General features: G+C 71.9%; 66 protein-coding genes, 2 tRNA genes, 2 pseudogenes and 1 riboswitch. Of the genes and pseudogenes, 46 read left to right on the top strand and 24 right to left on the bottom strand.

Annotation, left to right across the window (positions count from 1 at the left end; genetic code table 11):
- The first annotated feature begins 212 nt into the window (after positions 1 to 212).
- The 6 genes from ACGFZW_RS31535 (at position 213) to moeZ (ending at position 7,211) form a co-directional block, all read left to right on the top strand.
- Positions 213 to 2,264 carry a DUF3492 domain-containing protein gene (locus ACGFZW_RS31535; RefSeq protein WP_393896678.1) on the top strand — a complete coding sequence of 684 codons (2,052 nt, stop codon included), beginning with the start codon at positions 213 to 215 and terminating at the stop codon, positions 2,262 to 2,264.
- A gap of 96 nt (positions 2,265 to 2,360) precedes the next feature.
- Positions 2,361 to 2,639, top strand: coding sequence for a hypothetical protein (locus ACGFZW_RS31530; RefSeq protein WP_393896677.1), 279 nt, complete (start codon positions 2,361 to 2,363; stop codon positions 2,637 to 2,639).
- Positions 2,636 to 3,937 (top strand): hypothetical protein, encoded by a 1,302-nt coding sequence (locus ACGFZW_RS31525; RefSeq protein WP_393896676.1) that lies wholly within the window; start codon positions 2,636 to 2,638, stop codon positions 3,935 to 3,937. The genes ACGFZW_RS31530 and ACGFZW_RS31525 overlap by 4 nt, the downstream gene beginning before the upstream one ends.
- A gap of 268 nt (positions 3,938 to 4,205) precedes the next feature.
- The gene (locus tag ACGFZW_RS31520; RefSeq protein ID WP_393896675.1) at positions 4,206 to 5,162 is read left to right on the top strand and encodes an NAD-dependent epimerase/dehydratase family protein; all 957 of its coding nucleotides are present in this window, start codon (positions 4,206 to 4,208) and stop codon (positions 5,160 to 5,162) included.
- Positions 5,150 to 5,962, top strand: coding sequence for a spherulation-specific family 4 protein (locus tag ACGFZW_RS31515; RefSeq protein ID WP_393896674.1), 813 nt, complete (start codon positions 5,150 to 5,152; stop codon positions 5,960 to 5,962). Before ACGFZW_RS31520 ends, ACGFZW_RS31515 begins: the two co-directional genes overlap by 13 nt.
- 70 nt (positions 5,963 to 6,032) lie before the next feature.
- Positions 6,033 to 7,211 (top strand): adenylyltransferase/sulfurtransferase MoeZ, encoded by a 1,179-nt coding sequence (moeZ, locus tag ACGFZW_RS31510; protein ID WP_393896673.1) that lies wholly within the window; start codon positions 6,033 to 6,035, stop codon positions 7,209 to 7,211.
- 81 nt (positions 7,212 to 7,292) lie between these two features.
- Here the strand turns inward: moeZ and ACGFZW_RS31505 are convergent.
- A pseudogene (locus tag ACGFZW_RS31505) lies at positions 7,293 to 7,766 on the bottom strand (TetR/AcrR family transcriptional regulator); the annotation flags it as partial.
- A gap of 73 nt (positions 7,767 to 7,839) precedes the next feature.
- On the opposite strand from ACGFZW_RS31505, the gene ACGFZW_RS31500 reads away from it, so the two are divergent.
- From ACGFZW_RS31500 to ACGFZW_RS31490, 3 genes are all read left to right on the top strand, one after another.
- Positions 7,840 to 8,367 carry a GNAT family N-acetyltransferase gene (locus ACGFZW_RS31500; protein ID WP_393896672.1) on the top strand — a complete coding sequence of 176 codons (528 nt, stop codon included), beginning with the start codon at positions 7,840 to 7,842 and terminating at the stop codon, positions 8,365 to 8,367.
- Positions 8,368 to 8,536: 169 nt separating this feature from the next.
- A complete protein-coding gene (locus ACGFZW_RS31495) occupies positions 8,537 to 9,370 on the top strand; it encodes an amidohydrolase family protein (RefSeq protein WP_393896671.1) in 834 nt (277 codons plus the stop codon).
- 38 nt (positions 9,371 to 9,408) lie between these two features.
- Positions 9,409 to 9,738, top strand: coding sequence for a hypothetical protein (locus tag ACGFZW_RS31490; protein WP_393896670.1), 330 nt, complete (start codon positions 9,409 to 9,411; stop codon positions 9,736 to 9,738).
- A gap of 48 nt (positions 9,739 to 9,786) precedes the next feature.
- On the opposite strand, the gene ACGFZW_RS31485 is transcribed toward ACGFZW_RS31490, so the two are convergent.
- Positions 9,787 to 12,798: a lysylphosphatidylglycerol synthase domain-containing protein gene (locus ACGFZW_RS31485; protein ID WP_393896669.1), complete on the bottom strand. Its 3,012-nt coding sequence runs from the start codon at positions 12,796 to 12,798 to the stop codon at positions 9,787 to 9,789.
- A gap of 200 nt (positions 12,799 to 12,998) precedes the next feature.
- On the opposite strand from ACGFZW_RS31485, the gene ACGFZW_RS31480 reads away from it, so the two are divergent.
- The 5 genes from ACGFZW_RS31480 (at position 12,999) to nudC (ending at position 23,949) form a co-directional block, all read left to right on the top strand.
- The gene (locus ACGFZW_RS31480; protein ID WP_393896668.1) at positions 12,999 to 13,499 is read left to right on the top strand and encodes an MGMT family protein; all 501 of its coding nucleotides are present in this window, start codon (positions 12,999 to 13,001) and stop codon (positions 13,497 to 13,499) included.
- A 381-nt stretch (positions 13,500 to 13,880) separates the two neighbouring features.
- The gene (locus ACGFZW_RS31475; RefSeq protein ID WP_393896667.1) at positions 13,881 to 17,387 is read left to right on the top strand and encodes an ATP-dependent helicase; all 3,507 of its coding nucleotides are present in this window, start codon (positions 13,881 to 13,883) and stop codon (positions 17,385 to 17,387) included.
- Between the two features lie 164 nt (positions 17,388 to 17,551).
- On the top strand, positions 17,552 to 21,493 hold the full coding sequence (locus tag ACGFZW_RS31470; RefSeq protein WP_393896666.1) for a UvrD-helicase domain-containing protein: 3,942 nt from the start codon (positions 17,552 to 17,554) through the stop codon (positions 21,491 to 21,493).
- A gap of 10 nt (positions 21,494 to 21,503) precedes the next feature.
- Complete coding sequence (locus ACGFZW_RS31465) at positions 21,504 to 22,904, top strand: dipeptidase (RefSeq protein WP_393896665.1); 1,401 nt, start codon at positions 21,504 to 21,506, stop codon at positions 22,902 to 22,904.
- A gap of 109 nt (positions 22,905 to 23,013) precedes the next feature.
- On the top strand, positions 23,014 to 23,949 hold the full coding sequence (nudC, locus tag ACGFZW_RS31460) for an NAD(+) diphosphatase (protein WP_393896664.1): 936 nt from the start codon (positions 23,014 to 23,016) through the stop codon (positions 23,947 to 23,949).
- 152 nt (positions 23,950 to 24,101) lie between these two features.
- On the opposite strand, the gene ACGFZW_RS31455 is transcribed toward nudC, so the two are convergent.
- On the bottom strand, positions 24,102 to 24,344 hold the full coding sequence (locus tag ACGFZW_RS31455; RefSeq protein WP_393896663.1) for a mycoredoxin: 243 nt from the start codon (positions 24,342 to 24,344) through the stop codon (positions 24,102 to 24,104).
- Between the two features lie 1,162 nt (positions 24,345 to 25,506).
- Between ACGFZW_RS31455 and ACGFZW_RS31450 the strand changes: the two genes are divergently transcribed.
- From ACGFZW_RS31450 to ACGFZW_RS31430, 5 genes are all read left to right on the top strand, one after another.
- Positions 25,507 to 27,732 carry an ATP-dependent DNA helicase UvrD2 gene (locus tag ACGFZW_RS31450; RefSeq protein WP_393896662.1) on the top strand — a complete coding sequence of 742 codons (2,226 nt, stop codon included), beginning with the start codon at positions 25,507 to 25,509 and terminating at the stop codon, positions 27,730 to 27,732.
- 142 nt (positions 27,733 to 27,874) lie between these two features.
- On the top strand, positions 27,875 to 28,198 hold the full coding sequence (locus ACGFZW_RS31445) for a hypothetical protein (protein ID WP_393896661.1): 324 nt from the start codon (positions 27,875 to 27,877) through the stop codon (positions 28,196 to 28,198).
- Between the two features lie 121 nt (positions 28,199 to 28,319).
- Positions 28,320 to 28,673: a WhiB family transcriptional regulator gene (locus ACGFZW_RS31440; protein WP_026169602.1), complete on the top strand. Its 354-nt coding sequence runs from the start codon at positions 28,320 to 28,322 to the stop codon at positions 28,671 to 28,673.
- The gene (locus ACGFZW_RS31435) at positions 28,670 to 28,987 is read left to right on the top strand and encodes a hypothetical protein (RefSeq protein WP_393896660.1); all 318 of its coding nucleotides are present in this window, start codon (positions 28,670 to 28,672) and stop codon (positions 28,985 to 28,987) included. The genes ACGFZW_RS31440 and ACGFZW_RS31435 overlap by 4 nt, the downstream gene beginning before the upstream one ends.
- 100 nt (positions 28,988 to 29,087) lie before the next feature.
- On the top strand, positions 29,088 to 29,288 hold the full coding sequence (locus tag ACGFZW_RS31430; RefSeq protein WP_393896659.1) for a hypothetical protein: 201 nt from the start codon (positions 29,088 to 29,090) through the stop codon (positions 29,286 to 29,288).
- 139 nt (positions 29,289 to 29,427) lie between these two features.
- On the opposite strand, the gene ACGFZW_RS31425 is transcribed toward ACGFZW_RS31430, so the two are convergent.
- Together ACGFZW_RS31425 and ACGFZW_RS31420 are read right to left on the bottom strand one after the other, a co-directional pair.
- Complete coding sequence (locus ACGFZW_RS31425) at positions 29,428 to 30,846, bottom strand: ABC1 kinase family protein (RefSeq protein WP_393896658.1); 1,419 nt, start codon at positions 30,844 to 30,846, stop codon at positions 29,428 to 29,430.
- Between the two features lie 35 nt (positions 30,847 to 30,881).
- Positions 30,882 to 32,018, bottom strand: coding sequence for a ThiF family adenylyltransferase (locus ACGFZW_RS31420; RefSeq protein WP_393896692.1), 1,137 nt, complete (start codon positions 32,016 to 32,018; stop codon positions 30,882 to 30,884).
- A 190-nt stretch (positions 32,019 to 32,208) separates the two neighbouring features.
- Between ACGFZW_RS31420 and ACGFZW_RS31415 the strand changes: the two genes are divergently transcribed.
- From ACGFZW_RS31415 to ACGFZW_RS31400, 4 genes are all read left to right on the top strand, one after another.
- Positions 32,209 to 32,835 carry a M48 family metallopeptidase gene (locus tag ACGFZW_RS31415; RefSeq protein ID WP_393896657.1) on the top strand — a complete coding sequence of 209 codons (627 nt, stop codon included), beginning with the start codon at positions 32,209 to 32,211 and terminating at the stop codon, positions 32,833 to 32,835.
- A gap of 111 nt (positions 32,836 to 32,946) precedes the next feature.
- Complete coding sequence (locus ACGFZW_RS31410) at positions 32,947 to 34,617, top strand: TerD family protein (RefSeq protein WP_393896656.1); 1,671 nt, start codon at positions 32,947 to 32,949, stop codon at positions 34,615 to 34,617.
- A gap of 14 nt (positions 34,618 to 34,631) precedes the next feature.
- Positions 34,632 to 35,315 (top strand): AIM24 family protein, encoded by a 684-nt coding sequence (locus tag ACGFZW_RS31405; protein WP_393896655.1) that lies wholly within the window; start codon positions 34,632 to 34,634, stop codon positions 35,313 to 35,315.
- Positions 35,316 to 35,336: 21 nt separating this feature from the next.
- Positions 35,337 to 36,095 carry an AIM24 family protein gene (locus ACGFZW_RS31400; RefSeq protein ID WP_393896654.1) on the top strand — a complete coding sequence of 253 codons (759 nt, stop codon included), beginning with the start codon at positions 35,337 to 35,339 and terminating at the stop codon, positions 36,093 to 36,095.
- 75 nt (positions 36,096 to 36,170) lie between these two features.
- On the opposite strand, the gene ACGFZW_RS31395 is transcribed toward ACGFZW_RS31400, so the two are convergent.
- Together ACGFZW_RS31395 and ACGFZW_RS31390 are read right to left on the bottom strand one after the other, a co-directional pair.
- On the bottom strand, positions 36,171 to 36,701 hold the full coding sequence (locus ACGFZW_RS31395; protein WP_393896653.1) for an NUDIX hydrolase: 531 nt from the start codon (positions 36,699 to 36,701) through the stop codon (positions 36,171 to 36,173).
- Positions 36,698 to 38,206, bottom strand: a complete 1,509-nt coding sequence (locus ACGFZW_RS31390; protein ID WP_393896652.1) for a zinc-dependent metalloprotease — start codon at positions 38,204 to 38,206, stop codon at positions 36,698 to 36,700. Before ACGFZW_RS31390 ends, ACGFZW_RS31395 begins: the two co-directional genes overlap by 4 nt.
- A 192-nt stretch (positions 38,207 to 38,398) precedes the next feature.
- On the opposite strand from ACGFZW_RS31390, the gene ACGFZW_RS31385 reads away from it, so the two are divergent.
- The 3 genes from ACGFZW_RS31385 (at position 38,399) to ACGFZW_RS31375 (ending at position 41,726) form a co-directional block, all read left to right on the top strand.
- On the top strand, positions 38,399 to 39,550 hold the full coding sequence (locus tag ACGFZW_RS31385; protein ID WP_393896651.1) for an SDR family oxidoreductase: 1,152 nt from the start codon (positions 38,399 to 38,401) through the stop codon (positions 39,548 to 39,550).
- 102 nt (positions 39,551 to 39,652) lie between these two features.
- Complete coding sequence (locus ACGFZW_RS31380; protein WP_393896650.1) at positions 39,653 to 40,132, top strand: molybdenum cofactor biosynthesis protein MoaE; 480 nt, start codon at positions 39,653 to 39,655, stop codon at positions 40,130 to 40,132.
- 496 nt (positions 40,133 to 40,628) lie between these two features.
- Entirely contained in the window at positions 40,629 to 41,726 is a 1,098-nt protein-coding gene (locus ACGFZW_RS31375; protein ID WP_393896649.1) for a PDZ domain-containing protein, read from the top strand.
- An 85-nt stretch (positions 41,727 to 41,811) separates the two neighbouring features.
- Here ACGFZW_RS31375 and ACGFZW_RS31370 read toward each other — a convergent pair whose 3' ends face one another.
- Positions 41,812 to 42,366: a PPA1309 family protein gene (locus tag ACGFZW_RS31370; RefSeq protein ID WP_393896648.1), complete on the bottom strand. Its 555-nt coding sequence runs from the start codon at positions 42,364 to 42,366 to the stop codon at positions 41,812 to 41,814.
- A 136-nt stretch (positions 42,367 to 42,502) separates the two neighbouring features.
- Between ACGFZW_RS31370 and ACGFZW_RS31365 the strand changes: the two genes are divergently transcribed.
- From ACGFZW_RS31365 to ACGFZW_RS31350, 4 genes are all read left to right on the top strand, one after another.
- Positions 42,503 to 45,391 (top strand): UPF0182 family protein, encoded by a 2,889-nt coding sequence (locus ACGFZW_RS31365; protein ID WP_393896691.1) that lies wholly within the window; start codon positions 42,503 to 42,505, stop codon positions 45,389 to 45,391.
- Positions 45,392 to 45,503: 112 nt separating this feature from the next.
- Positions 45,504 to 45,577, top strand: a tRNA-Met gene (locus tag ACGFZW_RS31360).
- Positions 45,578 to 45,785: 208 nt separating this feature from the next.
- The gene (locus tag ACGFZW_RS31355) at positions 45,786 to 47,639 is read left to right on the top strand and encodes a tetratricopeptide repeat protein (protein ID WP_393896647.1); all 1,854 of its coding nucleotides are present in this window, start codon (positions 45,786 to 45,788) and stop codon (positions 47,637 to 47,639) included.
- A 104-nt stretch (positions 47,640 to 47,743) separates the two neighbouring features.
- Positions 47,744 to 47,817, top strand: a tRNA-Met gene (locus ACGFZW_RS31350).
- A gap of 266 nt (positions 47,818 to 48,083) precedes the next feature.
- On the opposite strand, the gene ACGFZW_RS31345 is transcribed toward ACGFZW_RS31350, so the two are convergent.
- Positions 48,084 to 48,503: a Fur family transcriptional regulator gene (locus ACGFZW_RS31345; RefSeq protein WP_393896646.1), complete on the bottom strand. Its 420-nt coding sequence runs from the start codon at positions 48,501 to 48,503 to the stop codon at positions 48,084 to 48,086.
- A gap of 138 nt (positions 48,504 to 48,641) precedes the next feature.
- Here ACGFZW_RS31345 and ACGFZW_RS31340 point away from each other — a divergent pair, with 138 nt between their 5' ends.
- On the top strand, positions 48,642 to 50,126 hold the full coding sequence (locus tag ACGFZW_RS31340) for a catalase (protein WP_393896645.1): 1,485 nt from the start codon (positions 48,642 to 48,644) through the stop codon (positions 50,124 to 50,126).
- A 173-nt stretch (positions 50,127 to 50,299) separates the two neighbouring features.
- Here the strand turns inward: ACGFZW_RS31340 and ACGFZW_RS31335 are convergent, their stop codons facing one another.
- Together ACGFZW_RS31335 and hisN are read right to left on the bottom strand one after the other, a co-directional pair.
- A complete protein-coding gene (locus ACGFZW_RS31335) occupies positions 50,300 to 50,701 on the bottom strand; it encodes a cyclic nucleotide-binding/CBS domain-containing protein (RefSeq protein WP_393896690.1) in 402 nt (133 codons plus the stop codon).
- A gap of 151 nt (positions 50,702 to 50,852) precedes the next feature.
- Entirely contained in the window at positions 50,853 to 51,656 is an 804-nt protein-coding gene (gene hisN, locus ACGFZW_RS31330; protein WP_393896644.1) for a histidinol-phosphatase, read from the bottom strand.
- A gap of 163 nt (positions 51,657 to 51,819) precedes the next feature.
- On the opposite strand from hisN, the gene ACGFZW_RS31325 reads away from it, so the two are divergent.
- Complete coding sequence (locus ACGFZW_RS31325) at positions 51,820 to 52,563, top strand: TetR/AcrR family transcriptional regulator (RefSeq protein ID WP_393896643.1); 744 nt, start codon at positions 51,820 to 51,822, stop codon at positions 52,561 to 52,563.
- Between the two features lie 78 nt (positions 52,564 to 52,641).
- On the opposite strand, the gene ACGFZW_RS31320 is transcribed toward ACGFZW_RS31325, so the two are convergent.
- The 4 genes from ACGFZW_RS31320 to ACGFZW_RS31305 form a co-directional block, all read right to left on the bottom strand.
- Positions 52,642 to 52,965 (bottom strand): DMT family transporter, encoded by a 324-nt coding sequence (locus ACGFZW_RS31320; protein ID WP_393896642.1) that lies wholly within the window; start codon positions 52,963 to 52,965, stop codon positions 52,642 to 52,644.
- A gap of 89 nt (positions 52,966 to 53,054) precedes the next feature.
- Positions 53,055 to 54,062: a ribosome small subunit-dependent GTPase A gene (rsgA, locus tag ACGFZW_RS31315; RefSeq protein WP_393896641.1), complete on the bottom strand. Its 1,008-nt coding sequence runs from the start codon at positions 54,060 to 54,062 to the stop codon at positions 53,055 to 53,057.
- A 14-nt stretch (positions 54,063 to 54,076) separates the two neighbouring features.
- The gene (gene aroA / locus ACGFZW_RS31310; RefSeq protein WP_393896640.1) at positions 54,077 to 55,441 is read right to left on the bottom strand and encodes a 3-phosphoshikimate 1-carboxyvinyltransferase; all 1,365 of its coding nucleotides are present in this window, start codon (positions 55,439 to 55,441) and stop codon (positions 54,077 to 54,079) included.
- A gap of 169 nt (positions 55,442 to 55,610) precedes the next feature.
- Complete coding sequence (locus ACGFZW_RS31305) at positions 55,611 to 56,324, bottom strand: M50 family metallopeptidase (RefSeq protein WP_393896639.1); 714 nt, start codon at positions 56,322 to 56,324, stop codon at positions 55,611 to 55,613.
- Between the two features lie 35 nt (positions 56,325 to 56,359).
- Here ACGFZW_RS31305 and ACGFZW_RS31300 point away from each other — a divergent pair, with 35 nt between their 5' ends.
- From ACGFZW_RS31300 to def, 8 genes and pseudogenes are all read left to right on the top strand, one after another.
- A complete protein-coding gene (locus ACGFZW_RS31300; RefSeq protein WP_393896638.1) occupies positions 56,360 to 57,205 on the top strand; it encodes an SOS response-associated peptidase in 846 nt (281 codons plus the stop codon).
- A 58-nt stretch (positions 57,206 to 57,263) separates the two neighbouring features.
- Positions 57,264 to 57,911: an alpha/beta family hydrolase gene (locus tag ACGFZW_RS31295; RefSeq protein WP_393896637.1), complete on the top strand. Its 648-nt coding sequence runs from the start codon at positions 57,264 to 57,266 to the stop codon at positions 57,909 to 57,911.
- A 323-nt stretch (positions 57,912 to 58,234) separates the two neighbouring features.
- Positions 58,235 to 58,939 carry a sigma-70 family RNA polymerase sigma factor gene (locus ACGFZW_RS31290; RefSeq protein WP_393896636.1) on the top strand — a complete coding sequence of 235 codons (705 nt, stop codon included), beginning with the start codon at positions 58,235 to 58,237 and terminating at the stop codon, positions 58,937 to 58,939.
- Positions 58,936 to 59,346: a mycothiol system anti-sigma-R factor gene (gene rsrA / locus ACGFZW_RS31285; RefSeq protein WP_393896635.1), complete on the top strand. Its 411-nt coding sequence runs from the start codon at positions 58,936 to 58,938 to the stop codon at positions 59,344 to 59,346. The genes ACGFZW_RS31290 and rsrA overlap by 4 nt, the downstream gene beginning before the upstream one ends.
- 157 nt (positions 59,347 to 59,503) lie before the next feature.
- A pseudogene (locus ACGFZW_RS31280) lies at positions 59,504 to 60,907 on the top strand (HD-GYP domain-containing protein); the annotation flags it as partial.
- 374 nt (positions 60,908 to 61,281) lie between these two features.
- Positions 61,282 to 62,553, top strand: a complete 1,272-nt coding sequence (locus ACGFZW_RS31275; RefSeq protein WP_393896689.1) for an HD-GYP domain-containing protein — start codon at positions 61,282 to 61,284, stop codon at positions 62,551 to 62,553.
- 558 nt (positions 62,554 to 63,111) lie between these two features.
- A complete protein-coding gene (locus ACGFZW_RS31270) occupies positions 63,112 to 64,113 on the top strand; it encodes a tetratricopeptide repeat protein (RefSeq protein ID WP_393896634.1) in 1,002 nt (333 codons plus the stop codon).
- Between the two features lie 68 nt (positions 64,114 to 64,181).
- Positions 64,182 to 64,826, top strand: a complete 645-nt coding sequence (gene def, locus ACGFZW_RS31265) for a peptide deformylase (RefSeq protein WP_393896633.1) — start codon at positions 64,182 to 64,184, stop codon at positions 64,824 to 64,826.
- Between the two features lie 63 nt (positions 64,827 to 64,889).
- On the opposite strand, the gene ACGFZW_RS31260 is transcribed toward def, so the two are convergent.
- The 6 genes from ACGFZW_RS31260 to ACGFZW_RS31235 all read right to left on the bottom strand — a co-directional run bounded on the left by ACGFZW_RS31260 (position 64,890) and on the right by ACGFZW_RS31235 (position 73,937).
- Positions 64,890 to 66,869, bottom strand: coding sequence for a transglycosylase domain-containing protein (locus ACGFZW_RS31260; protein ID WP_393896632.1), 1,980 nt, complete (start codon positions 66,867 to 66,869; stop codon positions 64,890 to 64,892).
- Positions 66,870 to 66,987: 118 nt separating this feature from the next.
- Complete coding sequence (locus ACGFZW_RS31255; RefSeq protein WP_393896631.1) at positions 66,988 to 68,040, bottom strand: ribonucleotide-diphosphate reductase subunit beta; 1,053 nt, start codon at positions 68,038 to 68,040, stop codon at positions 66,988 to 66,990.
- Complete coding sequence (locus ACGFZW_RS31250) at positions 68,040 to 70,475, bottom strand: ribonucleoside-diphosphate reductase subunit alpha (RefSeq protein WP_393896630.1); 2,436 nt, start codon at positions 70,473 to 70,475, stop codon at positions 68,040 to 68,042. Before ACGFZW_RS31250 ends, ACGFZW_RS31255 begins: the two co-directional genes overlap by 1 nt.
- Before the next feature lie 159 nt (positions 70,476 to 70,634).
- Positions 70,635 to 70,794, bottom strand: a riboswitch (cobalamin riboswitch).
- 183 nt (positions 70,795 to 70,977) lie between these two features.
- Positions 70,978 to 72,600 carry a monocarboxylate uptake permease MctP gene (gene mctP, locus ACGFZW_RS31245; protein ID WP_393896688.1) on the bottom strand — a complete coding sequence of 541 codons (1,623 nt, stop codon included), beginning with the start codon at positions 72,598 to 72,600 and terminating at the stop codon, positions 70,978 to 70,980.
- A gap of 68 nt (positions 72,601 to 72,668) precedes the next feature.
- A complete protein-coding gene (locus ACGFZW_RS31240; protein ID WP_393896629.1) occupies positions 72,669 to 72,929 on the bottom strand; it encodes a DUF3311 domain-containing protein in 261 nt (86 codons plus the stop codon).
- 246 nt (positions 72,930 to 73,175) lie between these two features.
- Positions 73,176 to 73,937, bottom strand: a complete 762-nt coding sequence (locus ACGFZW_RS31235) for a GntR family transcriptional regulator (RefSeq protein WP_393896628.1) — start codon at positions 73,935 to 73,937, stop codon at positions 73,176 to 73,178.
- 242 nt (positions 73,938 to 74,179) lie between these two features.
- Between ACGFZW_RS31235 and ACGFZW_RS31230 the strand changes: the two genes are divergently transcribed.
- From ACGFZW_RS31230 to ACGFZW_RS31215, 4 genes are all read left to right on the top strand, one after another.
- A complete protein-coding gene (locus ACGFZW_RS31230) occupies positions 74,180 to 75,448 on the top strand; it encodes an extracellular solute-binding protein (protein WP_393896627.1) in 1,269 nt (422 codons plus the stop codon).
- Positions 75,449 to 75,536: 88 nt separating this feature from the next.
- The gene (locus ACGFZW_RS31225) at positions 75,537 to 76,529 is read left to right on the top strand and encodes a carbohydrate ABC transporter permease (protein WP_393896626.1); all 993 of its coding nucleotides are present in this window, start codon (positions 75,537 to 75,539) and stop codon (positions 76,527 to 76,529) included.
- Positions 76,526 to 77,356, top strand: a complete 831-nt coding sequence (locus ACGFZW_RS31220; protein WP_393896625.1) for a carbohydrate ABC transporter permease — start codon at positions 76,526 to 76,528, stop codon at positions 77,354 to 77,356. Before ACGFZW_RS31225 ends, ACGFZW_RS31220 begins: the two co-directional genes overlap by 4 nt.
- Before the next feature lie 7 nt (positions 77,357 to 77,363).
- Positions 77,364 to 78,923, top strand: coding sequence for a glycoside hydrolase family 3 protein (locus ACGFZW_RS31215; RefSeq protein WP_393896624.1), 1,560 nt, complete (start codon positions 77,364 to 77,366; stop codon positions 78,921 to 78,923).
- A gap of 135 nt (positions 78,924 to 79,058) precedes the next feature.
- Here the strand turns inward: ACGFZW_RS31215 and nagB are convergent, their stop codons facing one another.
- Positions 79,059 to 79,841 (bottom strand): glucosamine-6-phosphate deaminase, encoded by a 783-nt coding sequence (gene nagB / locus ACGFZW_RS31210; protein ID WP_393896687.1) that lies wholly within the window; start codon positions 79,839 to 79,841, stop codon positions 79,059 to 79,061.
- A gap of 654 nt (positions 79,842 to 80,495) precedes the next feature.
- On the opposite strand from nagB, the gene ACGFZW_RS31205 reads away from it, so the two are divergent.
- Positions 80,496 to 81,968, top strand: coding sequence for a sensor histidine kinase (locus ACGFZW_RS31205; protein WP_393896686.1), 1,473 nt, complete (start codon positions 80,496 to 80,498; stop codon positions 81,966 to 81,968).
- Between the two features lie 257 nt (positions 81,969 to 82,225).
- On the opposite strand, the gene ACGFZW_RS31200 is transcribed toward ACGFZW_RS31205, so the two are convergent.
- Complete coding sequence (locus tag ACGFZW_RS31200) at positions 82,226 to 82,483, bottom strand: WhiB family transcriptional regulator (RefSeq protein ID WP_003983230.1); 258 nt, start codon at positions 82,481 to 82,483, stop codon at positions 82,226 to 82,228.
- 319 nt (positions 82,484 to 82,802) lie between these two features.
- Entirely contained in the window at positions 82,803 to 83,786 is a 984-nt protein-coding gene (locus ACGFZW_RS31195) for a diacylglycerol/lipid kinase family protein (RefSeq protein ID WP_393896623.1), read from the bottom strand.
- A gap of 97 nt (positions 83,787 to 83,883) precedes the next feature.
- Between ACGFZW_RS31195 and ACGFZW_RS31190 the strand changes: the two genes are divergently transcribed.
- A complete protein-coding gene (locus tag ACGFZW_RS31190; protein ID WP_393896622.1) occupies positions 83,884 to 84,339 on the top strand; it encodes a hypothetical protein in 456 nt (151 codons plus the stop codon).
- Positions 84,340 to 84,424: the final 85 nt, after the last annotated feature.

The following is an 84,424-nucleotide window of genomic DNA, read 5'->3' as shown; positions in this document are numbered from 1 at the left end:
GGCCTCCGCGGGCTCCGCGGCCCCGGCGGCCGGCCCGCCCCCCCCCCCCCGCCCCGCCCCGCCCCCCACCCCCCCCCCCCCCCCCCCCCCCGCCCCCCCCACCCCCCCCCCCCCCCCCCCCCCCCACCGGCCCCTTTGCGTAGCTTCTCCCTGCAGGTGGCGGCGAGTCCGCCGCGCCAAGGACGCCGATATGGGAGGACGGGGGTGCACTCGTGCGCATCGGACTGCTCACCGAGGGTGGTTATCCGTATGCATCCGGTGAGTCGCGCGTGTGGTGCGACCGGCTCGTGCGCGGGCTCACCGGCCATGAATTCGAGATCTACGCCCTGAGCACCGACCCCCGCCAGGTGGCCCGCGGCCGGGTCGAACTGCCCCCGCACGTCAGGCTGGTGAGCAGTGCGCCGTTGTGGGGCGAGTTCCCCGAGGAGCACCGCAGACATCCCGAGGAGCGTCGCGGTCGCGGCGCGGGCCGGCGCCAACGCCGTGCCTTCGCCGAGCACTTCGGCAACCTCACCTCGGCGTTCATCCCGGCGCACACTCCGGCCGCCACCGGCGGCACGCAGCCCGCCACCGACTCCGCGAACGGGCAGGCGGACCGTTTCGCCACCGGTCTCTACGGGCTCGCCGACCTGGCCCGTGAACACGGCGGACTCCCCGCACTGCTCCGCTCCGAGGAAGCCGTGCGCCTCCTGGAGCGCGCCTGCCGGGCTCCCCGCGGGCTGCCCGCCGCCCAGGGCGCACAGATCCAGGACCTGCTGGCTGTCACCGAGCAGCTCGAAATCGCCCTGCGCCCGCTGTCGCTCGACTGGTACGGCGACGACGGCTGCGATGACGACCGCGGCCGGGGGCTCTGCGGTGTGGAACTCTGCCACGCCACCTCCGGCGGGGCGGCAGCCCTTCCCGGCCTGTTGGCCAAACGCTTCTTCGGCACCCCGCTGCTGGTCACCGAGTACGGCGTGCGGCTGCGGGAGCACTACCTCGCGCGCGCCGCCTCCCCTCTTACCGCTCCCGTGCGCGCCCTGCTGGCCGCCTTCCAGGGGGCTTTGGCCGCCGAGACCTACGCCCAGGCGGCGCTGATCACGCCGGGCAACACCCATGCCAGGCGCTGGCAGGAGCGATGCGGCGCCGACCGGGCAAGGCTGCGCACGGTCCACCCCGGCATGGACGCCCGCCGTTTCGCCGCCCTCCCGGACGCCGCGGCCGACGAATCCAAGACCCTGGTGTGGGTCGGCGCCATCGAACCCGCCAAGGACATCGTCGCCCTGCTGCACGCCTTCGCCGAGATCCGCAAGGCCGAGCCGGACGCCACGCTGCGGATCATCGGCGGGCCGGGCCGCGATCCGCAGGCCCCCGGCTATCTCGCGCACTGCCGGGCCCTGGCCGCCCAGCTCTTCCCCGACGAGGCCGCCGACGCGCGCACCGTCGGCGAGAACCCCGTCAGCTTCGAGGAGGTCGGCAGCCCGGAGGTGCCGACCCCGGAGGACGCCTACGCGTCCGGTGCGGTGGTGGTCCTCTCCAGTGTCATCGAGGGTTTTCCCCGTTCCCTGGTCGAGGCGATGTTCTGCGGCCGCGCCACGGTCTCGACCGACGTCGGCGCGGTCTGCGAGGCCATCGGCGGCACCGGTCTTGTGGTCCCGCCGCGCAACCCCAGGGCCCTCGCCGACGCCTGCCGCGCGCTGCTCGCGGACCCGGCCCGCAGGGCCCGGCTCGGCGCCGCGGCCCGAGCGCGGGCACTGGAGCTGTTCACCGTCGAGCAGAACATCGCGGCATTTCGTGGCATCTACCTGGAACTGATGTCGCGCGCTCCCGGCCGCGCGGGGGAGCCCGGCGCGCTGGACGCCCACGGCGTACCGCACCCCTTCGCCCGGCCCGCGGAGTCCCACGTCCCCGGCCGCTGGGCCGCGCCCGGTGCGGCCACCCGCGCCGCGTCGGCCGGGCGCACACCGAGCTGGGCGACGCCGGAGGCGGAGCGCGTGGCGGTGCAGACGCTACGGGCGACCGCGGAGCAGGCGGGCGGGGGAGCGGTGCCGTCCGCGAGAGCGGCGGAGCCGCTGGGCGCGTACGGCGAGGCCGGTGCGTACGGCGAGGCCGGCGCGGGCCCTGCCGACGGCGGGGCAGCGAGGCGTGCGGGGGCCGGTCAGGCCGCCGACGGTTCGCGGGACGGCGCCGGCTTCTCGCTCGACGACTTCGAGGGGGACGCCCCCGCCGGCGTGCCGGTCGGCGCCTGCGGCTTCCCGGCGCCCGGGCGAACGGCGGGCCCATGAGCGGACGCGAGGAGCCACGGGCCGCGCACAGGCCGAGCCGATACCGGCCCGGCGCGGCGGACGACGAACAAAGACCCCAGAGGCGATGAGGCGGACGTGGTGAACGTGATGGACATGACGGTGGTGACGGGCGTGCTGGACGTGGTGTGCGCTGTGGGCGTGATCGGCGTGGCGTTGGCGACGGGTATGACGGATGTGGCGCACGGCAATCGCAGAGACGCCGGCCGGGCCGCCCTCCCCGTCTGCACCAGAGTCCGCCCGACCCTGGCCGGCCGCATGCGCCCGGCGGCCCGCCCGGCGCGGCGCCGCGCCGCCCTCTCCTGTTCGGCCCACGCCGCCCGTGCCCAGGCCGCAGAAAGAGGAGACACGGCATGACCGCGCCCCGCACACAGCGCCCCGCGCCCGGCGACGGCCCCCTCACCTCCCGGAGCCATGGCGCCCCGGACGGCCGGTCCGCCGCCCTGATCGACACGGACGACCGGCCCGCCACACGCACGGCCGACCGGGACGGTCAGCAGGCCGCGGCGCCCACCCCTCCACCGGTCACCCGCAAGGAAGCCGCCGCGCGCCCGCCCCGCCGCGGCCCCGCCGACCCCGTCAGGGCCCTGATGCACCGCCACCAGGACCTGTGCGCACGCGCCGTCGACGCCCTGGAGATCGCCGCCGGCCTGGAGGCCCACGGCGTCACCGACCGCACGGCCGCACGCTGCCGGCACCGCGACGTCTTCTCCCTCGCCGAAGAGCTCTACGCCCGGGTCCCGCGCGCAGAGCCCGCCCCTCTCGCCGCGCCCCTCCCGGAGCCCGCCACCCGCTCCCACAGCGTGCGCGCGGTACTGCACCTGCTGCCCGGCGCGGTCTCGGTCGCTGCCGTCGCCGCCCTCGCCTCCGCAGCCCCCACCACCTGGTGGACCCGGCCCGCGGTCGCCCTCGCCGGCGTCGTCCTGGTCGCCCTCGCGGTGCGGCTGAGCGTACGGTCCGGTCCCCTGCGGGCGCGTCGGCACGGCAGCTCCGCGACACCGTGGATCTGCTGGACCGCCGGCTACGCCCTCTGCGGCGACTGGCTGCTGACGGAACTGCTGGCCGGCGGCCCCGACCTGCCGCACGCACACCCCCGCCCCGCCGTCGCCACCGCCGTGGCACTGGCCTTCGCGGTCGCCCCCGCGGCCTGGTGCGCCCGCTTCTTCGCGGTACGCGGCAGACGCGGCCTCGCCACCAGCCGCGGACTCGGCGAACTCGCCGCACGGGTACGGCCGTTGCTGCTCGGCGCCACCGGACTCTTCGTCACGGCACAGGTCGCGCTGCTCGTCGGCACGGGACTGCTCCTCGGCGACGTCGGCGCGAGGGAGACCGCCGCGGCCACGGCCCTGGGCGTGCTGCTCTTCCTCGCCCGGCTGCTGACCGTGCACGGCTTCCGCGACGCCGCCGCGGCGGGACTCGCCTCGGCCGCGGCCCTGGAAGCACTCGCCCTGGCCACCGTCCTCACCGCCCGGCTCCCCGGCCTCACCCCGCTCGGCCGCCCGGTGGAGGCGCTGACCACGGCGGCGGGACCGGCCGCCGTCCCCGCCCTGGCCTGCACCGCCGCCGCACTCGGCCTGCTCCTGTACGGCCTGCGCGCGCTGACCGGAGCGTGGGCGCACTCGCCCGCCCCGGCAGCGGAGGCGGACCGGCCGTGACCCTCGGGATACCCCTCGGCCCGCACACCGCCGCAGCACCCCGCACGGACCGCCCCCACGGGCCCCCGCACCACGCACCACTCCCGAAACGGCGCCCCGCCTCCGCCGCTTCGCCCCCTTCGCCGCAGACCCCACCCCCCACGTGGCCGCCCCCAGGGCGGACGCGGAACCCGCGGCCGAAGCCGACGCACCACTTCCCATCCGCCATAGGAGCGCGACACATGAACGTCCACCCGACCACACGCCACGGGCACCGGGGGGTTGCACGATGAGGGTGCTGCTCATCGGCGCGAACGGCTACCTCGGCCGCTACGTCGCCGACCGTCTGCTCGCCGACCCGGCCGTCCAGCTCACCGCCCTCGGGCGGGGCGACGACGCCGACGTCCGCTTCGACCTGGCCACCGGCAGCCCCGGCGCGCTCACCCGCTTCCTCGACGCCGTCCACCCCGGCGTCGTCGTCAACTGCGCGGGCGCCACCCGGGGCGGCGCCCGCGACCTGACCCGGCACAACACCGTCGCGGTCGCCACCATCTGCGAGTCGCTGCGCCGCAGCGGCTGCGGCGCCCGACTCGTCCACCTGGGCTGCGCCTCCGAATACGGGCCCTCGCAGCCCGGCTCCTCCACCGCGGAGGACGCCGTGCCCCGCCCCGGAGGGCCGTACGGCGTGAGCAAACTGGCCGCCACCGAGCTGGTCCTGGGCTCCGGCCTCGACGCCGTCGTGCTGCGGGTCTTCTCACCGGTCGGCCCCGGCACCCCGGCCGGCTCACCCCTCGGCCGGCTCGCCGAGGCAATGCGCCGCGCCATGCAGGCCAACGACAGCGAGCTGAAACTCGGCGGCCTCGGGGTCCAGCGGGACTTCGTCGACGTCCGCGACATCGCCCGCGCCGTGCACGCCGCCTCGCTCTCCGCGGCGCAGGGCGTCGTCAACATCGGCACCGGCCGCGCCGTACGGCTGCGCGAGGCCGCGTCCGTCCTCGCCCGCGTCGCCGGCTTCGCCGGCTCGCTGCACGAACTCGACTCCCCGCCCGCGCGCCTGGTCATCCCCGGCCCGTCCGCCGAACACCCGGCCGGCGCGCCGCCCGCCACCTACCCCTACCCCGACGGCTGCGGCACCTGGCAGCAGGCGGACGTGCGCACCGCACGCGACCGGCTCGGCTGGCGCCCGCGGATCGGCCTCGAGGAGTCCCTCGCCGACATCTGGATGGAGGCCGCATGTCGTATCTGAGCACCCCCGCGGACACCACCCGCGCCCCGACCGGCGCAGGGCCGCTCGGCGTCGGGGTGCCGGGCTTCGCCCACCCGCTGCTCGCGCCCACCGAATGGGCCGAACTGCTCCGCTGCTCACGCGGGTTCGTACTGCCGCCGGAGCCTCTGCGGGACCGGCCGGGCCACGGCTACGTCCCGGTGGCGCCGGTGCACTGGGCGGTGCTCAACGTCTCCAACGGCCCCGGCGCACGCCCCGACCCGCACTGCATGCCCGCCGCCGCGCGCCTGCGCGAGACGGGTGTCCGGCTGCTGGGACACCTCGACACGGGGCGTGGCGCGCGCCCCTTCGGCGAGCTGATCTCCGACGCCCACCGCTACCTGGAGTGGTACAAGGTCGACGGCTTCTGGATGGACCGCTGTCCCACGGACCGGACACTGCTGCCCCAGACCCGGCGGATCGCCACCACCCTGCGCACGCTCCTCGACGACTCCTACCTCGTCTTCGGGCACGGCTCGCACCCGTTCCCCGGCTATGCCGAGTCCGCCGATCAGCTGGTCACCTTCACCGGCGCGTGGGCCGACTACCGCTGGTCACAGGTGGCCGAGTGGACCGCCGACTACCCGCCGGAGCGGTTCTGCCACCTGGTCCACGGCGTGCCGCGGACGCATCTGGACGAAGCGCTGCGGATCGCGCGCTGGCAGGGCGCCGGCACGGTGTACTTCACCGACCGCCGTGACCAGGGCGGAAATGCCTGGGAGTCGCTGCCCGGCTACTGGGACGAATTCGTCTCGCGCATCGGACCGGGTGTCTCGGAATGAAGAAGGGCGTGGCAGTGTTACGGGAAGAACCATCGTATTGAGATCGACCAATCCCTTGTTGAGGTCTTCTGTGTCGCTGCCACCCCTGGTCGAGCCAGCTACTGAGCTCACCGTCGACGAGGTCCGCAGGTACTCCCGCCACCTGATCATCCCGGACGTCGGGATGGACGGGCAGAAGCGGCTGAAGAACGCCAAGGTGCTGTGCGTCGGCGCCGGTGGCCTGGGCTCGCCCGCGCTGATGTATCTGGCCGCGGCCGGCGTCGGCACGCTGGGCATCGTGGAGTTCGACGAGGTCGACGAGTCGAACCTGCAGCGCCAGATCATCCACAGCCAGGCCGACATCGGCCGTGGCAAGGCCGTGTCCGCCAAGGACACCGTGCTGGGCATCAACCCGCACGTCACGGTCAATCTGCACGAAGAGCGGCTGGACTCCACGAACGTCATGGAGATCTTCGCCGACTACGACCTGATCGTGGACGGCACGGACAACTTCGCCACCCGCTACCTGGTCAATGACGCCTGTGTGCTGCTGAACAAGCCGTACGTCTGGGGCTCGATCTACCGCTTCGACGGCCAGGCGTCGGTGTTCTGGAGCGAGCACGGCCCCTGCTACCGCTGCCTGTACCCGGAGCCCCCGCCGCCCGGCATGGTCCCCTCCTGCGCCGAGGGCGGCGTGCTGGGTGTGCTGTGCGCGTCCATCGGCTCCATCCAGGTCAACGAGGCCATCAAGCTCCTCGCGGGCATCGGCGACCCGCTCGTCGGCCGCCTGATGATCTACGACGCGCTGGAGATGACCTACCGGCAGGTCAAGGTCCGCAAGGACCCCGACTGCGCGGTCTGCGGTGAGAACCCGACCGTCACCGAGCTCATCGACTACGAGGCCTTCTGCGGCGTCGTGTCCGAGGAGGCCCAGGAGGCGGCGGCGGGCTCGACGATCACTCCCAAGCAGCTCAAGGAGTGGATCGACGCCGACGAGAAGATCGACATCATCGACGTCCGCGAGCCGAACGAGTACGAGATCGTCTCGATCCCGGGCGCCCGGCTGATCCCGAAGAACGAGTTCCTGATGGGCACCGCCCTCCAGGACCTCCCGCAGGACCGGAAGATCGTCCTGCACTGCAAGACCGGCGTCCGCTCCGCGGAGGTCCTGGCGGTCCTGAAGTCCGCCGGCTTCGCCGACGCGGTCCATGTCGGTGGCGGCGTCATCGGCTGGGTCAACACCGTCGAGCCGGAGAAGCCGATCTACTGATCGCTTCGCTGAAGCGGGCTGCGACTCCTGGTCGCAGCCCGCTTTTTGCTGCCTGGATGCCGTTGGCGGCGGTCATCGCCGGAGGGTGCGGCGGGTGGCTCCGGCCTCGCTGTCCCGCTCCGGCGCCGGCTGGCAGGCAGGCAGCACATCGAGCCAGTCCTCCACGGTGGCGCGGGCGAAGCCTGCCCAGGCGCCATCGGGCTCGACGAGGGAGCGGGCGTACGCCTCGGCCCACAGCCGCAGCAGCGGGCGGTGTTCGCCGGCGGCGAGCCACGCCCAGATCTGGTCGACCGCCGGAGCCAGGCCGACCGGCCCGTCGGCCTGCCTGTTGTGGTCCAAGATCGCCAGCTCATCGGTGCGGGCGCGGGCCAGCAGTGCCCGCACCAGGCCGTCCTTGTTGCCGAACAGGAACATCAGCACCCGGGTGCCGGAGCCGATGGCCTCGGCCAGCGGGCGCCAGGACAGGTCGGACAGGCCGTGGGTGAGCGCGTACCGGTAGGCGGCCTCCAGCAGCTCGACCTGCCGCGCGGACGGCGCTGGCGGTTTCGGTGGCATGCGCCTGGCCTAAAACAACTGACACAGTCGTGTCAGTGGCCGATTTGTGAGCACGAGGAACCGGAGGGTCATCATGTCGAGTCGAGGCCGGCACCCGCACGTCCTCGTGCGCCGGGCCGACCGCCCGGGAGATCTGGGCTGGGCGGTGATGGCCCACGGAGAGATCTACCGCCAACAGTTCGGCTGGGACGCCGAGTTCGAGGCGCTCGTGGCGAAGATCGTCGGCGAGTACGGCACGAAGCACGACCCGGCCACCGAGGCGGCCTGGATCGCCGAGGTGGACGGCGAGCGTGCGGGCTGCATTTTCCTGGTCGCCGGTGACGAACCAGGGGTGGCCAAGCTGCGGATTCTGCTCGTCGCACCGGCTGCCAGGGGCCTCGGGCTCGGCACCCGCCTTGTCGAGGAGTGCCTGACCTTCGCTCGCGGGGCCGGCTACCGGCAGGTGACGCTGTGGACCAACGACGTGTTGGTGTCCGCGCGCAAGATCTACGAGAGCTTCGGTTTCACCCTCGCCGACGAGGAGCACCACCACAGCTTCGGTCACGATCTCGTCGGCCAGAACTGGACCCTCGACCTGAACGACTCTCCGGCCGAGGGCTGAGTGCAGCGGAGTCTCCGGCTCGCGCTGACGGCGAGCCCGGCACACCCGGTGGCCGCGCGGCGCGCGGCGAACCGGCTGTCCGATGCGGTGCCCAGCACGCAGATGCGGCGGACCTGGACCGGTTGGGGACGCTGCGGTCCGCCCGTACTGTGGTCCCGGAGGTGCCGGCATGAGCGAGAGTGATCATCAGTGGCTCGAACGTCCTGTCTTCGACGCCCACTTGCACATCATCGACCCGCGGTTCCCGCTGGTCGAGAACGACGGCTATCTGCCGGCGGCGTTCACCGTCGAGCAGTATCGCGAGCGCGTCGCCGGTCTCGGGATCCGCGGCGGCGCGGTGGTCTCGGGCTCCTTCCAGGGCTTCGACCAGGGCTACCTGCGCGCCGCGCTGACCGCGCTGGGCCCCGCCTACGTCGGCGTCACCCAGGTCCCGGCCGCGGTGACGGACGAGGAGATCTCCCGCCTCGATGCCGCGGGGGTGCGGGCGGTCCGCTTCAACGTACGCCGCGGTGGATCGGCCACGCTCGATGAGCTGGACCGGCTCGCCCGCCGCGTCCATGACGTGGCCGGCTGGCACACCGAGCTCTACATCGACGCACGTGACCTGCCTGACCTGGCGGCGACCCTGACGGCACTGCCGGCGGTCAGCATCGACCACCTCGGCCTGCACCGCGAGGGGCTACCCCACCTGCTGAAGCTGGTTGAGAAGGGCGTCAAGGTCAAAGCCACCGGCTTCGGACGCGTGGACCTCGACCCCGCCGACACCATGACCGCCATCATCAAGACCGATCCCAACGCGCTGATGGTCGGCACCGACCTCCCGTCCACGCGCGCCCGCCGCCCGTTCGCGGACGACGACTTCAGGCTCATCGCGCGGACCGTCGGTGAGGAACACACCGACGCGGTCCTGTGGAGCAACGCCGCCGCCTTCTACCGGCTCCCCGGCCCCGAGAGGCTCGGCACGGCAAGGGACAGCCGGCCCTCGGATCGAGGCGAACGGTGACCCGGGCTCGCCAGGATCCTCCGGGTCGAGGAGGAGTCATGGCGCTGGGCCGCAAGGGAGCACGACGCATCGTCGTCGACGGCACGGCCTACCGCTGGCGACTGCGGCGCAGACCGACCTACGCCCAGTCCCTGGCCTGGACACCGTGCACGTTCGCGGTCGAGCATGCGGACGCCGCAGGCAGCACGCTCGTGGTCACCACCGACCAGCCGCATCCGGGCAATGGGCTCGGACGCGAGGCCGATCCGGTCCTGCCGTCCGCCGTTGCCCGCGCCATCGAAGTGGCGCTTCGCGAGGGATGGATGCCCACGGAGCCCGGCCCCCCGTTCCACCTCGACGGGTCCGAGGGCTTCACGCCCTCGCCCTGAGCACCCCGCGCCGCCCCGTCCGCGATGCCGGGGCCGCCGCCGGGGTCCTCAGATCTCGCCCTTGCGGGTCAGGTAGTTGAAGGCCACCCACCCCGGCAGCACCGGGAGCCAGAAGACCATCAGCCGGAACAGCAGCACCGCAGGGAACGCGGTGTCGGCGGTGAGCCCCGCGAACGTCAGCGCACCGATCAGCGCACCTTCGACGGCGCCCACACCGCCCGGGGTCGGCGCGGCCGAGCCCAGTGCGTTGCCCGCGAGGAAGGCGACCGCGATGCTGGCGTAGCTGATCTTGTCGCCGCCGCCGAACGCGCGGATGGAGGCGTCCAGGCACATCACGTTCGCCGCGGTCAGCAGCAGCATCCCGCCGATACCCGTGATCAGCTTCCGCGGCCGCTGGAGGATGTCCAGCATCCGCGGGACCACTCCCGCGAACAGCGACCGCACCCGCGTCGAGACGAATTTGCGCAGCGCCGGCACCGCGGTGACGATCAGGACCAGCACGGCCACGGTCAGCAGGCCGGCGATGACCGTACGGGACGGCGAGATCTGTGGGGTGCGCTCGGTGCCCGTCAGATAGCCGAAGGTCAGCAGCAGCAGGATGTGGCTGCCAAGACCGAACAGCTGGGAGGCGCCGACGCTCGCCACGGCAAGGCCCGGACGGACGCCCGCGCGCTGCAGGAAGCGGGTGTTGAGCGCCACACCGCCGATCGCCGCGGGCGCCACCAGCTTCACGAAGTTGCCCGCGATCTGCGCGACGACGGTGCGCACGAACGACACCTTCTCGGTGACGAACCCCAGCAGGCTCATCGTCGCTGCGATGTAGGTGAGCGCCGAGAAGAACATCGCGACCAGCACCCACACCCACTGGGCCTCGCTGATCACATCGCCGAGGTTGAAGTCGGTGAGCTGGGAGAGCAGCAGGTACACGGCGAACGCGCCGGCGATCCAGCTGATGAGGATGCGCGGGCTGAGGCGTTCCAGCCGGGCCGGTTCGATCACCGCCGTCGGGCGGATCAGCAGCACCTGCTGCCGGATCTGGGAGAGCAGGTCCTCCTCGCGGGCCTCCTCCGTGGCCTCGTCCAGGGCCCGCTTCTCGGCGTTCTTCTCCGCGATCTTCTCGGCCCGCAGGGTCTTGCGGTCCTTCGGCCCGGCGGCGGCCAGCGCCTCCCGAGCCTCCTTGGCGGCCTCCGACGCGGCGAGCACCGCCTCACGCTCCCGCTTCGAGCGCTCCCGGGCGAGCTGGCGCAGCGTCGCGCGGGTGGTGCGGCTGAGCGCGATGGGCTGGAGTAGCGGAAGGCTGTCGGCGACCGCGTCCGGGCCGAGCACCTCGACGGCCGCGGCGACCGCCCGCTCCGCGCCGACCCGCAGGCCACAGGTGGTCAGCAGCTGGGCGATGTCCATCCGCAGCACGAGGTCGCCCGCGGCGATCTCACCGCCGCGCAGCTCGGTCAGAACGATGTTGCCGGAACGATCCACCAAAAGGGCGTCACCGACCAGCCGCCGGTGGGCGATCCGCCGGGACTGCAGGGCCTCGACCTGCCGCCAGGCGCTGTGCATCAGCGCGTCGGTGATCTCCTCGTCGGCCAGCGCATCGAGATCGCGGCCGCCGATGTGCTCGTAGACCAGCATGACCGCGTCCGGGCCGAGCTCGGAGGTGGCGATCAGCTTCGGCGCGTTGGCGCCGGCCGCGATCGCCGCGTACGCAAGCAGCGCCTCCTGCTCCAGGGCCTGACGCAGCGACTGCAGGCTGCGGCGCTGGTTGATGCCGCGCAGTGAGAGGCGGCGCCAGACGCGGTAGAAGAATCCCTGGGCCTGTTGCTCGCGGTCGACGACGGTGACGTCGATCGGCGGGCCGTCCTCCAGGGTGACGATGTAGCGGCGGCCCCGGTCGGCGTGCTCGGGGTGATCGGGGCTGTCGGGGTTGGCGGCGTCCTCCGCGCGCATCGCGCTGACCGGGTGGAAGCCGACCCGGCGCAGCCCCGCGAGGAGGTTCTGGCCGGTGGGGCGGACGTTGGGGGAGCCGACGGCGTAGAGGGTGCCGTAGGCGACGGTCCAGCCGATCAGCACGGTCGTGACGATCGCGAACGGCGTGGTGTAGCGGCCGACCAGCACCGCGAAGGCGTCCAGCAGCAGCACGAACCACATGGCGACCCGCCAGCGCGGCCGCCGCGACATCCCCACCGCCGTCATATAGGCGATGACGGGCGCGAGGTAGCTGTGCACGGGCGGGGTGAGCGCGCCGTTCTCCAAGGGCTGGGTGAGCGCGTCCCGGATGGACGGCGGCGCGGCCTCGGCGACCCACAGGTCGGTGGCGAGCGACACGCCGTGCGCGAGGACGGCGGCGAGCACGCCGTCCGCGATCCGCAGGCCGTCCCGCTTGATCAGCCGCTCGACGGCGAACGCCACGGGCACGATCAGCACCGCGACGCTGGAGGTCAGACCGGCCAGGTTGATCAGCAGCTGGGGCGCCTGTCCCGCGCCCTTGCCGATGTCGTTCTCCAGGCCCTGGGTGGTGCCGTGCGCGAAGGTGGCCAGGCCCAGGACGAGCGCGATCCCGGCGATGCCGAGCAGCAGCCGCAGCAGGTCGGCGGGGCGGTGCACACGGGCGGGCAGCAGCGGCTCGTCGCCCGAGACGCGGTCGACGTGGAACTCGCCGCACTCGTCGGCCACCAGGTCGGCGCGGTGCGAGCCGGTCCGGGGCGTGCCGCGGCCGGCCTCGGCGTCCCGGTCGTCGGCCTCCCGGTCCTCGGCCTGAGGCTCCTCGCGCTCCTCCTTCCGCAGCTCGGGTGGCTCGGGCTCCGTGGGCCCTTCCGGTCTCCGGGAATCGTCGGGTCGTTCGGCCTTCTCGATCGTGCTCGCCTTTTCGGTAGCGGAAGCCGTGGCCGGCTCCCGTTGGTGCTTCCCCTTTTCCGCCGCCTGCCGCCGCTTCGACCGCCTGGTCCGGGCGGTCGGTTCCTGGGCGGCGCCGGCGGCGCCGACAGCCAGCTCGTCAGGGGCGCCCGCCTCCCGTGGAGGCACCGCACCCTGCTGCTCGGCCGTCTCTTCTTGATCTCGTATCACCAGTCACCGTCCGGAAGATGGTGGCACGGCCGGGCGGTGGAGCGGGGCATCAGGGTGCATTTCGGGGACGCGGAAAGCGGAACGCAGGCCCCCGCACCCCGTCGGCGCCCCGCGCGGCCACCGGCCGCGGGACACGCCGGACCGCCCACCGGGGCCCGGACCGGGGGCTGTTGTCGGTGGGGTGCGGCAGAATGGGCCGAATGAGTGGGACCGGAGATACGGCGGCCGCGCGGGGCGGGGACGACGAGGGCACAGCCGGTGCCGACGCGCCCTCGGGGCGCGGCGCGGGGATCGTGGAGCTGCCGGAGTACGCCGAGCGGGTGCTCGGTGTCGCCGAGCTGATCCCGGCGGGCCGGGTGATGACCTACGGCGATGTCGCGGAGTGGCTGGCCGGGGAGGAACCGCCGGCCGCGGCCGGCGAGGGTGGGGGGCGCCGTGTCGGCGGGCCCCGGCAGGTGGGGCGGGTGATGTCTCTCTACGGAGGCGCCGTGCCGTGGTGGAGGGTGGTCCGCTCGGACGGTGCGCTGCTGCCGGGCAGCGAGCTGCGGGCGCTCGCGCACTACCGGGAAGAGGGCACGCCCCTGCGCGGCGCGTCGCGGACGGCCGAGGGACACATACCGCGGCTCGACATGCGGCGTGCCCGTTGGGACGGCCGGGACGTGGAGAGGGGGTCGGACGGCCGGGGCGACGGGGACGGCTAGGACGGGCACGTGGCCGGGAACACCCGAAACGCCCGGAACGCCCAGGAACTCGGGAACGGCCGGGGCGGCCATGATTCTCGGCACACCCGCGAGCGGCCCTGACCGCAGCGCACCGGCGCCCGCCATCGACAGCGCACCCACCGGCGTCCTCCTTCGACCCACCGACCCCGTGGGTCCGGCCACCGGACCCGTCCGCCCGGCCGTGGCGTCCGCTGCGATCCCGGCGCGGCCTCGCGTACCGTCGGGCACTGCCGTCACCGCTGCCCCGCCCTCCGGCGCGCAGCGCACCTCGGCCCGCACCGCCGCTCCTCCCCGGGGCGCGCGGCCGGGCGTCACCCACCGCACCACGACCAGCACCCCCTTCCAGGACCGGCGATCCACGTGAGCTCCTCCTTCTCGGCCATCCCTCCGACGCAGCCGCACCGGGCGGCGCGGCGGGATGCCTCCGGCGCGTACCGACTGGTGCGTACCCCGCCGGGGCCGGTGGATCCTCCTGTCTTGGACGCAGCCCAGCGCGCCGTGGTTGACCACCGGCACGGACCGCTGCTCGTCCTCGCCGGCCCCGGCACGGGAAAGACGACGACGCTGGTGGAGTCCGTGGCGCAGCGGGTGCGCGCGGGCGGCGACCCCGAACGCATCCTCGTCCTCACCTTCAGCCGCAAGGCCGCGGTCGCCCTCCGCGACAAGCTCGCCGCCCGCCTGGGCCCGCACGCCCTGCCCCGCGGCCTCCCCGCGCAGGGCGGCCCCGCCCGCCGCGGCGGCGTCCCGCAGGCGACGACCTTCCACTCCTTCTGCTACGCCCTGGTCCGCGCCCACCAGGACGCCGACCTCTTCGCCGACCCCCTGCGGCTGCTGTCCGGCCCCGAGCAGGACCTCGTCGTCCGAGAACTCCTCGAAGGCCAGGCGGAGCTGGCAGCAGCCGGCCGCGCCCAGGTGCACTGGCCCGACGAGCTGCGCGCCTGCCTGACCACCCGCGGCTTCGCCGACGAGGTCCGCGCGGTGCTCGCCCGCAGCCGCGAACTGGGCCTCGGCCCCGACGCCCTCGGCGCCTTCGCACGGCGCACCGGCCGGCCCGACTGGAGCGCCGCGGCCGGCTTCCTCGCCGAATACCTCGACGTCCTGGACGCCCAGGGCGTACTGGACTACGCCGAGCTGGTGCACCGCGCGGTGCTGCTCGCCGAGCGCACCGACGTCGCGGCCCGGCTCGGCGCCGCCTACGACGCCGTCTACGTCGACGAATACCAGGACACCGACGTCGCCCAGGTCCGGCTGCTGCGGGCCCTGGCCGGCCACCCCGCGGCGCGCACGCCCGGCCGCCCGGGCCGCACCCTCGTCGCCTTCGGAGACCCCGACCAGTCGATCTACGCCTTCCGCGGCGCCGACATCAACGGCATCCTCGAATTCCCCCAGACCTTCCCGCGGGGCGACGGCTCCCCGGCGCCCGTCGCGGTCCTGCGCACCTCACGGCGCGCCGGCGCCACCCTGCTGGCCGCCACCCGGCAACTGACCCGCAGGATGCCCCTCACCCGGCTCCCGGCGCAGAAGGTGCGCGCCCACCGCGAGCCGACGCCCGTACGGGAAGGCGGTCGCGTCGAGGCGTACACCTATCCGACGCCGGGCGCCGAACTCGACAACATCGCCGACATCCTGCGCCGCGCCCACCTGGAGGACGGCGTGCCCTGGCGCGAGATGGCCGTCCTCGTACGCGCCGGCGGGCGCTCCATCCCCTCCGTACGCCGCGCCCTCACCTCCGCAGGCGTGCCCCTCGACATCGACGGCGACGACCTGCCGCTGCGCCACGAACCCGCCGTCGCCCCGCTCCTGGGCGCGTTGCGGGCCGCCGCCAGGGCGGCGCTGGACACCGGCCCGGGTGCCACCGCGATCATCGAGTCCACCACCGGTGGCGACGCCGGAACCGCGCCCGAGACCGCCGGCGATGCCGATGCCGACCCCGGTGCCGCCACCGAAGCCGACCCCGGTGCCGACGCCGCCGGTGAGGCGCCCGCCGCCCGGCTCGACGCCGAAACCGCCCTGGAGCTGCTCACCTCGCCCCTGGGCGGCATGGACTCCGCCGACCTGCGGCGCCTGGGCCGCGCCCTGCGCGAGGAGGAACGCGCGGCCGGCCGGGCCCTGCCCCGCCCCTCCGACGAACTGATCGCCCGAGCACTCGCCGAACCCGAGCGCCTGGTGGCCCACGACCCGGCGTACGCCCGGGGCGCCCAACGGCTCGGCCTCCTCCTGCGCAAGGCCCGCGAACTCCTCGCCGGCGGCGGCACCGCGGAAGCGGCCCTGTGGGAACTGTGGGACGGCACCCCCTGGCCGCAGCGCCTGGAGCGGGCCGCCCGCCGCGGCGGCGCGGCCGGCCGCAACGCCGACCGGGACCTGGACGCGGTCGTCGCGCTCTTCGAGACCGCCGCCCGCGCCGAGGAACGCACCGGTGGCCGCGGCGCCCTCAACTTCCTGGAGGAACTCGACGCCCAGGACATCGCCGCCGACACCCTCACCCGCCGCACCGTCCGCCCCGACGCCGTGCGCCTGATGACCGCCCACCGCTCCAAGGGCCTGGAGTGGCGCCTCGTGGTCGTCGCCGGCGTCCAGGAAGGGCTCTGGCCCGACCTGCGCCGCCGCGGCTCGCTCCTGGAAGCGGACCGGATCGGCCGCGACGGCCTCGCCGAACCCCTCACACCGGGCGCCCTGCTCGCCGAGGAGCGGCGACTGTTCTACGTCGCCGCCACCCGCGCCGCCGAGCGCCTCGTGGTCACCGCCGTGAAAGCCGCGGCCGACGACGGCGACCAGCCGTCCCGCTTCCTGACCGAACTGGGCGTCGAACCCCAGGACGTCACCGGCCGCCCCCGCCGCCCCCTCTCCGTCGCCGCCCTCGTCGCCGAACTGCGCGCCACCACCGTCGACCCCGAGGCGAGCCCCGCGCTGCGCGAGGCCGCCGCCCAGCGGCTCGCCGAACTGGCCGACCTGCGCGACGACGACGGCAACGCGCTGGTCCCGGCCGCCCACCCCGACAGCTGGTGGGGCCTGCACGAGGCGACCCACAGCGCCGTCCCGCTGCGCGACCGCGACCGGCCCGTCGTGCTCTCCGGCAGCGCCCTCGACCAACTCGCCAACACCTGCTCCCTCCAGTGGTTCCTGGGCCGGGAGGTCAAGGCCGACACCCCCGCGACGGCCGCCCAGGGCTTCGGCAACGTCGTCCACGTCCTCGCCGACGAAGTCGCCTCCGGCCGTACGCCCGCCGACCTGACCGTCCTGATGGAGCGCCTGGACTCCGTATGGGACGCGCTGGCCTTCGACGCGCCCTGGAAGTCCCGCCAGGAGAAGGACAACGCGCGCGCCGCCCTGGAACGCTTCCTGCGCTGGCACGTCAACGAACGCGAGGACCGCGGCCGCGAGAGCGTCGCCACCGAGCACGGCTTCGACGTCACCCTCGAAGCCGGCGACCACCAGGTCCGCATCCGCGGCAGCATGGACCACGTAGAACGCGACACCCAGGGGCGCGCCTACGTCGTCGACTTCAAGACCGGCAAACAGAAACCGACCGGCCCCGAGGTCGCCCGCCACCCCCAGCTCGCCGTCTACCAGCTCGCCGTCCGCGAAGGCGCCGTCGACGACGCCTTCGATGGCCGCACCCCCGACCCCGGCGGCGCGGAACTGGTCCACCTGCGCCTGGGCGCGCCGCAGAAGGACGGCGGCGAGGCGCGGCCCACCGTCCAGGCACAGCCACCGCTGGAAGGGGACTGGGTCGGCGACCTGCTCGCCACGGCAGCGGGCCGCGTCCTGGAGGAACGGTTCACGCCCACCACCGGCACCCACTGCACCCACTGCACCTTCCGCGCCTCGTGCAGCGCCCAGCCGGAGGGACGCCACGTGGTGGAGTGACGACGGCCACCAGGCATCCGTGGGGCGACGTCACACGGGCCGCCCGCCGCAGGCTCACGACCGGCGAAAAGACCGGCGAGGCAACCCGCGACGCGACCGGCCGCCGCCCGCCGCTGGCGACCGGCCCGCCGGCACTGTCAGTGGAGCCCGTTACGGTTTGCGATGTGCAGGCCCCCATCACCGACCCCGAGCAGCTCAAAGAGCTCCTAGGCATCCCGTTCACCCCGGAGCAGACGGCGTGCATCACCGCCCCGCCCGCCCCGCAGGTCATCGTGGCCGGAGCCGGATCGGGCAAGACGACGGTGATGGCCGCTCGCGTGGTCTGGCTGGTGGGCACCGGCCAGGTCGCCCCCGAACAGGTCCTCGGGCTCACCTTCACCAACAAGGCCGCAGGCGAACTCGCCGAACGCGTCCGGGCGGCCCTCCTCGCCGCGGGCGTCACCGACCCCGACCCCCTCCCCGAAGGCCCCGGAGCCGACCAGCCCCCCGGAGAGCCACGGATCTCCACCTACCACTCCTTCGCCGGCCAGCTCCTCAAGGACCACGGCCTGCGCATCGGACTCGAACCGAGCGCCCGCCTCCTCGCCGACGCCACCCGCTTCCAGCTCGCCGCCCGCGTCCTGCGCGCCGCCCCCGGCCCCTACCCCACACTCACCAAGTCCCTGCCCTCCCTCGTCGAGGACCTCCTCGCCCTGGACGGCGAACTCGCCGAACACCTCGTGGACCCCGACCGGCTCCGCACCCACGACACCGACCTCCTCAGCGCCCTCGACGGCGTCCGCCTCTCCAACGCCGACCTGCGCAAGGTCCCCGAAACCGCCCGCGGCCGCCGGGAACTCCTCGACCTCGTCGCCGCCTACCGCAGCGAGAAACGCCGCCGCGACCTGCTGGACTTCGGCGACCAGATCGCCCTGTCCGCGACGCTCGCCACCACCCGCCCCGACGTCGGCCGGATCCTGCGCGACGAATTCCGCGTCGTCCTCCTCGACGAATACCAGGACACCTCCGTCGCACAGCGCCTGCTGCTCTCCGGCCTCTTCGGCGCCGGCACCGGCCACGCCGTCACCGCCGTCGGCGACCCCTGCCAGGCCATCTACGGCTGGCGCGGCGCCTCCGTCGCCAACCTCGACGACTTCCCCGCACACTTCCCCTTCGCCGACGGCACCCCCGCCCACCGCTTCGCACTGAGCGAGAACCGCCGCAGCGGCGGCCGCCTCCTCGACCTCGCCAACGCCCTCGCCGCCCCCCTGCGCGGCATGCACGCCGGCGTCGAAGCCCTCCGCCCCGCCCCCGGCGCCGAACGCGACGGCATCGTCCGCTGCGCCCTGCTGCCCACCCACGCCGAGGAACTGGCCTGGATCGCCGACTCCCTCGCCCACCTCGTCCGCACCGGCACCCCGCCCGGTGAGATCGCGGTCCTCTGCCGCACCGCCGGCGACTTCGCCCGCATCCAGGGCGAACTGGTCGCCCGGGACGTCCCCGTCGAGGTCGTCGGCCTCTCCGGCCTGCTGCACCTCCCGGAGATCGCCGACCTCGTCGCCGTCTGCGAAGTGCTCCAGGACCCGACGGCCAACGCCTCCCTGGTCCGCCTGCTGATCGGCCCCCGCTGGCGCATCGGCCCCCGCGACCTCGCCCTCCTCGGCCGCCGCGCCCGCACCCTCGCCCACCACGGCGGCCCCTCCGACGACCCCGACCAGCGCCTCGCCGAGGCCGTCGAAGGCGTCGACCCGGCCGAAACGATCTCCCTCGCCGACGCCCTCGACACCTTCCTGGAAACCGAAGGACCCGACGACGGCCTGCCCTTCTCCGCCGACGCCCGGGTCCGCTTCGCCCACCTCGCCGCAGAACTCCGCGACCTGCGACGCTCGCTCAGCGACCCCCTGATGGACGTCCTGCACCGCGTGCTGGCCGTCACCGGGCTGGAAGTCGAACTGTCCGCTTCGCCGCACGCCCTCGCCGCCCGCCGCCGCGAAACCCTCGGCACCTTCCTCGACACCGCCGCGGGCTTCGCCGCCCGACAAGGCGGCTCAGCCCTCGACGGCGAAGCGACCCTCCTCGCCTTCCTCGGCTTCCTGCGCACCGCCGTCCAGCACGAAAAGGGCCTGGACAGCTCCCTCCCCGGCGGCGGCAACACCGTCAAGGTGCTCACCGCCCACAAGTCCAAGGGCCTCGAATGGGACGTCGTCGCCGTACCCGGCCTGGTCCGCAAGCAGTTCCCCGGCGAACAGGCCCGCGAGTCCTGGATCACCCAGCCCAAGGTCCTCCCGCACGCCCTGCGCGGTGACCACGCCACCCTCCCCGACGTCGAGGACTGGACCGCCCGCGGCCTGAAGAACTTCAAGGAGGAGATGAAGCACCACCAGGAAACCGAAGAACTCCGCCTCGGCTACGTCACCTTCACCCGCCCCCGCTCCCTGCTCCTCGGCTCCGGCCACTGGTGGGGCCCCAACCAGAAGCGGCCACGCGGCCCCTCCGCCTTCCTCGAAGCGCTGCGCGCCCACTGCGAGGCGGGCCACGGCGAGATCGAGGCATGGGCGGACGCCCCCGAGGAGGACGCGGAGAACCCCGCCCTCTCCGAAGCCGCCACCGAACAGGACTGGCCGCTGCCCCTGGACCCCACCGCCACCGCCCGCCGCCGCGCCGCGGCCGCCACGGTCCGCGCCCATCTGGCACGGCGCGAGCGGGCCGCCCCGGCCGGGCAGCAGCGCAGGGCGGCCTCCGCGGAGGCACCGCACGGGCGGGACGGCGCGGAGTGGCCGGAAGAGCCGGCGTGGCAGGACGAGGCGGCGTGGCAGGCCGAACCGGAGCCGCTGGACGGGCCGGACGAGCCGGGACGGCAGGCCGGGCCGGAGCGGCCGGAGGGGTCGGGCGAGCCGGACCTGCGGGACGCGCCGGTTGGTCCGGACGCCGGGCTGCCCGCCGCCCCCGAAGTGCTCCTCGCGCACGACCCGGAATGGCCCCCGCCGCCGGACGACCCCCTGGAGGGCTCCCACACCGGTCCTGCGGGTGATGACGCCCCTGACGCCGACCCCTTCGACGACCGGTTCGAGGGCCCGCTCCTCGGTGATCCCTTCGACGAAGCGACCGAGGGGGCCCTTGGCGACCCCTTCGACGACCAGCCCGACGCCCACCTCGACGACCCCGGCCCCTTCGACGACCGCTTCCGCGAGCCCCTCGGCACCCCCGAAGCGGGCCACGGCACCGGCACCACCACCGACCCCGGCACCGCCCCGCGGCGGCCGCGCATCGTCGCCCAGCGCACCGCGCCACCCGACCCCCGGGCGCAGTCGGCCGACCCCGACCCCGAAACCCCCGCCGCCTCCGAATCCCCCGCAGACCCCACCCTCCCCGGCCCCCTCGACGCCACCCCCCGCTCCCTCCTCCCCGAGGAACGCCGCACCGTCGGCTCCTGGGACCGCGACCTCGGCGCCCTCGCCGCCGAACTCCGCCGCGCCCGCGCCACCGTCCGCGACGTCCCCCTGCCCTTCGCCCTCAGCGCCTCCCAGCTGCTCCGCCTCGCCGCCGACCCGGACGGCTTCGCCCGCGAACTCGCCCGCCCCATGCCCCGCCCGCCCCAGCCCGCGGCCCGACGCGGCACCCGCTTCCACGCCTGGGTCGAATCCCGCTTCGAAGAGCTGACACTGCCGCTCCTCGGCCCCGACGAGCTGCCCGGCGCCGACCCGGACGAACCCACCGAAATCGCCGACGAAGCCGAGCTGGAAGCCCTCAAGGAAGCCTTCGCCCGCACCCCGTACGCCCACCGCACCCCCTACCGCGTCGAAGCCCCCTTCCAGCTCACGCTCGCCGGCCGCCTGATCCGCGGCCGCATCGACGCCGTCTACAAGAACCCCGGCCCCGACGGCGACCGCTTCGAGATCATCGACTGGAAGACCGGCCGCACCGGCACCGCCGACCCACTCCAGCTCGCCATCTACCGCCTCGCCTGGGCCGAGCGCCACGGCCTGCGCCCCTCCGCCGTCGACGCCGCCTTCCTCCACGTCCGCAGCGGCGACATCGTCAGACCCGCAAGGCTGCCCGGCAGAGCCGGACTGGAGCGCATCCTGCTCGGTGAGACCGACGACGGACCGCCCCCGGAAGGCCGATAGGCTCGGGCATATGAGCACCACCCCGGACAGCGCCGTCCGTGCGTACCTCACCAGCCGGCGCGACACCTTCCTCAGCGACCTCGCCGACTGGCTGCGCATCCCCTCCGTCTCCGCCGACCCGGAGCGCGCCGACGACGTGCGCCGCAGCGCCCACTGGCTGGCCGCGAAGCTCGCCGAAACGGGCTTCCCGACCACCGAGGTCTGGGAAACCGACGGCCTGCCCGCCGTCTACGCGGAGTGGCCCTCCGGCGACCCGGCAGCCCCCACCGTGCTCGTCTACGGCCACCACGACGTACAGCCAGCCGCCCTCGAGGACGGCTGGCACACCGACCCCTTCGAGCCGCAGATCATCGACGGCAGGCTCTACGCCCGCGGCGCAGCCGACGACAAGGGCCAGGTCTTCTTCCACACCCTGGGCGTCCGCGCCCACCTCGCCGCGACCGGCCGCACCGCCCCCGCCGTCAACCTCAAGCTGCTCATCGAGGGTGAGGAGGAGTCCGGCTCACCGAACTTCCCCGCCCTCATCCAGAAGCACGCCGACCGCCTCGCCTGCGACACGGTGATCGTCTCCGACACCGGCATGTGGGCCGAGGACACCCCCACGGTCTGCACCGGCATGCGCGGCCTGACGGACTGCCAGGTCGACCTGTACGGCCCCGACCAGGACATCCACTCCGGCTCCTTCGGCGGCGCCGTACCCAACCCCGCCACCGAAGCCGCCCGCCTCGTCGCCGCCCTCCACGACGACGACCGCCGCGTCACCATCCCCGGCTTCTACGACGGCGTGATCGAACTGACCGACCGCGAACGCGCCCTCTTCGCCGAGCTGCCGTTCGACGAAGCCGCCTGGCTGCGCACCGCGCACTCCCACGCCACCCTCGGAGAGGCCGGCAGCACCACCCTGGAGCGCCTCTGGGCCCGCCCCACCGCCGAGGTCAACGGCATCAGCAGCGGCTATCAAGGCCCCGGCGGCAAGACCATCGTGCCGTCCACCGCCCAGCTCAAGCTGTCCTTCCGACTGGTCGCAGGACAGGACGCGGAAGCCGTCCAGCAGTCCGTGAGGGACTGGGTCGCCGCCCGGCTCCCCGCCGGCATCCGCCACGACATCACCTTCTGGGGCGCGACCCGACCCTGCCTCACCCCGCTCGACCACCCCGCGCTCCAGTCCGTCGTCCGCGCCATGGGACGGGCCTTCGACCAGAAGATCCGCTACACCCGCGAGGGCGGATCCGGACCTGCCGCCGACCTCCAGGACATCCTCGGCGTGCCGGTGCTGTTCCTCGGCATCTCCGTCCCCTCCGACGGCTGGCACGCCCCGAACGAAAAGGTCGAACTCGACCTGCTGATGAAGGGCGTCGAGACGGCCGCCCACCTCTGGGGCGACCTGGCGGACAACTGGAGCACCGCTTGACCCGTGCTCTCCCCGTAGCCTGAACAGCACGGGAGGTGCCCCCATAGCCGTACCGATCGGCGCCCGCACGCAGCAACCACCCACGCCACAGGGGGAGTTGGAAACAGCAGTGACCACCTGGACCGACCACAGCGCCGACCGGCCGCTCACCTTCAGCGCGCCGAGCGGAATCGACCGTTCCGCGCACCACCGCCTCGACGAAGCCTGGCTCGCGGCGGCCTGGAGCCACCCCACGACGCGCGTCTTCGTGGTGTCCGGCGGGCAGGCGCTGATCGACGACACCCCCGACGGCCGCACCGAACTGATCATGACGCCGTCCTTCGAGGCGCCGATGACCGAGGCGCACCGCTACTACCTCGGCACCGACGACGACGGAGTCAGCTACTTCGCCCTGCAGAAGGACTCACTCCCCGGCCGCATGGACCAGTCCGCGCGCCCGGCGGGCCTGCGCGAGGCGGGACTGCTGCTGTCGCCGCGGGACGCAGGACTGCTCGTGCACGCCGTAGCCCTGGAGAACTGGCAGCGGCTGCACCGCTTCTGCTCCCGCTGCGGCGAGCGCACCGTCATCGCGGCCGCCGGCCACATCCGCCGCTGCCCGGCCTGCGGCGCCGAGCACTACCCGCGCACCGACCCGGCCGTGATCATGCTCGTCACCGACGAGGAGGACCGCGCCCTCCTCGGACGCCAGGTCCACTGGCCCGAGGGACGCTTCTCCACCCTCGCCGGCTTCGTCGAGCCGGGGGAGTCCATCGAGCAGTCGGTTGCCCGGGAGGTCTTCGAGGAAGCCGGCGTGGTCGTCGGCGAGGTCGACTACGTCGCAAGCCAGCCCTGGCCCTTCCCGTCCAGCCTGATGCTCGGCTTCATGGCTCGCGCCACGTCCTCCGAGATCCAGGTGGACGGCGAGGAGATCGAAGAGGCCCGGTGGTTCTCCCGCGAGGACCTGCGCGCCGCCTTCGAATCAGGCGAGGTCCTGCCGCCCTACGGCATCTCCATCGCCGCCCGCCTCATCGAACTCTGGTACGGCAAGCCGCTCCCCAAGCCCTGAGGCTCTCCGCCCGGGACCGGGAATGGCCCGGCTCCCGGGGGGCACGAGGCCCGCACAAGCGACAGGGCCGCCGATCGATCCGTTGAACTGATCAACGAACCGATCGACGGCCCTGCGTGCGGCTCCTGTGAAGCCGCTCACTGCGCGTGGGCTCAGGCGCCGACCTTCTGCTTGACCTGCGCAAGCGACGGGTTCGTCAGCGTCGAGCCATCGGGGAAGAGCACGGTCGGCACCGTCTGGTTGCCGCCGTTCGCCTTCTCCACGAAGGCCGCGGACTCCGGGTCGGTCTCGATGTTGATCTCGGTGTACGCGATGCCCTCGCGGTCCATCTGGCCCTTCAGCCGACGGCAGTAACCGCACCAGGTCGTGCTGTACATCGTCACAGTGCCCGCCATGCGTCCCGCGCTCCTTCGATAAGTCTGGGTTCGATGCCGCCGGGAGCCGAAGCCGGCATGGCGACAAGGGAAAGAACGCACACCGTACCCAGACCATTCCCGACCCCCTTCCGACCGACCACAGACCGGCTCCCACCAGGACCGCACTCCGCCGCGTGCCTGGCGACGACGAGGCGGGGGGCCGCACCGGTGTGGGGGTCCCTCCGACTGCCCCCCACCTGGGCGCACCTTCTCGCCGGACCTGGCTGTACCTCCCCAGCGGCCGCCTTCCCGACCAGTCGTTCTTCCCGACCGCCCGACCGCCCGACCGCCCGACCGCCCGACCTTTCCGGCCGGCCCGTCCGTCCTGACCGTCTGACGGGCCGGTCGGCCGTTCCCACCGGCCCGCCCTCCCCACCTGGGCGCACCTTCTCACCGGGCCTGGCGGCATCTCCCCAGCGGCCGCCTTCCCGACCAGCCGGTCCTTCCCGACCGCTCGGCCGTCCCGCCCGGCCCCTCCGTCCCGCCCGGCTGCCCTTCCCGACCGCTCGGCGGACCGGCCGGCCGGTCCTTCCTGGCCGCCCGGCCGACCTGCCCGACCGCCCGCCCTGCCCCCCGGCCGTCTTCTCCCCCCGAGCGTCCCTCTCCCCCCGGGGGGGCGCCCCCCGCCCCCCGTCCCACCCCACCCCTCCGCCCAGCCCCCCCGCGCCCTGAGTCGCCGGTCTCCTCGACGCTCCTCGAAGCTCCCCGAGATGGCGACCGCCAGGGCGCGACCGCCAGGGGCGCCGTCCGCATCGCCACCAGGGCCTGCCGACCGCAACCCCGGCCCCGCACCGCCCCGCGCCGCCCCGCACCGCGCCGCCCCGCACCGCCCCGCACCGCCCCGCCTCGCACCGCCCCGCACCGTGCCGCCCCGCACGGCACCCCACCCCGCCGACAACGCCCTGCCCGCCCCCCAGCACCCAAGCCCGGCCTAGGCCTCCGCACCCCTCCCCGACCCGGACACCGCCACCCGACATCGGCGGGCTGTCCGCCGAGACGTGGTGTCCGACGAGACACAGAAAACCAGTCCGGCGCGGTCTCGGGTCGTCGTTCGTCCACAGGGCTTCGGGCTCGTATGACCGCTTTCCTGCAGCTGTGGACAACGTTCCGGGCTGCTTCGTGGACCTGGCAGCATGGCGGGGTGACACCAGCAACGGACTCCTCTCTCTTCCCACAGGTCCCCGACTCTCCTGACGCGGTGCTCGACGGGCTCGACCCCGAGCAGCGTGAGGTGGCGACGGCCCTGCACGGTCCGGTGTGTGTGCTGGCCGGCGCCGGTACGGGCAAGACCCGCGCGATCACCCACCGCATCGCGTACGGCGTGCGGGCCGGGATTCTGCAGCCCGCCAGCGTGCTGGCCGTCACTTTCACCGCGCGGGCCGCGGGGGAGATGCGTGGACGTCTGCGCCAGCTCGGGGCGGGCGGCGTGCAGGCTCGGACGTTCCACTCGGCGGCGCTGCGTCAGCTCCAGTTCTTCTGGCCCAAGGCCGTCGGTGGTGACGTGCCGCGGCTGCTGGAACGCAAGATCCAGCTTGTCGCGGAGGCCGCCGCCCGCTGCCGCATCCGGCTGGACCGCAACGAGCTGCGCGATGTCACGGGCGAGATCGAGTGGTCCAAAGTCACCCAGACCGTCCCCGCCGACTACCCCGCCGCGGTCGTGAAGGCGGGCCGTGACGCCCCGCGGGACCCGGCCGAGATCGGGCAGATCTACGGCACCTACGAACAGCTCAAGCGGGACCGCGGGACCATCGATTTCGAGGATGTCCTGCTGCTCACCGTCGGCGTGCTGCAGGACCGGCACGACATCGCCGAGCAGGTCCGCTCGCAGTACCAGCACTTCGTCGTCGACGAGTACCAGGACGTCAGCCCGCTGCAGCAGCGGTTGCTCGACCTGTGGCTGGGCGAACGCGACAGCCTCTGCGTGGTCGGCGACGCCAGCCAGACGATCTACAGCTTCACCGGTGCCACCCCCGACCACCTGCTCAACTTCCGCACCCGTCATCCGAACGCGACGGTCGTGAAGCTCGTCCGCGACTACCGCTCCACGCCGCAGGTCGTCCACCTCGCCAACGGTCTGCTGTCGCAGGCCAAGGGCCGGGCCGCCGAGCACCGCCTGGAGCTGGTGTCGCAGCGCGAGGCCGGGCCCGAGCCCGCTTATGTGGAGTACGCCGACGAGCCCGCGGAGGCGGAGGGCACGGCCCGCCGCATCCGGGACCTCATCGCCTCCGGTGTGCCGGCCAGTGAGATCGCGGTCCTCTTCCGTATCAATGCCCAGTCGGAGGTCTACGAGCAGGCGCTCGCCGATGTCGGTGTGCCGTATCAGCTGCGCGGAGCCGAGCGGTTCTTCGAGCGGCCCGAGGTGCGTGAGGCCGGCATCAAGCTGCGGGGGGCCGCTCGCTTCGGCTCCAACGACGCGCTGCTCGACGACGCCGTCGACCTGCCGTCCGAGGTGCGTGCCGTGCTCAGCGACATGGGCTGGACCGGTGAGCCGCCGGCGGGTTCCGGGGCGGTGCGGGACCGATGGGAGTCCCTGGCGGCGCTGGTCAGGCTCGCCGAGGACTTCGCCAAGGCTCGTCCCTCGGCGACCCTCGCCGACCTCGTCGCCGAGCTGGACGAACGCGCCAACGTTCAGCACGCCCCGACCGTCGAGGGGGTGACGCTCGCCTCGCTGCACGCCGCGAAGGGCCTGGAGTGGGATGCCGTCTTCCTGGTCGGGCTCACCGAGGGCATGATGCCGATCACCTACGCCAAGACCGATGAGCAGATAGAGGAGGAGCGTCGGCTGCTCTACGTCGGCGTCACCCGCGCTCGCCTGCATCTGGGTCTGTCCTGGTCGCTGGCGCGCTCTCCCGGCGGCCGGGCCTCGCGGCGGCCGAGCCGGTTCCTCAGCGGCCTTCGGCCCGGCTCCGGCGCCTCGGCCGGGCGCCGCGTGCCGGGTGCGGCTGTGAGCGGCGTGGAGCGTGGCGCCGAGGCGGCGGGGACGAGACGGCGCAAGCCTCGTGGTCCCGCGCGCTGTCGTGTCTGCAACAAGACGCTGACGGACGCGGGCGAGATGAAGCTGATGCGCTGCGAGGACTGCCCGTCCGAACTCGACGAGGGGCTGTATGAGCGACTGCGTGACTGGCGGGCCGAGCAGGCCGGCCGGCTGAGCCAGCCCGCGTATTGCGTGTTCACCGACAAGACGCTGATGGCGATTGCCGAGGCCGTTCCGGGAACCGAAGCGGAGCTTGCGGGCATCTCAGGAGTGGGACGGCGCAAGCTGGACCGCTTCGGTACGGATGTGCTGGCGCTCTGCGCCGGCGAGGAGCTCGCGGGGGCCTCGGAGGACGACTCCGAGGACGGCGCGGAAAACTCGTCGGAAAAATAGTTTGCGCGCGCGGAGCGCATCCCCATAGCCTTCGGGAGCACGGAAACGACGGGCTTCCGAGTTCCGATGGATCCGTGCTGTACTTGAACATGTTTGGAACGGGATTCCCGCTCCACCGAGACGCCGAGAGGAGGCGAGCCCAGTGATCAGCATTATCGAGATGGACAAAATGACCGATCTCTCGGTCGTCGCCCCCTGCGCTCTCGGCTCCTCGCTCCTTGGCACCGGTCTGTCCGGCTTCGGCCGCCTGTCCGGTTCCGAGGTCGCGCGCCCCGAGTCCCTCGCTGTCCTGACGGCCGGCGAGCGCACCGCGCGACCGAGCGAGGCACCTGCGGTAGCAGCGGCGGCAGCGGCGAATGCCTTTGCCTTCGAGGCGGCCAATGGTGCCGGATCCCGGAAGACGTACCAGACGAAGCATGAAATGTGGGCCTACCGCGGCCTCGAACCCTGGAGAGATCCATCCTGATCGGCACGATCAGGTCGGCACCTTCCAGGGCCGCGGAACCCACACCGGGATCCGCGGCCCTTTTGTTTTGCCCAACGCGCCCAGCCACCAGCCGGGCCGAACAGACGAGGAACACACCACCGTGCAACTCCAGACGCACACCCCGTCCGTAGCGACCGACCTGATCCCTCCGCCCGACCCTCAGGAGAACTCCTTGCTGCCCCTCACCGAGCTCGACGACGAGATCGACCGCCTCGGCGCCGCTGTACCGTGCCGCACCTACGACCCCGAGGTCTTCTTCGCCGAGTCCCCGGCCGACGTCGAGTACGCCAAGACGCTGTGTCAGACCTGTCCCGTCCGTGAGGCCTGCCTCGCCGGTGCCAAGGACCGTCGTGAGCCGTGGGGCGTCTGGGGTGGCGAACTCTTCGTCCAGGGCGTCGTCGTGCCGCGGAAGCGTCCGCGTGGCCGTCCGCGCAAGAACCCGGTCGCGGCATGAGCATCACCGGCACAGGAACGATCGACCGTCCCGTCACACGGGATCCCAAGAAGCAGGACCCCACGATGAACCCCTCTTTCACCGAGACCCCCGCCCCCGTGAACTCCCGCGCGACCGAGTCGCGTCAGAACAGGAACCTCGAAATGCAACTCATCCCAGAAGCCCTGGCGCGTGCGCATATGCATGAACGCCTGCAAGAGGCTGAATCCGAACGCAGGGCCCACCGGCTCGCCGCCGCGCGGCGTATGCAGCGTCGCGCCGAACGCGCGTCGCTGCGTGCCCGCCGCGCGCTGGCCATGGCCGTGATGCAGTAACGCCGCACGACCGTGCCGCGTCGCCACGGGGTCCGTCCGAGAGGGCGGGCCCCGTGGTGCGTTGTATCCGGATTCATGGGGTTTGCGGGGATATCGTCGGATGGTGGACCAGAGGACACATGAGCAACCGGAGTTGAGTACGGAGAGCATGGTGTGCGCCCGCTGTGGCGCGGTCGCCGAGGGTGCCCCGCCGACCTGGACCTGCTCCGTCGAGAACGGTGAGCGCTGCTACTTCTGCGACCGTTGTGCGCGGGAGAACATCCGGGCCATCGAAGGTCGGCTGGATTCGGCCTGGTGGTGAGAGCCGACGCTGCCGGGGCCCTCCGGAAGTGCCGGGGCGTGCCAATGGCGTTCGGCGCCGGTGGTCTGCGCTGATCCGGTGGTGATCGCCGCGGTGGGAAGAGGTCCGGACGGTTGGTGCGCCGGCCGGACCGGTGTGCTCAGGCCGTGCTCTCCCCGACGGTGTCCTCCGCGGCCTCCTCGGTGAGGTGTTCGCCGAACTCCGCGATCTCCGCTTCCTCGGCGGCCATGAATCCGGGCATCCATGCCTCCAGCTCCTCGCGCAGCCGGACCGTCGCCCCCAACTGGCACAGCACTCCGATGGTGCTCAAGGTGACCCGGTGGATCAGGAGGTAGGAGGGGGGCAGGTTGAGCCTTTTGGCCAACTGGTACGCGGGGGAGCGGGGGTCACCGATCCGGGCGGCCTGGTTCCGCATCCAGCTCCGGGTGAAGGTGAATTCCTCCACCTGCGCCGGTTCGATGATCGGCAGGAGATAGTCGAGGACCGCGTCCGGGTCCAGGTCGATGTTCTCCTTGACGAAGCCCTCCTGGCACAGCTGCTGGTAGACCGCCTCGGCCTCGCCGTCCAGCGTCATCCGCAATGAGGTGCCGATCGTCGGGGGCAGGCCCTCGGGCAGCCGGTCGACGGTGCCGAAGTCCAGCACCCCGAGGCGCCATTCCTCTCCGGTCCCGTCCGGGTCGTCCTTGGGCAGCAGCCGGAAGTTTCCGGGGTGCGGGTCGGCGTGCAACAGGCCGGTGCGGGCCGGGCCGGAGAAGAGGAAGCGTGCCAGCAGCTGGCCGGCGCGGTCCCGCTGTTCGTCGGTGCCGTCGGCGATCACCTCGGACAGTGGCACCCCGTCCATCCACTCGGTGACCAGCACCTGGTCGCTCTGGTGCACCACGGCGGGCACCAGCACATCCGGATCGTCGGCGAATTCCTCGGCGTGCGCACGCTGAGCCTCCGCCTCCAGGCCGTAGTCCAGCTCCTCCGACACCCGGTCGCGCAGTTCGGTGATCAGGGGCTTGATGTCCATGCCGGGGATCAGCGGGCCCAGCAGCCGGGCGAAACGACTCAACTGCGACAGGTCCGACAGCAGGGCCTGACCCGCCCCCGGATACTGCACCTTGACGGCCACCTCGCGGCCGTCGTGCCACACCGCCCGGTGGACCTGTCCGATCGACGCCGCGGCGGACGGCTTGTCCTCGAACTCCTCGAACAGCTCCCGCCATTCCTCACCGAGGCGTTCCGCCAGCACGGAGTGGACCGTGCTCGTCGGCATCGGTGGCGCCGCTTCCTGAAGCTTCGTCAGGGCGGCGCGGTAGGGTCCTGCGACCTCCTCGGGCAGCGCCGACTCGAAGACGGACAGTGCCTGCCCGAACTTCATCGCGCCGCCCTTGAGCTCTCCGAGCACCTTGAAGAGCTGTTCCGCGGTGCGCTGTTGAAGCTCTCGGCCGACGATCTCGGCGGACCTGCCGCCGATTCGCTTGCCCAGGCCCCAGGTGGCCCGGCCGGCGAACCCCAGTGGCAGCGCGGCCAGCTTGGCGGTGCGGGTGACCGCCTTGCGGGGAAGATCAGACATGCGCCCCTCCAACTCACACTGTCCCCCTACCGGGGTTACTCCGTCATTGTGGCGTGTTGTGGCCGCGGATCCGAGGGGCCCGCCCCACAAGTGAGGCGAGCTGCACCGCATGCGCAGTCCGGATGCGGCTCGATCCGCACCGTGCGTACGTCCGCGCACGGCAGCGCGACCTCCATCCGCGCACCCGTGCAGGGTGGCAGGCCGCCGTCGAGAAACGTCAGCGCCTGCACGGCGGTCAGCCCCGCCACCGCCGTCGCCAGTGCGGCGTCGCAGGCCGGCACCGCGGGCGACGCGCGCCCCGAGCGCCACTGTGCGAGCAGCCGCGGCCAGGCCGGTTCTGCCTCCGTGCGCCGCAGCTCGTCGCAGCGCGCGCAGGCCGAACCGCCGGGAAGTACCAGAGGTCCCACCACACCCGTGCCCTCGATCACGCCCGCGTAAAGGTGTGGGATTCCGGCGGTGAGGAGCGGCTCGGACAGTACGGGGTCGGGTGCGTAGGCGCCGAGGCCGTCGCGAGGGGTGAGCACCGTCAGCGACAGGCCGGGTTCGCCGGAGTCGCTCACCGGGACGAGCGGGCGGGGTCTGCGGGACCAGGGAGACGACTGGTGGACCAGCCGCCGGGCCGCCGCGTCGCGCCGCTCGCCGATCCGTTCCGCGGGCAGTCCGCCCGGTGTGACGTCCGCGGGCGCGACCGAACCGCCGTCCAGTACGTCCACCCGGCCGATCCCCGCGGCCGAGAGCAGCGCCGCGACCTGGGCGCCGACCCGTCCGGTGCCGCGGACCCGGACGCGGACCGCCCGGCGGGCCCCTATCCGGCCGAGGGCGCCGGCGGCTTCCGGGTGCTGTACGGACAGGGACGCCAGGTCGGGCCGGAGCCGTTCGCAGGCCGGTGCGTCTGCCCGTACCGCGTCGGCCGCCGGTCCGCCCGCGTTCGGTGCCTCCAGCAGTCCGGCGGCGCCGAGCCGGTCGACGACGCCCCGGGCGTGTTGCGGAGGCAGGTCCAGGCAACGTGCCTCCTCGACCAGCTGCTGCATGTTCCTGGTGCCGTCGATCATCCCGAGGAAGCTGCCGGTGGCGGTGTCGACCGGGCCGACCACCACCGCGTGGGCAGGCGCCACGCCGAACCGCACCGTTTCCCTGTCCCGCCAGCCGCGCCGCAGCGCGGGCTTGAGCATCGGATGCATACATCCGCCCCCGTCCTTCGTGGTCCGGCTGTCAGCATGCGCCGTGCGCCGCGGCGGTGCGGAGAGTTGTCCACAGGCGGTGGGTAATAGTCGTACAAGCCGTGCCCGCCATGGAGTGTTTCGTACGCGAACCGTCCGCGGGGCGGGACTTCCCGCAGCTCCAGCGGGTAACGTCGGGCACGTGCCCGCCGACTCTTCCCCTCGCGGCTCCGGGGAGACGCCCTTGCGCCGTGCCGCAGAAAGCTCGCGCCGGGCTGCTCCGAGCCCGACGGTGCGCAGCTCAGGCACGAGTGCGGTCGAGGTGCGCCGCAGCTCGCGACGGCGCAGGACCGTCTCCGCGTACCGCGAGGGCGACCGCACCGTTGTCCTGATTCCGGCCCGTATGTCCGAGGCCGAGGAGCGGCGCTGGGTCACCGTCATGCTGGACAAGCTCGCCGCCCAGGAGAGCAAGCGCATGCTGGGCGACGGTGAGCTGGCCGAGCGGGCCGAGCGCCTGTCCGGTCAGTATCTGGCGGGCCGGGCCCGTGCCGCCTCGGTGCGCTGGGTGACCAACCAGAACACGCGGTGGGGGTCGTGCACCCCCGCGGAGGGCAGCATCCGTCTGTCGCACCGCTTGCAGGGCATGCCGGAGTACGTCGTCGACTACGTCCTGCTGCACGAGCTCGCGCATCTCCTCGTCCCCGGCCACGGGCCCAGGTTCTGGCAGCTGCTGGAGTCCTACCCGCGCACGGAGCGGGCCCGTGGCTATCTCGAAGGTGTGGTCGCGGCCGACCGGCTGCCTCATCTGCCCGTCGCCCGCGACGATTGAGAGCCGTGCGCGGCAGGATCGGCCGCGCCCCGGCATCGCCCGTTGTCGGCGTCAGCGGTTAGCCTGGCGCGCACAGGAACTCACAGCGGGAGCGGGGGACGGTCGTTACGTATGGCCAGGGAATTCCAGCGGGGCCACAAGGCCAGGATCAGTGACCTGACACCGGGGACGGATCTGTACGTCGGTGTGCAGATCGCCGGTCCCGGGCTCACCTTCGACATCAGCTGCTTCGGTCTCGACGCGAACGAGCGGCTGTCCGACGACCGTTACTTCATCTTCTTCAACCAGCCGAAGTCGCCGGAGGAGGCGATCCAGCAGCTGGGCCCGCAGGCCGGCGACACCGAGTCCTTCCGGGTCACCCTGGACCGCATCCCGCAGCAGGTGCAGAAGCTGTCCTTCAGCGCCGCGCTGGACGGCGCGGGCCAGATGTCGCAGGTCGGTCCCGGCTACATCCGTATCGTCGCCGGCGGTGAAGAGGTCGCCCGTTACTCCTTCGACGGCAGCGAGTTCAGCACCGAGCGCGCCGTCATGCTGGGCGACTTCTACCTCAAGGACGTGTGGCGGTTCGCCGCCGTGGGCCAGGGCTTCGACGGTGGCCTGGAGGCACTGCTGAAGAACTTCGGCGGTGAGGTCGCGGAGGAGGCCGAAGCCGAACAGCCTCCCGCCGCGCAGGCCGTTCCCGGGTTCGCACCGCCGGCCGGGGCCGCTCCCGCGCCGTCGTTCGCCGCCCCGGCCGCCCACGTACCGCCGCAGCCCGCGCCGGACTTCGGACCGCCCCAGGGTGCTCCGCAACCCGCCGCGCAGCCGCCGCAGTCCGTGCCACAGCCGCCGCAGCCGACCGTCCCGCAGCCGCAGCAGCCCACCGCCCCGCAGGTTCACAGCGCGCCGACCATCGCCGCGCCGATGGCCCCGCCCGGTGCACCGGTGCCGCCGCCCGGCGTCCCCGGACAGCCGCCGCAAGCGCCCTACGGCCAGCCCGCCCCGCAGGCCCCGTACGGCCAGCCGGCTCCGGGCGGGTACGGCGGACAGCCGGGTCAGTATCCGGCCCAGCCCGCCCCCTACGGCCAGCAGCCCCCGGGCGCCCCGCATCCGGGCCAGGCCCCGGTGCCCCAGGGCGCAGGCCCCGATCTGGGCACCGTCCTGGAGAAGTACAAGGAAGCCCCGACCGGTCAGCGCTGGACGCCGCAGAACCCCAAGCTCATCCGCGTCGACCTCGGCGTCGAAGGCCAACCGGTGCTCGCCCGCCAAGGCAGCATGGTGCTCTACCAGGGCAAGGTCGACTTCAGCTACAAGGGCGCAGGCTTCCGCGGCCGGATCGTCGGCAACGCCACCGGCCAGGAAATGCAGCTCATGCGCTGCTCGGGCCAGGGCCAGGTGTTCTTCGCCGAGAACGGCGCCCACATCCACCCCATCGAGCTGCAGGGCGACGCCATCTGCGTGTCGGCCGAGAGCGTCCTCGCCTTCGACGAGTCGCTGCAGCACGAGATCCGCCGCATCGAGGGACACGGCATCCCCGGTGGCGCCCTGTTCACGATGCAGTTCCAGGGGACGGGCACCGTCGTCGTCAAGACCCAGGGGATGCCGGTCGTGCTGCCCGTCACCCCGACCACCTACGCCGACGCCAACGCCATCGTGGCCTGGTCCGCGGCCTCACAGGTGATCATCTCCAGCCAGGTCAGCCTGCGCCGCCAGGCCTACCCCGGCCACTCCGGCGAGACCGTGAACCTCCAGTTCCGGGGCGCGCCGGGGAACTTCATCGTCGTCCAGCCCTACGAGGTCTGAGGGAGCCCGTGAACATGAACCAGCAACAGCTCTCGGGCTACGTCCCGACACCGCCCGCCGCCCGTATGGAGAACCACGGCAGCGCCATGGTGAAGATCGCCATGCAGAGCGGCCAGGACGTCTTCGCGCGCACGGGCTCGATGGTGGCCTACGAAGGGTTCGTCCAGTACGAGCCGAACCCGCCCGCCGTACGCCAGATGGCTTCCCAGTGGCTGACCGGTGAGGGCGCCCCGCTGATGAAGTGCACCGGCGACGGCCTGCTCTACCTCGCCGACTACGGCGCCGACGTGGTCTGCATCAACCTCAACGGTGAGTCGCTCTCCGTCAACGGCACCAACCTCCTCGCCTTCGACGCGCACCTCCAGTGGGGTGTGCAGCGCGTCAAGGGGATGGCGAAGTTCGCCGGCCAGGGACTCTTCAACGTCGGTATCTCCGGCACCGGCTGGGTGGCCCTGACCTCACGCGGTACGCCCATCGTCGTCGACTGCGGCCGCGGCGAGGACGAGACGTACGTGGACCCGGACGCGCTCGTCGCGTGGTCCACGCATCTGAAGATGAAGGGCAAGCGCAGCTTCAAGGCGTCGTCGATGATCGGGCGCGGCAGCGGCGAGGCCTATCAACTGGGCTTCTCCGGGCAGGGTTTCGTCGTCGTCCAGCCCAGCGAGGACAGCACCGACCGGCTCCGGGCCCGGGGCTGAGGAGGGAGGACCGAACACGCCATGCAGAGTCCGCTTTTCGCCTTCACCGAGGCACAGACCCAGGACCGCTACGCGCTGCAGAACGAGCAGCTGCTGCGCGTCGCCCTCCAGGGCCACGAGGACCTTCTCGCCCGCAAGGGCACGATGGTCGCCTATCAGGGCCTGCTCGAATTCGACGGCAACTACCAGACGCAGGGCCAGCACCGCGCCCGCGCGATGTCCGGCGAGGGCCTGGACCTGATGCGGGTCTCGGGCCAGGGCACGGTCTATCTCGCCAACCTCGCGCAGTACGTCCACGTCGTCGATGTCGACCACGACGGCCTGACCATCGACAGCAGCTATGTCCTGGCGCTCGACTCCGGCCTGCACTGGGACGTCGTCTCCGTCGACAGCCAGTACGGGATCTCCGGCACCGGCAAGTACCAGCTCAACATCTCCGGCCGGGGAAAGGTCGCGTTGATGACCTCGGGCCAGCCGCTGATGCTCCAGGTGACGCCGGACAAGTACGTCAACGCCGACGCCGACGCGGTCGTCGCCTGGTCCGCCTCGCTGCGGGTGCAGATGCAGGCGCAGACGCACTCATCCGGAGTGTGGCGGCGCCGCGGCGGTACGGGTGAGGGCTGGGAGCTCAGCTTCCTCGGGCAGGGGTACGCCCTCGTCCAGCCCAGTGAGCTGCTGCCGCCGCAGCAGGCCGTCATCGGGTCCGGTGTGGCCGCCCAGTTCGGCATGGGGCAGCACGGCGCCCATGGACAGAACCAGGGCAACATCTTCACCAACTGACGCAACACCGCGGCGCCCGCCCCTGCTGGGGACGGGCGCCGTGCTGTCTGTCGCCCGGTGGGCGGCAGCGGGCTGTCAGAGCAGCGCGCGGGTCCTGTCGACGAGGCGCACCACGGACGCGTCGGCGACGTCGGCCACCTCGTCGTAGGCGAACCACCGCAGGTCCAGCGACTCGTCGCTGATCGCGGCGACCGCTCCTTCCGGGGCCAGCGCCGCGTACTGGACGTCCAAGTGCCAGGCGCAGGGCGTGTGATGACGATCCAGCCGCACCGGACCGCCGGGCAGCAGCGTCAGCCCCTGCGCGATCCCGGACTCCTCCCGCGCCTCACGCAGCGCCGCCTCGGCCAACGAGGCGTCCTCCGGCTCGCAGTGTCCGCCCATCTGCAGCCACATCTGCAGCTTGCGGTGCAGGGTGAGCAGCACCCGGCCGCGAGCCGGATCGATCACCAGGGCACTCGCTGTGAGGTGCCCTTCCGTGCAGGGCTTCCACATGCCGTCCGGATGATCGGCGAGGTGGTCGAGATACGCCAGCCGCAGCTGGTCCTGGTCGGGCGACGGCGCGGGCCACTCCTTGAGCACCCGCGCCGCCTCCTCACGCAGACTCACTTGTCGCCGTCACCCTTGCCCTCGCCGGGGCCGTCCGCCGGGCCCTCGTCGGTCGCCTCGGGCTTGCCCTCGGATTCGGCGGCCGGCGCCTCCTGCGGCGCGGCGGGCTTGGCCAGGTCGGGCTTGCCGCTGTTCGCGGCCTCGCCCAGCATCTTGTCCAGCTCGGAGAAGTCCGGCTGCTCGTGGTGCACAAAGCCGTCCGGGTCGTCCAGATCGGCCGCAGTCGGCAGCATGTCCGGGTGCTCCCACAGGCCGTCGCGGCCCTCCAGCCCCCGGGCGTCCGTCAGGGAGGCCCACAGGCGGGAGGCGTCCCGCAGACGGCGCGGACGCAACTGGAGGCCGATCAGCGTCGAGAACGTCTGCTCGGCCGGGCCACCGCTCGCGCGGCGCCGGCGCAGCGTCTCACGGAGCTTGTCCGAGGAGGGCAGATGCGGCTTGGAGGCGGCGTGCACCACCGCGTCCACCCAGCCCTCGACGAGGGCGAGCGCGGTCTCCAGCCGGGCCAGCGCCGCCTTCTGCTCCGGGGTGTCCTCGGGCTGGAACATGCCCTGCTGGAGTGCGTTCTGCAGCTCCTCGGGATGCTGCGGGTCGATCTGGCCGACCACGTCCTCCAGCTTGGTGGTGTCGACCTTGATGCCGCGCGCGTATCCCTCGACGGCACCGAACAGATGCGAGCGCAGCCACGGGACATGGGCGAAGAGCCGCTGGTGGGCGGCCTCGCGCAGGGCCAGATAGAGCCGCACCTCCTCCTCGGGCACGCCCAGGCCCGCGCCGAACGACGCGATGTTGCCGGGCAGCAGGGCGGCCTTGCCGGCCGGGCCGAGCGGCAGCCCGATGTCCGTGGAACCAACGACCTCGCTCGCCAGCACGCCCAGCGCCTGGCCGATCTGGGTGCCGAACATCGCGCCGCCCATGGAGCGCATCATGCCGAGCAGCGGGCCGGCCATGGCCTGCATCTCCTCGGGCAGCACATCCCCCATGGCCGCCCCGACGCGCTCGGCGAGCGGGTTGACCAGGTCCTTCCACACCGGCAGGGTCTCCTCGACCCACTCGGCGCGGCTCCACGCCACCACCGAGCCGGAGCCCGACGGCAGCGACGTCACACCGTCCAGCCACAGGTCCGCCAGCCGCACGGCCTCCTCGACGGCGGACCGCTCACCCGGCGAAAGGCTCGCGTCCTTGCTGCCGTCCTCGGCGCCCTGCGCGACGGTCTGCCGCGCGATGTCCTTGGCCATGTCCCAGTTCACCGGGCCGCCCTCGTAGGAGAGCATCTGGCCGAGCTTTTGGAACGCGGCGCCCAGATCGCCAGGGTTCATCTCACCACCGGGTCCGCCCATGCCGCCGAAGAGCGCCGCGAACGGATTGTCCGCGCCGCCGCTCCCGCCGCCGAACCCGAACGGGTCCGCGGGGTCCTGGCTACCTCCCTGGCCGCCCTTCTTCTTGCCGTTGTCGCCGTCCTCCGGCTCCTCCGGCGGAAGGCCGAATCCAAATGGGGTGTCACTCACGGGTTTCCTCGGCTCGTAGGGCCGCCGGCCCGGGGCCGACGGCGACTGCCCGACATCACCTCCAGCGTAGACACCCGGACCGCTTCGGGGCTCGGTGCTTCGCTGTCGCGGTGGCTGCGGCAGGATGGACGCCACCTGGTACGGCACGCGTGAGCACGCGTACGTACTGAAGACAACCGCTGGAGACGCCCGGTGAGTTCCCCAGATCCGACCGTTCGCGCAGCGCGAAACGCTGCGGCCACCCCCGACAAGGCGGGCGGCACCACGGGCGGCGCCCCGGACCGGCCGCTGCGCCGGCCCGTCGTGGCCGTCACCGGAGCCGCCTCCGGAGTCGGCGCGCTCCTGACCCGTGCCCTCGCCGAATCCGACGAGGTCAAGGAGGTCATCGCCATCGACGAGCGGCGCGGTGACGTCGCGGAGGCCCACTGGCACGTCCTGGACGTACGCGACCCCGCCATCGCCGAGAAACTGCGCGGCGCCGACGTCGTCGTCCACCTGGCACTCGACCTCGACCTGGAGACCGACGCCACCGCCCGCACCGCCTACAACGTGCGCGGCACCCAGACCGTCCTCACCGCGGCCGCCGCGGCAGGCGTCCACCGGGTCGTGCTGTGCACCTCGGCGATGGTCTACGGGGCGCTGCCCGACAACGATGTTCCGCTGGCCGAGGACGCCGAGTTGCGCGCCACGGCCGACGCCACCGGTGTCGGGGACCTCATGGAGATCGAGGACCTCGCCTACCGCGCGCCCCGCGCACACCCGGGCCTGAACGTCACCGTGCTGCGCCCCACCGTCCTGGTGGGCGGCACCGACACCGCCCTGACCCGCTACTTCGAATCGCCCCGCCTCCTGGTGGTCGCCGGATCGCGGCCCACCTGGCAGTTCTGTCACGTCGAGGACCTGGTCAGCGCGCTGGAGTACGCGGCGCTCGAGAAGGTCGACGGGGAGCTGGCGGTCGGCTGCGACGGCTGGCTGGAACAGGAGGAGGTCGAGGAGCTGAGCGGCATCCGGCGCATGGAGCTGCCGTCGTCGGTGGCTCTGGGCGCCGCCGCCCGCCTGCACCGCATCGGCCTGACACCGTCGCCCGCCGGGGACCTCGCGTACACGATGCACCCCTGGGTGGTCAGCGGCAGCCGCCTGCACGACGCGGGCTGGCGGCCCCGGTGGACCAACGAGGAGGTGCTCGCCGAGCTGCTTGAGGAGGTCGCGGGCCGGCACACCGTCGCGGGCCGCAGGCTGGGCCGCAAGGACGCCACCGCCGCGGGCGCCGCGGGCGCCACCGTCGCCCTGCTGGGTACCGCCGCGCTGGTCAGGCGTGCCCGCAAGGCCCGCCGCCGCATCTGACCCGGGCCGGCGGCGGGCTGTACGAGCCTCCAGTGCCGCCTGCGCAGGCCCGGTGGAAACGGCCATTCCCCCCGGGCGCCCCGGTGCGGCACGATGGGGAGTATGTCTGGCACGCGCACCCCCTCGTCGTCCTGCCGTGAGCACCCTGGTGAGCAGGGCGCAGCGGACCCCATACGGCTGCTCGCGATCCGCGAGGCCCCGCTGTCCTTGGACGAGGTCTTCGCGGCCGTCGGAGACGACGCGGCGGGTGGCACGGCCCTCTTCGTCGGCACGGTCCGCTCGCACGACGGCGGGGCGGACGTCGACGGCCTCGGCTACTCCTCGCACCCGACCGCGGAGGCGGAGATGCGCCGCATCGCCGAGAAGGTCATCGCCGACTTCCCGGTCCGTGCGCTGGCCGCCGTCCACCGGGTGGGCGAACTGGCCATCGGAGATCTCGCGGTCGTCGTCGCCGTGTCCTGCCCGCACCGGGGCGAGGCGTTCGAGGCGTGCCGCAAGCTGATCGACGACCTCAAGCACCAGGTCCCCATCTGGAAGCACCAGACTTTCTCGGACGGTACGGAGGAATGGGTCGGCGTCTGACGCGCCCCCGGTCCGGGAAGCGACGCCCGGCCGGGCGCCGTTTTCCGAACGCGGGGCCGAATAGGTGCCCCGGCGCTCCGGTTGCGTAACCCACCCCCTGGCGTGAGCGTTGACCTGTTGGATGGGTAATCTGCTTATTCGTCGATTTGCGGTCGCGCAAAGGGTCGGGAGGCCGCTGTGGGTGCGCTCCTCTGGTTGTTGATTCCGGTTCTCGCTGCGTTGGTTGCCGTGGTGTGGAGCACTTGGGCGCAGCGAAATCGCAAGACGGGGGATGTCGCGGAGCTCGCGGGGTACGCCCGGTTCCGCGACGCCATGGAGAGGGAACGTTCCGCTTCCGAGCCCGCCTCCGACGCGGCCTGACGTTCCCCGGTCGTACGCACGAGCAATGGCCGTCGCTCCGAGGAGTGACGGCCCGCCATGTGGGGGCGGCCCGGGGTGGTCCCCGGACGGACGGCCCCGCGGGCCGGTTGTCATACCCGTCCCGTACTGTCGTTCCATGCCACGCCGCACCGCGACGCTGCTCGCCTCGACCCTCATGTTGATCGCGCTGCTCTGCGCGGGGGTGCTGATCCCCGTCCCGTATTCGGAGATGTCGCCGGGTCCGACGGTCAACACCTTGGGTGAGCACAGCGGCGAGCCGGTGCTGGAGATCTCCGGGCGCAAGACGTACCCGACGACCGGTCACCTCAACATGACCACGGTCCGGGTCACCGGCCCCGACTACACCATGAACCTCTTCGAGGCGGTCTACGGCTGGCTGGACCACGACAACGCCGTGGTGCCGCACAAGACCCTCTACCCCGAGGGGCAGACGGCCGAGGAGGCCGACCAGGAGAACGCCGAGGAGTTCAGCCAGTCCCAGGAGAGCGCCAAGGCCTCCGCGCTGCGCCAGCTGAAGATCCCCGTCGCCACCCAGACCGTCGTGGGTTCCGTGGTGAAGGACATGCCCGCCGACGGGCAGCTGCACGCCGGCGACGTGATCAAGGCGGTGGACGGCAAGCCGGTCACGGAGGCCGCAGGCGTCGCCAAGCTCGTCACCCTGCACAAGCCGGGCGAGAAGGTCCGCTTCACCATCATCCCCGCCAAGACGGCGGCCGCGGCCGAGAAGCAGGGCAAGCGGCCCGCGACGGGCACGAAGGACATCACGCTCGCCACCGAGAAGGCGGAGGACGGCCGGGCCATCGTGGGCATCCAGGCCGAGGTGGACCACATCCTCCCGTTCACCATCGACGTCAAGCTGGCCGATGTCGGCGGGCCCAGCGCCGGGCTGATGTTCGCGCTCGGCATCGTCGACAAGCTGACGCCGCAGGACCTGACCGGCGGCAAGTTCGTGGCCGGTACGGGCACGATCGACGACAAGGGCAAGGTCGGGCCGATCGGCGGCATCTCGATGAAGACGGTCGGCGCGCGGGACAAGGGCGCGGAGTTCTTCCTGACGCCGAAGGACAACTGCGCCACCGCCGCCAAGGACACCCCGCGCGGCCTCACCCTCGTCAAGGTCAACACCATCGGCGACGCGGTGCAGGCGCTGCAGAAGATCCGCTCCGGTGACACCGACGACCTGCCGAGCTGCAGCCCGGCAGGACGGTCGTAGGCCGGCGGGTCCCGCCGCCCGCCCGGCGGCAGGACCCGAACGAAAGCCCCGGCCGTCGTCGGCCGGGGCGTCTCGATCAGGCGGCTCAGGCCTCGAACGTCGCGGACAGCGCGTCCGCGAGGCCCGGCACCAGGGCGGCGCCGGTGAGCACTTCGGACGTCGAGTCCTTCTCGCGCAGCCGCAGCGCCGATTCCCGCGAGCCGTCCCGCAGCACGCCCACCGTCATCCGGACCTCCTGACGGTCCGGGTGGTCGGCGACCCACTTGGCGAGCTGCGCGTCGTCCAGGCCCTCGGGCACCGAGTCCTCCGCGGACGGCGGCAGCATCAGCCGCTCCACGGTCATCGCGCAGCCGGTGACGGCCTCCGGCCAGGCGATGGTGGCGAGGAACTCGTCCAGCGGGACGCCGGCCGGGATCTCGTCCTGCTCGACGGGGGTCAGGGAGGTGGTGGTGGAGTCGTCGATGCCCAGCTGCGCGGCGAGCGAGGGCTCCTGGGCGCGCAGCTTGGCGGTGTCGACGAGGGCGAACAGTCGGGCGGGCTGATCCCAGCCGAGCCCGGCGCTGTACTCGTCGATTTCGAGCACCGCGCGGGTCAGTGGGTTGGCGGCGAGGGGGGTGCCGTCAACGGGGAGGTTGGTCATGCTCAACATCGTGCCTTGTGAACCCCGGAAATCGGGAACCGAGTAAAGCCTTCGTAAGTTGCATCAGTGGGTCCTACTATCGCCGGGCCTGCTCAACACGACAGCGAACTTCGAGGTGCGCACCTTGGCTTTCCAGATGCCGGACCGCGGCGGAGGCCCGACAGGGCCACGGATCAGAGTCGGCCGACCGTCCCGGCGGATCCGGACCCTGCTCATGACGTTGGGTGTGCTGGCCGTGCTGGCCATGCTCTTCGTGATGTTCGCGGGGTTCTGGACCGACTGGCTCTGGTATCGCTCGGTCCACTATTCGTCGGTCTTCACCACCACCCTGTGGACCAAGATCGGTTTGTTCTTCTTCTTCGGCGTGCTGATGGCGTCGGCCGTCGGCGTCAACGTCTGGCTGGCGCACCGGTTGCGGCCACCGCTCAGCGCGATGTCCACGGAGCAGCAGAGCCTGGACCGCTATCGGATGAGCATCGCCCCGTTCAAGAAGTGGGCGCTGATCGCGATCGCCGCGGTGGTCGGCCTGATCGCCGGTGCGTCGGCCTCGGGCGAGTGGCGCACCTGGCTGCAGTGGGTCAACGGCGTGCCGTTCGGCCAGAAAGACCCGCAATTCGGGATGGACGTCGCGTTCTACGCATTCGATCTGCCCTGGTACCGCTTCCTGTTGAGCTTCGGGTTCGCCTGTGCCGTGCTGTGCCTGATCGCCGCGGCGCTGACGCACTACCTCTACGGCGGGCTGCGGCTGACCAGCCCCGGATCCCGGGCGACGGCCGCGGCGACCGGTCATCTCTCGGTGCTGCTGGGGATCTTCGTCTCGCTCAAGGCGATCGCCTACTGGCTCGACCGGTACGGCCTCGCGGTGAAGTCCAGCGGCCTGAAGTCGGCCGACAACTGGACCGGTCTGCGCTATGTCGACGCCAACGCCTATCTTCCGGCGAAGACGATTCTGTTCTGCATCGCGGTGATCTGCGCGGTGCTGTTCTTCGCCACCCTCTGGCGCCGCACCTGGCAGCTGCCGGTGATCGGCTTCGGCCTGATGGTGCTCTCCGCGATCCTCATCGGCGGGCTGTATCCGGCGATCGTGCAGAAGTTCCAGGTCCAGCCGAACGAGCAGGCCAAGGAAGCGCCGTACATCAAGCAGAACATCAAGGCGACCCGGGACGCGTACGACATCCAGGACTCGGGGGTCACGCCCTACAAGGGCAACTACAAGCCGGCCACGAAGGCGGACAGCGAGCGGCTGCGTGAGGACGCCGACACCACGGCCAGCATGCGTCTGCTCGACCCCAACGTGGTCTCGCCGGCCTTCCAGCAACAGCAGCAGGTGCGCGGGTACTACCAGTTCCCCTCCACCCTCGACGTCGACCGGTACAAGGACAAGGACGGCGCCGAGCAGGACACCGTCATCGGTCTGCGCGAGCTGAACATCGCCGGCATCCCCGAGCGCAACTGGATCAACGACCACTTCAAGTACACCCACGGCTACGGCGCGGTCGCCGCGAAGGGGACCGAGCCCGCCGAGGGCGGCGGGCCGAAGTACACCGAGTCCGACCTGCCGGCCAAGGGGCAGCTCGGCAAGTACCAACAGCGGGTGTACTACGGCGAGAAGACCTCGCAGTACTCCATCGTCGGTGGTCCGCAGAAGGAACTGGACTACTCCGACGACAGCGGCGAGAAGAGCTACAGCTACACGGGCAAGAGCGGGGTGAACCTCGGCAACCCGATCAACCGCGCCGCCTACGCGGTGGCCTTCGGCGAGCCGCAGATCCTCTACTCCGGCGCGATCGGTGAGGGCTCGCGGATCCTGTACAACCGCACGCCCAAGGAGCGGGTCGAATCCGTCGCCCCCTGGCTGACGATCGACGGCGACGCCTACCCGGCGGTGATAGACGGCCGGATCCAGTGGATCGTGGACGCCTACACCACCAGCAACGGCTATCCGTACGCCTCGCGCACCACGCTCGGGGACACCACGGCCGATTCGCTCACCGACGGACAGCGGGCGGTGGTGGCCCAGCAGAACCAGGTCAACTACATCCGCAACTCCGTCAAGGCGACGGTCGACGCCTACGACGGCTCGGTCAAGCTCTACCAGTGGGACACCAAGGACCCGGTTCTCAAGACCTGGATGAAGTCCTTCCCCGGCACGGTCGAGAAGAAGAGCTCCATCAGCCCGTCGCTCAAGGAGCATCTGCGGTATCCGCAGGACCTGTTCAAGGTGCAGCGACAGCTGCTCACCACCTACCACGTCACGGACCCGGGCACCTTCTACACCGGCTCCGAGCGCTGGCAGATCCCCAACGACCCGACGACGAAGTCGGGCAACGCCGTACCGCCGTACTACCTGAGCCTGAAGATGCCGGACCAAAAGGGCCAGACCTTCTCGCTGACGACGACCTTCACGCCCAGCAAACGCGACAACCTGGGCGCCTTCATGGCCGTCGACGCCAACGCGACCAGCAGCGACTACGGCAAGATCAGACTTCTGAAACTGCCGTCCCAGACACCGGTGCCGGGACCGCAGCTGGTGCAGTCGAAGTTCAACTCCGATCCGAGCATCGCCAACGAGCTGAACATCCTCAAGAAGCTCGGTGATTCGGAGATCGAGTACGGCAACCTGCTGACCGTGCCGCTCGACGGTGGACTGCTGTACGTCGAGCCGGTCTATCTGCGCGGTGCCAACACCAACTACCCGCTGCTGAAGAAGGTGTTGGTCAGCTACGGCGACAACAAGCCGGTGCTGGAGAACTCCCTCAAGGACGCGCTGGATGTCGTGTTCGGCAAGAAGGCGCCCAGTTCGGGCACGGAGGAACCGCCCAGCGGCGGCGACACGACCGAGCCGCCACCGTCCGACCAGACGGTCCAGCAGGCCCTGGGCGACGCCCAGAAGGCTTACGAGGAGGGCGAGAAGGCGCGCTCCTCGGGCGACTGGGCCGGTTACGGCGAGGCCCAGAAGAAGCTCAAGGCGGCGCTGGACCGGGCCGCCGAGGCATCCGAGAAGGCCGGTAAGTCGGGCGACTGACGCGATCCGGCCGGGAGCGTGATCACGTGCGGCCGCCGGTGCGAACCGGTGGCCGCACGTCCGCGGTGGTCAGAGGCCCCCGCGGCCCCGTGATAGCTTGAGAACACAACGGCGCGGGGTGGAGCAGCTCGGTAGCTCGCTGGGCTCATAACCCAGAGGTCGCAGGTTCAAATCCTGTCCCCGCTACTGAAGATGAAGGCCCGGATCCTCAAGGATCCGGGCCTTCGTCATGCGTTCGGGTCGGGTTGCGGGCCACGGCCGAGTCGAACGGCCGTTGTGGGAAACCTGTGTGCTTGAGTTTGACAAGTCGCCGTGTCGGGAAGTCGACAAACCGCTGAAGTGACCTCACTGGCTGCGGTATTCCAGGTGTACGCGGGTTACGGGTGATGCGACGATGGCTCTTATGGGGGACAAGGCAAGGTTGTTGGAGACAGACCGGTTTGTGCATGCGCCCGACGACGGGCGCGAATCCGAGCTGCGGCTTGATGCGATGGACGCCGCCGAGGCGTCCGACGCGTCCGAAGCGGTGACCGAGACCGGTCACCGCCGGGCCGCCGAGGCGGGCGACACCGCCGCGATGAGCGCGCTCGGAGCGATGCTGCTGCGCCGCGGTGACCTCGACGGCGCCGAGCCCCACCTGCGCTCCGCCACCGCAGCCGGAGACCGCGCCGCGGCCAACAACCTCGGTGTCCTGCTCCACCAGCGGGGCTACGCCGAGGAGGCGGCCGGCTGGTGGCGGATCGCCGCCGTCGCCGGTTCCGCCGCGGCCGCGCACGCCCTGGGCAGGCACTACCGCGAGCGGGGCGACGAGCCCGCCGCCGAGTACTGGCTGCGCCAGTCCGCCGAGTCCGGCCACTACTTGGGCGCGTACGCCCTCGCCGACCTGCTGGAGCACCGCGGCGACATCGGCGCCGAGCGCTGGTTCCGGGCCGCCGCCGAGCGCGGCCACCGCGAGGCCGCGTACCGCCTGGCGCGCGTCATCGAGGACGGCCGCGACACCGACCGCGCGGTGGAGCCCGCGTACGGCGAGCTGACCCGGGCCGCCGAGGCCGAGCAGTGGTACCGCCAGGCCGCCGCCCGCGGCCACCGGCGCGCCGCGCTGCAACTGGGCGCGCTCCTGGAGGACCGGGGCGACGTACAGGAGGCCGGACGCTGGTATCTGTCCGCGGCCAAGGACGGCGAGCCGCGGGCTGCCTGCGCGCTGGGCTTCCTGCTGCGTGACGCCGGAGACGAGGAGAGCGCGGCGGAGTGGTGGCGGCGCGCCGCCCAGGACGGCGACGGCAACGCCGCCAACGCCCTGGGGGCGCTGCACGCCGACCGCGGCGAACTGCAGACCGCCGAGCGCTGGTACCGCGTCGCCCTGGACGCCGGGGACGTCAACGGCGCCTACAACATCGGGCTGCTCTGCGCCGAGCAGGGCCGGGCCGGGCGGGGTGAGCAGTGGTACCGCCGCGCCGCCTACGCCGGGCACCGCGAGGCGGCCAACGCGCTGGCCATCCTGCTGTTGCAGCGTGGCGACGCGGCGGGGGCCGAGCCGTGGTTCTCCAAGGCGGCCGAGGCGGGCAGCGTGGACGCGGCGTTCAATCTCGGCATCCTGTTCGCCGGGCGCGGTGAGGACCGGCTGGCGCACGCCTGGTACGAGCGTGCGGCGGCAGCCGGGCACACCGAGGCGGCGTTGCAGGTCGCCATCGTGCAGCTGCGCGAAGGCGACACCCAGGACGCGGAGCGCAATCTGCGCTGCGCGGCCGGGGGCGGCAGCCCCGAGGCGGCCTACCGGCTCGCCGACCTTCTGGACCGCAGGTCCGTGGCGGCGCGCGACGCCGGGCGGCCGGCCGACGGGCGGGCGCCGGACGACGAGAGCAGGCAGTGGTACGAGCGGGCCGCGCAGCAGGGGCATCGCCGTGCGCAGGTTCGAGTTGGCATGTTCGCGGCGGCTCGCGGCGACGTGGTCGAGGCCGCGACCTGGTACCGCGCGGCGGCCGAGGCCGGCAGCAGCAACGGCGCCTTCAACCTCGGGCTGCTGCTCGCCCGCGAGGGGAGCCTGCCGGAGGCCACGCTGTGGTGGCAGCGGGCTGCCGAGGCCGGGCACGGCCGAGCCGCCCTGCGGCTGGCGCTGCTGGCCGCTCGCAGGGGCGCGCTGGCCGAGGCGCAGAGCTGGTGTGCGCGATCGGTGGAGCTGGGGCCGCCGGAGGTCGCCGAGCGGGCCGCACGGCTGCGTGCGGCGCTTCAGGAGGAGCTCAGCGCCTAGCGTGCGCCGCGAGCCCAGGGGCGGGTCAAGGAGACCCGGCCCTGGGCCCACGGCAAGGGATTTGCGCTGGTCGTCGGCCTGGGGTTAAAGTAAGGACACAACGGCGCGGGGTGGAGCAGCTCGGTAGCTCGCTGGGCTCATAACCCAGAGGTCGCAGGTTCAAATCCTGTCCCCGCTACTGAAAGACCAAGGCCCGGATTCTTCGAGAATCCGGGCCTTCGTCATGCTCGCGTGCGCAGGAGTGGCGACGAGCGGCCCTGGGGCGAGGTGCGGGGGCGCCCACCGGTATCCCGGTGCGGTCGGGCGTGCTTGCCCTTGGCGTCTTCTCGGTGCGGCCGTGCATCCCTCCCGGGCACGCCGAGGAGCCCGCGCCCCTGGGGGTACGGGCTCGGCTGCGCGATACCGGCGCCGGCTCGCGGCGTCAGGGCAGGGCGGGCGCGGGCGTCAGGAGCCGGCGCTGCAGTTGGGGCAGACGCCCCGGTAGGTCACGGTGACCTCGGACACCTGGAAGCCGTAGCGCTCCGGCTCCGGCAGGGCGGAGAGCGGGTCGCCCTGGAGGTGGACGTCGCGGATCGTGCCGCACTGGGAGCAGACGAGGTGCTGGTGGTCGTGGTGGGCGTTCGGGTCGTACCGCTTGGCGCGGCCGTCCGTGCTCACCTCGATGACCTCGCCGAGCGAGACCAGCTCGCCGAGCGTGTTGTAGACGGTGGCGCGGGAGATCTCCGGGAGCCGGTCGCTCGCCCGCGCGTGTACTTCGTCAGCGGTGTAGTGGACGTGGTCCCCGTCGAGGACCTCGGCCACGACGCGTCGCTGTGCGGTCAGCCGCCAGCCGCGTCCCCGGAGTCGTTCCAGCAGGTCACTCATGCCAATCACCTATCAGTCAGATAGGGCCAGAGTAGCAGCGGCCGTCCATCGCCGGATCAGGTACGACTTTCGTCTTCTTCTTGACTTAGACAATGTCCAATGTAGGATCGACTCCGGCGCAAGCCCAGGGCAGGTGACATGGATTTTCAGGAGGCGCACGTGTCGGTAGAGAGCACCACCGGACCGCTGACCACGGAGACCGGGGCCCCGGTCGCGGACAACCAGAACAGCGAGACGGCCGGCATCGGCGGCCCTGGTCTCATTCAGGACCAGCTCCTGATCGAGAAGCTCGCGCACTTCAACCGCGAGCGGATCCCGGAGCGCATCGTGCACGCCCGTGGCGCCGGCGCGTACGGCACCTTCACGGTGACCGCGGATGTCACGAAGTACACCCGCGCGAAGTTCCTCTCCGAGGTCGGCAAGCAGACCGAGACCTTCCTGCGCTTCTCGACCGTCGCGGGCAACCTCGGCGCGGCGGACGCGGTGCGTGACCCGCGCGGCTGGGCGCTGAAGTTCTATACCGAAGAGGGCAATTACGACCTCGTCGGCAACAACACCCCGGTGTTCTTCATCAAGGACGCCATCAAGTTCCCGGACTTCATCCACACCCAGAAGCGCGACCCGTACACCGGCTCGCAGGAGGCGGACAACGTATGGGACTTCTGGGGGCTCTCGCCGGAGTCCACCCACCAGGTGACCTGGCTGTTCGGTGACCGCGGCATCCCGGCCTCCTACCGTCACCTCGACGGCTTCGGCTCGCACACCTTCCAGTGGAACAACGAAGCGGGCGAGGTGTTCTGGGTCAAGTACCACTTCAAGACCGACCAGGGCATCAAGAACCTCACCCAGGACGAGGCCAACAAGCTCGCCGGTGAGGACCCCGACAGCCACCAGCGCGACCTGCGGGAGGCCATCGAGCGCGGTGACTTCCCGAGCTGGACCGTCCAGGTGCAGATCATGCCGGCGGCCGACGCCGCCGACTACCGCTTCAACCCGTTCGACCTGACCAAGGTCTGGCCGCACGAGGACTACCCGCCGATCGAGATCGGGAAGCTGGAGCTCAACCGCAATCCGGAGAACATCTTCGCCGAGGTCGAGCAGTCGATCTTCTCCCCGCACCACTTCGTGCCGGGCATCGGCCCGTCCCCCGACAAGATGCTCCAGGGCCGTCTCTTCGCGTACGGCGACGCGCACCGCTACCGCGTCGGCATCAATGCCGACCACCTGCCGGTGAACCGCCCGCACGCCACCGAGGCGCGCAGCCACGGCCGGGACGGCGCCCTGTACGACGGCCGTCACAAGGGTCAGAAGAACTACGAGCCGAACAGCTTCGGCGGTCCGGCCGAGACCGGTCGGCCGCTGTGGCAGCCGGTCGCGGTGACGGGCGAGTCCGGCAAGACCGCGGCCCCCTCGCACGCCGAGGACGACGACTTCGTCCAGGCGGGGAACCTCTACCGGCTGATGTCCGAGGACGAGCGGGAGCGCCTGATCGACAACCTCGCGGGCTTCATCGCGAAGGTCTCCCGTGACGACATCGCGCAGCGCGCGATCGAGAACTTCCGCAAGGCGGACGCGGACTACGGCAAGCGGCTGGACGCCGCGGTACAGGCCCTGCGCGGCTGACCGTTCCTCGCGGCCCGATCCCGTCGCAGCGGTGACGTGGTGCCGGCCGTGGGGTTCGCAAGGCTGCTTGCCGTAACAAACGAAGAGGCCGGACGCCATGGGGCTCCGGCCTCTTCGTGCGTCCGTCGGCGCGTCCGGCCCGTTCGGCGGACCGGACGCGGGGCGGGCTCGTCTCAGGCGGGTACGGCGTCGATCCGTTCGACGGCGTGCGACCGGCAGCGGATGATGTCGCGGACCGAGACGACGCCGACCGGCTCGTGGTCGTCGAGCACGATGAGGTGGCGGAAGCCGCCGCGCACCATCGCGTCCGCTGCGTCGTCGAGAGTCCAGTCGGGGGCGGCGAAGACCACATCCGATGTGGTGTGGGTCTGGGCGATCTCCCGGTCCGGGTCGTCGCCCGCGCCGAGGGAGTTGAGGATGTCGCGCTCGGTGAGGATGCCGAGTCCGCTGTTGTCCCTGTCGAGGACGACGGCCGCGCCGATGCGTCGGGCGGCCATCAGTTGCGCGGCCTGGCGGAGGGTGTGAGCGGGCCCGATGGTGAGGACCACCGTGCTCATGGCGTCTTTGACGAACATGGGCATGGAGTGGAGCCACCTCCTTGGTGAATGCGCCTTGCGAAAGAATTCACAAGTTCACAAACTGGCGGATTCTCATGTTCACATGCTCAGCTCGATGCAACAAGGGGCGGATCGCGGACGGTTGTCCGCGCATCCGCCCCTTCGCAGGTCAGTGCCCTGCGTCGCCGACGTAATTCAGCAGATCGTCGTGGAGAAGGCCGTTGGAGGCCGCCGCGTCGCCGCTGTGCGGACCGGGCTTGCCGTCCAGGCCGGTGAACCTGCCGCCGGCCTCCTGGACGACGACCGCGCAGGCCGCCATGTCCCACAGGGACAGCTCCGGCTCCGCGCAGATGTCCACCGAACCCTCGGCGATCATCATGTACGGCCAGAAGTCGCCGTAACCGCGGGTGCGCCAGCAGTCCCGGGTCAGATCGAGGAAGCCGGGCAGCCTGCCGCGCTCCTCCCACCCGGTCAGCGAGGAGTAGGCGAAGGAGGCGTCCTGGATGCTGCCGACCTTCGACACCTGGAGCCGGGTCGCGGAGGTCAGGCTCCGGCCGGTGAAGGCCCCCAGGCCCTCGGCGGCCCACCAGCGGCGGTTCAGGGCCGGTGCGGAGACGATGCCGACCACCGGGCGGTCACCGCCCTCGCCGCGCTCCATCAGCGCGATCAGCGTCGCCCAGACCGGCACGCCGCGCACGTAGTTCTTCGTCCCGTCGATCGGGTCGATGATCCAGCGGCGTGGACCGGAGCCCTCGCTGCCGAACTCCTCGCCGAGCACCGCATCGCGTGGCCGGGCGCGCTGGAGGTGCCCACGGATCAACTCCTCGGCGTTCTTGTCCGCCTCGCTCACCGGGGTCATGTCGGGTTTGGTCTCGACCTTGAGGTCGAGAGCCTTGAACCGTTCCATGGTCGCGGCGTCCGCGGCGTCCGCGAGGACATGGCCGAGGCGAAGATCATCGTGATAGTCGGGCATGTGCGAACAGTATCCACTGGTATACGCAGGAGCCACACGGCCATGCCGGGCCCGGCGTGTGGCGGCTCCGGGCCGGCCCTGCGGTGACCCTTGACAGTCCCTGGTGCCCCGTCAATTCTGTGCGCACACCGGCCGCATGGGCCGGCTGCCGGGGAGGCGACGGATGCCCGCTGCGCGAGAATCCTTGCTGGATGCCGCATACAAGGCGCTGACGACCCGGGCGTGGGCGGCCGTCCGGATGGTGGACGTCGCGGCCGCTGCCGGGGTGTCCCGGCAGACCCTCTACAACGAGTTCGGCAGCAAGGAAGGGCTCGCCCGCGCCCTGGTCCGCCGGGAGACCGAGCGATATCTCCAGGGAGTGGAACGGGTGCTGCGGCAGACCGGGCCGGTCCCCGAAGCCGCCGCGCCGAGGGACGCGGCGGCGGGCCGGGTGGTGGCCGCAGCCGCCTGGACGCTGCGCACCGCGCGCGCCAACCCCCTGGTCAGAGCCGCACTGACGGGCTGCTGGAGCGACCGCCTGCCGTCCCCGCCCGGTGCGCCGCGCGGCGCCCGCAACGGGCTGCCAGGGCAGCGCGCCGCGCCGTCCGCCGAGCGGCCGCTGCCGGGGCCCGGCGAACTGGTCGGCCGCTTCTGCGACCGGGCGGTCGCGGCACTTGAGCCGGACTGGCCGCAGGAGGAACTCCCCGCCCTCGGCGCCGCGTGCGAGACGGCGGCGCGGTTGACGCTGTCCTGCGTGGTCGCCCCGGCGGGGCCCGGAGCCGGGGGCATCGCCGGCCGGGCGGCCGGGCCATCCGCCATGGGGGGCCCGGCGCGGGAGCGCCGGGAGGCCGAGACGGACGCGGTGTCGCGGCTTGTGCGAGGGGCTTTCGCACGGCTGCCCGGTGAGGAGGCGGTTCGCCCCGGGTGAGGCGGGAACCTCGAATTCGCCGTCACGACCGCGAGCGCCGGTCGGCCCGCCGGCACCGTCAGCGGTTGTCGGGACCCGTCAGTGCGCCGCCCCGGACAGCTGCAGTCCGATGACGCCGACGATGACGAGGGTGATGGAGACGAGCTTGAGGATCGAGACCACGTCGCCGAGGAAGATCATGCCGTAGATCGCCGTGCCGGCCGCGCCGATGCCGGTCCAGACCGCGTAGGCCGGGCCGACGTCGAGTTTGCGCAGGGCGAGCGTCAGCAGGCCGAAGCTGCCCAGGGCGAAGGCGCAGAAGGCGATGGTGGGGAAGAGGCGGGTGAAGCCGTGCGACAGCTTGAGGCAGACCGCGAAGCCCGTCTCCAGGATTCCCGCCACCACGACCAGCAGCCACGCCATATTCCTGTGCCTCCGTCAGTCGGTGACCGCTTCGCCGGACTTGGCGAGTTTATGCGTTCACCTCGGTGGGGCGGCAGCAAACCCAGGAGTCAGTCGCCCTCGCGTCGCTCGCGGGTGGCCAGCAGCCGGCGCAGCGAGTAGAGCCGGGCCGGATCGGCGTGCCCGTCGCTCACCCATTGGTCCAGCGCGCAGTCCTGTTCATCGTGACTGCACGCGCGCGGGCACTCGGCCGTACCCGGCACGAGGTCGGGGAAGGCCAGGATGACCCGCGAGGGGTCGACGTGGTGCAGGCCGAAGGACCGTACGCCCGGGGTGTCGATGACCCAGCCCGAGTCGCCGGGCAGCGGGAGCGCCAGGGCCGAGGTGGTGGTGTGCCGGCCGCGGCCGGTCACCGCGTTGACGTGGCCCACGGCCCGATTGCGGTCCGGGACCAGCGCGTTGACCAGGGTGGTCTTGCCGACCCCGGAGTGCCCGACGAATGCCGTCATGCGCCCGGACAGCTGCTCCCTGATCCGCTCGGCCGCGCTGCCGTCGGCGAGTTCGTCACGGTTGGTGACGAAGTAGGGGACGCCCAGCGCGCCGTAGGACTCCAGGAGGGTGTCGGCGGACGCCAGATCGGACTTCGTCAGCACCAGCAGCGGGTCGAGCCCCGCGTCGTAGGCGGCGACCAGACAGCGGTCGATGAGACGGGGGCGCGGCTCGGGGTCGGCGAGCGCGGTGACGATGGCGAGCTGGTCGGCGTTGGCGACCACGACGCGCTCGAACGGGTCGTCGTCATCGGCCGTACGGCGCAGCGTCGAGGTGCGCGGCCGGACCCGGACGATCCGCGCGAGGGTGTCCTTGTCGCCGGTCAGGTCGCCCACGACGGCGACCCGGTCGCCGACGACCGCGCTCTTGCGCCCCAGTTCGCGGGCCTTCATGGCGTGGACCGTGCGGCCGTCGATGAGGCAGGTCAGGCGGCCGCGGTCGACGGTCAGGACCAGGCCCTCGCTGGCGTCCTCGTGCTTGGGGCGGATGTTGGTCCGCGGACGGTTGCCCTTGGGGTTGGGGCGGACGCGGATGTCGTCCTCGTCGGGGTTCTTGCCGTAGCGGCGCATGACGGCGGCGGACCTCAGACTCTCCGGGCGGGGGCGGCGGCCGGGTCGAGCATGTCCGTCCACATCGCGGGGAAGTCGGGCAGGGTCTTGGCGGTGGTGGCGACGTTCTCCACCTCCACGCCCTCGACGGCCAGGCCGATGATCGCGGCGGCGGTGGCCAGCCGGTGGTCCTCGTAGGTGTGGAAGATCCCGCCGTGCAGCGACCGGGGCCGGATGTGCAGGCCGTCGGCGGTCTCGGTGACGTCGCCGCCCAGCTCGTTGAGCTCCTTGGTGAGTGCGGCCAGCCGGTCGGTCTCGTGCAGCCGCAGATGGGCGACGCCGCGCAGGGTCGACGGGGAGTCGGCGAGGGCGGCGACGGCCGCGATGCCGGGAGTCAGCTCGCCGACCTCGCCGAGGTCGACGTCGATGCCGTGGATCCGGCCGCTGCCGGTGAAGGTCAGGCCGCGGTCGGTCAGCTCGCAGGAGCCACCCATGGTGGTGAAGATCTCCCGCAGCGCGTCACCGGGCTGGGTGGTGTGCTCGGGCCAGTCGGGGATGGTGACCCGGCCGCCGGTGACCAGGGCGGCGGCCAGGAACGGCTGGGCGTTGGAGAGGTCGGGCTCGACGATCAGGTCGCGGCCCAGCAGGGCGCCTGGGGTGACCCGCCACACGTTCGGCTCACCACCCGCCTCCGGGGTGTCGACCTGGGCGCCGACGCTGCGCAGCATGTCGACGGTCATCCGGATGTGCGGCAGCGAGGGCAGTGCGGAGCCGGTGTGCCGGACCTCGACGCCCTGGTTGAAGCGCGGCGCGGACAGCAGCAGGGCGCTGACGAACTGGGAGGACGAGGAGGCGTCGATCTCGACGGGGCCGCCGTCCAGGGCGCCGCCGCCGTGCACCGTCATGGGCAGCGCGCCGCGGTTGTCGTCGTCGATGCGGGCGCCGAGGGCGCGCAGCGCGCCGATGACGCCGCCCAGGGGGCGCTCGTAGGAGCGGGGGTCGCCGTCGAAGCGGATCGGGCCGTCGGCCAGGGCGGCGACCGGCGGGAGGAAGCGCATGACGGTGCCGGCGTTGCCGACGTCGACGGTGGCAGGGCCGTGCAGGCCGGCCGGGATGACCCGCCACGCCTCGCCGCCGGAGGTCTGGCCCGCGGCGCCCACGGAGCTGGAGGAGGCGGTCTCCTCGATGCCGACGCCCATGGTGCGCAGCGCCTCGGCCATCAGGAGGGTGTCGCGGGAGCGCAGGGGCCGGCGCAGCCAGCCGGGCTCGGAGGAGAGGGCGGCCAGGACCAGGCCGCGGTTGGTGACCGATTTGGAGCCGGGCACGGTGACGGTTGCATCGACGGCCCCGGAGGCGAGGGGGGCGGGCCACAGGGCGAGGTGTGCGGGGCTCTCGGTCATGCCCTTACTTTAATGGCTGGGCAAGGGTGCCGATCTTGATCAAAAATGGCGCAACGTATACGAAACATGACCCTGGTAATGCGCCCGCGCGCCACGGAGGCGAACGCGGTGCGGGCCGGTGGCGCAGGCGCCCGGGTTCATCGCGGGCCGGAAGGGGGCCGGGGCGGCCTCAGACGTCCAGCAGCCAGCGCCCGCCGCCCATCAGGCAGCACAGCGACACCACGTGGAAGAGGCCGAGCCAGAGAGCCGCGGGCACGTGCGTCAGTCGGGCCAGCTGGTCGGGGTCGGAGTCCGACGCCCCGCCCCGCCGCCGCTTGCCCTGCAGCTCGAAGGCCGGACGGACACCACCCAGCAGCAGGAACCACACCACCGCGTACGCGAACGCCGCCTGGACGTCCGGCGTCGTCAGCCAGGAGACGAGGAGGAAGGCGGCGCCGGCCAGGACGACGGTGAGCACGCCGTAGGCGTTGCGGATCATGACGAGCATCGCCAGGAGCAGGGCGGTGGCGCCCCACAGCAGGGCCGTGATGTGGCCCGAGGCCAGCAGCGCGGCGCCCGCCAGGCCCAGCAGGGACGGCGCGGTGTAGCCGGCCGCTGCGGTCAGGATCATGCCGATCCCGGTCGGCTTGCCGCGGGAGACGGTCAGCCCTGAGGTGTCCGAGTGCAGTCGTATGCCGTCCAGGCGTCGGCCGGTGAGGAGTGCGATCAGCCCGTGCCCGCCCTCGTGCGCGATGGTGACGGCGTTGCGGGACAGCCGCCAGGCGGTGTGCGGGACGACGGCGCCGAGCGCGAGCACCCCCGTGACGATCACCAGCCAGAACGAGGGGTCCGGCTGGGTCCCGAAGACGCGGCTCCATACATCGGTGAGGTGATCGGTGTCCATGTCTCCCCTTCGTGTGGCATGGCAGTCTGGCACGCATGTGCGGTAGGTATGCAGCGAGTCGTGGGCCCGAGGACCTGGTGGGGGTCTTCGGCGTCCAGCGGTGGGAGCCGGAGGAGACCCTGGCGCCCGACTGGAACGTCGCTCCGACGAAGAACGTGTACGCGGTGCTCGAACGTCCCCTGAAGGGCGCGGCGTCCGCGGGCGGCGCACCCGGTCACGCGCCGTGCGGCCCGGTGCGCCAGTTGCGGACGCTGCGGTGGGGGCTGGTCCCGTCGTGGTCGAAATCACCCGACGTCGGCGTGAAGATGATCAATGCGCGGGCCGAGACGGTGCACGAGAAGCCGTCCTACCGGCAGGCGTTCGCCACCCGCCGCTGCCTGCTGCCCGGCGACGGGTATTTCGAGTGGGTCACCGACGCGGCCGAGCGCGAGCTGGAGGAGCAGGGGAAGAAGAAGCGGAGCCGGAAGCAGCCGTACTTCGTGACGCCCGCCGACGGCTCCGTGATGGCGATGGCCGGGCTCTTCGAGTTCTGGCGCGACGGGACGCTGCCCGCCGACCACCCGCAGGCGTGGTGGGTCACCTGCACGGTGGTCACGACCGAGGCGGAGACCACGCCGCTGGCCGGCGTCACGGGCGGCGAGGGGCCGCAGTCGCTCGCCGACATCCACCCCCGCATGCCGCTGGTCCTGCCCCCGGACCGCTGGGACGCCTGGCTCGACCCCGCGCGCACCGACCCCGACGAGCTGCGTGAGCTGCTGACGCCGCCGCCGGCCGGGCTGATGCGCGCCCACCCCGTCCCCACCGGCGTCAGCAACGTCCGCAACAACGGGCCGGAGCTGGTCGCCGAGCTGGACGGGCCGGAGGTCGGCACCCTCTTCTGAGGCGGCCGCGCCGCGCTGACGCGCCGGAATCGGGTACCGGCCCGGGCAGGATAGGGGCATGAGCACAGCGGCGAGTGAGCGCGAGACGGTCGGGACGCCCGTGGGCGACGCCCGGATCACCTGGTACCGCGATCCGGTGCCCGCACGGGCGGTGGTGGCGGTCAGCCACGGCGCCGGTGGCGGCATCGAGGCGCGGGACCTGCGTGCCCTGGCAGCGGCGCTGCCGGCCCGCGGCTACACCGTGGCGCTGGTCGAGCAGCCGTGGCGGGTGGCGGGCAAGAAGGTGGCGCCGGCGCCGAAGACGCTGGACGCCGGCTGGACGGCGCTGTGGCCGGCACTCGCCAAGCCGGGGCTGCCCGTCGTCGCCGGGGGCCGCAGCGCGGGCGCCCGGGTGGCCTGCCGTACTGCCCGGGAGCTGGGTGCGCACGCGGTCCTGGCGCTGAGCTTCCCGCTGCACCCCCCGGGCAAGCCGGAGAAGTCCCGGGTGGAGGAGCTGACCGGTGCCGGGGTGGCGACGCTGGTCGTCCAGGGCGGCCGGGACCCGTTCGGCCGGCCCGAGGAATTCCCGGAGGGCACGCAGATCACCGAGGTGGCGTACGGCGACCACGGATTCGCGGTGCCCAAGAAGGCGGGCACCGACGAGGCGGAGTCGATGGCCGTGCTCACCGGCGCGGTGCTGGCGTGGCTGGACGGCCTGTTCGGCTGACGGCGGGCCCCGCCGGAGCCGGTCCCACGGGGACGGGGCGGAGGGACGGGCCGGCGAGCGCGGCGAGGAAGCACGGGCGGGGCGGGAATGTGCCGCGGGATGCGGATGTTGTGCGTGGCGTAACAGCGAGTACCGCCTGAAGCTCGAGGAATGGAGTCCGCCGCATGGGAATCGCTTGCCCGGCCCGCCCGGCCGCTGACCTGCAGTGGTCGCAGATGCAGGTGACGCAGCCCGCCGTGGCTGGAGCGGCGGCGGCCCCTGATCGTCGTCTATTCTCCGAATCGAGTGGGTCCGCATCCGGATCCGTCACGGTGTTGGAGGAGGTGGGTCCGTTCACTGGGACCGACGCAGGGACCGACGGCACGGCTGAGGACAAGGCTGCGAGCCGGAAGGAGAGCGACGCCGAGCGCAACGCGCGCTTCGAGCGGGACGCGCTCACCTTCCTGGACCAGATGTACTCCGCCGCGCTGCGCATGACGCGCAATCCGGCCGACGCGGAGGACCTGGTGCAGGAGACGTACGCGAAGGCGTACGCGTCCTTCCACCAGTTCCGGGAGGGCACCAACCTCAAGGCGTGGCTGTACCGCATCCTGACGAACACGTTCATCAACTCCTACCGCAAGAAGCAGCGGGAGCCGCAGCGCAGCGCCGCCGAGGAGATCGAGGACTGGCAGCTCGCGCGCGCCGAGTCGCACATGTCCACCGGACTGCGCTCGGCCGAGTCCCAGGCGCTCGATCACCTGCCGGACTCCGACGTCAAGGCCGCTCTGCAGGCGATTCCCGAGGAGTTCCGCATCGCGGTCTATCTCGCGGACGTCGAGGGCTTTGCGTACAAGGAGATCGCGGACATCATGGGGACACCCATCGGCACGGTGATGTCCCGTCTGCACCGCGGCCGGCGCCAACTGCGCGGCATGCTCGAGGATTACGCCCGTGAGCGCGGGCTGGTCCCGGCGGGGGCAGCGGCCGCGGATGCGCAGGCCACGCCGACGTCGGGGTCGCACGACCGGAAAGGCTCGGGATCATGAGCTGCGGAGAGCCGCACGAGAAGGACTGCTCAGAGGTTCTTGATCACCTCTACGAGTATCTCGACCGGGAGATGCCGGCCGGGGAGTGCGCCGAGTTCCAGGTGCACCTCGACGAATGCTCGCCGTGCCTGGAGAAGTACGGGCTGGAGCAGGCCGTCAAGAAGCTCGTCAAGCGCTGCTGCGGCCATGACGACGTCCCCACCGACCTGCGCTCCAAGGTCATGGGCCGGATCGACCTGATCCGGGCCGGGGAGACCGTGCCGGAGCTGAGCGTGCTGGAACAGGCCAAGCACGAACAGGCCCAGCGGGAGCAGGCGGACGCCGAGGCGGCCGACTCCGGCACCGCGGGCGGTTCGGCCTCCAGCGACCCGGGTGATGCACGGGCCGAGGCCGCGCGGGCCGAATAAGGCCACGCGTCACCCTAAGGGGTGAGGGGCGGGGCGATTCGTCCCGCCCGATCCGCTAACGCCCCCTCTCCGGGGCCGCAGCCCCTCTATTCTCACCGAATTCCTCACGCCGCGAATGCGGCAGCGGGGGTGAGCGGTGGGCGTGGGAGGAGGCGCGATGCGGGGACTTCCGGTTGCCGCGCGGTGGTACATCGGATGCGCCGCGGTGGCGGCGGCACTGTGCCTCGTCCCCGCGATACGTTGCGGCGCAGCCGACTGGGCGGGGGCCCTTGCCCTCGCGGCCCTTTACGCACTCTGCGAACAGCTGCGCAAGCGGCCGATGTCGGACAGCCGGGGGCCTCTGGGCGTCGGCTCGTTCTTCCCCGTGCTGCTGGCCGGTGTCTTCCTCCTCCCTCCGTCGCTGGCCGCGCTGGTCGCCGTACCCGGTGCGCTCGTCGCGCAGGCAGAGGTGCGCTGGACCGGCGCCCGCAAGGTGTGGCATGCCGCGCAGCTCGCGCTGGCCTGCGGCGCCGCCTCCGAGGTCTTCGACGCCATCGGCCACCGTCCGCTGTCCGCACCGCAGTTCCCGGTGCTGCTGCTCCCCGGGGCGGCCGCCGCGGTCACCTTCTGCGTGGTGCTGGCCGCTCTCGACGGCGGGGTGCTGGTCGCCGCCGAGCGGCACCCGGTGCGCACCGCCTGGCGCGGTCTGCTGCCCCGGTCCCTGGGGCCGCATCTCGTCCACGGTCTCGCCGGGTTGATGATGGCGGTGTTGTGGCGCAGCTCGTACGGTCCGCTCGCGGCGCTGCTGGTGCTGCTGCCGATGTACGTCTCCTGCTGGATCTTCGCCCAGTGCCACCAGGAACGTGCCGCCCACCAGGCCACCATCCGTGCCCTCGTCCAGGCGGTGGACATCAAGGACCGCTACACCCGCGGGCACAGCGAGCGGGTCGGCCGCGCCTCGGTGATGATCGCCCGGGAGCTCGGCATGGCGGAGGACCGGGTGGAGGCGTTGCGGTTCGCCGGCATCCTGCACGACGTCGGCAAACTCGGCGTCCCCACCCGCCTGTTGCGCAAGGACGGACCGCTGACCCCCGAGGAGCGCCGCGTCATCGAGCTGCACCCGGAGTACGGGCACGAGATCGTGCGCGGCATCGGATTCCTGGGCGAGGCGCGCGCCGCGATCCTGCACCACCACGAGCGGCTGGACGGCCGGGGTTACCCCTACGGCCTGTCGGGGCACCGCATTCCGGAGTTCGCCCGGGTGGTGGCCGTCGCCGACGCCTTCGACGCGATGACCTCCACCCGCTCCTACAGCCGGGCCCGGCCGGTGCCCACCGCGGTGGCCGAGCTGCGCAAGTGCGCCGGTGCGCAGTTCGATCCGCGGATGGTCCGGGCGCTCGCGGCGGCGCTGGAGCGGTACGGCTGGCATCCGGACCTGGTGACGGCTGCGGACGGGGATCCCGGGGCCGTGTTTCCGCCCGTCACGGCGGTGGACGGCGCCGCCGGGGCGGCGCTGCTCAAGGGGGAGCGGGACGTGGCGCAGGCGGGCAGAGGAAACGTCCCGCCACCGGGCCGGGACGGCGCAGCGGCAGGGGGGCCGACGGGCGCGCGTACGGCCGCTGGGGACACGGAACGGCAGGTCGTCGGGCGGGCGGCCCCCGCCGGCGGCCGCGCTGCCGGTGGTGACGCTGCCGGTGGTGACGCGGGCGGTGCCGGCCGCGACGACGGCGCCGGCTGCCGCGCGGGCGAGGGCGAGCCGGGGCGTAGGGCTGTCGGGTCCGCGCGCCGGCCGGGGTGGGCCGGGCGGGCCTGGCGGGACGGCGGGCCGTGAGCGGCGGACCGGCGGCGCCCCGCGGCGCGGGACGCAGGCCGCACGGCGCACACGCACGCGGCACGGGCGCCGATGCCACGTCGGCCGGCCGGGTGGACGGCCATCTCGCCGGCCTCGGGTACGGCATGTCCGCCCGCCACTCGTACGGCGTCGTGGTCGGTGTCCACGCCGCCGCCGCAGCGCTGGCGTGCTGGGCGCTGGGGCGGACGCTGTGGGAGGGCTTGGCGGAGCCCGGTGTCGCGCTGGCCTTCGGGGTGCTGATCGCGGTCGGCGAGCTCGTGCGCTGGGGGCCGGCGCGGACCGGTGGGCGAGGCAGGGGGCCCGGCGAGCGGGAGAGCGCACCGCTCGGCGCCGCCGGCGCCCTCGCCTACGCCCTGCTCGGCGAGGTCGGCGGGCGGCCGAGCACCCACGGTGTCCCGCAGTCCGTCACGGTGGTCGTGGCGGCCGGGCTGGTGGGGCTCGTCCCGCACGTCGCGTTCGGCCGGGGGCCGGCACTCGATCACCTCGCCCGCCGCGTCCTGACCGTGGGCTTCGCTGCCACCTGCTTCCAACCCCTCTACAACACCGGCCGGTTGACGCAGTGGGTGGCCAAGGGGCCGGTCTATCCGCTCTTCCTGATCGGGCTGCTCGCGCTCACCGCCCTCTGCGACGCGGTACTGGCCGCCGCGCTCGCCCGCGCCAGGACCGGCTGGCCGTACGGCCCGCTGCTGCGCGACGAGTTGCGCGCGCTGATCGGTATCGGCTCCGCCATCTGTGCCACCGGAGTGGTCATCTCGCTGGCCACCGCGGTCGCCGGGCTGTGGGCGCTGCCGGTCTTCTGCGTGCCGCTGCTGCTGACCCAGTTCGCCTTCCGCCGGTTCGCGGCCGTACGCACCACCTACCGGCAGACCATCGCCTCGTTGGCCCGCTCCACCGAGATCGCCGGCTACACCCCGCACGGCCACGCCCGCCGGGTGGCGGCGCTCAGCCGTGTCGTGGGGCGTGAACTGGGCCTGAGCGCACCGGATTTGGACGTGCTCGAATACGCCGCCCTGATGCACGACATCGGCCAGCTGTCACTGCTCGACCCGGTCCCCGCGGGCGCGACCGCACCGCTGCCGCCCGCCGAGCAGCGCCGGATCGCGCTGCTCGGTGGTGCGGTGGTGCGGCAGACCGGAGTGCCTGCGGAGGTCGCGGTGATCGTCGAGCGGCAGGCGGATCCGTACCGCGACCAGCCGATCACCGCGCGTATCGTCCGCACGGTCAACGCCTACGACGACCTGGCGGGGGAGTCCGCGGGGCCCGGAGGCGCGCTGCGCGCCCTGGAGCGGCTGCGGCTGGCCACCGCCCAGGACCACGAACCCCAGGTCGTCGAGGCGCTCGCACGGGTCCTCGCGCGGGGTGGCCGGACGGGGTGATGACCGGCCTCGCCCCGTCCGGCACGCGATAAGGCGGCCGGGCCGGGGCGTGTTCGCCGGAGGCGCAACCGGGCGGCTGCGGTTGTCTGCGGGCTCTCGGGCGGCCTCCCGCACGGAGCGTGCCCGACGGCCCGTCGCGGGACGCCGGCACGATCGCGGTGCGGGGCGGCCAGGGCGCGCAGGCCACGCCTGCCCCGGAGCGGGCTCCGGGGCCCGGGGGCGGTGCCGCGGCGGCTCACGGGCGGCCCGGACACCGAGATGGCGTTCGGACGGCCGCGTACGGCACATGGCGGCCTCCCGGGCCCGGTTACTCACACATGTCATGGAACCCATGGGTAATGAGCGCCCCGTGAGATGGGCATGGTTGGATGCGAAGAGAGCCCCTCACAGGGGGTTCAGGGGGTCGGCCAAGGGCAAGGAGCCGCAGGGGGGCGCAGCAGAACCGGGCTGAGCCGGACGGCAATCTGTGGCAGGTTGTCGAGTAGGCCCCCCAGAGGCCCGGCAGCCGCTCGGAGCACTTCCGGCAGCGGCGTCCAGAGCAACCAGCAGGCGGGAATCGTGAGGATCTTCGGCAAGGTACGGCACCGGCCCTCCGCCTCGTGGCGGCAGGCGACCGACCGCGCTTTCACGCTGATCGGCGACGGCCGTTACGAGGACGCGGGGGCGCTGCTGACGCGTGCCGCCGACATGGAGCCGTGGCTCTCGGAGTCGTGGTTCAACCTCGCGCTGCTGCACAAGTTCCGGCACGACTGGGAGCAGGCCAGGGCCGCAGGGCTGCGGGCCGTCGCGCTGCTCGACCGCGAGACCGGGGCGCCCGACTGGTGGAACGTCGGTATCGCCGCCACCGCCCTGCAGGACTGGCCGCTGGCCCGCCGCGCCTGGCAGGCCTACGGCCTCAAGGTGCCCACCGAGGGCTCGCCCTCCGCGGAGCCGAGCGGGATGGCTCTGGGCAGCGCCGCCGTCCGTCTCTCGCCCGAGGGCGAGGCGGAGGTGGTCTGGGGCCGCCGGCTGGACCCGGCCCGTATCGAGGTGCTGTCGATCCCGCTGCCGTCCTCCGGGCGGCGCTGGGGCGAGGTCGTGCTGCACGACGGCGTCCCGCACGGCGAGCGGATCACCGCCGCAGGCGCCGACGGCGCCACGAGGGCCTTCCCGGTCTTCGACGAGATCGAGCTGTGGGCGCCGTCCCCCGTCCCGACCTGGGTGGTGCTGCTGGAGGCCGCCACCGAGGACGACCGGGACGCCCTGGAGCGCCTGGCGGCCGATGCGGGCTTTGCCGCGGAGGACTGGTCGTCGTCCGTGCGGCTGCTGTGCCGTACGTGCTCGGAGAGCCGGATGCCCAGCGACGAGGGCGACGGCGAGCACATGGACCCGCACGACCACAGTGAGCCGGGCCACCCCGGTCCGCTCGGGCACCGCACGGCGGGCTCGGGCTCCCTGTGGGTGCCCGAGCGCGAATGCGGTATCGCCGCGCCCTCCGCGCTGGTGCGCGGGCTGCTGGACGGCTGGGTCGCCGACAGCCCGGACACCCGGGAATGGCGGGATCTCGAAGAGGTCTGCTGAGGGCCCGGTCGTGCCCCCGTAGTCTGTAGGGCGACTAATCAGGGTTTTCAGGAAGGCGTACGGCGGAAATGGCCCAGCAGCCTGTGTTTGATCAAGACGGTGAGCAGCGCGTGGACGATGAGTTCATCGACGACACGACGGACGCGGCGCAGCGGGAGGCCGCCCACCGTGAGCGTGGCACGTCGCGGCCGATCACGGTCGTCGGCAACCCGGTGCTCCACAAGGAGTGCAAGGACGTCACGGAGTTCGGCGACGAGCTCGGCCGGCTCATCGATGACATGTTCGCCAGCCAGCGGACCGCCGAGGGCGTGGGCCTGGCCGCGAACCAGATCGGTGTGGACCTGAAGGTCTTCGTCTACGACTGCCTCGACGACTCCGGTGTGCGGCACGTCGGCGCGGTCTGCAACCCCGTTCTCGACGAGCTGCCGGTCGAGCGGCGGGTGCTGGACGACTCCAACGAGGGCTGCCTGTCGGTGCCGGGCGCGTACGCCGAGCTGGCCCGCCCCGACTACGCCGTGGTGCGGGGCCAGGACGCCGAGGGCAACCCGGTCGCGATCCGGGGTACCGGCTACTTCGCGCGCTGCCTCCAGCACGAGACCGACCACCTCAACGGCTACCTCTACATCGACCGGCTCTCCAAGCGTGACCGCAAGGACGCGCTGAAGCAGATGGCCGAGGTCGAGCCGCGCTACCCGGTCGTCGCCAACGACTGACCACCGCCGCGCCGGCACCGCGGGGTGCCGGCGCGACGTGCGGGGCCGTGCGGGCTCCGCGGGTCATGAGGCGTCCTGGTAGGCCGCCCAGACCCGGGGCGGGAGGGACGTGCCGAGCCCGGTCCCGGGGCCGCCCACGCCCTGCATCGGCAGCAGCTCCGGCGCCCCCGGCTTGTTGCGGAACACCGTGACCGCGGTGGTCGGCTCGTTGCCGTCACCGGCTCCGGGCGCGCGGTCGGGCCGGATCCCGGGGCCCGTGGCGCCCCCGGCGCCCTGCGCGGTGCCGATGAACCACGCCGACTTCATGCGGTCGCCGGGCTCACTGCCGCCGGCCGCGACCGGCAGATACACCCGCTGCCCGCCGCCGGCGCCGTGCGGCCCGTCCTCGCCCTTGCCATCGGTGGAGCGGACCGGGTCCGGTCCGAGGGTGCGCCAGCCCCAGCCTTCCAGGGCGCCGGTCACCTGCTGGGCGACGTCGGGTGTGAGGACCTGCTCGGGCGCCGGCCGGTCGAAGCCGTCGACCGGCCTGCCGTCGTGGGTGACCCGGGAGACCGCGTACGGGTCGGCATGCTCACCGCCGTTGGCGAAGGTGGTGTACGCGCTCGCCAGCCGGATCGCGCTGGGAGCCGAGGTGCCCAGCGGGAAGGTCGGCTCCAGGCGCGCCAGGCTCTCCTTGTGCAGGCCCGCGGCCAGCGCGAGATGGCGGATGCGCGCCAGCCCGATCCGCTGCCCGGCCTTGACGAACGGCGGGTTCTCGCCCTGCATCAGGGCCCCGACGAGATCGCTGGAGGGGGAGGTCTCACGGCCCACCGGCACCGGTTTCGTACCGAGCTCCTCGGCCTGCTGTTGCAGCGCGGCGGCGAGGACGAACGGTTTGAAGGCCGATCCTGCGGGGACGGCCGTGGTGTCCGCGTTGTTGTTGAAGTGCCGGGTGGCGTCCGTGCCGCCGTAGAGGGCGACGATCGCGCCGTCGCGAGGGCGTACCGACGCCGCCCCGAATTCCACGAAGGCGTCGGCCTTCCGCTTCTTCGGATCCAGGTCGCGTTTGCGGACCGCGGTGACCGCCTTTTCCAGCCGCCGGGTGCGCTGCTTGTCGAAGGTGGTGTGAATGCGATAGCCGCCGAGCGCCAGGTCCTTGTCGGTCAGACCGCTGCCGCTCTTGATGAACTTGTTGGCCACATCGACCAGATAGCCGGTCTGCCCGGCCTGACTTGTGGGCTTCTCCAAGGCCCGGGGCTCGGGGAAGACGCGGTATTTCGCCCGCTCGGCCGCGCTCATGGCGCCGGTTTCGACCTGCCGGTCCAAAATCCATTTCCAGCGTGTCACGGCGCGCTCGTGGGATGCCTTGCCCAGGCCGGGATCGTACTGTTCCGCCCCCTTCAGCAAGGCGGCGAGCAGGGCCGCCTGACCGGGATTCAGCCGTTGCGCGTCGATGCCGTAATACGCGTGCGCGGCGGCCTGGATCCCGTACGAACCCCGGCCGAACCAGCTGGTGTTGAGGTAGCCGCGGAGAATCTCCTGTTTGGACTTCTGGTTGTTCACCTTCAAGGCGATGACGAATTCTCTGATCTTGCGGGTGACCGTCTGGTCCTGCGAGAGATAGGTGTTCTTCACGTATTGCTGGGTGATGGTGGAACCACCCTGCGCCTCCTCGCCGGAAACCATGTTCACGACGGCGCGGGCGATGCCCTTCAACGAGACGCCCGAGTCGCTGTAGAAGGTGGCGTTCTCCGCGGCGATGACGGCGCTCTCCACGGAGTCGGGCACCTTGTCGAGCGAGATGTTCTGGCGGTTGACGGGCCCGACACTCACCATCTGGCTGCCGTCCGCCCAGTAGTAGACGGTGGCCTCCCGGCCGGCCAGGTCGTTCTCGTTCGGGATGCCGATGTTGACGTAGACGAGCGCGAACAGGCCGGCGACGCCCACGATGCCGACGCCGAAGGTGCCGGCCACCAGGCGCCAGGAGGGCAGCCAGCGGCGCAGCCCCTCCCGCCCCCGGCGCGGATAGTCGATGAACCTGCGACGCCCCTTCGTTCCCTTCATGCTCCCGTAGACGAGGCGGGAGGCGGACGGGTTTGCCGGCTAACCGAATGCTCACAATCGGCGGGCCAACGGGTGGGGCGAAGGGGCGTCGCGGCAGGTTTCGCGGTGAACGCGCAGATCAGAACTCGTCGTCGAAGGAGACCGAGCCCTCGACGGCGACCTGGTAGGCCGAGGCCCGGCGCTCGAAGAAGTTCGTCAGCTCCTGGACGTTCTGCAGCTCCATGAAGGAGAACGGGTTCTCCGAGCCGTACACGGGAGGGAAGCCCAGCCGCTGCAACCGCTGGTCGGCGACGCACTGGAGGTACTCGCGCATCGACTCGGTGTTCATACCCGGCAGGCCCTCGCCGCACAGGTCACGGCCGAACTGCAGCTCCGCCTCGACGGCCTCCTTGAGCATCTCGACGACCTGCTGTTCCAGCTTGTCGTCGAAGAGGTCGGGCTCCTCCTGGCGGACGGTGTCCACCACCGAGAACGCGAACTCCATGTGCATGGACTCGTCGCGGAACACCCAGTTGGTGCCGGTGGCCAGGCCGTGCAGCAGGCCGCGCGAGCGGAACCAGTAGACGTACGCGAAGGCGCCGTAGAAGAACAGACCCTCGATGCAGGCCGCGAAGCAGATCAGGTTGAGCAGGAAACGGCGACGGTCGGCCCTCGACTCCAGCCGGTCGATGCTCTCGACCGAATCCATCCACTTGAAGCAGAACTCGGCCTTCTCGCGGATGGACGGGATGTTCTCCACGGCCGCGAAGGCGGCGGCGCGGTCGTCCGGGTCGGGGAGGTAGGTGTCCAGCAGCGTCAGATAGAACTGGACGTGCACCGCCTCCTCGAAGAGCTGACGGCTCAGGTACAGCCGCGCCTCGGGGGAGTTGATGTGCTTGTAGAGCGTCAGGACCAGGTTGTTGGCCACGATCGAGTCGCCGGTCGCGAAGAACGCGACCAGCCGGCCGATCATGTGCTGCTCGCCCGGAGAGAGCTTGGCGAGGTCGGTGACGTCGGAGTGGAGGTCGACCTCCTCCACGGTCCAGGTGTTCTTGATCGCGTCGCGGTAGCGGTCGTAGAAGTCCGGGTACCGCATGGGGCGCAGCGTCAGCTCGAAGCCCGGGTCCAGGAGGTTCTTGGTACCGGTGGTGGTCGTGTGCGTGGCGGACGCGGAGGTGGCTTCGGTGGTCATTACTGGCAGGCCTCGCAGGACTCGGGGTTTTCCAGGGAGCAGGCGACCGCGTCGGGGTCGGTGGCCTGCTGGGGGACGGTGGCGGGGGCGGCGGCCGCCGTGCCGCGTGCCGACTGCGCGATCCGGGTGGCCGGGCGCGAACGCAGGTAGTACGTGGTCTTGATGCCGCGCTTCCAGGCGTAGGCGTACATCGAGCTGAGCTTGCCGATGGTCGGCGACGCCATGAAGAGGTTCAGCGACTGACTCTGGTCGAGGTACGGCGTACGGGCCGCGGCCATGTCGATCAGGGCGCGCTGCGGGATCTCCCAGGCGGTGCGGTAGAGCGCCCGGACCTCCTCGGGGATCCACTCGACGTCCTGCACGCTGCCGTTGGCCTCGCGCAGGGCGTCACGCGTCCGCGCGTCCCACAGCCCCAGCGCCTTGAGCTCCTCGATCAGATAGGCGTTGACCTGGAGGAACTCGCCGGACAGCGTCTCGCGCTTGAAGAGGTTGGAGACCTGCGGCTCGATGCACTCGTAGACACCGGCGATGGAGGCGATCGTCGCGGTCGGCGCGATGGCCAGGAGGAGGGAGTTGCGCATCCCGGTCGCCGCGATCCGGTTCCGCAGCGCCGCCCACCGGTCCGCCCAGCGGGGCTCGGCGTTCGGGTAGTGGTCGGGGTGCAGTACACCGCGGGCGGTGCGGGTCGAGGACCAGGCCGGGTGCGGGCCGTGCCGCTCCGCGAGGTCGGCGGACGCCTCGTACGCGGCGAGCATGATCCGCTCGGAGATACGGGTCGACAGCTCCCGCGCCTCGGGGGAGTCGAAGGGCAGCCGCAGCCGGAAGAAGACGTCCTGCAGACCCATGAGACCCAGGCCCACCGGCCGCCAGCGGGAGTTGGAGGCGCCGGCCTGGTCGGTCGGGTAGAAGTTGATGTCCACGACGCGGTCGAGGAAGGCGACGGCGGTACGGACCGTCGCGTCCAGCCGCTCCCAGTCCATCGCCTCCTCCCAGCCGGCGTTCTCGTCGCCGAGGTGCGCGGCGAGGTTGACCGACCCGAGGTTGCAGACCGCGGTTTCCCCGTCGTCCGTGACCTCCAGGATCTCGGTGCACAGATTGGACGAGTGGACGACCTTGCCGGGCTCCGCGGTCTGGTTGGCGGTGCGGTTGGCGGCGTCCTTGAACGTCATCCAGCCGTTGCCGGTCTGCGCCAGGGTCCGCATCATCCGCGAGTACAGCAGCCGGGCCGGGATCTGCTTGAGCGCCTTGCCCTCGGCCTCGGCCCTGCGGTAGGCGGCGTCGAACTCCGCGCCCCACAGGTCCACCAGCTCCGGGGTGTCCGAAGGCGAGAACAGCGACCAGTCGGCGTCCGCCTCGACGCGGCGCATGAACTCGTCCGGGATCCAGTGCGCGATGTTGAGGTTGTGCGTCCGGCGGGCCTCCTCGCCGGTGTTGTCGCGCAGCTCCAGGAACTCCTCGATGTCGGCGTGCCAGGTCTCCAGGTAGACGCAGGCGGCGCCCTTGCGGCGGCCGCCCTGGTTCACCGCCGCGACCGAGGCGTCCAGCGTGCGCAGGAACGGCACGATGCCGTTGGAGTGGCCGTTGGTGCCCCGGATCAGCGACCCCCGTGCGCGGATCCGGGAGTACGACAGACCGATACCGCCGGCGTGCTTGGAGAGCCGGGCGACCTGGTGGTAGCGGTCGTAGATCGAGTCGAGCTCGTCCAGCGGGGAGTCCAGCAGATAGCAGGAGGACATCTGCGGGTGGCGGGTGCCGGAGTTGAACAGGGTGGGGGAGGAGGGCAGGTAGGACAGCGAGCTGGTGAGGCGGTACAGCTCGGCGACGTCGTCCAGCGCGGCGCGGGAGTCGTTCTCGGCGAGACCGCAGGCCACCCGGAGCAGGAAGTGCTGCGGCGTCTCGATGACCTGACGGGTGGTGGGGTGCCGCAGCAGGTAGCGGGAGTGCAGGGTGCGCAGGCCGAAGTAGCCGAAGCGGTCGTCGGCGCCGTCGGCGAGGGCCTTGTCGACGGCGGCGTCCAGGCGGTCGGCGTGGGTGCGCACGAACCCGGCGGTCGCGTCGGCGATCAGCCCCTCGCGGTGGCCGACGTCCACCGAGGCGGAGAAGGAGGTGGCGCCCTGGCCCGCGGCCTCCTCCGCGATGGCGAGCGTGAGCAGCCGCGCGGCGAGGCGGGAGTACTGCGGCTCGTCACCGATCAGACCGGCCGCGGCCTCGATCGCCAGGGAGCGCAACTCCGCCTCGTCGGAGCCCGCGTGGCGGCCGCGGAGGGCGGCGGCGGCCACCTTGCCGGGGTCGGTCGCGGTCAGGTCCTCGGTCAGCTCGGTCAGCGTGCGCAGCAGGGCGACGCCGGGACCGTCCTCGACCCGGTCGGCGGGGGCGGGCGGCGCGGACCGCACGACCTCGGCGTCTGACGCGGGCTCCGTTGGCGCGATGGTCACGTGATGCTCTCCCTCACTCGGCGGGGGCCAGGAGGGAGGGGCGCGACGGGCGCGCGCGGGCATGCGGCATCCCGGATTCTTCGGGATGCGCGGGCACACCGCGCGGCGTCCACCGGCCCATCCCACGGGGCCCGGACGTATCGACGCTCGCACCGATGGCGGTGCGGGCGTACCGTCGGCAGGTCTTCGGACTCCACGGGCGCGCGATAGGGCTTGGGGCCTTATGGGCGCACTCGTACACCGTTGCGGGACAGTTCCGGATTCGCACCGGATTCCCCTGTGGCGACAGCGAGCACGAGCATACATGTGGTGGTGGGTTCTCGTGTGCACCCCCATATCTTGTGAGTCGCGAGTGATCGAGTCGTGTCTGTCCGTCCACTCGTGCGTGTCTGACAGCGCACCAGGGCGCGGCGTCCGCCGGTTTCCCGCACCGCGCCGGGCATGCGAACGGGCCGCCGCACCCTGAGGTGCGACGGCCCGTGGCCGGGGGCGGTGCGGTGGCTCAGTGGCCGACGGGGGCCTCAGCGGTGGCGGGCGGCAGGTCGGGGCTGACGCCCTTGTCGCCGACGTCCGCGGTGTAGTCGCCCGGGCTGGTCTCGTCGACGCCCTCCGGCGCCTTCGCGGCCTTCAGGGCGAAGGTCAGCACGACTGTGACCACGACGTTCAGCACGAACGCGGTCAGGCCGATGTAGCCGATCTCGCCGATACCCGGGATCTCCCTGCTGGAGCCGCCGAAGTGCGCCTGGGTGGGGCTGGCCACGCCGTACGCCGCGAGCGTGCCGTACGCCATGCCGACCGCCCAGCCGGCGAGCAGCGCCCAGCGGTGGAACCAGCGGGTGAACAGGCCGCCGACGAGGGACGGCATGGTCTGCAGGATCCAGATGCCGCCCAGCAGCTGGAAGTTGATGGCGACCGTCTTGTCCATGGTCAGGACGAAGGCGAGGGCGCCGACCTTCACCAGCAGCGAGACGAGCTTGGCGACCTTGTGCTCCTGGGCCGGGGTGGCGTCCGGCTTCAGGAAGTCCTTGTAGACGTTGCGGGTGAAGAGGTTGGCCGCGGCGATCGACATGATGGCGGCCGGCACCAGGGCGCCGATGCCGATCGCGGCGAACGCGACGCCGGCGAACCAGCTCGGGAACATGTCCTCGAAGAGCTGCGGAATCGCCAGCTGCGGGTTGCCGTGGATCTCCGTGCCGGCCTTGATCGCCATGAAGCCCAGCAGCGCGAGCAGGCCCAGCATCAGGGAGTACAGCGGCAGGATCGTGGTGTTGCGGCGGATCACGTTGCGGCTGCGCGAGGACAGCGTCGCGGTGATCGAGTGCGGGTACATGAACAGCGCGAGTGCCGAGCCCAGCGCCAGCGTGGCGTAGGCCCACTGCGCGTTGGGGCCGCTCGCCAGCTCGCCGCGCGGCTTACCGGTCGGTCCCGGCTCGGCGAACGCCTTCCCGGCCGAGTCGAAGATCGCGTCGAAGCCGCCCAGCTTGATCGGGATGTAGATGATCGCCACCGCGATGACGAGGTAGATCAGACCGTCCTTGACGAACGCGATGAGCGCGGGCGCCCGCAGTCCGGACGAGTAGGTGTAGGCCGCCAGGACGGCGAAGGCGATCAGCAGCGGCAGGTCCTTGACGAACCAGTTGGTGGTCTCGCCGCCGCCGATCCCCAGCACGTCAAGGACGGCCTGGATGCCGACCAGTTGGAGCGCGATGTACGGCATGGTGGCGAGGATGCCGGTGAGCGCCACGGCCAGCGACAGGCCCTTGGAGCCGAAGCGGCCGCGCACGAAGTCGGAGGTGGTGACGTAGCCGTGCTTGTGCGACACCGACCACAGCCGGGGCAGGAAGGTGAAGATCAGCGGATAGACCAGGATCGTGTAGGGCACCGCGAAGAAGCCGGCCGCGCCCGCCGCGTAGATGGCCGCCGGGACGGCGACGAAGGTGTACGCGGTGTAGAGGTCGCCGCCGAGCAGGAACCACGTCACCCAGGTGCCGAAACTCCGGCCGCCCAGGCCCCATTCGTCGAGGTTCGCGGACTGCTCGGCCTTGCGCCAGCGCGCGGCGAGGAAGCCCATGACCGTCACGGCCAGGAAGAAGAACACGAAGACGGCCAGCGCGACGCCGTTCACGCCGTCGGTGGCCGAGGCGGCCAGCCGGACCGGAGCGGCCGGGGCCGCCGAAGCGATCGTCAGGAGAGTCACTGCGCCGCACCCGCCTTACGCGCGCGCTGCTCACGCTGTACGAGCTTGTACGCGGTCATCGTCAGCGCGGTCGAGATGAACACCCACGCCATCTGGTACCAGTAGAAGAACGGGATCCCTATGAAGGTCGGCTCGATCCTGGCGTAGGAGCTCACCCACAGCATCGCCACGAACGGAGCGAGCAGGCACAGCCCGACCACCACACGCGTGGGCGTGACGACCTTTCTGGTGCCTGGCGTTTCGGCTGGCTCTGGCATGGGCGGGCTCCGTCCCTGGCGATCTCCTGTGTAATCGGCTGGAAATCTATGGCAGGGCCGTGGCGCGCGTCACTAGCTGTCCGCATATCGGTATGGAAGAGATTTCATTGCGGCCGGTGCACCGGCCCGCGCGCCGGGTGCATCTCTGCGGCCCGCGAGCCCCGGGAGCCGGTGCGGGAGCGGCCCCAGGACGGCGGAGTGCGGCGCCCGCCCCGCACGGACGGATACGGGACGGGCGCCGGGTGTTCAGTCCGTGGGGCGCTGCAGCCTGGCGACGAACTTGTAGCGGTCGCCCCGGTAGACCGAGCGCACCCACTCCACCGGCTGTCCCTGCGCGTCGAGGGAGTGCCGGGAGAGCATCAGCATGGGCAGGCCGACATCGGTGCCCAGCAGTCCGGCCTCGCGCGGGGTGGCGAGGGAGGTCTCGATGGTCTCCTCGGCCTCCGCCAGGCGGACGTCGTAGACCTCGGCCAGCGCGGTGTAGAGGGACGTGTACTTGACGAGGTTGCGGCGCAGCGAGGGGAACCGCTTGGCCGACAGATGGGTGATCTCGATGGCCATCGGCTCGCCGCTGGCCAGCCGCAGCCGCTCGATGCGCAGCACCCTGCCACCGGTGGCGATGTCCAGCAGGCCGGCCAGCTGGTCGTCCGCGGTGACATAGCCGATGTCCAGTAGCTGGGACGTCGGTTCCAGCCCCTGGGCCCGCATGTCCTCGGTGTAGGAGGTCAGTTGCAGTGCCTGGGAGACCTTGGGCTTGGCCACGAAGGTGCCCTTGCCCTGGATGCGCTCCAGGCGGCCCTCGACGACCAGTTCCTGGAGCGCCTGGCGCACCGTCGTGCGGGAGGTGTCGAACTCCGCGGCGAGGGTGCGCTCGGGCGGCACCGGAGTCCCCGGCGGCAGGGTCTCGGTGATCTCCAGCAAGTGCCGCTTGAGGCGGTAGTACTTGGGCACGCGAGCGGTGCGTGTGGCGCCGCCGCCGTTCTCGGCGCTGCCCCCTTCGGTGTCCATGACCCGCCTCTCCGACTCCTGTCGCGCTGCCGTCACCGGCTCCTCCGTACGTAGCGGCTCACATCGTGGCATGAGTGGGGTTCCCATGCTTCCTCGCAGGTCCCGGCTCGCCCGATGTCGGTCCGGTAACGGAGCCGACAGCGACTCTTATACACCCCTTGACACCCCAAAAGGTCTAGGCCAAGCTGCGGGCACTGGTCTAAACCATTAAAGACCACACCCGGCCTTTGGGGGAGAGCGCGATGAAGCGTGGGCTCATAGCAGCGACGGCGGTCGCGGGAATGCTGGTGAGTGTCGCTGCCTGTGGGTCCAGCGACGACAGCAAGGCGGGAGCGGACGGCTTCAAGGGCCAGAAGCTCACCGTTTGGGTGATGGACGGGTCCAACCCGGCACAGTGGACGAAACAGGTCTCCGAGCAGTTCAAGAAGAAGACCGGCGCCACGGTCGAGTTCAAGGTCCAGCAGTGGAACGGAATTCAGCAGAAGCTGAGCACGGCCCTCTCCGAGGACACGCCGCCGGACGTCGTCGAGATCGGCAACACGCAGACCGCCGCCTACGCCAAGGCAGGTGCGCTGGCCGACCTCGGCGACGTGAAGAAGGAGATCGGCTCCGACTGGAACGACTCCTTCAACAAGAGCGCGCTCGTGGACGGAAAGCAGTACGCGCTTCCGTGGTACGCGGGCAACCGCGTGGTCATGTACAACAAGAAGATCTGGGCCGAGGCGGGCATCAAGGGAACCCCCAAGACCCGCAACGAACTCTTCAAGGCATTCGACACCATCAAGAAGAAGACCGATGCCGAGCCGCTCTATCTCCCGGGCCAGAACTGGTACTTCTTCGACGGGCTGACCATCGGCACCGGTGCGGACCTGGTGAAGAAGGCCGGCGGCAAGTGGGTCTCCAACCTCGGTGACCCCAAGGTCTCCAAGGCCATGGACATCTACCAGCAGTACCAGTCCTTCAGCACCGCTCCGAAGAACAAGGACGAGGCCACCCCGCAGCAGGCCGAGGTCTTCTCCAAGGGCAAAACCGGCGCGGTCATCGCCATGGGCTACGAGGCGAACACCGCCATCGCCGCCAACCCGAAGATCAAGGAAGACATCGGCTTCTTCACCATCCCCGGGGAGACGGCCGACAAGCCCGAGGGCGTATTCCTCGGCGGCTCCAACTTCGCCGTCGCCGGCATGGGCGGGAAGCAGGAACTCGCCAAGGAATTCCTGAAGGTCGCCCTGTCCAAGAAGAACGACGGACAGATGGTCAAGGAGGTCGGCTGGACGCCCAAGTCCCCCGACCTGGCGGACGCCGCGAAGGGCAACCCGGCCGCCGAGGCCGCCGCGCCCGCGGCGCAGAAGTCGGCGGGCACCACGCCGCCCATCCCGCAGTGGGCAGCCGTGGAGAACGTGCCGAACCCGATCAAGAGCTATATGACGGCCGTCCTGAACGGCAAGGCGCCGGCCGACGCCGCCCAGGACGTCGAGTCCGAGATCAACTCGCGGCTCGCCAAGCAGTAGCCGCACCCGCTTCCGTACGGGCCGGCCGCCCCCGGCCCGTACGGAACCACCGCACGCGCAACACCGGTCCGATGGGGAGAAGGCGGTCATGGCAGTGCAGCTCGACGACGCGGTGGAGACGACCGCGCCGCCCCTCGGCACGGGGGGCGCGCCGCCCGCCCGCCGCGGACCCGGCCGCCGGCGGGCCACCCGCGGCGCCCCGTATCTCCTGCTCCTCCCGGCCCTGGCAGCGACCGCGGTCTTCCTGGGCTGGCCGATGGTGCGCAACCTGCTGCTCTCCTTCCAGAACCTCAACATGAAGGAGCTGATCCAGCACCTCACCGACTGGCGCGGCATCGGCAACTACCAGGAGATCCTGGGCAGCGAGCAGTTCTGGCGGGTCACCCTCCGCACCCTCGTCTTCACCGCAGTCAACGTCGCCCTGATCATGGTGATCGGGGTGCTGATCGGCCTGCTGCTGGCCCGGCTCGGCACGAAGATGCGGCTGGCCCTGTCCGGCGCGCTGGTACTCGCCTGGGCCATGCCCGTGATCGCCGCGACCACCGTCTTCCAGTGGCTGTTCGACTCCCGCTTCGGCGTCGTCAACTGGGTGCTGGACAAGCTCGGCTGGCACTCCATGGCCGACTACGACTGGGTCGGCACCCAGCTGTCGACCTTCTTCGTCATCACCGTGCTGATCGTGTGGCAGTCGCTGCCCTTCGTGGCCCTGAACCTCTACGCGGCCACCACGACCATCCCCAAGGAGCTCTACGAGGCGGCCCGGATGGACGGCGCAGGCACCTGGCAGGTCTTCACGTCGGTGACCTTCCCCTTCCTCAAGCCCTTCTTCCTCGCCACCACGTTCCTCGAGGTCATCTGGGTCTTCAAGGCGTTCCCGCAGGTCTTCGCGATCAACGAGGGCGGCCCGGACCGGCTCACCGAGACCCTGCCGATCTACGCCTTCACCGAGGGCGTCGGCAACCTCCACTTCGGCATGGGAGCCGCGATCTCGCTGCTGACGATCGTCGTGCTGCTGGCCATGACCGCGTACTACCTGCGTCTGACGCTCAAGCAGGAACAGCAGGAGGAGAACGAGCTGTGAAGCACTCCCTCGCCGGCCGGATCTGGCCCAATGCCACGGCGATCGTGCTCGCCATCGGCTTCGTCTTCCCCGTGTACTGGATGTTCAACACGGCCTTCAAGCCCACCCAGGACATCATCACCGAGGACCCTGTGTGGCTCCCCTTCCGCGGCACGCTCACGCATTTCGCGACGGCCGTGAACGCCCCGAACTTCTGGACCCTGGCCGGGAACTCGATCCTGGTGACGGTCCTCGCGGTGGGACTGTCGCTGCTCATCGCGCTCTGCGGGGCGTTCGCCGTCGCACGGATGCGCTTCAAGGGCCGCAAGGGCGTCCTGCTGACGTTCATGGTCGCCCAGATGGCGCCCTGGGAAGTCATGGTGATCGCGAACTACATGATCGTCCGGGACGCCGACCTGCTCAACAGCCTGCTGCCGCTCACCTGCTTCTACACGCTGATGGTGCTGCCCTTCACCCTCCTGACGCTGCGCGGCTATGTCGCGGCGGTGCCCAAGGAACTGGAGGAGTCCGCGATGGTCGACGGGTGCTCCCGCCGGCAGGCCTTCACCAAGGTCGTCTTCCCGCTCCTCGCCCCCGGCCTGATGGCCACCTCCCTCTTCGGGTTCATCACCGCGTGGAACGAGTTCCCCCTCGTCCTGGTCCTCAACAAGGAACCGGAGGCGGGCACCCTGCCGCTGTGGCTCTCACAGTTCCAGAGCCAGTTCGGGGACGATTGGGGGGCCACCATGGCCGCCGCGTCGATCTTCGCCGTCCCCATTCTCGTCCTCTTCCTGTTCCTGCAGCGCAAGGCGGTCGGCGGTCTCACCTCCGGCGCAGTGAAGGGATAACGCCGACATGACTCCTCTCGTTCGTTCCGGCAGCTCCGTACGCTCCGCCGACACCCTCACCCGCGACGCCCTGGCCGTCCTCCAGCCCGGTTTCACCGGCACCACCGCCCCCGACTGGCTGCTGCGGCGCCTCGGCGAAGGACTCACCTCGGTGGGTCTGTTCGGCCGCAACGTCGCCGCCCCCGCACAACTCGCCTCCCTCACCGCGCAGTTGCGGGGCGAACGCGAGGACGTCCTGGTCGCCGTCGACGAGGAGGGCGGCGACGTCACCCGCCTGGAGGTGCGCGGCGGGTCCTCCTTTCCCGGAAACCTCGCGCTCGGCGCCGTCGACGACACCGACCTGACCCGCGACGTCGCCCGGGAGCTCGGCCGCCGGCTCGCCGAATGCGGCGTCACCCTCAACTGGGCACCCTCGGCCGACGTCAACTCCAACCCGTCCAACCCCGTCATCGGTGTCCGTTCCTTCGGCGCCGACCCGCAGCTGGTCGCCCGGCACACCGCCGCCTACGTCGAGGGCCTGCAGTCCGCAGGCGTCGCCGCCTGCACCAAGCACTTCCCCGGCCACGGCGACACCGCCGTCGACTCCCACCACGACCTGCCGCGCATCGCTGCCGACCTGCCCACCCTCCAGGAACGTGAACTCGTGCCGTTCCGCGCCGCCATCGCCGCAGGCACCAGAGCCGTGATGAGCGCCCACATCCTGCTGCCGGCCCTGGACGGCAGCCGTCCCGCCACCTTGAGCCCGGCAGCGCTGCACGGCCTGCTGCGCGCCCCGGCCGCCGAGGGCGGGCTGGGCTTCGACGGGCTGATCGTCACCGACGGGATGGAGATGCAGGCCATCTCCGCCACCTACGGTCTGGAACGCGGCAGCGTCCTGGCCATCGCCGCCGGCGCCGATGCCATCTGCGTGGGCGGCGGGCTGGCCGACGAGGACACCGTGCTGCGGCTGCGCGACGCCCTGGTGAGGGCGGTACGCAACGGCGAGCTGCCGGAGGAGCGGCTGACCGAGGCGGCGGCCCGGGTGCGCGCCCTGGCACGCTGGGCACGCAACGCGGGCGCGGCCGAGGAGGTCACGCCCGCACCCGGGATCGGCCTCGCCGCCGCCCGCCGCGCGCTGCGCCTCACCGCCGACGGCCCCTACGCGCCGCTGACCGCCCCCGCCTACGTCGCCGCCTTCACGCCGCTCGCGAACATCGCCGTGGGGGACGAGACGCCCTGGGGTGTCGCTGCGGAACTGAGCCGGCTGCTGCCCGGTACCGCCACCGCCACCTACACCGGCGAAGCCGCCGCCACGGCCGGCACCCCCGCCCTGATCGACGGCCTCCTCGACGCCGCCGCCGGCCGCCGCATAGTGGCGGTCGTACGCGATGTCCACCGCCACCCCTGGATGGCCGACGCCCTGCGCGCACTGCTCGGCGCCCGTCCCGACACCGCCGTGGTCGAGATGGGTGTCCCGCAGTCACCGCCGCTGGGCGCCCCGCACCTCGCCACGCACGGCGCCGCACGGGTCTGCGGCCAGGCCGCCGCCGAGACCCTCACCGGGCAAGGACCCGCTCCGCGCCGGTGACGCGGACCGCGGCGACGCCGGGGGAGAAATACGACGTGGCCGGGACACCGCGTGGGGCGGCCCGGCCACGCCGGATGGGCCCCGGCCCCTGAGCCGGGGGGCTCAGTGGCCGGGGCCGTCGAACGTTTCCGCAGCTCAGATGCCCTGCCACTCCGGCTTGGCAGCGTAGGTGGCGCGGAAGTAGTCGGCGAGCTTGAGCTTGGAGGCGGCGGCTTCGTCGACGACGACCGTCGCGTGCGGGTGGAGCTGCAGCGCCGATGCGGGCACCAGCGCGGCCACCGGGCCCTCGACGGACTGGGCGACGGCGTCGGCCTTGCCCTCGCCGGTGGCGAGCAGCACCAGGTGGCGGGCTTCCAGGATGGTGCCGATGCCCTGGGTGATGACGTGGTGCGGGACCTCGTCGGGACTGTCGAAGAACCGGGCGTTGTCCTCCCGGGTCTGCCGGGTCAGCGTCTTGATGCGCGTGCGGGAGGCGAGCGAGGAGCACGGCTCGTTGAAGCCGATGTGCCCGTCGGTGCCGATGCCGAGCAGCTGCAGATCCACCCCGCCGGCCGCGCTCAGCGCACGGTCGTACTCCTCGCAGGCCGCCTGGACGTCCTCGGCCGAGCCGTCAGGACCCATGAACGCGTCCTCGCGCAGCCCGAGGGGCTCGACGACCTCGCGCAGGACCACCGAACGGTAGGACTCCGGGTGGCCGGGCGGCAGGCCGACGTACTCGTCGAGCTGGCAGATGCGCACACCCGAGGCGTCCACGGCACCGGCGCGGACCTTGCCCGAGAGTGCCTCGTAGACGGGCAGCGGGGTCGAGCCGGTGGCGACACCGAGCAGAGCGTCGGGCTTGCGGCGCACCAGGGCGGCGATGGCCTCCGCGATGAGTTCGCCGCCTGCCGTGGCGTCCGGGACGATGACAACTTCCACGCTTGGCCTGCCGTTCTGGAGAATGGGCATGTGGTATAGACCAATCTACCAGAGGAAGGCCGGCCGAGCCCGGTGGTGTTCATGGGTGCGAGGCGCTGGAGATCGGGCTTCCGCGGCCGCGCCGCGCACCGCTCCCGCGCCGGCGGAAGTCGCCGCGACGCCGGGGAAGATGAGGTCGCGAGGGCGACGCCGTGACCGGGATGCCGTGGGGTGCAGGGGGCGATCGCCGCATGGGTGAAGAGGGCAGCGCTGTCGCTGGGGCGAGTGAGGCGCGAATGGGGTGCGGGGATGTCGGGGGATGGCCCGGTTCGGGGCCGGGCGGCGCGCGCGGAGCCCTGAAGCACCCGCGGGCCGCGGCGCCGGGACAGGACCCTCAACCTGTCCGGCACCGCAGCCCGGAGCTGACATCGGCCGGCCCCGCTTTCGGGCGGGAGGCACCCCAATGTGCGGTAGGGGTACGGACCCGTCCCGGGACCGGTCGATCAGAGGCCGGGACGCAGTCAGGGCAGAGAGCGTCTCGGGCCTCGTTCCACTCTCCTGTGCGGGGAGAGCGGAGGTCTGTGTGAATTCTGGACTAGACCATTCTTGGTTGTCCATGCTCGTGCAAGGACAACACATACACCGTACGCCGGTAGGCTCCAAGACGTGCCCTCCATGAACGATCTCGTACGCCAGCACACCGCTCTGAGTGACTCCGACCTCGAGTGGCTGCACCTGTTGGTCTCGGAGTGGCAGCTGCTCTCCGATTTGTCCTTCGCCGATCTCGTCCTGTGGGTCCCCACCCTGGACGGCACCCGCTATGTGTCGGTTGCCCAGATGCGCCCTAATACGGGCCCCACGTCCTACCAGGACGACATGGTCGGCCATCTCGTCCCGCGGGGCCGCCGCCCGATGCTGGACTCCGCCCTGGACGAGGGGCGGATCGTGCGGGAGGGCGACCCGGAGTGGCGGGAGGAGGTTCCGGTACGCGTCGAGTCCATCCCGGTGCGCCGCGACGGACGGGTGCTGGGCGTGATCGCCCGCAACACCAACCTGCTGACCGTGCGCACCCCCAGCCGGCTGGAGCTCACCTACCTCCAGAGCGCCTCCGACCTCGCCCAGATGATCGCTGCCGGATCGTTTCCCTTCCCCGGGCAGCAGGTCGACATGGACGCGTCCCCGCGGGCCGGCGACGGCCTGATCCGCCTCGACGCCGACGGCGTCGTCCAGTACGCCAGCCCCAACGCACTCTCCGCCTACCACCGTCTCGGCCTCGCCGCGGACCTGGTGGGCCACCACCTCGGCCGGGCCACCGCCGAACTCGCCCCGGCCCGCGGCCCGGTGGACGAGGCCCTGGTCAAACTCGCCAGCGGATGGGCCCCCCGGGAGTTCGAGGTCGAGGGAGACGAAGGCGTGATCCAGCTGCGCGCCATCCCCCTCAAGCCCAAGGGCACGCACATCGGTTCGCTGGTGCTGCTGCGCGATGTGACCGAACTGCGCCGCCGCGAACGCGAACTGATCACCAAGGACGCCACCATCCGGGAGATCCACCACCGGGTGAAGAACAATCTCCAGACCGTGGCGGCGCTCTTGCGGCTGCAGTCCCGCCGGATGGACTCAGCCCAGGGCCGCGAGGCGCTCAACGAAGCGGTCCGCAGGGTCGGTTCGATCGCCATCGTGCACGAGACGCTGTCCCAGAACCTCGATGAGCGCGTCGAGTTCGACGAGATCGCCGACCGGGTGCTCGCCATGGTGGCGGAGATCTCCCCCGGCAAGGTGACCACCCGCCGCACCGGGCGCTTCGGCATCCTGGACGCCGAGGTCGCCACGCCGCTGTCGATGGTGCTCACCGAAATCCTGCAGAACGCCCTGGAACACGCCTTCGACCAGGGGGAACACGGCACGGTCGAGGTCGGCGCGGTGCGCGGGGGCAGCCGCACCGAGCCGCGCCTGCTGGTCACCGTGCAGGACGATGGCCGTGGCCTGCCGGAGGGCTTCGACCCGCATCGCGCGGGAAACCTGGGGCTGCAGATCGTACGCACCCTGGTCGAGGGAGAGTTGGGAGGCACGTTCGACATGGTCCGCGCACCCGAACGGGGCACCCAGGTCATCCTCGATGTGCCGGTCCGCCCCGAGAAGCAGCACTGACGCAGAAGCCGAGGAAGCGGACCGGGGGACGAGCAGGTTCCTCGGTCCGTTGCGCACCCTCCGCCGACAGTGCGACCGGCCGGACCGTGGCCGCGCACACGTGCCGCGGCAGCCGGACCCCGAACAGCAGCAAGCCCCGGACCATCCGGTCCGGGGCTCAAAGCTCATATCGCGATGCGTGACCGCCAGGCAATCAGCTCTGGGGGAGCATCGGTTGTTACTGCGCGCTGCGGCTCGGGGGCCACGGGGCGTCTGGCTCAGGCGCTGGCGTTGCGCGCCCGGTTACGAGCTGCACGGCGCTTCATTGCGCGGCGCTCGTCCTCGCTCAGACCACCCCAGACGCCGGAGTCCTGGCCGGACTCGAGCGCCCACTGCAGACACTGCTCCATGACGGGGCAGCGGCGGCAGACGGCCTTGGCTTCCTCGATCTGCAGGAGCGCAGGACCGGTGTTGCCGATGGGGAAGAAGAGCTCGGGGTCTTCCTCGCGGCAAACGGCGCGGTGACGCCAGTCCATGGCTGCTCCATCTCCTCGTGTGACGGGAACGTTGCTTGTGAATGTGAACGCTTTCACGAATCCCTCCACAAGGGAAGGGCCGAACTCCAGTTGTGAACTGGTGCGGTCCTGTGGATGAGGAGGAGGATTCGGACTCTCAAGGGGGCCGGTTGAGCGGCCGTCCCGATCGCCATGAAGAGACTCGCAAACCTCGGCGACGGATACAACCCCTTCTGGAAAGTTTTTTTTGATTCCTTGGTGTCGCCTAGCTCACAGCCGTACTTCCAGGGGGTGGAGGTCAGCCTAAACGTTCGAGTGAAAGGACTTTCGGCCCTGCTGCTCACACAATCACACGCAGTGCACGGCGAACGCCTGTGAACGTCACACTCGTACGCAGCCCCAGGTGGTCACCGTCCATCTGGAAGGGCAGCGGCGCCTGCGAATGCAAGGTGAAGTCCGTGAGGTCATGAAGGGACACCGCGTGCTTGCCGTGGGGCCCGCGCTGTGGTGTTGACGCCAGCAGCTGGGTGGCGTATCGGGTCACCGCAGGGGCCGACAGCTTGCTCAGTGCGAACAGGTCGAGGGCCGCGTCGAAGGACGCCCGCGGTGACGGGTAGACCGGGCGATTGCCCAGGTAGGTCCAGGGAGCGGTGTTGCAGATTATGGACATCGCGAGGCCCTCGACGACCTCCGTGGAGCCCTCGGTGGCACCGGGGCGTTCGAGGGTGATGGAGCCCTCCCGGCGGTTCGCCTCCCCCATGAACTGGCGTACGACCTGCCGCACGTACAGGGCATGCGTCGAACGCTTGCCGCGTTCGCGTTGCTGCTCCACGCGGCCGACAACGCCCGCGTCGAAGCCGAAGCCGGCGCAGAAGGTAAACCAGCGGGACGGCGCCCCCTCGTCCTCGCTCCCCGGGGTGCCGGCGGCCAGGCCAAGGCCGATGGTGCGTTCGCTGCCGTCACGCAGGGCGTCGAGCAGGGCGCCGGTGGCTTCCACGGCGTCATTGGGGAGCCCGAGCGCGCGGGCGAAGACATTGGTGGAGCCGCCGGGGACCACGGCAAGGCGGGGATGGGAGTCCGGATCGGGGCCGTGGGTCAGCAGGCCGTTGACGACCTCGTTGACCGTGCCGTCGCCGCCGAGGGCCACGACCAGCTCGGTCTTCCCGCCCTCGGCTGCCTGCCGGGCCAGATCCCGGGCGTGCCCGCGGTAGCGCGTCTGGGCCACTTCCAGCTCGAGGTCGCTGGCGAGGGCGTGGGCGAGCACATCACGGGTGCGGGCACTGGTGGTGGTTGCTGCGGGATTGACCACGAGAAGTGCGCGCATATGTAGCAGCGTACCTACCCGCCGGTCGCTCGTTTCCGTCCCCGTCCGTCCCCGGGGGGCACCGGCAGCCGTCGGCCGCCGGCGCTACCCTGCTGGGGTGAGCAGTCAGCAGAAGCAGTCCGCGACCCGAGCCGCCGGCACCTCCGCCGTGCCCGAGCCGACCGGCCCCCGGCCCGCCCGGCTGAGCGCCGCCGCGGCGCTCACCGCTGTCGAAGGTCTGGCGCTGGCCGCGCTGGGCGGTTACATGCTGATCATGGGCCTCGCCGGTTCCCCCGACAGTGCGCGGCAGGCGGAGACGGGCGGCTTGACGGTGCTGGCCCTCGCGGTGCTTCCGCTGGTGGCCGCGCGGGGGCTGTGGCTGCGCCGGCGGTGGAGCCGCGGCCCTTCGCTCATCACCCAGATCGTGGCGCTGCCGGTGGCCTGGACGCTCGTCAACGGCGGTGGCGCGCTGATCGCCGCCGGTGTCGGGCTCGCGGTGGCCGCGCTCGTCGTACTGGCGCTGCTGGTCAACCCGACGGCCACCGAGGCCCTGGGCATCGGCCCGCGGGAGTAGCGCACACGAGCGCGTCGGCCCGGAAGGAAGCTTCCCGGGTCGAGGAAGTTCCCCGGAAAGACAAGAGGCGGGGCCCTGAAGAGCC

It is taken from the genome of Streptomyces sp. NPDC048248, assembly GCF_043201875.1.
In the GTDB taxonomy this organism is placed as follows: Bacteria; Actinomycetota; Actinomycetes; order Streptomycetales; family Streptomycetaceae; genus Streptomyces.
Note: the sequence above shows the minus strand (reverse complement) of the source record. Positions and strands in the feature narration are given on the sequence as shown.

Coding starts and splice junctions, on each gene's coding strand:
- ACGFZW_RS31525 (WP_393896676.1), top strand. CDS start 2,636: ATGACCGCGCCCCGCACACAGCGCCCCGCGCCCGGCGACGGCCCCCTC.
- ACGFZW_RS31520 (WP_393896675.1), top strand. CDS start 4,206: ATGAGGGTGCTGCTCATCGGCGCGAACGGCTACCTCGGCCGCTACGTC.
- ACGFZW_RS31515 (WP_393896674.1), top strand. CDS start 5,150: ATGTCGTATCTGAGCACCCCCGCGGACACCACCCGCGCCCCGACCGGC.
- ACGFZW_RS31500 (WP_393896672.1), top strand. CDS start 7,840: ATGTCGAGTCGAGGCCGGCACCCGCACGTCCTCGTGCGCCGGGCCGAC.
- ACGFZW_RS31495 (WP_393896671.1), top strand. CDS start 8,537: ATGAGCGAGAGTGATCATCAGTGGCTCGAACGTCCTGTCTTCGACGCC.
- ACGFZW_RS31490 (WP_393896670.1), top strand. CDS start 9,409: ATGGCGCTGGGCCGCAAGGGAGCACGACGCATCGTCGTCGACGGCACG.
- ACGFZW_RS31480 (WP_393896668.1), top strand. CDS start 12,999: ATGAGTGGGACCGGAGATACGGCGGCCGCGCGGGGCGGGGACGACGAG.
- ACGFZW_RS31465 (WP_393896665.1), top strand. CDS start 21,504: ATGAGCACCACCCCGGACAGCGCCGTCCGTGCGTACCTCACCAGCCGG.
- ACGFZW_RS31455 (WP_393896663.1), bottom strand. CDS start 24,344: ATGGCGGGCACTGTGACGATGTACAGCACGACCTGGTGCGGTTACTGC.
- ACGFZW_RS31435 (WP_393896660.1), top strand. CDS start 28,670: ATGAGCATCACCGGCACAGGAACGATCGACCGTCCCGTCACACGGGAT.
- ACGFZW_RS31430 (WP_393896659.1), top strand. CDS start 29,088: ATGGTGGACCAGAGGACACATGAGCAACCGGAGTTGAGTACGGAGAGC.
- ACGFZW_RS31425 (WP_393896658.1), bottom strand. CDS start 30,846: ATGTCTGATCTTCCCCGCAAGGCGGTCACCCGCACCGCCAAGCTGGCC.
- ACGFZW_RS31420 (WP_393896692.1), bottom strand. CDS start 32,018: ATGCTCAAGCCCGCGCTGCGGCGCGGCTGGCGGGACAGGGAAACGGTG.
- ACGFZW_RS31410 (WP_393896656.1), top strand. CDS start 32,947: ATGGCCAGGGAATTCCAGCGGGGCCACAAGGCCAGGATCAGTGACCTG.
- ACGFZW_RS31405 (WP_393896655.1), top strand. CDS start 34,632: ATGAACCAGCAACAGCTCTCGGGCTACGTCCCGACACCGCCCGCCGCC.
- ACGFZW_RS31400 (WP_393896654.1), top strand. CDS start 35,337: ATGCAGAGTCCGCTTTTCGCCTTCACCGAGGCACAGACCCAGGACCGC.
- ACGFZW_RS31380 (WP_393896650.1), top strand. CDS start 39,653: ATGTCTGGCACGCGCACCCCCTCGTCGTCCTGCCGTGAGCACCCTGGT.
- ACGFZW_RS31375 (WP_393896649.1), top strand. CDS start 40,629: ATGCCACGCCGCACCGCGACGCTGCTCGCCTCGACCCTCATGTTGATC.
- ACGFZW_RS31370 (WP_393896648.1), bottom strand. CDS start 42,366: ATGACCAACCTCCCCGTTGACGGCACCCCCCTCGCCGCCAACCCACTG.
- ACGFZW_RS31365 (WP_393896691.1), top strand. CDS start 42,503: ATGCCGGACCGCGGCGGAGGCCCGACAGGGCCACGGATCAGAGTCGGC.
- ACGFZW_RS31355 (WP_393896647.1), top strand. CDS start 45,786: ATGGCTCTTATGGGGGACAAGGCAAGGTTGTTGGAGACAGACCGGTTT.
- ACGFZW_RS31345 (WP_393896646.1), bottom strand. CDS start 48,503: ATGAGTGACCTGCTGGAACGACTCCGGGGACGCGGCTGGCGGCTGACC.
- ACGFZW_RS31340 (WP_393896645.1), top strand. CDS start 48,642: ATGGATTTTCAGGAGGCGCACGTGTCGGTAGAGAGCACCACCGGACCG.
- ACGFZW_RS31335 (WP_393896690.1), bottom strand. CDS start 50,701: ATGTTCGTCAAAGACGCCATGAGCACGGTGGTCCTCACCATCGGGCCC.
- hisN (WP_393896644.1), bottom strand. CDS start 51,656: ATGCCCGACTATCACGATGATCTTCGCCTCGGCCATGTCCTCGCGGAC.
- ACGFZW_RS31325 (WP_393896643.1), top strand. CDS start 51,820: ATGCCCGCTGCGCGAGAATCCTTGCTGGATGCCGCATACAAGGCGCTG.
- ACGFZW_RS31320 (WP_393896642.1), bottom strand. CDS start 52,965: ATGGCGTGGCTGCTGGTCGTGGTGGCGGGAATCCTGGAGACGGGCTTC.
- rsgA (WP_393896641.1), bottom strand. CDS start 54,062: ATGCGCCGCTACGGCAAGAACCCCGACGAGGACGACATCCGCGTCCGC.
- aroA (WP_393896640.1), bottom strand. CDS start 55,441: ATGACCGAGAGCCCCGCACACCTCGCCCTGTGGCCCGCCCCCCTCGCC.
- ACGFZW_RS31305 (WP_393896639.1), bottom strand. CDS start 56,324: ATGGACACCGATCACCTCACCGATGTATGGAGCCGCGTCTTCGGGACC.
- ACGFZW_RS31300 (WP_393896638.1), top strand. CDS start 56,360: ATGTGCGGTAGGTATGCAGCGAGTCGTGGGCCCGAGGACCTGGTGGGG.
- ACGFZW_RS31295 (WP_393896637.1), top strand. CDS start 57,264: ATGAGCACAGCGGCGAGTGAGCGCGAGACGGTCGGGACGCCCGTGGGC.
- rsrA (WP_393896635.1), top strand. CDS start 58,936: ATGAGCTGCGGAGAGCCGCACGAGAAGGACTGCTCAGAGGTTCTTGAT.
- ACGFZW_RS31275 (WP_393896689.1), top strand. CDS start 61,282: ATGTCCGCCCGCCACTCGTACGGCGTCGTGGTCGGTGTCCACGCCGCC.
- def (WP_393896633.1), top strand. CDS start 64,182: ATGGCCCAGCAGCCTGTGTTTGATCAAGACGGTGAGCAGCGCGTGGAC.
- ACGFZW_RS31260 (WP_393896632.1), bottom strand. CDS start 66,869: ATGAAGGGAACGAAGGGGCGTCGCAGGTTCATCGACTATCCGCGCCGG.
- ACGFZW_RS31255 (WP_393896631.1), bottom strand. CDS start 68,040: ATGACCACCGAAGCCACCTCCGCGTCCGCCACGCACACGACCACCACC.
- ACGFZW_RS31240 (WP_393896629.1), bottom strand. CDS start 72,929: ATGCCAGAGCCAGCCGAAACGCCAGGCACCAGAAAGGTCGTCACGCCC.
- ACGFZW_RS31235 (WP_393896628.1), bottom strand. CDS start 73,937: ATGGACACCGAAGGGGGCAGCGCCGAGAACGGCGGCGGCGCCACACGC.
- ACGFZW_RS31230 (WP_393896627.1), top strand. CDS start 74,180: ATGAAGCGTGGGCTCATAGCAGCGACGGCGGTCGCGGGAATGCTGGTG.
- ACGFZW_RS31225 (WP_393896626.1), top strand. CDS start 75,537: ATGGCAGTGCAGCTCGACGACGCGGTGGAGACGACCGCGCCGCCCCTC.
- ACGFZW_RS31215 (WP_393896624.1), top strand. CDS start 77,364: ATGACTCCTCTCGTTCGTTCCGGCAGCTCCGTACGCTCCGCCGACACC.
- ACGFZW_RS31205 (WP_393896686.1), top strand. CDS start 80,496: ATGAACGATCTCGTACGCCAGCACACCGCTCTGAGTGACTCCGACCTC.
- ACGFZW_RS31200 (WP_003983230.1), bottom strand. CDS start 82,483: ATGGACTGGCGTCACCGCGCCGTTTGCCGCGAGGAAGACCCCGAGCTC.
- ACGFZW_RS31195 (WP_393896623.1), bottom strand. CDS start 83,786: ATGCGCGCACTTCTCGTGGTCAATCCCGCAGCAACCACCACCAGTGCC.